Below are 113,662 nucleotides of genomic sequence, written 5' to 3' on the forward strand. Positions count from 1 at the left end.
TCTCCTCGATATCCTGACGGACCGTCGTAAGAGATGGGTCGGTCTGCTCCGCGACCGGCAACATGTCGTCGAACCCGATCAGCGCGACATCCTCGGGCACCCGAAGCCCCCGCTCCCGCAAAACCCGCAGGGCCCCCGAAGCCATCAAGTCATTCGCGGCGAACACGGCGTCCAAGTCCGGGCAGGCATCGAGGAGTTCCCGCATCGCACGCTCGCCGCCCGCCGGGGTGAAGTCGCCCTCCGCGATCAGCCGGGGGTCGGCGTCCACCATGACGTCACGGAACCCGTCGAGCCGGTCGACCGCCGAAGTCTGGTCGAGGGCGCCGGTGATGTGGGCGATGCGCGTACGGCCGAGCGCGACAAGATGGCGTACGGCCTCGCGTGCGCCGCCCCGGTTGTCGCTGTCGACGTAGACCGCGCTGCGCGTCCCGTCGCCCCAGCCGGGCCGCCCGCCGAACACGGTCGGTACCCCGGCGCCGTGGATCAGTTCGGGCAGCGGGTCGTCGAGGTGCAGGGAGAAGACGAGCGCGCCGTCGACATGGCCGCCGGCCAGATAGCGGCCCACCCGCGCATGGTCGTCGCGGCCCTCGGTGAGGAGCAGTACGAGCTGGGAGTCATGAGCGGTCAACTCCTTGCTGATACCCCGGAGTTGGAGCGCGAAGAAGGGGTCGGCGAAGACCCTGGTCTCGGGTTCGGCGATCACCACGGCGACCGCGTCGTGCCGCCGGGTGACGAGGCTGCGCGCGGCCTGGTTCGGGACGTAACCGAGTTCTTCGACGGCTCGCCTGACCCGCTCGACGAGGGGCTCTCGGACCCCGTCACCACCGTTGACGACACGCGACACGGTGGCCCGGGAGACCCCCGCCCGTGCCGCCACCGCCTCCAGCGTGGGGCGCGACACGGTCGACGACTCGGACACCTCGGAACTCCTCAGGGCAGCGGTTCCGAGTCAGGATAACTCCTGGTCGCCGCATCGCTGAGAGCGCTCCCTGATACTTCCGGATCCACATCGAGCGGCCCCGTTGGGGGCAGGGTCCGATCATGACTGATGACTGGCGGAACGACCGGATCGGCAGCGCGCTTCGGGGCGGGAATCCCACGGTGCTCCGGAGGATGGAAGCCGGGTTCGCGGTGATCGGGGACGTTCAGTTCCTCCCGGGATACTCGGTGCTCCTCGCGGAGGATCCTGCGGTGCAGCGGCTGTCGGAGCTGCCCCGGGGCAAACGGCTGGCGTTCCTGGCCGACATGGACAGGCTGGGTGATGCTGTCGAACGCGTCTGCAAGCGGCTGGACCCGGCCTTTCGCCGCGTCAACCTGGAGATTCTGGGGAACACCGACCCGTTCCTGCACGCGCATGTGTGGCCGCGGTTCGACTGGGAGCCGGCCGATCTCGTGCGGAGGCCCGTGTGGCTGTATCCGCGAGAGTGGTGGAGCGACGAGCGGTATGCGCTTGGTCCTCAGCACGACGCCCTGCGCGAGGTGATCGGTGAGGAACTGGACGGACTGGTGTCCTGACGCATCCCGCTCGCCGACCGTCAATCCTCTACGTCGAGCCGTTCGACGAGGAGCATCGCCGCATCGTCCGCCAGGTAGCCCCCGGTGTGGCGGATCAGCCCCTGGTGCAGTTGCTCCAGGAACTCCGGCGTGCTGCACGTATGCGCCGCTTCCATGGCCTCGGGCAGGGCGAAGAAACCGTCGTCGGGGCTGCGCGCTTCGATCACGCCGTCGGTGTGCAGCAGCAGACGGTCACCGGGCGTGAACGGGTAGCTCTCCGCCTTGGCGGGATGAGCGGTGATGAATTCCTCCAGCCCCAGGGGCGGCAGCGGCGAGGCGGGCATCAAGGCCTCGACCTTGCCCCGGCGCAGCAACAGCGGCGGCGGATGGCCGCGGTTGATCACCTGGACCGCGAAGCTGTCGGACACCTCGACCACGACCGCGGTGACGAAATCCTCGGCCTCGTGTTCCGCAGCGGTCGGATCGATCGCACTCGGCACGGCGCACTCCCGTTCCAGTGCGGCCGCGCAGTGGTTCACCACCTCCACCAGTTCGTCCTCGTAGTGCACGGCCTCGCGAAACGCACCCAGTACGACCGCGGCCAGGCGCACGGCAGGCAGACCCTTGCCACGGACGTCACCCACGATCATCCGGACCCCGTACCGGGTCTGCGACACCGCGTACAGATCGCCGCCGATCTGCGCTCCCGCCTCTGCCGCGAGGTACAGGCTGGCCATCCGCACCGGCCCCAGCCGGGCCGGCACCCGTCTCAGCAGGACTCGTTGTGCGGCCTCGGCGATCCGGCGAACCTGGTCCAGTTCGCCCTGCCTGTGCGCGCGTACGGCGCTACTCATCGTGATGCTGGCCACTGACACCACGATGAGGGACAGGAGGTTGCTGTAGACCTGGCCACCCCAGCTCTGGTGGAGGGTGGCCGTGATCACGGTGACGGAGAAAGCTCCCAGCACTGCCGCAAGGGTGCCTTTCGGGCCCATCGTCAGCGCCGCCAGTGCCGGTATCGCGGCGAGGATGGGACCGGTGATCACCTCGTGTGCGGGCGAGAGTTCGATGCCCAGCGCGAACAGTATGATCACGAACGGCAGACACTGCCCGAGTCGGAAGAGGACCCGGCTGTGACCGCCCGCTCCTGATGGGCTGGATGCGCGGAAAAGTGACCGCATGGCCACCAGCCTGACTCACTGGAGTCGAGTGTTCCACTCAACGCCCGGCTGTCCTTGATGCTCATGGTTCCCCGTGGGGCGACACCTTCGCGGCCGCCGCCATGCCGGATGGCGGATCCTGCCGCCGCCTCCCCTTTCGGTGAAGCCCGGAGTCGGTCCGGCGTACCGCCGCGCATGCCGACCGCCGCGGCGGGTACGACGCCTCCCGTACGGGAGGCGTCGCGGAAGCGGCCGAAGAGTGAGAGGTGTCGGAAGTGATTCGAAAGCTGCAGGCGGTCGCGCTGGACTGCGCTGATCCGGTTCGGCTCGCGGAGTTCTACGCGGAGTTGCTCGGCGGGCGGGTGGTCGCGGATCCGGAGGATTCCGACTGGGTCGAGGTGCACGGGTTCGAGGGGACGCCGCTGGCCTGCCAGCGGGTGGACGGCTACCGAGCGCCCGAATGGCCCGGCCAGGAGCGCCCGCAGCAGCTCCATCTGGACTTCGACGTGGACGACCTCGAGGGGGAGGAGAAGCGGGCGCTCGCCCTCGGCGCGACCGTGCTGGAGCGGACGGATCAGCTCCGCCCGGAGGCCAACTGGCGGATTTACGCGGACCCGGCCGGCCATCCGTTCTGTCTCTGCCTCCACTGAGTCCACCGGGCCCATCGCAGTCACTGAGGCGATCTTTTATTGGTTTGCCGCTGTCCGGCCCGGTCGGATAGGAAGCTTGCATGCTAAAGGGCAGCAAGGTCGGGCTCAGGGCCCGGCACGAGGACGACATCCCGATCCTGCAGGCCGAGCTCCACGACGACGTGGTCAACGCCTCGCGGGCCGCAGGCGGGCCATGGCGGCCGATCACATCCGGCTCGAAGGAGTCGTCGTTCATGGTGGACGACGAGGAGCAGGGGCGCGTCCCGTTCTCCGTGGTGGAGTTGGACGGCGGCACGCTGGTCGGCGCCGCGACGCTGTGGGGCATCGACAACCACAACCGGTCCGCGCACATCGGCCTCGGGCTGCTGCCGTCCTCCCGCGGCAAGGGCTACGGCACCGACGTGGTCGCGGTGCTGTGCCACTACGGTTTCGTCGTGCGCGGCCTGCAGCGGCTGCAGATCGAGACACTGTCGGACAACGCCGCGATGCTGCGCTCCGCCGAGCGCAACGGCTTCGTCCGCGAGGGCGTGCTGCGCTCCTCGGCCTGGGTGATGGGTGAGTTCCTGGACGAGGTGCTGCTCGGGCTCCTCGTCCAGGACTGGAAGCCGGACTCGAAGGGCTAGGGCGCCTGACGCTCGTACGACCGCTAGAGCCCTGCCACCCTGCGAAAGGAACCGGCAGGGCTCTCGCGTAGACGTAGACAGGCACCGCCGGCGGCGCGCTCAGTGCTCGTGCGGCTCATGTGGCTCATGCGGCTCGTACCCCGGGATGGTCCCGTCCGCCTTCTTCACCAGGAACAGCCCCACCATCCCCATGTCCGAGTGGCTCTGGACATGGCAGTGGTACATCCACGCCCCCGCCCCGACGCCCTCCCCCGCGATCACCTGGAACCCGAACGAGTCGGCAGGCCCGGTGATCTTGTTGTCCAGCACCTGACTCGGGTCGTCGGGGCCGGTCAGCATCCCCGTGCGGTTGTCGGCCCAGCGGTGACCGTGCATGTGGAAGGTGTGGTAGTACTCGCCGTGCGTGATCACCACGAACTCGACGCGATCGCCCACCGTCGCCTCGAAGTTGGGGCCGCTGTGCGCCGGCTTGTTGTTGATCAGCATGTCGTTGAAGACGATCGTGTGGGTCGCGTCCGGGAGGATGTCGCCCTTGCGACGGACGATCACCGGACCGTACAGCCCTTTGCGAATGCCGCCCGTGCCGTGTTCCGTGCCGACGACATGGTCGTGGTAGTGCCAGTAACCCGCGCTGCCCGCACGCCACGTGCCGTCCTTGCGGCGGCCGGGTGCGTGGGTGCGCCAGGTGTACGTACGCGTCCCGCCCGGCTCGACATCGCTCTTGTTCTGCTTGGTGCCGTCGCTGGTGATCTCGTAGTCGAGGCCGTGGACGTGCAGGCTGACCGGCACGTCCATGGCGTTCTCGAACTCGATGTGGATGGTGTCGCCCTCGTTGAGTTCGATGAGCGGGCCGGGGATCGACGCCTTGCCCTTCTCGTGGCCGTAGCCCATCTGGCCGTCGGCGAGTTTCTCGGCGTACAGCTTGATGCGCTTGACCTCGCCGCCGGCCGGGGCGGTTTTCACCGGCTCCGCGGCATCTGCGGCGCCGAGGGACTCGGGAGCCAGAGACAACGATGTCGCGACGGCCGCACCGCCCAGCAGTACGCGCCTGTTGAAGCCGCGTCTGTCCATGCCGAACTCCCCACCCTGGTACGGAATTTACGGAGATGAACCGCTGAGACGGTAGCGGCACCGCATTCGTTTTTCCACACTCAGGACAAAGTTCGTGCCATTCCGGTCGTACCTATTGGCGGGACGGGCAAAGAGGTCTAGCTTCCTTGGCGCTGTTGCTGTGACCGACGAGGAGTGGATGACCCCATGCGGTTCGTGTCGCATCAAAGATCCCTGTCCTTAGGCGAGTTGACCACGAAGAGACGGGTGAAGAGGCGGGCCTGGGCGGCCGTCCTGACTGCCGGGTTCGTCACCGCGGGGCTGCTCTCGGGCGGTCCTGCGAGTGCGCGCCAGGCCCCCGAACCGCCGCTGACAACGATGTCGATCAAGTCACCGCCAGGCAGTGCGAACGTACGGGTGCTGCTCTTCCACGGCTCCGCGGCGGGCGGGGACGAGTCGCCCGTCGTCAACGCCGGGATCGAGGCGATCGAGGAGATCGGGCTGACCGGCCCGGCGAACCAGCGCTTCAAGGTGACGGCCACGGACGACGCCTCCGTGTTCACCAATGAGACGAAGCTCGGCCGGTTCAACGCGGTCGTCTTCCTGACCGGCGGCGGCGACGTCCTCGACGCGGAGCAGGAGGCGGGCCTGGAGGCGTACATGGAGGCGGGCGGCGGCTTCCTCGGCGTCCATGACGCGGCCCGCGCCGAACCGTACTCGGACTGGTTCACGGGACTCGTCGGTGCTCGCCCGGCCGCGTCGAGCCCAACTGCCGTACAGCGGGCGACCGTTGAGGTGGGCGACCGGCAGCACCCGGCCACCAAGGACCTCCCGCTTCAGTGGAAGCGCCCCGACGCCTGGCTGAACTGGGTCAAGAACCCCTCCGGCGACGTGCACACCGTGGCGCGGGTGCGCGAGTCGACGTACCAGCCGGGCGACAGCAAGAACGGCGCCGACCACCCGGTGTCCTGGTGCCGCGACTACGACGGCGGACGCTCCTTCTACACGGGCATGGGCGGCACGGTCGCCTCGTACGACGAAACGGACTTCCGTGCGCATCTGCGCGGAGCGCTGCTGTGGACGACGCGGCTCGTGCGGGCCGACTGCAAAGCGGCGATCAACGCCAACTACAAGGCGGAGCGGCTGACCCAGCCCAACCAGCCGGGCCAGAACGACCAGATCGGCGAGCCGCACGGCCTGGTCACCGCCCCCGACGGACGCGTGATCTATATCGGGCGCGGTGGTGCGGACGCCTCGGCGCCCGTCGTCACTGACTGGAACAACCCCGACATCGGCAAGGGCAAGGGCGAGATCCATGTCTACGACCCGAAGACCAAGAAGGTCACCCTGGCCGGCGCGCTCACCGTGTTCGGCAACAAGGGCGGCGGCGGTGAGCTGATCAAGGTCGAGGAGGGGCTGCTCGGCATCGAGTTGGACCCGGCGTTCCAGCAGAACGGCTGGGTGTATCTGCACTACACGCCGCACGCGCAGATCAACCGCGACACGCGGATGGCCGAGCGGCGTGTCTCCCGCTTCACGCTCGATCTCGCCACGAACAAGCTGGACCTGAGCAGTGAGAAGGTCCTGCTGAAGTGGCCGGTGCAGATCCACAGCTGCTGCCACGCGGGCGGCGGCATGGCGTGGGACTCCAAGGGCAACCTCTACATCGCCACGGGCGACAACAACTCCAGTGGCTTCAGCGACGGTTACTCAGGCAACAACCCGCAGCCCAACTACAAGGGCGTCTCCTTCGCGGACGCGCGCCGGACGTCGGGCAACACCAACAACCTCAACGGCAAGATCCTGCGCATCCACCCGGAGCCGGACGGCACCTACACCCTGCCCCAGGGCAACCTCTTCACCGGCAAGGAGACCGACGAGGGCGGCGGCAAGACGCGCGGCGAGATCTATGTGATGGGCGTCAGGAACCCCGCGCGCATCTCCGTCGACAAGAAGACGGACACGCTGTACGCGGGCTGGGTCGGCCCGGACGCGTCAAACCCGTCGACGACCTGGGGCCCGGCGAAGTACGACACGTTCGCCGCGATCACCAAGCCGGGCAACCACGGCTGGCCGTACTGCATGGGCAACAAGCAGCCCTACCGCGACCGCAATCTGCCGGACCCGACGAAGCCGCTGGGCTGGTACGACTGCGACGCCCCGAAGAACGAGTCGCCGAACAACGACGGTCTCGTCAACCTGCCGCCGGTCACCGGAAACACCATCTGGTACTCGCCCCAGGGCGGCGGCCCCGACTTCCCGCGCGACGCGAACGGCGTCCCGTCGTACAAGACGGAGGAGCAGACGTTCCTGCTGCCATGGCTGAAGGGCGGCGGTCAGGCGGCGATGAACGGACCCGTCTACCGCTATGACGCGGCATCCGCGGGTGCGGGGGCGTGGCCGTCGTACTGGGACGGCAAGTGGTTCGTCGGTGACTTCTATGACGCCGACCAGCCGCGTCACGCGGTCCTGCTCGACCCCAAGACGGCGGGCCAGGGCGGGATTCCGGTGCATGCCGAGTCGCTGAAGAAGATCATCCCCGTGGGCAATGACGGCATCAAGAACCTCATGGGCTGGAAGTTCGGCCCCGACGGCACGTTGTACGCCCTCGACTACGGCCGCGGCTTCTTCACCTCGGACGCCAAGTCGGCGCTGTGGCAGGTCACTTACCAGGGCGGCGCTCCGACGCCGGCCGCCGATCAACTGGCCAGGGAGGCACAGTGACGGGCGTACGCATACGAAGGCGAAGAACCGCACGCCTGTGGACGGCGCTTCTGGCGTCGCTGCTGATGGTGCTGGGGCTGACGTCCACGTCGGCTTCGGGGCAGACCGATGGAGCCGGCGCCCCGTCGGCAGCCGCCGACGCCGCCGCGCAAACGCTCACGTGGACGGCCGGCAACGACATCGACAAGTACCTGTCGGCGCCCGCCACCGCGGTCGCGGGCCCGACGACGATCGTCTTCGAGAACAGTGTGGCGACCGGCAACACCACAGGTATGCCGCACACGTTGACGTTCGACGTCTCCGACCCGGAGTACAACAACGACGTCCCGCTCAACATCCTGGCCAACCCGAACGACGACCAGGGCGGCAAGTACACGGCCGAGGTGACCCTGACGCCCGGCCGGTACCGCTACTACTGCACCATCCCGGGCCACGGTCAGATGCAGGGCATTCTCGTGGTCACCGAGGGCACCGGCGAGGACACGACCGCGCCCGAGACCTCGGCGGACGTGAGCGGTACGCAGAACGCGGACGGGGCGTACGTGGGTTCGGCGACGGTGACGCTGAGCGCGACCGACGAGGGCTCGGGCGTGGAGCGGATCGAGTACGCGATCGGTGACGCGGGCGCCTGGCAGCCTTACACCACGCCCCTGGTGATCGACCAGGTGGGCGGCCACAAGGTTCGCTACAGAGCGGTCGACAAGGCCGGGAACGTCGCCGCCGAGAAGGCGGAGGAGTTCACGGTGGCGTCGCCGTCGACGGACGACACGACGGCTCCGGAGACGTCGGCTTCGGTGACCGGTGAGCAGAATCCGGAGGGTGCGTACCTCTCCATGGCGACCGTCACCGTGACGGCCTCCGACACGGGTTCCGGCGTCAACACCATCGAGTACGCGCTCGGTGACTCCGGTGCCTGGCAGCCGTACACGGCTCCGGTGATGGTCCACGAGGTGGGCACGCACAAGGTGCGCTACCGGGCCACGGACAAGGCGGGCAACGTCGCCGCGGAGAAGTCCGTCTCGTTCACGGTGGTCGCGCCGCCCGCCGAGGACAAGACTCCGCCGGTGACCGGCGTGAGTGTCGAGGGCACGAAGAACTCCTCCGGGGCCTACATCAACAGCGCCAAGGTGACGGTGACCGCGACGGACGAGCACCATGGTTCCGGGGTCGCCGCCATCGAGTACTCGCTGGACGGTGGGCCGTATCTCGCGTACACCGCACCCGTCGTGGTCGATCGCGCGGGCGCGCACAGGGTCGCGTACCGGGCGAGCGACAAGGCGGGCAACACCTCCGACGCGCGGACCGTGAGCTTCACGATCGCCTCGGGTGGCGGGGTGCCGGCGCCCGCCTGCGCCGAGTACGACGAGCGGCTGACGGTCATCGTCGGCACGGTCGACACGGGTGTGCCGAACCGGGTCACCAACAGCCGGTGTCGCATCAACGAGTTGATCGAGGACGAGAAGGAGTGGACGTCCCACGCGCTGTTCCTGAAGCACGTGAAGACCGTCCTCGACGCGCTCCTCAAGGAAGGGGTCATCGTCCAGCGCGAGTACAAGCTGATCAACAAGGCCGCCAAGGAGTCGGGCATCGGCAAGCCGGGCCAGACCGAGGGCTACCGCACGATCTTCGACGGCTCCGAGGAGTCGTTCGCGCAGTGGCAGCAGGTCGGCGGCGGCCAGTTCGCGGTGAACGCGGACGGTTCGATGACCAGCAGCACCACGGTGGCGGGCATGGGCATGCTGTGGTTCCCGGAGCGCAAGTACGGCGACTTCTCGCTGAAGTTGCAGTGGCGTGATGACGCGCCGGGCACCGGGAACGCCAACGCGGGTGTGTTCGCCCGCTTCCCGTGGGTCCACGACCATCCGGAGGAGTCGCGTCCGGAGTGGGTCGCCATCAAGTACGGGCATGAGCTGCAGATCAACGACCGCCCGGACGGCGACATGTACAAGTCGGGCTCGGTCTACGGCTTCGACCGCGTGGGCCTGGCCGGTGCGGGCGTCACCCAGAAGGGCACCTGGAACGACTACGAGATCCGCGTGGTCGACCAGCACTACTCGGTGTACCGCAACGGCGTGCTGATCAACGAGTTCGACAACATCGGCGGCCAGGACTTCACCCCGCCCCGCTCGGACGACCCGGGCACGGACGGGCGGCGGTTCGCCTCCGGCTACATCGGGCTCCAGGTGCACGGCACGACGGATGTGATCTCGTACCGGGACATCCGGATCAAGGAGTTGTAGGTTCCGCGGGCGGCGCCTCCGGTGGAGGCGCCGCCCTCTTCGCCCGGCTCGGCTGTACCCGCTTCGGCTCGCCCGGCCGCCACCAACTCCACCGCTTCACTCATGCGAGCCGCGGTAGGCGTGCCGGGCTTGCCTCGTATGCGGGCGGGCGATTGTGGGAGCGTTCCGGACGAGGCAGGATGCTGCGGTGGCTCCGATTCCCACTGTGCGCCCGTACCGCCCCGAGGACCGAGAGTCCCTCGACGACATCTGCGTCCGCACCGCGCACAACGGCCAGGACAGCCGGCCCGTCTACGCGAATCCCGCGATCTTTCCGACGATCTTCGCGGCTCCGTACGTCCATCTGGAGCCGGAGCTGGCCTTCGTGCTGGACAACGGGCAGGGACAGGCGGTCGGCTACATCCTCGGCACCGCGGACACTCCCCGGTTCGCCGAAGCCTTCCGCACGAAGTGGCTGCCCCTGGTCGCGGACCGCTTTCCGGAGCCCAGTGGCCCGCCAAGCACCCCGGACGAGGCGATGGTCCGGCTGTTGCACCACCCCGAGCGGATGATCGCCCCGGAACTCGCCGCGTATCCGGCTCACCTGCACATCGACCTGCTCCCCGAATGGCAGGGCCGCGGCCACGGACGTGCACTGATGCGGAGCTTCCTGCGGGCTCTGCGGGACAGTGGCGTGCAGGCCGTCCATCTGACCATGGTGACGGCCAACACTCCGGCCAGGGCCTTCTACGACCGTCTGGGCTTCCACGAGATCGAGGTGCCGGATCCCGGGCCGGTCACCTGTCTGGGGCGCACGACGGACGAGATCGACAGACTTTGACGGTCGGCGACGGCAGCCATCCGGTACTCGGGTACTCGGGCTCCACGACGCGCGGACGGTCCCGCAGGACATGGCTGGAAGCGATCACCTTGGTTGTCACAAGACCTGACAACGATCCGGGATGGATTCACCCAAGGTTGGTTCATGGAGCGTCAAGAACCGGCCACATGAACGATCTTCGGCCAGATGCAGACGTACGTTCCTCCCTGTGAATTCTGACATCCCACCTCACAGAGCTGTCGGCCTCGCGTCGACGGCATCCGCCGGCAGGGTCGCTCCCGCCCGGCGCTCTCTGCTCCGCGCCGCGCTGACCGGCACCGCTGCCCTCGGTGCCGGTCTCGCCGCCGGCGCCCCCTCCGCCGCCGCCACTCCCACCGGCAGCACGCGCCCCCGGCCGACCACCCCGCGGGAAGCCCTGCGGGAACTGGCGGCGGGCAACCTCCGCTGGCGCACGTACCGCGAACGACACCCCGACGAGTCGCCGACCGTCCGGCTGGCGCTGACGTCGGGTCAGCACCCCTTCGCAGTCGTGCTCGGATGCATCGACTCCCGCGTACCGCCGGAGCTGGTTTTCGACCAGGGCCTCGGCGACCTGATGACGGTGCGCACGGCGGGCGAGGTCCTGGACGAGGCCGTGCTCGGCAGCGTCGCGTACGGGGTGCTGGAGCTGGACATACCGCTGGTCATGGTGCTCGGGCACCAGTCGTGCGGCGCTGTGAAGGCGGCGGTTCATGCGGACGAGTCCGGCGAGAAACTGCCCGCCCACATCCAGTACCTGGCCGATCAGATCAGACCGGCCATCGACCACAGCAAGGAGGGCGACGCCCGCATCGACGCGACGATCGATGCCAACGTCGAACTCGTCCGCTCCCGGCTCGCGGCGGAGCCCGATCTCGCCGCCAAGGTGGCCACGGGTGACCTGGTCATAGTCGGCGCGCGATACGAACTGACCAGCCAGCTCGTCCACCGGACCTCCTGAGCACACGGCGGGCCCCGGTACTGCTCGGAACTGAGAGCAGGGCCGGGGCCCGCCGCGCCGGATCAGCCCTCGCTCGCGTCGGGCAAGAAGGACCTGTCCTGGGTGCCGCTCAGGCCGGAGCGGGTGTGAGGTGGCGTACGACCGCTTGGAGAACGGCCGGCGCTTCCGGCACACGGCCCGCTTCCGCCGCTGGCGCCCCGACCGGACGACTGAGAGCGCACATACGTGCAGCTGGAGGAGCCGGTTCGCTACAACCTCGAGGAGATCCTGGGGCCGTAGGACCGGCAGGACCGCCGTCCGTACCTGTTCCCCGTTACCCGCACGACCGATTGAACCGCCTTCGATCTTGGCCGATTGGGTAGGACCTGATTGAATCCCAAATCGAAAAAGCGGCGAAACGGGGCACAGTGGCCAGCGTAGGTGTGAGGCGGACGGGGCTGAAGGGTCGGACGAGGCGTACCACGCTGGTGACGGCCCTACTGGCCGCGCTACTGGCGGGCTCCGCCATGGCGGGCTGTACGCCCGAGGAGACCGACGACGGCCGCGGGCCGGACGACGGCACAGGCGCCGATTCCGTACTCGCCGTGAAGATCGACAACGCGAGCCGGGCCCGGCCGCACACGGGCATCGACGCGGCGGACATCGTGTACGCCGAGCAGGTGGAGGGCGGCCTCAGCCGGCTGATGGCGGTGTACGCGACCAAGTTCCCGAAGGCGATCGGACCGGTGCGCAGCGCGCGCGAGTCCGACCTTGAGCTGCTGCGCCAGTTCGACGAGCCGACGCTCGCCTTCTCGGGAGCGCAGGGCAAGTTGCTGCCGCTGATCGACAAGGCCCCGCTGAAGGCGGCACCGCCGGAGTCGGACTCGACGGCGTACTACCGAGGCACCGACAGATCCGCCCCGCACAACCTGTATCTGCGCCCCGAGCGGCTGATGAAGTCCGCCCCCGGAGCGGACGCGCTGACCACCGGCTTCGAATACGGCGCGCTGCCCGCGGGCGGCAAGGCCGAGACCTCGCACACCGTGCGCTTCCCCTCGGCCCGCTTCACCTTCACCTGGTCCCAGGGCCGGAACCGCTGGCTGGTGTCGATGGACGGCAGGCCGGCCGAGACGACCGACGGACCGCGGATGGCCGCCTCGACGGTGGTCGTGCAGTACGTGAAGATCCGCAAGTCCCGGTTCAAGGACTTCCTGGGCAACAACACCCCGTACACCGAGACCGTGGGCTCGGGCACGGCGACGGTCCTGCGCGACGGCCGTGCCTTCGACGCCGACTGGAGCCGCCCGTCGGCCGAGGACGGAACGCGGTTCACGACCCAGGACGGCGAGCCGATGCCGTTCGCCCGGGGCCAGGTATGGGTGGTGTACGCGAAGGCGTGACCGTGACGCCGGTCAGCGCTGCGTGACCAGCGGTTCTCCCGGATTACGAAGCCCCTCCGCCGCGTCCGACACCCGCTGGAGCAGCTCGAAGAACACCGCCTGCTCCTCCGCCGACAAGGGAGCCAGGAACACCTGGTTCATCCGAGCCGTCCGCACCGTCAGCTTGCGATGCGTACGCGCCCCCTCGTCCGTGAGGCGGAGCAGGAAACGGCGCCCGTCCTGCGGGTCGCGGACCTTGTCGAGGAGACCGCGGCGGCCGAGTCGGCTGATCACCTCGGCGATGGTGGACCGGTCAAGACCCACCCGCTCCCCCACGGTGCGCTGATCAAGGCCCGGCTCGGCGACGAGCGCGTTCAGCACCGCGAACTGCGGCGAGGTGATCTCCTCGGAAACCATCGTGTTCCACAGCAGGTAGTGCGCCTGCTGCAGCCGCCGGGCCAGGTGCCCGGGGTGGGTGGTGAGGTCCACCGCGGCCATGTGCGCTCCTCGGATTCGTCGGTGCACTGAACGATACCGCTCACCCCATACCGCTGTCTGCGCAGAGAGACCCACACCTCACCTGCCAGTACGTATGAAGTCTTGACGACCGAACCGGCGGGTGGCAGCGTGAGGGAAACTCGCAGAAATAGTCAGTGCCCTGAGTAATAGACGCGATAGGGGCGCCGACCGCTCGGAAGAGATGGGGCTTCACGGATGGACAAGGTGGTCGCCACAGCCGCCGATGCGGTGGCCGATGTGCCGGACGGTGCGTCGCTCGCGGTGGGCGGTTTCGGGCTGAGCGGTGTGCCGAACGTTCTGATCCAGGCTCTGTACGAGCGGGAGGTCTCCGGCCTGAGCGTGGTCTCCAACAACTGCGGGGCGATGGAGTCGGGGCTCGCGATACTCCTCGCGGCGGGCCGCATCGCCCGCGTCACCGGGTCGTACATCGGGGGGAACAAGGAGTTCGCCCGGCAGTACCTGGCCGGTGAGATGGAGGTCGAGATGATCCCGCAGGGCACGCTGGCCGAGCGGCTGCGGGCCGGCGGCGCCGGCATCCCCGCCTTCTACACCCCGGCCGGCGTCGGCACGCAGGTCGCGGACGGCGGACTGCCCTGGCGGTACGACGGTGAGGGCGGCGTCGCGCTCGCCTCGCCGCCGAAGGAGGTGCGGGAGTTCGACGGCACGGAGTACGTGCTGGAGCACGGCATCCGCACCGACTTCGCGCTCGTACGGGCCGCGAAGGGCGACCGGCACGGGAACCTGGTCTTCAACAAGTCGTCCCGCAACTTCAACCCGCTCGCCGCGATGGCGGGCCGGGTGACGATCGCCGAGGTCGAGGAACTCGTCGAGCCGGGCGAGATCGACCCCGACGCGGTGCATCTGCCGGGGATCTTCGTACAGCGGATGATCGCCCTGACCCCCGAGCAGGCGAACGCCAAGATGATCGAGCAGCGGACGGTGAGTTCCTGATGGCCTGGACGCGTAACGAGATGGCGGCCCGCGCCGCGCGCGAACTGGAGGACGGCCAGTACGTGAACCTCGGCATCGGACTGCCGACGCTGATCCCCAACTACCTCCCGCCCGGCGTCGAGGTGATCCTGGAGTCCGAGAACGGCATCCTCGGCACCGGCCCGTACCCGACCGAGGACCAGGTCGACCCCGACCTCATCAACGCCGGCAAGGAGACCGTCACGGTCCTGCCCGGCGCCTCGTACTTCGACTCCTCCCTCTCCTTCGGGATGATCCGCGGCGGCCACATCGATGTCGCCGTACTCGGCGCCATGCAGGTGTCCGCCCGCGGCGACCTCGCCAACTGGGCCATCCCCGGCAAGCTGATCACCGGCATCGGCGGCGCCATGGACCTGGTGCACGGCGCCCGCAGGGTGATCGTCGTGATGACGCACACGGCCAAGGACGGCTCGCCGAAGATCCTGGAGGAGTGCGCACTGCCCCTGACCGGCAAGACGTGTGTGAACCGGATCATCACCGACCTCGGTGTCCTCGATGTCACCGACGACGGACTGGTCCTCGTCGAGACCGCGCCGGGTGTCGAGACCGAGGAGATCGTCGCGAAGACCGCCGCGAAAGTTCGCACTCCCGAGGAGCTCGTATGAAGGACGTCTACATCGTCGATGCCGTCCGCACCCCGTTCGGCAGGTACAACGGCTCGCTGGCCGGCGTACGCCCGGACGACCTCGGCGCGCACGCCATCCGTGAACTCCTCGCCCGTACGCCCGACTTGGACCCGTCCCGGATCGAGGACGTGTACTTCGGCAACGCGAACGGCGCGGGCGAGGAGAACCGCAACGTCGGTCGGATGGCCGCACTCCTCGCGGGCCTGCCCACGTCCGTGCCGGGCGTGACCGTCAACCGGCTGTGCGCCTCCGGGCTCGAAGCCGTCATCCAGGCCGCGCGGGCCATCGCGCTCGGCGACGCCTCCATCGCCCTGGCCGGCGGCGTGGAGTCGATGACCCGCGCTCCGTACGTGCTGCCGAAGAGCGACAAGCCCTTCCCGGCCGGGCACACCGAGCTGTACTCGACGACGCTCGGCTGGCGCATGGTCAACCCGAAGATGGACCCGCAGTGGACCGTCCCGCTGGGCGAGAGCGCGGAGTTGATCGCCGAGAAGCACAAGATCGGCCGGGAGCAGCAGGACGAGTTCGCGCTGGCCTCCCATCAGAAGGCGGCCCGTGCCCAGGCGGACGGCTTGTTCGACGCCGAGCTCGCTCCTGTGTCGATCCCGCAGCGCAAGGGCGACCCGGTCGTCTTCGGCGCCGATGAATGCGTACGCGCAGACGCATCCCTCGCCGCGATGGCGAAACTCAAGCCGTCCTTCCGCAAGGAGAACGGGACAGTGACGGCGGGCAACGCCTCTCCGCTCAACGACGGCGCCGCGGCCCTGCTGCTCGTCGACGAGGACGGCCTGCGAGCCACCGGCCGCGAGCCGCTCGCCCGCGTCTCCGCTTCCGGTGTCTCTGCGATCGACCCGCACTACTTCGGGCTCGCCCCTGTCGAGGCCGTCAACCGCGCACTCGCCAAGGCAGGCAAGGGATTTGACGAGTTGTCAACTCTCGAACTCAACGAAGCGTTCGCCGCCCAAGTCCTCGGCTGCGTAGCCGAGTGGCCCGAGTTCGACCCGGCGATCCTCAACCCGCAGGGCGGCGCGACCGCCCTCGGCCACCCGCTGGGCGCCTCCGGTGCCCGGCTCGCCGGGACCGTCGCTCACCAACTCGCCCGCAAGGGCTCGGGGGTCGGCGTCGCCACCCTCTGTATCGGCGTCGGCCAGGGCCTGGCCCTCGTCCTCGAACGCTAAGACCACCCAGGACCCGTAGGAATCGGAATCCTTATGACGCTCACCCAGTCGGACATCGACGTCGAGATCAACGACGCCCAGAACGCTTACGACAAAGCCGTCGCCGGCGGCGCCCCGGTCCAGCACCACCCGCCGCGCGACTACGCCCCGTACCGCAGCTCCGTGCTGCGTCACCCCAAGCAGCCGCTGGTCGCGGTGAACAGCGGCGACCCGGAGACGGTCGAGCTGTCCGGTCCGGTGTTCGGTCCGACCGACATCACCGAGATCGACAACGACCTCACCGTGCAGCACCAGGGCGAGCCGCTCGGCGAGCGCATCACCGTCTCCGGGCGGCTGCTCGACCGCGAAGGGCGCCCGGTGCGCGGCCAGCTCATCGAGCTGTGGCAGGCCAACGCCTCGGGCCGGTACGCGCATCTGCGTGACCAGCACCCGGCGCCGCTCGACCCCAACTTCACCGGTGTGGGACGGACCTTGACGGACGATCAGGGCCGGTACTTCTTCCGGACGATCAAGCCGGGCGCGTACCCGTGGCGCAACCACACCAACGCGTGGCGCCCCGCGCACATCCACTTCTCGATGTTCGGCACGGCGTTCACGCAGCGGCTCGTGACGCAGATGTACTTCCCGAACGACCCGCTCTTCCCGTACGACCCGATCCTGCGCTCGGTGACCGACGAGTCGGCCCGCAACCGCCTGGTCGCGCAGTACAACCACGACCTTTCGCAGCCCGAGTTCTCGCTCGGCTACGAGTGGGACATCGTTCTCGACGGTCCCTCCGCCACCTGGATCGAGGAAGGTCGCTGAGCATGACCGAGAACACCACGGGACAAGTCCTCCCCACCCCCTCCCACACCGTCGGCCCCTTCTACGGATACGCGCTGCCCTTCCCCGAGGGCGAGCAGGTCGCGCCGAAGGGGCACCCCGACCAGATCACGCTGCACGGGTACGTCCTGGACGGCGAGGGCAAGCCGATCCCGGACGCCATCCTGGAGTTCTGGCAGGCGGCTCCGGACGGCTCCCTCAAGGGCGCGCCGGGTTCGTTGCGCCGCAACCCGGTGACCGGCGGCTATCTCGGCCGCAACGGCACCGACTTCACCGGTTTCGGGCGGGTCGCCACGGACGCCGACGGGCACTACGCGCTGTATACGCTGCCGCCGGGCAACGCCGGGCTGCCGTACATCAGCGTGTGCGTGTTCGCGCGCGGTCTGCTGCACCACCTGTACACGCGGGCCTATCTGGCCGACGGCGCCGACCCGTTGCTCGACTCGCTGCCGGACGGGCGCCGGGCCACGCTGGTCGCACAGCCCGGTGAGCGGCGTACGTACCGTTTCGACATCCGCCTCCAGGGCGAAGGCGAAACGGTCTTCCTGGAGTTCCCGTGACCCTCGGCGACACCGACGGCCTGCTCGCCCCCGGGTGGGCAGGCTCCCCGGCCGCGTCCGCGACCGGCGACACCGCCTATCTCCAGGCGCTGCTGGACGCGGAGGCGGCGCTCACGCGTGCGCAGGCCTCGCTCGGCCTCGCGCCTTCGGAGACCGCAGCGGCGGTGGACTCGGCGGCCGATGCGGCGCGCTTCGACGTCCATGACCTCGCGCTGCGCGCGGGGGGCGGCGGCAATCCGGTGATCCCGCTGGTCGCGGATCTGACCGCGGCGGTCGGCGCGGTGGACGAGGAGTACGCCCCGTACGTCCACCGGGGCGCGACCAGCCAGGACATCATGGACACGGCCACGATGCTGGTGGCCGCGCGGACCCTTGACCTCGTCCTGGCGGACCTGGCCCGTACGGAGCGTGCGCTGGCCCGGCACGCTCGGGAGCACCGGGACACGGCCATGCCGGGGCGGACGCTGACGCAGCACGCGGTGCCGACGACCTTCGGTCTCAAGGCGGCGGGGTGGCGGTCCCTGGTGCTGGACGCGCGGGATCGCCTCCAGGTCGTACGTGACCTGCTCCCGGCTCAACTCGGGGGCGCGGCAGGCACGTTGGCGGCCTTCACCGCGTACGGGGCTGCTGACACCGGCGCGCTGGTCGAGGCGTACGCGCGTGAAGTCGGCCTCGCCGCAACGGTGTTGCCCTGGCATACACTGCGCACTCCGGTCGCCGATCTCGCGGGGGCGCTGGCGTTCACGGCGGGCGCCCTCGGCAAGACGGCGGCGGACGTGCTCACGCTCAGCCGTACGGAGATCCGCGAGCTGAGCGAGGGCTCCGGCGGCGGTTCCTCCGCGATGCCGCACAAGGCGAACCCCGTGCGCGCGACGCTGATCGCCGCCGCGGCCCGGCGTGCGCCGCAGCTCGCCGCGACGCTGTACGGCTCGCTGGCCGCCGAGGACGAACGCCCCGCCGGTGCCTGGCATGCCGAGTGGGAGCCCCTGCGCGAGCTGCTCCGCCTGGTTGGCGGCGCGGCGCGGGACGCGGCCGAACTGACCGAAGGCCTCCAGGTGCACGCGGACGTGATGCGCGCCCACCTGGACCTCACGCATGGCCTGATCGTCTCCGAGCGGCTGTCCGCCGAACTCGCGCCGGTGCTCGGGCGCGCCCGAGCGAAGGAGCTGCTCACCCGGGCCGCCGAGCGGGCCACCGCGGAGAACCGTCCGCTCGCCGAACTCCTCGCCGAGGAGCCCGAGTTGAAGAAACTCGACCTGGCAGTCCTCACGGACCCGACCCAGTACACCGGCTCCGCGGGAGCCCTCACCGACCGTGCCCTGGAGCGACGTTGACCACCCAGCCGACCCCGACCGGTAAGCAACTGCACCACCGCGCCGAGGGACCCACCACCGCTCCCCCACTGCTCCTCGGCCCGTCCCTCGGCACGTCGACGGCCCTGTGGGACAAGGTCGCACCCGAACTCTCCATAACCCACCGGGTCATACGCTGGGACCTGCCCGGCCACGGCCGCTCCCCCGCAGACCTGATCGGCCCCGGCGCGACCGTCGCCGACCTGGCCTCACTGGTCCTCTCCCTCGCGGACTCACTCGGCATCGACCGCTTCTCGTACGCGGGGGTCTCGCTCGGCGGCGCCGTGGGGCTGCAGCTCGCGGCGTACCACCCGGAGCGGATCGATCGCCTCGCCGTGATCTGCTCCTCGGCCCACTTCAACGGGTCCAAGCCGTGGGAGGAGCGGGCCGCACTCGTCCGCGCGGAGGGTCTTGGCGAGCTTGCGGCGAACGCCAACTCCCGTTGGTTCACGCCAGGTTTCACCGTTCCGGAGCTCATCGAAGACCACCGTACGGCGGCCCCGGAGGCGTACGCCGCCTGCTGTGACGCACTCGCGGCCTTCGACATCCGTGACCGACTGCCGCGGATCAGTGCGCCGACTCTGCTCGTCGCAGGCCGCGAGGACCCGGCGACTCCGCCCGCGCATCTGCGGGAGATCGCCGACGCCGTGCCCGGTGCCGCGCTCACCGAGCTCCCGGGCGCCTCGCACCTGGCCCCCGCCGAGCGGCCGGAGGCCGTACTCACCGCTCTGCGCGGGCACTTCGACGGTGGCGCGAAGCGGGGCATGGAGGTACGTCGGCAGGTGCTCGGCGACGCGCACGTGGATCGCGCGCAGGCCCGGCAGTCTCCGTTCACGGCCCGCTTCCAGGACTTCATCTCGCGTTACGCGTGGGGGGAGATCTGGACGGACGACACGCTGTCACGCCGCGAGCGCAGCCTGATCACGCTGACCGCGCTGGTCGCCCACGGGCACTATGACGAACTGGCGATGCATGTCCGCGCCGCGCGCCGCAACGGGCTCTCGCCCGAGGAGATCGGCGCGGTGCTCTTGCAGACGGCTGTGTACTGCGGGGTGCCGGCGGCCAACTCGGCGTTCGCGGTGGCGCAGGGGGTGCTGGCGGAGGAGGACGGGGTGGGGTGAGGCGGATGAGTTCCCCCGCCCCGAGCGGACACTGAGAGGCGCACGGGCAGTAACGCTGCCCCCGTACCGGCCTCCCCCGTCCGGTACGAACCCGCGCCCTCAACTACCCGAACAAAAGCGGTAGTTGAGGGCGCTCTATTGCGTCCAGTACACCGCATCCTGCCCTGCCTCAAGGTCACAACTGGATGCGCGAACCGCAGGCAGACCTGTGCACACCGCGGCGCTTCACCCCTGGCGGCCCACCTTCGGCTCGATGCGATAACACTCGTCCTCGTTCAGCTTCTTGGCCGTGACGGTGACTGGCTTGTCGCTTGCGCGGAACTCGTAACAGGACCTGCCCCTGCTGCCGACTTCCCCGTACAACCAGGCCAGAGCGGTGAGTTCCCCGTCCCTGATCTCGGTGGTCTCGATACGGACGCCGTCGGTCCACCAGACGTCGTCTTCCGCGGCAGCCTCCGGCCCGCCCTCGGCCACCGCCGCCCGCAGCTCGGCGGTGACGTCCTCGGCGACGTCCGCCGGCGGGCGACGACGGAGGGGCTCCGTACGGAACCCGCACTCCTCCTCCGGCAGTTCCCTCACAGAGACGGGCGGCAGAGCGGCGGCAGGGACCACTGCGAAGCGGTAACAGCCGGAGTCGTCACCGGAGGGGCCGAGCCAACCGCCCACGAACCCCGTGTAGTACACCGTCACGGTCACTCGCCGGCCGTCCCGCCGGACCTCACTTCGACCCCGGACCGGGCGTTTGTCCTCGACAGCCCGCTGGATCTCCGTACCCAGCAGCGAACCGTCCTCAGCCTCGTGCGAGAGCCGCCGACGCATCTGTTGCACGGCGGCGGTCACCTCGTCCTCGGCCTGTTCCTCGGCCTGACGGTCCTTCAGCCAGATCGACGTCACCACATAGCCGACGAAGAGGAGCAGGAGAACATTCAGAACCAAACAGCCGTCCGCAACACATCCCACAACTCCCCCGCGTCTCCCCATGCCCGTACTCTGCCCGGCCCCGCGCCCGGCACGGGACGCGTGTCCGACGCGTAACAGAACAGGTTCCCCTACGAGACCGGCGACGCCACCGCCCTCAGCGAACGAGGACTTCTTCAGAACCTGAACTCGCCCTCCCACAAGGAACTTTCACCGCTTCACCTCTTGACGGCTCGCGTGACCGGGAGCACATTGACCCCGCACCTCTTGTTGAGAGCGCTCTCAAGAACGGCCTTCCCCAGGGCGCTCTCACCACCACCCGCGCACCTCACTCCGTACACAAAGAGGTATTCATGAGGACAACCCTCAGAGCGACAGCCCCCGGAACCGCGAGACGCGGCCCTCTCCGGCGCACACTTCTCGCCCTCGTCAGCGCGCTGAGCCTGGCCGCGGCCGGAGCCTCGGCCGCGCAGGCGACCGCACCCCCGCCGCCCACCGGCTGGACCCAGGTCTTCGTCGACGACTTCAACGGCGCCGCGGGCACCGGCGTCAACACCTCCAACTGGCAGTACGCGACCGGCACCGGCTACCCGGGCGGCCCCGCCAACTGGGGCACCGGCGAGGTCGAGACGATGACGAACAGCACCAACAACGTCTCACTCGACGGCAACGGCAACCTCCGCATCACGCCCCGCCGCGACGCCTCCGGCAACTGGACCTCGGGCCGCATCGAGACCAACCGCACCGACTTCGAGCCCCCGGCGGGCGGCAAGCTCCGCGTCGAGGCCCGCCTCCAGATGCCGAACGTCACCGGCACCGCCGCCGAGGGCTACTGGCCCGCGTTCTGGATGCTGGGCGCGCCCTACCGCGGCAACTACCAGAACTGGCCGGCCGTCGGCGAGCTGGACATCATGGAGAACGTCCAGGGCCTCAACCGCGTGTGGGCCACGATGCACTGCGGCACCAACCCGGGCGGCCCCTGTAACGAGACCACCGGCCTCGCCGGCAACACGACGTGCCCCAACACCACATGCCAGTCGGGCTTCCACACCTACTCCATGGAGTGGGACCGCTCGGTGAGCCCGGAGGCGATCCGCTTCTACGTCGACGGCACCAACTTCCACACGGTCACGGCGAACCAGGTGGACGCGACGACGTGGGCCAACGCCACCGACCACGGCTTCTTCATCATCCTGAACGTGGCGATGGGCGGCGCCTTCCCGGCCGCGTTCGGCGGCGGCCTGGACAACGACACACAGCCCGGCCACCCCATGGTCGTCGACTACGTCCAGGTGCTGTCGGCCAGTGGGAGCGGTACCACGCCCCCGCCGTCGGGCAACCGTGACGCGTACAGCGCCATCCAGGCCGAGTCGTACGACAGCCAGAGCGGCGTGAGCACCGAGTCCACCTCCGACTCGGGCGGCGGCCAGAACATCGGCGCTCTCGCCAACGGCGACTGGGCGCTCTACCGGGGCGTCACCTTCGGCTCCACGACGGCCACCCAGTTCCAGGCCCGCGTCGCCAGCGGTGCCCCATCGGGCGTCAGCGGCCTGGTCGAGGTCCGCCTCGACAGCCGTACGAGCACTCCCATCGGCAGCTTCGCCGTCGGCAACACGGGCGGCTGGCAGTCCTGGCGCACGATCCCGGCGAACATCAGCGGCGTCACGGGCACCCACGACGTCTACCTCACCTTCACCAGCGGCCAGTCCCAGGAGTTCGTGAACGTCAACTGGTTCAACTTCGGCCGCTGAGTGGCTTGTTGACCGGATGATGCGGGACCGGCCGCACAGAATCCGGCACCGGCCCCACTCGGCCCGGCCGGGCTCCCCCCGGCCGGGCTCCCCCCGGCCGGGCCGACAAAACGGTCAGCGCAGCCTCTCCAGCGCCTCCCGTGCCCTCGTCACCAAGCCGTCCGCGCCGCAGGACCGGGCCAGTGTCAGGCCGCGGTCGAGTTCGGTGACGGAGCGGGACGCGATGCCATAGTCGACGCGGGCCAGGGCGTGTTCGTAGGAGGAGGGGGACGCTTCCAGGTAGGTGGCCGCGCGGGCGTGGAGGGCGACCGCGCGGGGGCCGGTTTCCAGGGCGGCGGCGCAGCGGAGGGCCTCTCCTATGGCTGTGTCGGTGCCGAAGCGCTCGGCCTGGGCGCGGAGGTCGGTGGTAATCTCCGCGGCGCGCCTGGGGTCCGAGGCGGCGAGTGCCCGGGCGAGTTCGCCGGCCCAGGGTGCCATCACGGTGTTGTGACCGCCTCGGGAGGCGGCCATCTTCTCGGCGACCTCCAGCTCGTTCACGCCTTCCTCGAGGCGCCCGGTGGCGATCAGGAGGCGGCCGCGGATGGAGTGGGTGTCGGGAGTGACGTTCGTGGAGGGGTGGGGCGGCTCGAAGGCGTACCGCTCGGCGATCTCCTCGGCCTCGTCGACGTGGCCGCGGGCGAGCAGCGTGTCGATGAGCATGCAGACCACGGACCAGTGCATGGGCAGGCGTCGGCCCACACGGTCGACGAGCCGCAGCGACTCGCGCAGGAAGTCCTCCGCGTCCCTCAGGCGGCCCCGTCTGCGGTGCACATAGCCGCCGTAGGCGTGCGCGAGGGCGAGATGGCCGCCGCTCCAGCCGGCGATCTCGTACGACCGCCGGGCGTCGGTGAAGAGACTCTCTGCGCGGTCGAGGCGATCCGCGAACGTGTACGAGACGCCGAGCATCATCAGGAGTTCGAAGGTCCACTCGGTGTCGGTCCAGCCGAGTCCGGGCGCGAGGCGGCCGTTGACGAGGGCGCGGTCGCACAGTTCGACGACCTCCTCGGCGTTCTCCCCGCGGGTCGTGGCGTCGAAGGCACGCAGGATGAGCAGGGCGCGCTCGGAGTTGTCGCGGCCGGTGAGCGGCTTGACGAGTTCGGCGAGGCGGCGGGAGCGGCCGGGCGCGTCCTGTTCGCCGGCGTGGAGGCCCTCCCACATGTAGTGCACGGCCTGCAGCCGCATCCGGTCGGGGCCCGGCTTCTGCCGGGTGACCTCCTCGCCGATGGTGCGGACGGCCTCTTCCAACTGGTCGTTGTGGACGAGCGCCTGGGCGAGACGGCAGACGGCGTCCACGCGCAGTTCGCGATCGAGGCCGTGCAGGGTGAGCGCTTCGCGCAGGTGCTGGATCGTGGTGGCCGGTGAGGTGAGGAGGGTGGCGCAGCCCAACTCGTAGAGCACGCGCGCGTGGACCTCGGGCAGCGGGGGTTCGAGCAGGGCGCGCTCCAGGCAGCGGCGGGCCGCCTCCGGGGCGCCTACGGCGAGGTGCTCGCGGGCGGCTTCGCGCATCTGCTCGACGAGTTCGGGGTCGTCGTCCGGGTGCACTTCCAGGAGATGGCGGGAGGCCGCCGCGGCACCGAGGCCCGAGGCGGTGACCACCGAGGCGGCCACGCCGTGCATCGCGGTGCGCAGGCCGTCCGGGATCGAACGGTAGACGGCGCCGGCGATCAGCGGATGCACGAACTCCAGTTCGCCGTCGGCCACTTCGCCGGTCGCCCGGTCGGCGCCGGTGAGGATACGGGCCGCGCCCAGCAGCTCCGCGCAGCGCTCCGCGTCCTCCAACGGCATCCCGGCGAGTTCGGCCGCGAGGTCGAGGGAGATCCGGGTGCCGAGGATCGCGGCGGCCCAGGCGAAGCGGGTGGCGTCGACGCCGAGGCCTTCGAGGCGGTCGACCAGGCCTCGGCCGCGCGCCGACTGGTTGAGTCCGCGTAGTTCGGTGGCCGAGCTCTCGACCGGTTGGAGGTCGCTGTCCTGGACTTTGGCGAGGAGTTCCACGGTCTCGTACGGGTTGCCGCCGGTGACCGCCCACACCTCGCGGCAGAACGGGGTGTCGGCGTGCTCGCCGAGCGTGGCGCGGGTCAGTGCGGCCGTGGCGTCCGGTGTCAGCGCGCGCAGGGTGGCGGTCCGGTCGACCTTGGAGCCGATCGCGTCGAGATGGCGGGCGCTCTCGCCGGTGACTCCTGTGGGGCGGCGGGCGACCACGACGAGGACGGGCAGGTCGTCGAGGCGGTCGGTGAACGCGGCCAGCCAGTGCAGGGTCTCCTCGTCGGCCCAGTGCGCGTCGTCCACGAGCAGCACCAGCGGCCACTCACGCCGGGCGAGCCTGCGCACCGCCGCGACCAGTCCGTCGCACACGTACTGCGGATCGGGCCGGCGCTCGCCCGCTTCGGCTATGCCGAGGGCGGGTCCGGCGATGTCGTACCAGTCGCCGAAGTACTCGCGCGCCTCGTCCGGCATGAGCGAGACGAGCGCGGGCTGCAGCAACTGCCGTACGACATTGAAGGGGACGGAGGTGAGGGTCTCGCCGCCGCGCGCCGACCACACCGTGCAGTGGCGGTCCAACGCCATCCGGCGGGCCTCGGCGAGCAGCGCGGTCTTTCCGATGCCGGCCTCGCCGCTGAACACCAGCACGCCGCCCGCGGCCGAACCGGCGCACAGGTCGTCGACGGCCTCCGCGATCGCGGACAGCTCCGCGTCGCGCTCCCGGAGGGGAGACTCCGTCATCCCGCTACCTCCCCAGGTCGCCCAAATGACGTACAGGCCACGAGCCTGGTCCTCCCCGGGCCGTCCTGGCGCCTGGTCGGACCACCTGTTGCCGTCACGGGTGACGGTCGTGGACGAGAGGCGACGGAACGGGCCGCCGACCAGGTCCGGCGAATGTCGTCGAGCGTCAACAGGCGGGCTGCACGCGGGAGTCGGAGGGATGCCCGGGCAGTCGACCCGAATACATTGGACTGTTGGCCGGGTCCTCTCATCCCGCTTTCACACGAGCCGCATACGGTGTCCCCATGACCCACGCGACTCCTCCCGGCTGGTACCCCGACCCCGGGCAGACAAGTGACGGCCCCGCCACACAGCGTTGGTGGGACGGAGAGGCGTGGACGGAACAGACCCGTCCCGCCGACGCGGCGGCCGGATGGGGGCCGCCGGCGTACGCGGCGTACGCCGGGAAGTACCCGGGTGCGCCGTCCGCCGGGGCGTATCCGGGCCCGCCGTCCGGTTCTCCGCGCCGCGGCCTGCGGATGGGCATCGCGATCGCCGCGGCGGTGGTGGTCCTCGCGGGCATAGGCGGCGGGGTGTACGCGCTGACCGCGGGCGACGGTTCGGGCGGCGGCGATCAGAGCAACGCCCGCCCGGCACCCACCTCTCCCGGCCCTCAGGGGCAGGACGGCGGTGGTCAGGGCGGGCCGGACGACGGTGAGAGCGGGGCTCCGGGGCAGCCCGAACGACCGCAGACCGAGGAGGGTTACGCCACCGACGTGCTGAGCGGCATCAGCATTCCCGTGCCCGACGGCTGGACCGGCACGTCGGGGCAGGTCGGTGGCGCCTCGGTGTCGACAGAGCCGTACCCCTGTCCCGGTGACACGTCTCAGCAGTGCGTGCGCGGCGGAGCCAACTCAGCGCCGGCCGCGGCCCTGGAGATCAAGGCGACCACCGCCGAGGCGGCGGCGAAGGAGGACATCTCCAAGAACGCCCAGGAATCGTACGGCGGCGCGACCTACGGCAAGATCACCTCGCATGACGAACTCGCCTCCAAGGCGGTGACCGTGGCGGGCGAGAAGGGCTACGCGGTCCGCTGGAAGGTCGTCACCAGCAAGGGCGACGACGGCTATGTGGAGTCACTCGCCTTCCCCTCCCCCGCCAACCCGAAGATGCTCGTGATCGTCCGCTTCGGCTTCGACGAGAACGAGAAGGCCCCGAAGCTGTCCGTGATCGACGAGATCACCAAGGGCATCAAGGAGGCCGCGGGCGGTGGCGGCAGCGGAGAGCGGGTCTGACATGGATCCGGCCGGGTGGGGTGCCTCTCCGCTCTGGAGACACCCACCCGGCCGGGGGTGCGCGCCGCCCCCGTCCCCACGGTGCGGCGCGATCAGGCCGTCGTCCGGTGTCGTCCCACGGAACCGACGGCCTGAGTCTCAGGTGACCTCCGGCAGTCCGAGGGCGGGGATCAGGGCGGCGTCCACGTAACGGACGAGATAGTCGGCGTCCGCGTACCGCCCCTCCAGGACCGGGCGGACCCGGATCATGCCGAGCAGCTGCGCGGGCACGAACTCCAGGGCCGGATGGTCGGCGGCGATCTCGCCGCGGTCGACCGCGCGTTGGAGCATCTCCTTGAGTGCCGCGCGTTCGGGTTCGATGAGCGCGTCGCGCAGTGCGCACTGCAGTTCCTCGTCCTGCATGACCGCGTGCCCGAGAGCCTGCACCAGCTTGCTGTCCTCGTCGGAACGCTCGCCCGCGGCCCGTGCCGCGGCGCGCAGATCGCCGGCGAGGGAGCCGGTGTCGATGCCCGCGAGCCGCGGACAGTGGTTGGCGCGCAGCGCCGCCGCCACGAACTGGGGCTTCGTCTTCCACTGCCGGTAGAGCGTGGACTTGCTGCACCTGGTGCTGGCGGCGATGCCCTCCATGCTCAGCGCGTCATAGCCGCACTCGCGGATCTGCTCGATCGCGGCATCGAAGAACTCCCGCTCACGCTCGGGCGTGAGCTTGGAGCGGCGCGCTGCGACGACCGTCTCCGGTTCGTGCGCTGCCTGCGGCGTCATGGGCTCGTCTCCTCGCTCGTGGCCGGGGCCCGGTACTTGCTTCCGTGGCCTGCTTCCAGTGTGTCGTACGTCTATCGATACGCCACTGTACCGAAACAAAATCGTTTCGGTACAGTGGCGTATCGATACTAAGTCGTATCGGTACAGTGGCGTATCGATGAGCCATGGGACAGCAAAGGGGCCGGGGATGGCAGCGCGAACCAAGCCTGCAAGAGACGGGGTCACCGCGACACAGCGGCCGCCCCTCTTCCGTGAGCTCCTGCTCGTCGCGGGACTCTTCCTCGTCTACAAGCTCGGCCGGCTGCTGGTGACGGGCCACACCGACGAGGCCTTCCGGAACGCGGACCGCGTCTGGGACCTGGAGCGGGCCCTGCACCTGCCCGGCGAGGGCGCCGTACAGTCCGCACTGCTGCACGGCGACGGCCTCGTACACCTCGCCAACACCTATTACGCGACCGTGCACTTCCCCGCCACCGCGGCCTTCCTGGTCTGGCTGTATCTGCGCCGCCCCAAGCACTACGTCTGGGCCCGCCGCGCCCTCGCCGCGATCACCGCCGCCGCCCTGGTGGTACACCTCACGTTCCCGCTCGCCCCGCCGCGGATGCTCGGCATGGCGGGCCTCGTGGACACCGGGCAGATGTACGGGCCGACGGTGTACGGGGCCTCGCCGGAGGCGGACTCGCTGTCGAACCAGTTCGCGGCGATGCCCTCGCTGCACTTCGGATGGGCGCTGATGGTGGCGATCGGCCTGATCGTCGCCACCAGGTCGCGCTGGCGCTGGCTGTGGCTGCTGCATCCGCTGCTCACCCTGCTGGTGATCGTCGGTACGGCCAACCACTACTGGCTCGACGCGGGCGTGGCGGCGGCGCTGCTGGGCGGCGTACTCGCGGTGGTCCGTCTGCCGCACCGGACGACGACCGCGAACGGACCCTCGAAGCCCGTGACATCGGCGAAGGCACCGGAACTCGTGGGAGCCGTCCGATGAACGCCACCGTCCTCGCCGTGGTCCTGTCCCTCTTCTCGTCCGTCGCTTACGCCGCGGCAGCCGTGGCCCAGGAGCGGCTGGCCTCCCGGACCTCCGACTCCGGTGTGCTGCGCCTTCTCGGCAGCGGCGCCTGGTGGGGGTCGGTCGCGCTCAACGCGTCCGCCGCGCTGCTGCATGTGGCCGCCCTCAAATACGGACCGCTCACCCTGGTCCAGCCGCTCGGCGCGCTCACGCTGGTCGCCGCGGTGCCACTGGGCGCGCGGGTGGCGGGGCGGCGGGTCAGTGCCGTCGAGTGGCGCGGTACGGCGCTCACACTGGCCGGGCTCGCCGCGCTGCTCGTCACGGCGTCCGGGCCTGCGCCCGACGACGTACTGAGCGTGCCGGAGGCCCTCGCCGTCGCGGGCGTGACCGCGGTCGTGATCGGCGCACTGTCCCGGCCGGGCGCCCACCCCGGGCTGCGGCACGCGACCGCGTCCGGCTTCGCCTCGGGTGTCGCCTCCGCGCTCACGCAGACCGTGACGGTGGCCGCGACCGACCGCTCGGGTTCGCTGCTCAGCGCGCAGGTGATCGTGGTGGCCCTGCTGGTCGCGGCCTTCGCGGCGGGCGGGCTCCTGCTGGCGCAGACCGCCTACCGCGGCGGCCTCGGCGCACCCCTCGCGGTGGTGACGCTGGCCAACCCGGTGGCCGCCGCGGTCATCGGGCTCTCACTCCTCGGCGAGGGCCTGCAGGGCGGGGCGGCGGGTCTGCTGCTCGCGCTCGCGGGGGCGGCGGTCGCGGCCCGGGGCGTGGTGACGCTGTCCCGCTCGCCCCGTTCGGTTCCGGAGCCCGAGGAGCAGCACCCGGTCGCCGCGGTGCTGGCGCTGAAACCCGAATCGGCGGCGTACGAACCGGCGTTGGTGCCCCGGCAGACCACGCCGGGACACCTCACGCCGCTCTGACCGACGTACGGCCGGCGTCCTTCCCGATCAGATTCCCGATCAGGTTCCGCTGTCCGCGCCGAGCGCCGGGTCACTCACACCTGGCCGCCCGTTCTCGACATGTCCGGCGAAGCGCCGCAGGAACGAGCTGTCCGTGCCGGACGCGACGACGGTCAGGTCGTACCAGCGCCTGCTCGCCCGCAGATCCACGGTGTGCCGCACGGTCGCGCCCGGCCGCACCCTGAACGTCCTGGGCCGCCCGCCATAGCGGTTGCCGAGCTTGAACGTCACCGTGCCGGAGCCCTCGTTCGTGAAGGTCAGCTCCACGTCGTCCCCGGCATGCCGCGCGGTGACCTCCGATCCGGCCGCCTTGCCGGGGCCCTTGAACGTGCGCAGGAAGCCGTTCGGCCCGTGCACCGTGAGGTCGTACGAGCCGTTCGAGTACGCGGAGTTCCAGGTGTCCGACACGCTCTTGCCCGCCTCGGTGGTGTACGTCCACGGGCCGTCGGTGCGGTTGCCGGAGGTGACGTGGAAGGAGGCGCCCGCCTTCTTGCCGGAGGCGAAGGTCAGCGTGAAGGTCCCGGCCGCCGGGTCAGCGGAACCGTCCACCCTCGGCGCGTACTTCAGGGGGCGGGCCGGGCGCAGACCGCGCTCCTGCTTCGGCATGCTGGGGTCGGCGGGGACCGTCGGCTTGTAGTCGGGGTGGCGCTCGCGGTCGGCCGGTTCGTAGTCGTCGGTGTCCGGCAGGGCGGCCGGCCTGCTGTCCTTGCGGGAGAAGTCGAAGGCGGAGGTGAGGTCGCCGCAGACGGTGCGCCGCCACGGCGAGATGTTCGGCTCGCGCACCCCGAAGCGGCGCTCCATGAACTGGAGGATCGAGGTGTGGTCGAGGGTCTCGGAGCAGACGTAACCGCCCTTGCTCCAGGGCGAGACGACCAGCATCGGCACACGCGGGCCGAGGCCGTACGGGCCGGCGACGCGGTTCGCGGCCCCCGGGTAGAGGTCCAGGGTGACGTCGACCGTGGACTTGCCCTGCGCGGCGGACCGCGGCGGAAGCGGCGGTACAACGTGGTCGAAGAAGCCGTCGTTCTCGTCGTACGTGATGAACAGCGCGGTCTTCGACCAGACCTCGGGGTTGGAGGTGAGCGCGTCCAGGGCCTGCGCGATGTACCAGGCACCGTAGTTCGTGGGCCAGTTGGAGTGCTCGGAGAAGGCCTCGGGGGCGGCGATCCACGAGATCTGCGGCAGCTTGCCCGCCTTGACGTCGGCCTTCAGCACGTCGAAGTAGCCGTCGCCGTTCTTGACGTCGGTGCCGGTGCGGGCCTTGTCGTACCAGGGGTCGCCGGGCTTGGCGTTGCGGTACTTGTTGAAGTACAGCAGCGAGTTGTCACCGTAGTTGCCGCGGTAGGCGTCCTGGATCCAGCCCCAGGAGCCGGCGGCGTCAAGGCCGTCGCCGATGTCCTGGTAGATCTTCCAGGAGATCCCGGCCTTCTCGAGGCGCTCGGGGTAGGTCGTCCAGTCGTAGCCGAGCTCGTCGTTGCCCATGACGGGTCCGCCGCCCTGGCCGTCGTTGCCGGTGTGACCCGTCCACATGTAGTAGCGGTTCGGGTCGGTGGAGCCGATGAACGAGCAGTAGTACGCGTCGCAGACCGTGAAGGTGTCGGCGAGCGCGTAGTGGAAGGGGATGTCCTCACGGGTCAGGTACGCCATGGTCGTGGTGCCCTTCGCGGGAACCCACTTGTCGTACTTGCCCCCGTTGTAGGCGGCCTGCCCGTCGGGCCAGCTGTGTGGCAGGCCTTCCAGGAACTGCATGCCGAGGTCGTCGGCCTCCGGGTGGAAGGGCAGCACCTCCTTCGTGCCGTCCGACTGGTGCCACACCGGCTTACCGTTCTCCAGCGTGACCGGGCGCGGGTCGCCGAAGCCGCGGACGCCTCTGAGGGAGCCGAAGTAATGGTCGAAGGACCGGTTCTCCTGCATGAGGACGACGATGTGCTCGACGTCCTCGATGGTGCCGCGCTGATACCCGGCGGGGATGGCCGCGGCCCTGGCGATGCTGTCCGACAGCGCGGTGAATGCCGCGGTGCCGCCTGCGAGTTGGAGGAAACGACGCCGATTCACTTCAGACATGGGCAGGAGACCTCTTGTCCTGACGATGGTGCGAGACGGTGGGATCTGCGTGGGCTGAGTGTTCCAAGAGCACCGAATGCCAGGGAAGGCCTCATGGCGCCTGTGTGACGGGTGGCAGTACGCGTTACGAACACGCCGGGACCGTGGGCATGGTTTCCGAAGGAAACTCAAGGATCGTTGAAGTAACCAGTATCCATTGGGTACCTTCCTGGCCGACAGAGATTTGACGGCGTCTCAGAGAGGCCATGCCATGCGGATCGCGCTGTTCGGAGCCACCGGGATGATCGGCAGCCGGATCGCCGCCGAGGCACGCAGACGGGCACATGAGATCACCGGCGTCACCCGTAGCGGGAAGAACGGCACCCGGGCGGGGGACGCGAGCGACCCCGACGCCGTCGCCCGCCTGGCGGCCGGCCACGACGCGGCGGTGCTGGCGGTGTCACCGCCACGCGCCGGCACCGAGGCCACCGAGTCGCTCCTGGAGGTGGGCCGGGCCGTGCTGGACGGCGTACGCAAGGCCGAGGTACGCCGCCTGGTCGTGGTCGGCGGCTCGGGCTTCCTGGAGGTAGCGCCGGGTGTACAGGCCGTCGACACCCCCGAGTTCCCCGAGGAGTACCTGCCACGCGCGCTCGCCCAGGTGGCCCTGCTCGACCTCCTCCGGGACGGCGCCGACGACCTGGAGTGGAGCTACGTCTCCCCGCCCATGCTGATCGATCCCGGCATACGCACCGGCGCGTACCGGACAAGCGGTGACCAGCTGCTCATCGACAGCAAGGGCATCAGCCACATCAGTACCAAGGACTACGCCGTCGCTCTCATCGACGAACTGGAGAAGGGTGATCACATCCACCACCCCATCCACGTCGCGTACTGACGGCCACTCATGAACTCAAAAAAGGGGCAGGGTGGATAAGGAAAGCATCTTCGTACGCGTTCGGTTCGAGGTCCGGGAACAACGGCAGGAAGAGTTCAAGAAGCTGGTGTTCGCGCTGCGCCAGCAGGCGAACGACGAGCCCGGCACCAGAAGCTACCGGTGGTTCACGGCCGCGGACGGCAGCTATTTGGTACTCGAGGAGTACGCCGACTCGGCGGCGGCCATGGCGCACATGGAGCGGGGCGGGGAACTGCTGAAGCGTTTGACGGAATGTGCGGTATTGGGATCCGTGGAACTCCATGGGCCGATCGGGCCCGAGCTGCGGGAATGGGTGGGGTCGAATCCGCCGCCGGTCATGTTCGCGGACTTTTTCGGTCAGGGCGAGAGCAATAGTTCCTGACGGATACCAGAGGATCGTTGAAGTAACCAATATCTCGTAGGTATCTTCCTCTCGACACCACATCCGGCAGGCTTCGGATGGGCCAGGCATGCATCAGGAAAAGGGGACAAGCAATGATCAAAATGGTCGACGCCAATGATCAACAAGCCGTTCGCAATCTGGACAACATCGTGCAACTTCACGAAGTGATGATCAACCAAAGGAAGCCCGCCGAAGCCGTGGAGAAGTTCCTTGACCCGGGGTACATCCAGCACGACCCCCTGCTCAGCACTGGTTCGGCAGGCTTGTCGGGTTTCTTCGACAAGCTCCTCAAGGACCGCCCGCATGCCCGTTGGGTGGGTCACCGCGCCATCGCGGTGAACGACTACGTGTGGATTCACTCGAACTTCCTCAACCTCTTCAACGATGACCCGGACGACACGGGTATCGCGGGAGCGGACATTTTCAAAATGGACGCCGAGGGCAGGGCGATCGAGCATTGGGAGGTCCTTCAGGTGGTCGGCACTCCGGAAAATTCGGCGCCCTGGTTCGCGCCGGATCTCCCGGCTGCCAATACCAATGGGCTCTTCTGAGCACAAAGGGCGGCCCGCCATAGGGCGACGGTGAGTTGAGCTCTGCGGACGTGAGCTCGAAAGAGTGCGACGGCAGGGTCTCCTGGTACTGCTCGGATGGTTCGCCACCCCGAGCGGCCAAGAGGCCCTGCCGTTGTGCCGTAGAGCGGGCCACACCGAATGACGTGAAAGAACAAAGCGCGATACACCACAATGGGAGTTTCCGTGTCCAATTCGTCTGCCTCATGGATCGCCGCCCACCGGTCGGCCGTCATCAATCCCCATGACGGCTTCACACTCTTCGAAACCCGTGCCTTCGCCGACCAGACCGTACGTCAGCCGTTGCGGCTCGCCGGCGGAGGCGAGGCCCTGCGGATACGCCTCAGCAACCGCTACGGAAAGAATCCGCTGAAGATGGCCGGCGCACATATCGCCAAGCACACCAAAGCAAGCGCGATCGACCCGGCGAGCGACACCGTGCTGCGCTTCGCGGGCGCCGACACTGTCACCATCGGCGTGGGAGACGAGGTCGTCAGCGACCCCGTCGAACAGAAGGTCAACGCGGGAGATGAACTCACCCTCAGCCTCTATCTGCCCCACGACACCGGCCTGACGACCTACTCGGCCGTCCCCTACGACATCGGATACGCGGTCCCCGGCAACCAGCTCACCGCCGAAACCCTCACCGACGCCGAGGAGCTGGTCACCAGCCACTTCCTTACCGGCGTGGACGTCCTCGCCCCCGAAGGCACCGCCATCGCCGTCGCCTTCGGAGACTCCTGGATCGAAGGCTTCGCCACCACGCCCGGCGCCGACAACAGCTTCCCCGCCCAGCTCAGCCGTCGCCTCACTCACGGCTGGATCGTCAACCAGGGCATCTCCGGCAACCGGCTCCTCACCGACGGCAACGGCGAACACCTCCTGGCCCGCCTCGAACGCGACGTACTCGACGCGCCCGGCGTCAGCCACGTCCTGATCCACATCGGCCTCAACGACCTCGGCGTGCCAGGCACCCAGTCCTTCCCCGAGCCCCCGGTCCTGCCGACCGTCGACGACCTCATCGCCGGCTACACAACCCTCGCCGACCGCATCCACACCGCCGGACTCGTCGCCGTCGCAGGCACGCTCGGCCCCTACGAGGGAACGGTGTACGACGGCGTCGACAACCCGGCCGGTCAGGCCCTACGCCACCAGATCAACGACTGGCTGCTCGGCCCCGACCACCCCTTCGACACCGTCATCGACATCGCCGCCGCCGTCGCGGACCCGGACCGGCCCGACCAGATCCGCGCGGAGTACAACAGCGGCGACGGCCTCCACGTCAACGACGCCGGCGCGAAAGCCATCGCCGACGCCGTCGACCTGTCCTTGCTTCGGTTCTAGGCCGGCCCGCTCCGCCTTCGGCGACTCAATGGGCCGCGGGCTCGTCGGCGAGCTGCGCGTCGTGGGCCTTGCGCAAGGACAGAACCTCGTCCACGTGTTCCGCGGCCCAGGCGTTGATCGGCTCCATGACGGGCCGCAGAGAGTGTCCCAGCTGAGTCAGTTCGTACTCCACACGGGGCGGGACCTCGGCGAAGACCGTCCGGGTGAGCAGGCCGTCGCGTTCCATTCCACGCAGCGTGTGGGTGAGGACCTTGGGCGTCACGTGGTGGAGCGTCTCGCGCAGTTCACTGAACCGCTTGGGCCCGTCGCTCAGGTTCAGCACGATCAGCACCGACCACTTGTCGCCGATGCGGTCGAGCACCAGCCGGGGCGGGCAGCAGATATCCAAGTTATTGGTGTGCTTCATGGTTTCTGGAGGGTACTCAAGGATCGTTGATGTAACCAGTATCCAGTAGGTACCTCCCTGATCGACGGGGCTTCTGTAATAGCTGATGCATCAATTAACCTGACATGTGCGACACCTCAGGTTCACGGCCTCGGGACGTTGCGCAGATTGGCCCTTGCCAGGTCGAGCATCTTCCCCACACCCCCGTTGAGCACCGTCCGCCCTGCCGAGAAGGCGAATCCCTTCACCTGGCCGCCGGAGATGTGCGGCGGGATCGACAGCGCGTTGGGGTCGGTGACCAGGTCCACCAGGCAGGGGCCGTCGTACGACAGCGCCTCCCGCAGGCCTTCGCGGATCTGGCCCGGCTTCTCGATGCGGATCGAGTGGATTCCGGCCCCGGCGGCGATGGCGGCGTAGTCCACCGGCTCGTGGTCGGTCTGGTAGTCGGGCAGGCCGTCGACCATCATCTCCAGCTTGACCATGCCGAGCGAGGCGTTGTTGAAGACGATCGTCTTCACCGGCAGGTTGTGCAGTTTGACGGTGAGCAACTCGCCCATGAGCATGCCGAGTCCACCATCGCCCGACATCGAGATCACCTGACGGTCGGGGTAGGCGAACTGGGCGCCGATGGCGTGCGGGAGGGCGTTGGCCATGGTGCCGTGCAGGAAGGAACCGATCACACGGCGGCGGCCGTTGGGGGTGATGTAGCGGGCCGCCCACACGTTGCACATGCCGGTGTCGACGGTGAACACCGCGTCGTCGTCGGCGAGTTCGTCGAGGATCGACGCCGGGTATTCGGGGTGGATCGGCATGCGGTGCTCGACGTTGCGGGTGTAGGCGGAGACCACGTTCTCCAGGGACCTGGCGTGGTGGCGCAGTGTCCGGTCCAGGTACGAGCGGTCGCGCTTGGCCTCGACCAGCGGCAGCACCGCGCGCAGCGTCTCGCCCACGTCACCGTGCACGCCCAGCTCCAGCGCGGTCCGCCGCCCGATCCGCCCCGCGTCATGGTCGATCTGTACAGTGCGGGCCTGCGGCAGGAAGTCGTCGTACGGGAAATCGGTGCCGAGCAGGACCACGAGGTCGGCCTCGTGCATCGCGTCGTAGCAGGCGCCGTAGCCGAGCAGCCCGCTCATGCCGACGTCGTACGGGTTGTCGTGCTGGATCCACTCCTTGCCGCGCAGCGTGTGCCCGACCGGCGCGTGCACCCGGCCCGCGAGTTCCATCACTTCGGCGTGCGCATCCCGTACGCCGGCACCGCAGAAGACCATCACCTTCTCGGCCGCGTTGAGCTTCGCCGCGAGGTCCCGCACCTGCTCGGCCGGGGGTACGACGCGGCCGCGAGCGGTGACGAAGTTGCTCGATCCGGTGGGGTGGGTGGCGGGTGCGTGGGACAGGTCGCCGGGCACGACGAGCACCGACACCCCGTTGTCGGACAGCGCGCGCTGTACGGCGATTCGCGCCATGCGGGGCATCTGCGACGGCTGGCTCACCATTTCGCAGTACTGGCTGCACTCGGTGAACAGCCGCTCCGGATGCGTCTCCTGGAAGAACCCGGTGCCGATCTGCTTCGACGGAATGTGGGAGGCGATCGCGAGCACCGGGGCTCCGGTGCGGTTCGCGTCGTACAGCCCCTGGATCAGGTGGGTGTTGCCCGGGCCGCAACTGCCCGCGCACACCGCGAGCCGCCCGGTCAGCTGCGCCTCGGCCGCGGCAGCCAGCGCCGCCGCCTCCTCGTTGCGTACGTGGATCCACTCGATGCCGTCGGTACGGCGGATCGCGTCCACGACGGGATTGAGGCTGTCGCCGACGACGCCGTAGATCCGCTCCACCCCTGCTTGTCGCAGAACATCGATCAACTGCTGTGCCACGGTCGGATTACGCACCAGGGATCTCCTTGAACGGGTTTCTCGACAGCGCCGGACGGCGGGCGAAGGTCCGCCCGCCGTCTCCTTCAACTCCTCGGCGCCCGCGGCGCCTGCGAGAGCGGGACTCGCTCAGCCCGCCTTGATCTTCGAGGTGTTCTCGGCCAGCCAGGCGTCGAAGCTCCTGAGCGCCGGGTTGATCTCCCGCACCTTGTTCAGATCGCGGGAGCCGGTGAACTCCTGATCGAAGTCGCCGTAGTACTGGAACATGTTGCCGAGCTCCTCGGCCAGCGGGATGTCGAGGGAGCGGAAGACGTCGTAGGGCACGGACTGGAAGCGCACCGGCTCGCCGAGCACGGCCGCCAGCTTCTCCGCGTACTGCGCACCAGTCAGATGGTCGCCGGCCAGGCTCACGGTCTGGCCGATGAACGGCGCGCCGCCCTTGAGGACGGCGAAGGCCGTCCGGCCGATGTCCGCCACGTCCACCCCGGCGAGGAGCTTGCCGTCCTCCATCGGCAGGGTCACCGTCAGCACGCCGTCCTCGCCGCGCTGAGGGAGGAAGGCGCTGAGGAAGCCCTGGAAGTAGAAGGTGGTGTTGAGGAAGGTGGTCGGCACGCCGGCCTGCCTGAACAGCTCGTTGGCCTCACCCTTGACGTCGAAGTGCGGCACGTTGTACCTCTCCTGCAGGACTGGCATACGGCCGTCCTCCAGCGGCAGCAGCTCGCGGGTGTCCTCCAGCGTCGACCACACCACGTGCTTCAGCCCTGCGGCCTTGGCGGCCCGCACCAGGACGTTGATCTCCTCGATTTCCTTCTCCGCCGAGCCGTGCGCCCAGAAGTTGGTGACCAGGAAGGCGCCGTAGGCACCCTCGAATGCCTTGTGCACGCTCGGTTCGTCGTAGAAGTCCGCCTGGACGACCTCGGCCCCGAGCGCGGCGAGTTCCCTGGCGGCGGGCGAGTCGGGGTTCCTGGTGAGCGCGCGCACCGCGAAACCCGAGTCCGGGTCGGCGAGGATCGCCCTCGCGGCACCGCCGCCCTGGGCGCCCGTCGCTCCGGCGACCGCGATGATCTTCTGCTCACCCATAGCTACTGCTCCTGTCCGAAGACTTGAGGTTGATGCGTCAACCAGAACCTAACGCCGAACACGATGACGCGTCAACCTTCTCGAGACCTTTCCATGCCTGGACCTGGAACTCCCAGCCACCACCGAAGCGCCGCCTCGACGCCCCATTGATGATGCATCAACAATCTGTTTACACTGACACGCATGACCGAGACAACGCACTGGCTCTCCGAGCCCGAGCAACACGCTTGGCGCAGCTTCGTGCGGATGCAGGAAAGGCTCGCCGGCCGGCTGGGCCGCCGGGTGCAGGCCGAGTCCGGCCTGTCCGTCGCCGACTACGGAGTACTTGTCCACCTCACCGAAGCCCCCGAGGGCCGGCTGCGCGTCCTGGAGCTGGCCAGGGTTGTGGAGTGGGAGAAGAGCCGGATGTCCCACCACGTCAACCGGATGGCCAAGCGCGGTCTGGTCGTCCGGGAGGACTGCCCCGCCGACGCACGCGTGGCATTGGTCTGCGTCACCGCCGCTGGCCGCGAGGCCCTCGCGACGGCGGCCCCTTGCCATGTCGAAGCAGTGCGCCATCTGCTCATCGACCCGCTCAGCCCGGCAGAGCTCGCCATGCTCGCCCAGGTCTCCAACCGCATCCTCGAAGAGCTGGACAAGGGCTGCGACTGAGCAGACGGCGGCGCAGTAAGCCGCAGGCCACACCCTGCCCCCAGAGCCACTCCGAGCGAGCCCTCCGCCACCGTCGTCACTCATTAAAGGTTGACACATCAACCTTTTTAGGCTTACTCTGTGGATGCATCAACGAGGTCCCCGAGGAGGACAAGTGACCGTCAAGGTGATCGACGTACCGGAAGCAGGCCGCTACGAGGCACGCGTGGACGGGGAACCCGCGCTCGCGGGCTACGCGCAGTACATCCGCACACCAGAACTCATCGCGTTCGTCCACACCGAGGTGGCACCGGGGCACGAGGGCCAGGGGATCGGTTCCGCGCTCGTTCGCACCTCCCTCGACGAGGCCCGCGCCGCGCGGCTGAGAGTGCTGGCCACCTGCCCCTTCTACGCAGGCTGGATCGGCCGCCACCCCGAGTACGCCGACCTGCTGTACCAGGCCCGGAGCAAGGTCAGCGACTGACGCGGCCGGCCGGGCGAAGACACCAGTGAGGGAGACCCGTATGAGCGGCAAACCCCAGAAGAAGGCCTACGAGGCGCCGGAGATCACCGTCACCTTCGAGGCGAGGCGCTGTCTGCACGCCACCGAGTGCATCAGGGGCCTGCCCGAGGTCTTCGACCCGAGCAGGCGTCCGTGGATTCAGCCCGATGCCGCCCCGGCCGACCGGCTGGCCGAAGTGGTACGCCGCTGCCCCTCGGGTGCGCTGCGGTACGAACTGGCAGCAGGCGGCGGAGAGACTCCCGACCGGCCCACCCACATCACCCGGACCCCTGCCGGACAGCTGATCGTGCGCGGTGAACTGTCGCTGGACACGCAGGAAGGTACGCACGCCGAGACCAGGGCGGTGCTGTGCGGCTGCGGGGCCAGTCAACTGCAGCCGCACTGCGACCACTCCGGCTCCTGCGGCCAGTGACACTGCGGCGACCGCCGCCCTCGCGGAGGCGGCCGCCGCGCTCGACCTGAGCCGCACTGGACACGTCGGCGGCAAGATCGTACTGCGGCCGTAGCCCGCCCGGCCCCGTGAACCCGCTCTGAACAGCGGGTTCACGGGACTTCTTCCGCGAGGCGGAAGTGGCGTTGCGGTCCCCTGGCGTCCTCCCGGACGATGCCACCACTACCAGAGACGGGAGCCGCAAAGATGCCGCACATGACCGCCTTCGCCAGGAACCAGTGGTACGTCGCCGCCTACTCGCACGAGGTCGGGCGGGATCTGCTCGGCCGTACGATCCTCGGTGAGCCGCTCGTCTTCTACCGCACCGAGGAGGACGGGACGCCCGTCGTCCTCCACGACCGTTGTGTGCACCGTCGCTACCCGCTGTCCGAGGCCCCGACCCGCCTCGACGGCGACAAGATCGTGTGCGGCTACCACGGCTTCACGTACGACACCACCGGCACCTGTGTGTACGTGCCCGGTCAGAAACGCGTGCCGCGCACCGCGCGCGTCGCCTCGTACCCCGTCGTCGAGCAGGACTCCCTGATCTGGGTGTGGATCGGTGACCCCGACCTCGCCGACGCGCAGACCATCCCGCGGGCCAAGCACCTCGACTCCCCCGGCTGGACCACCGTCCGCGGCATGGAGCCCATCGACGCCGACTACGGCCTCCTCGTCGACAACCTCCTCGACCTCTCGCACGAGACGTATCTGCACGGCGGGTACATCGGCACCCCGGAGGTCGCCGAGACGCCGATCACCACCGAGGTCGACGAGGGTGCGGGCATCGTGCGCGTGAGCCGGCACATGGACGACGCCGAATGTCCGCCGTTCTACGCCAAGTCGACCGGCATCGAGGGCCGGATCATGCGCTGGCAGGACATCGAGTACCACGCGCCGTGCCTCTATCTGCTGCACAGCCGGGTCGCCCCGGTCGGTGTGCTGCCGGAGGCGGACGGCAGCGACCCGGGCGGCTTCCACACCGAGATCACGTACTGCATCACGCCGTCCGGCGACGGCAAGGTGTACGACTTCTGGGCGGTCTCGCGCGACTGGGCGATCGACGACGAGGAGGTCACTGAGTTCCTGGCGGGCAACAACCGTACGGTCGTCATGCAGGACGTGACCGCGCTCAACCTGCTGCAGAAGACGTTGGGCACGGAGCGGCACGGGTACCAGGAACTGAGCATCAACATCGACACCGGCGGCCTGGCCGCCCGCCGTATCCTCGCCCGTCTGGTCGAGGAGGGCGCCAAGCCCATGGAGAAGGTCCAGTGAGCAGTCCCACCGGCGAGATCTACCGCATCGACTGGCTGCCGGGCACCGACATCCTGCACGGCACCTGTCACTGCGGCCGCGAGCACACCGCCCAGGACCCCATCGAGATGTGGGAGTGGATGCTCGCCCACCCGCAAGGCCACGAGCCGCAAGGAAACAGCTCATGACCGTGTACGAAGCCGAACTCGTCGTCGACCGTCGGGACGTGGCGGCCGACGGCGTACTCGCCCTGACCCTGCGCCATCCGCTGGGCGAGGAACTCCCCGCCTGGGAGCCGGGCGCGCACATCGACGTACTGCTCGGCCCGGACCTGGAGCGGCAGTACTCGCTGTGCGGCGACCCGGCCGACCGGCACGTATGGCGCATCGCGGTGCTCCGGGAGCCCGACGGGCGCGGCGGATCCGCTTATGTGCACGGGCAGTTGGCGGCGGGCGACAAGGTCCGCGTCCGCGGCCCGCGCAACCACTTCGCCCTCGCTGCCGCCCCCCGATACCGCTTCGTCGCGGGCGGCATCGGCATCACCCCGATCCTGCCGATGCTGGCCGCGGCCGAGGCGGCGGGCGCGCAGTGGACACTGCTGTACGGCGGGCGCACCCGTAACTCCATGGCGTTCACCGAGGAGTTGGCGCGGTACGGGGACAGGGTACGGATCGCTCCGCAGGACGAGACGGGACTGCTGGACCTCGACATGGCTCTCGCCGACCCGGCCCCGGACACGCTCGTCTACTGCTGTGGACCCGGCCCGCTCCTTGACGCGGTCGAGGAGCGGTGCGCGGTGTGGCCGAAGGGGGCGCTGCACGTCGAGCGCTTCGAGCCGAAGGCCCAAGAGGCAGGCGAGAACACCGAGTTCGAGGTGGTGCTCGAGCGGTCGGGCCACACCCTGACCGTCCCCGCGGACGTCTCCGTGCTCGACACCGTACGAGCCGCCGGCGTCGAGGTGCTCTACTCCTGCACCGAGGGCACCTGCGGAACGTGCGAGACCGATGTCATCGAGGGCACCCCCGACCACCGTGACTCCGTCCTCACCGACGAGGAGCGGGAGGCCGGGGAGACCATGCTCATCTGTGTGTCCCGGTGTGCCGGGAAGCGTCTCGTGCTGGACCTGTGAGACCGGTGACCCGCAGGTCGGCCTCGATCCGGGCGACCGTGGCCAGCAGATGGGGCAGCAGGTCACGGCGTACGGACTCGACCGAGTTGCGGGCGGCGTGCACGGGAACGTTGACCGCCGCCACGACCTCGCCGTCCCGGTCACGCACCGGGACGGCGACCGAGCGCAGCCCCTCCTCCAGTTCCTGGTCGACGATCGCGTATCCCTGACGGCGTATGCGGCCCAGTTCGGCGCGCAGCGGCCCGGCCGAGACGATCGTGCGGGCGGTGAAGGGCCGCAGGTCGGCGCGAGCGAGCCGGGCGTCGATCTCCTCGTCCGGCAGGTGCGCGAGGATCACCCGGCCCACCGACGTGACATACGCCGGGAAGCGGGTGCCGACGGTGATGGTCGCGGTCATGATGCGGCGCGTGGGTACGCGCGCCACGTAGACGATGTCGTCGTCGTCGAGGACGCACAGGGACGACGACTCCCGTATCTGCGCGACGAGTTGTTCCAGATGGGGCTCGGCGATCTCCGGGAGGGTGAAACTGGACAGGTACGAGTAGCCGAGTTCCAGGACGCGCGGGGTGAGCCGGAACATCCGCCCGTCCGTGTGGACGTATCCCAGGTCGACGAGGGTGAGCAGGAAGCGGCGGGCGGCGGCGCGGGTCAGTTCGCAGGAGCGTGCCACGTCGCTCAGTGTCAGTTCCGGGTGGTCGGCGTCGAAGGCGCGGATGACCGCGAGGCCACGCTCGAAGGACTGCACGAAGTGCGGCTCGCGGGCTGCAGCAGGCATTACCGCCTCCATAGGACGCACTGCGGTGCGTTCTGTGCGCACGAGAGTGCGCTGTGCGCACGCTAAGAGCACGCTTCGGCAACTGTCAACGACGTGCGCGTCATGGGCATTGACCATTCTTGTGGCGGCGCTCTACGTTCCCGATGAGCACTACTGTGCGGTCTGCGCACAGCCCTTCTTCCAAGCACTGTCCCATTAGGGGGAGTCATGCGTCGCCTGCTCATCGGCCTGACGGTCTCAGCGGTGTTCGTCACCGCGTCGGCCTGTGGCTCGTCCGGTTCCACCGAGTCGGCCGGGGAAACCGCGTCCGACGGCACCACCACCGTCAAGGTCGGGATCATTCCCATCCTGGACGTCGCCCCCGTCTATCTGGGCCAGAAGAAGGGCTTCTACTCCGAGCGCGGTCTCAAGCTGGAGCTGACGCCCGCCCAGGGCGGGGCCGCGATCGTGCCCGGTGTCGTCTCCGGCCAGTTCCAGTTCGGCTTCAGCAACACGACGTCCCTGCTGGTCGCCCAGTCCAAGAAGGTGCCCGTCAAGGTCGTGGCGAACGGTGTCGCCTCCACCGCCGAGGAAGGTGCCGACTTCATGGGCACCACGGTGAAGAAGGGCAGCCCGATCAAGTCCGCCAAGCAGTTGGAGGGCAAGAAGGTCGCGGTCAACGCGCTCAACAACATCTGCGACACCTCGATCAAGGAGTCGGTCCGCAAGGACGGCGGTGACCCCTCCAAGCTCCAGTTCGTCGAGATGCCCTTCGACCAGATGGCCGCCGCACTCGAGAACGACCAGGTTGCCGCCGCCTGCACACCGGAACCCGCACTCTCCACCGTCAAGGCGGCCGGCGGCACGGCCATCGCGGCGAGCTTCTACGACGTGGATCCGAACCTCACCGTGGCCATGTACTTCACCTCCCAGCAGTACGCCCAGAAGAACCCGGAGCTGGTGAAGAAGTTCCAGGAGGCGACGGCCGAGTCGCTCGAGTACGCCAACAGCCACCCGGAGGAGGTCCGCGAGATCGTCGCCACGTACACGAAGATCCCCGCCACCCTGCTGGAGAAGCTGACCCTGCCGAACTGGCCGGCCGAGCCGAACCGCGCCTCCATCGAGCGGCTGGCCGAACTGGCCAAGGAGGACGGTCAGTTGAAGGAGACCCCGGACCTGGACGCGCTGCTGCCGTGAAAGCCGAGAACGCCCTGCTGGGCACAGCCGGGCTCGCGGGCTTCCTCGTACTGTGCGAGGCGGTCCCGCGGCTCGGCATCGTCTCCGAGGACTACTTCCCCCCGGTCACCCGCATCGCCGACGCGCTGGTCACCGAGTTCGGCGACCAGGCCTTCTGGACCGCGCTCGGGGACACGCTCACCGGCTGGGGGCTGGGGCTCGTGATCGCGGTGACGGCCGGGATCCTCGCCGGAGTCGTGATCTCGGTCGTGCCGTTCCTGCGCGAGACGACCGCGTCCACGATCGAGTTCCTGCGCCCGATCCCGTCGGTCGCGCTGATCCCGCTCGCGGTCCTGCTCTACGGCACGGAACTGCAGTCGGTGCTCCTGCTGGTGGTCTACGCGTCGTTCTGGCAGGTGCTGATCCAGACGATGTACGGCGTCCAGGACGTCGACCCGGTCGCCATGGAGACGGCCCGCTCCTACGGCCTCGGCACCTGGGCCCGGGTCCGCCACGTCCTGTGGCCGACGGCCCTGCCGTACGTCATGACGGGCGTCCGGCTGGCCGCGGCGGTCGCCCTGATCCTGGCGGTGACCGCCGAACTCGTTATCGGCGCCCCGGGGTTGGGCCGGCGCATCGCGGTCGCCCAGAGTTCGCAGGCGGTGCCGGAGATGTACGCGCTGGTGGTGGTCACCGGGGTGCTCGGGCTGCTGATCAACGTGGGCGCGCGCACGGTGGAGCGCCGGGCGCTGGCCTGGCACCAGTCGGTGCGCGGGGAGGTGGCGGTGTGAAGCGCCTGGCCCTGCAACTGTTCTTCGTCCTCGCGCTGCCCCTGCTGCTGGTGACCGCCTGGTGGTTCGCCTCCGACGGCAGCACCGACGTGTACTGGCCGCCGCTGCGCACGATCCTCACCACGTTCCCGGACGTGTGGACGGGTGAGCAACTGCGCGCCGACGTCCTGCCCAGTCTGCTGCGCCTGCTGGCCGGTTACGCGGCGGCGGCCGTCGTGGGTGTCGCGCTGGGCACGGTCATCGGCTCGTACCGCCGCGTACGGGCCGTGTGCGAACCGGTCCTGGAGTTCCTGCGGGCGGTGCCGCCGCCCGTGCTCGTGCCGGTCATCATTCTGTTCGCGGGCATCGGCGACACGATGAAGATCGCGGTGATCGCGAGCGGCTGCGTGTGGCCGATCCTGCTCAACACGGTCGAGGGCGTACGGGCGGTCGACTCGGTGATGACGGAGACGGCCCGCTCGTACGGCATCACGGGCGCCGCACGCCTGCGTCACGTGGTCCTGCGCTCCGCGAGCCCGCAGATCTTCGCGGGCCTGCGGCAGGCGCTGTCCATCGGCATCATCCTGATGGTCATCAGCGAGATGTTCGCCGCCAGCAACGGGCTCGGCTTCACCATCGTCCAGTTCCAACGCAACTTCGCCATCCCCGACATGTGGACCGGCATCCTGCTGCTCGGCCTCCTAGGCTTCGTTCTCTCCGTACTCTTCCGACTGGCCGAGCGACGGGCGCTCGGCTGGTACCACGGTCTGCGCGACACCTCCCGGCGGTCGTCGTGACGCTTGCGAAAGGGCAGTCCATGCTGGACGTACGAGGCCTGAAGAAGGTCTACGAGGGTTCTGGGCGCCGTGTGGAAGCGGTGCGCGACCTCACGTTCACCGTCGACGCGGGCGAACTCGTCTGTCTCGTCGGGCCGTCGGGCTGCGGCAAGACGACGCTGCTGAAGTGCATGAGCGGACTGCTGACGCCCACGTCGGGTGAAGTCCTGCTGGGCGGGCGCCCGGTGACCGGGCCGCCGCCCGGGATGGCGTTCGTCTTCCAGGAGTACGGGCGCAGCCTCTTCCCCTGGATGCGAGTCCGGGACAACGTCGAACTCCCGCTGAAGCAGAAGAAGTTGACCACTTCCAGGCGGCGTGAGCTGGTCGCCGACGCCTTGGAGTCGGTCGGCCTCTCCGACGCCGCGGGCGCCTACCCGTGGCAGCTGTCGGGCGGTATGCAGCAACGGGTGGCGATCGCCCGCGCGCTGGCGTACGAGCCGGATGTACTGCTCATGGACGAGCCGTTCGCGGCGGTGGACGCCCAGACGCGCGCCGATCTGGAGGATCTGGTGCGCGGGCTCTGGCAGCAGCGGGGCATCACGATCCTCTTCGTGACGCACGACATCGACGAGGCGGTGTACCTCGGCGAGCGGGTGCTGATCCTCTCCGCCTCTCCGACCGTCGTCCAGGAGCAGCTGAAGGTCGATCTGCCCACCGAGCGCGACCAGTTGCACACCCGGGTGGCCCCACGCTTCGCCGAACTGCGGACGCATGTGTACGAGCAGATCCAGGCGGCGAAGCGCGGCAGGCCGGCGGACCTGGAGGACGCGAAGGACATGAAGGCGGACGCGCCACCCGGCGCCCCGTAAGGGGCGCGGGGAACTGCGCGACCAGCCACAACGGACCCGCAGTCGAAAACCGCGCCCTCAGCGGAGCGCTCACGCCTCGGCGGCAGGCACCACGCTGAGGTGACTCGCCGCCCGCCGCACGCGCACAGCAGTCCGTACCGGCCCCGCCGAGCGGCGAGCGTCCCGCAGGACCAGGGTCATGCGCGTATAGCCCATGTCCGTGAGGGTCTTGGGGGTCTCGCCGACGATCCGGCAGTCGGTACGGCCCCAGCGGGGGTCCGGGTGCCACAACGGCCGTACCGCGCCGTCGTGTTCGAGGACGTCGGGGCCGACCGAGCGGATCCAGTGCGGCAGTCCGTGCCGGTACGCGGCGTCCATGATCGGGTCCTGCGCGATGTCCCGGAGGATGGACCGCAGCACCGGGTCCTGGTCGTGCCGCTCCATCGCCGCGGCGAAGTGGGCCAGCATCGGCAGGCACCAGCTCGACTCGTGCTCGGCGAGGACCGCGCCCGCATCCGGATGGAACAGGACGAACCGGAGGAAGTTGTCCCCCGGCATGGCCGTGGGATGCGGGCCGACACCGCGGAAAAGTGTCTCGAACGCGTCGTTGGTGAGGACGACGTCCCAGCGGTGGTCGAAGACGACGGAGGGGAAGGGGACGGCCTCCAGCAATGCGGCGTAATCCTGCAAATAGGCCTGGGCCCTCAGACTCTCGGGGGCGGGTCGCGGCTGCGGCCACTGCCCTCCTGCCTGGTACTCCATCGGGAGGTCACCCCTCTTGCCTCTGCGGCCTTACACGCGGCGTCGCGATCCTGCTATCCCCGGCTCCGTGGCGTCAACTATCGTGGCATTTGCCGCCCGTGGACGAACGAATCGCGCCACAGTTGTGGCGAGAGCTGGATGCGAGTTCGAACCAGGGGCTAACCTCCGGGCAGTTCACCGTGTACCGCGCGGTACACGGCCGGTCGAGAAACGCGGGAGATCTGTCGGTGACGGATGGCTTCGAGGTTCCGGGCGCCACGGCGACGGGTCTGCTGCCGACCGTCGTGGGGCGGGTCGCCGCCCTCGCCGACCGGCTCGGTGTGCCGCACCGCCAGGTGTTCGACGTCCGGCGGCTGTCCGTCGCGTCCGGTGTGCCGGAGGTCGTGGTCCAGGCGCTGCTGAGCGGCAGGCCCGCCGGTGAGCCGGATCTGCAGACCCGCTTCCTGCAACGCCTCGACCTGCTGCGCCGTACGCGTCTGAAGCCGAACGGCCGCCGGTACACCCAGCAGGAGATCGCCGACGGCGCGGGTATGTCGCGTCAGCAGGCGGGCGCCCTGATCAACGGGGACCGGCGCCCCACCATGGAGCACTGCGACGCCATTCAGCGCTTCTTCAGAGTGCACGCCGGGTTCCTGACGGCCGAGGACCCCGAGGCGCTGGCCGGCGCCCTCCAGCGCTCCGAGCAGGAACTGCTCCAGCAGCTCGCCGACCGGGAGAGAGCCGCGGCGGCCGCGAGTGCGGACGACCCCTTCGAGCAGCTGCTCCAGGACCACGGAGTGCGGGGCATCGCCTGGCGCGCCGCGCAGCTGCCGACGGACCAGCACCGGGACAAGGTCGCGGAATGGCTGGACATGCTTCTGGAGAGCGTCAAACGGCCCGAGTCGTGAGCCGGGGGAGAACAGTGGGCATCGGAAGGGACATGCGCCGCCTGTGCGGCGAGTTGATCGGCGAGCTCTCGCTCCCGGCACCGGCGGAGCCCGCCGACCTGTACGCCGCGCTGTGCGAAGCCATGAGCAGACGCCGCGGCCGTCCGGTGCAGTTCCGTATGGCCCCCTTCCCGCCCGGCACCGCCAGTGGGCTCTGGCTCGACATGGCGGACCAGGACCTCGTGGTCATCGAGGAACGCACCGCGCCCGACCACCAGTTGGTCATCCTCGGCCATGAGCTGTGGCACATGAAGGCCGGGCACTGCGCCCACCACGTGGAGGGCGCGGCCGTCGCCGCCCGTCTGCTGTCCGACGACGCCGATCTGCAGGCGACCGTCCTGAAGGTGGCCGCCAGGACCCGGTTCGACCTCGCGGACGAGCGGGACGCGGAGGGCTTCGGGCTGCTGCTGGCCAGCAAGTGCCGTGCGTGGCTTGCCGGTTCGCCACAGCGCGGGCCCGTGTCACGGGACGGGGTCGCGGGCCGGATCGGGGCGTCCCTCGGCTACCGCGGGCCGCGGGGCTGAGCCGCCGCGCCATGGGTGACTCCGGCTACTACATACCGGCTCTCGCGATGGCGGTCGCGCTCGCCGTCAAGACGCCCGCGTTGCTGCGCTCCTGGCACGATCCGCTGCAGCGTTCCGTGTGTACGCTGATCGCCCTGTCAGGCCTGGTGTTCTTCTTCGCCGCCCCGCCGACGATCGCCGATGTCAACCGCCTCACCGGCATCGCGAACGTCTCGGCGCCGCTCGTCTACGGCCTGCTGGGTGCCCTCAGCGCCGCCTGTCTGGTGGTGATCATCCACTGGCGCGGCGGTCCGCCGGGGCGCCTCCGGCGGACCGCCCGCCGCTGGATCACCGGGTACGGCGTGGTGATCGTGGCGCTGGTCGTGCTCTTCGTCCTCGGGGACGCTCCGGAGGAACGGCTGCGGGACCTCGACACGTACTACGCCAACACGCCGTTCCTCCGCGAGATGATCGTGCTCTACCTCGTGTCGCTCACCGTCGGGGGCGTCGCGATGGACGTCATGTGCTGGCGCTGGGCGCTTCAGGTACACGGCTGGCTGCGGGCCGGGCTGCTGATCATCGCGCTCGGCTTTCTGTGCAACATCCTTTACTCCGTCACCAAGTTCACTGCCATTGTCGCCCGGTGGAGCGGCGGGAACCTGGACGACCTGAGCACCTACGTGGCACCCGCGATGGCTTCCGCCGGGATGCAGCTCAGCGCGCTCGGCTTCTGTCTTCCGCCGGTCTGCCAGCGCGTCGGGGACATCTGGAGCACCTGGTCCACCTATCGCCGACTCGGGCCATTGTGGCACGAGTTGAGGCCCCTCGCGCCGCCCAAGGACCGTGCCGTACGTATCTCGTGGTGGTCGCCCGCCGAACTCCAGGTGACCCAGCGGGAGTCCGACATCCACGACGGCATGCTCGCGCTGTATCCGTACTTCGACACCGAGATCCGTGCGGGCGCCTACGAAGCCGCCGTGGCCGCGGGCTCCGATCCCGTCCAGGCGCAGGCGGAGGCCGACGCGGCGATGGTGACGGCGGCGGTGCGGGCCAGGGCCGCCGACCCGGAGGGCAGGGTCATCAGCTCGGCGTCGGTGGACGCGGCACCGCCTGCGTCCACCGAAGGGCCGCGCGACCTGGTGCGGATGTCCCTCGCCCTGCGTCAGTCCCCCGTCGTCACGGCGGCCTCCCTCTCGGTCAGCGGAGGTCCGCTCAACCGGGGCTTCTTCCGGCCGAGATAGACCAGGGCGAGCATGTCGGGCATGAGCAGCCGCGACGGGTCTCTCTCCATGCTCATCACGTCCAGCAGGATCCGCATGGCGTGCGGATTGCGGGAACCGGCGTCGGCGGCCCTGTCGACGAACGCGGCAAGCGTCTTCTCCAGGCGGGTGGGCGGCTGCTCGCTGGCGCCCGGCCGGAACACGTCCTGGCCCACGGCCAGGCTCCAGGCGTTGTCGACGGGCCGGGCCGCGGCCTTCTGGATGTGCCGTGCCGTGCCGGGGGCGGTGAGTTCCTGCTCGCGCAGCACACCGCGCAGAGCGAGGACGCTCTGGGCCGACGCGCTCATTCCGTGCCCGTAGATGGGGTTGTAGCCGGCGATGGCGTCACCGAGGACGGCGAAGCCCTCGGGCCAGCGGGCGGCCTTCTCGTAGTAGCGGCGCTTGTTGGCGGTGCTGCGGGTGGTGACGACGTCGGTCTCGGGTTCGGCTCTGGTGAGGAGTTCGCCGATGATGGGGTGGGCCAGCGTCAGGGCGAAGGGCACGAACTCGTCGTTGTTGCTGGTGGGTTGCCCGCCGCGGCTGCCGGACAGGGTCACCAGCCACCGGCCGCCTTCGATCGGGAGGATGATGCCGCTCCGCGCCGGATCGGCCTGGGGCTCGGGCTGGATGTTGACGATCGGGAAGTCGACGGCGTCGGCCGGTGGGCGGTAGATCCGGCTGGCGTAGCCGAGTCCGGCGTCGACGGTGCGTTCGTGGACGGGCGGCAGCCCCAGGTCCCCCAGCCAGTGGCCGGCGCGGCTGGCGCGCCCGCTGGCGTCGATGACCAGGTCGGCGGGGAGGGTGCGCTCCGAGTCCTCCTCACGTATGCGCACTCCTGTCACGCGGTCCGCGCTGCCTTCCAGGCCCAGCAGTTCGGTCTGTCGCAGCAGGGTGATCCGCCGGTCCGGCAGCACGTCGGCGCGGATCACGGCGTCGAGCAGATCACGGCTGCCCACGAGGAAGCTGTGCCGGGCGTGGGTGAACCGCCGGAACCACTGGCCGGACGGAGCCCGGGACACCAGGTCGGTCATGACGCGGGTTCTCCGGACGCCGCGGTCGACGAGCCGACCGGTGATGCCCGGCAGGATCTCCTCGAGGGCCTTGACGCCGCCGGACCAGAACAGGTGGGCGTGACGGGCCTGCGGCAGTCCCTTGCGTGGCCGGGGTTCGTCCGGCAGCAGGTCGCGTTCGACGATGGTGACGTCGGCGTGGTCGGCGAGTACGGCGGCGGCGAGCATGCCCGTCATCCCCCCTCCGACCACCACCGCGGTGCGACGAGGGGCAGTTCTGTCAGACAAGTCGGACACTCCTTCTGTTGCTCCCGATAACTGTTGCTCCCGTGCTCCCGATACGAGGCGCTGCGCCGCCGTATCAGTCATGGCTGGCGATCGCTTGCCGGGCGGACTGCCGACGGGCTTCCGCCACTATGGGGGACGTACGCAAGGCGTGTGCGATACCGGTCAAGGACGGGCGCGTGGCGGGGAGTTCGGTGGTCTCGGCGTACTCGGTGTGCGCGGCGTATTCGGTGTTCCCACCGTTCTCGCCGTTCTTGCCGTTCTCCAAGAGGGCCGCCGGTGTGACCGCTCCGGCACTCCGGCAGGTGCGTACAGCCGCGGCGACCATCGCCGCGTGGCCGATGAGGGCGGCGCTGTCGGCACTGTGGCCCGCGGCACGGGCCGCTGTCCGGGCGTGTGAGCGGACCTGGTCGTCGAGGTAGGGACGGATCAGTCGCAGCCCGTCCTCGATTCCGGCCTCGCGTCGGGTGAGGCGGATGAACGGCGAGGAGTACCAGGGAATCGGGGCGGAGAGCGGACTGCCGGGGTGGGCGCCACCGAGTTCCCGCCACAGCGGGCCGAGCCGCCGCCATGTCGTCACGGTGCGCCAGACGGCGCTCCCCCACGGACCGAGGAGCGGCACGATGAAGCCGGCGGTGGTGACGGCCGCCGCCAGGCCCACGAGGCGGGGCGCCAGAAGCGTGCTCAGCACGTCCCAGTCCCGGCCCGTCCACCGCGCGATCACCGCGGTGAGCTTGAGACCGCTGAAGGACAGGTTGAGCAGCCAGCCGAGGACCAGCAGCCGCAGTCCGGCCCGCAGCCATCCCCGCACCTCCCGCGCCCAGCGCCCGCACAGAACGGTGGTGGCGACGGCCGCCGTCATATGGCCGAGCAGGTACAGCACGATCATCGGCCCGATCCACGGGGTCGTGGCGTAGTAGGTGTCGAAGTCGGTGAGCCGCTCGCTGGGTGCCTCCCCCAGCACGAACAGGGTGATCAGTACGGCGACCAGGACGGCATAGCCGGCCTTCCAGCGCCGGGTGAGGCGGCGCACGTACACCTCGGGCCCGCCACGCCAGTGGATGATCAGCAGCAGGCAGCTGGCGCTGTAGGCGCTCACCATCGCGTACACCAGCGCGGCGGAGAAGTTCGCGATGCCGGTCGCTTCGTTGATCCCGGCGACGGTGCGGGGAGCGGCGAGGAAGAAGCCGGCGCCGCCCAGGAAGATCACCCAACAGACGGCCCGGACCAAGGGATCGCGCCACGCGTTCAGCAGGCCGGGCAGCTTCAGTCCCAGTCCGGCCCAGCAGACGAACGCGGGTATGTAGTAGTAGGCGGAGGCGTCCATGCTCAGCCCTGCGGCCGACGGCTGCCCAGTGACGCGTCGATACGTCCCGTCTCCTTCTCGGCCTGGAACTCTCCGACCAGCCGCAAGACAAGGCGACGCATCTGCTGACTACTCCTCACATGCCGGACCCTGCCCGGCAAATATTCCAGACGTACGAGCCCACTGCCAGGCCTGGACCTCTCCGGCTTCCGGTCCCACCGGTACTCCTGTCGCGGTCCCGCTCCATCCTCCACGTGCCGGTCTGCCGGGGTTCACGCCGTGGTCTGCGGCCGCGCACCGTTCAGGTGTACGCGGCCGCAGACCTGATTGTCAGTGGTGGACGGCAAGCTGGACCCAGCGCCACCGCTGTGCGACGGCGCGTGAACGCAGGAGCCGAGCCGAACCGGGAGAGTCGTCCGATGCCGACCGCCGTACTGACCGATCACGAACGCACCGCCGTACAGGCCTATCTGCGCCTGTTGCACACGGTACGAGCCGCGCTGGACGACCCGCCCGGCACGGCACCCCGGCCCGTCGTCGTACCGCCCGCTGCCCTCGCGGAGGCCGAGCGCGCGCTGGAGGCGGCGGGCCTCGCGGGCAACGAGGAGGCGTTCTTCCGCCTGCTGCACGCCTGGTGCCCTCAGCCGTGACGGTAGCGTCGGATATTGAGCGGCAGCCTCAACAACCCGCCGTACACCACGTCCGTGGACGTGACCGCCTACGGCTTGGGCGCGGGTTGCTCCCCCGAGCCTCGGACGATCAGCCGGGTGGGAACGGTGATGGTGCGAGCGCGGGAGCGGTCGCCGTCGAGGCGGGCCAGGGCGGTGGCCGCGGCGCTGCGGCCGATTTCTTCGGGGTCCTGGGCGACGACGGTCAGGGCCGGTTCCAGTGCCTCGGCGAGTGATACGTCGTCGAAGGCGACGACGGCTACGTCCTTGCGCTTGCTACGGGCGAGTTCGGCGACGGTTCCGAGGCCCATGATGTTGTTTCCGGCGAACAGGGCCGTGGGGGGATCGGCCAGTTCGAGGAGTTGGGAGGTCGCGGCCTCAGCCCCTTGCTGGTCGTGCGCGCTGGCGACCAGCGAGCGGTCGTAGGGGATGTCGGCCTCTTGCAGGGCCGCGCGATATCCGGCGAGGCGTTCGCGGCGGGTGTACAGCTTGACGGGCAGGTCGCCGACGAATCCGATGCGGCGGTGCCCGTGGGCGATCAGGTGGGCGACGCCGTCCTGGGCCCCCGCACGGTTGGAGCTGACGATGCTGTCCGTGGACAGGCCGACTCCCGGTCGGTCGAGGAAGACGACGGGCAGCCCCGCCGTACGGTGCGACTTGAGGTGGGAGTGGTCGGCGCCGACCGACGGCACGACGATCAGGATGCTGACGCGCCGGGCGAGGAACTTGGCCGTCAGGGCGCGTTCGCGGTCGGGGTCGTCCGCGGAGGAACCCATGAGCAGCGTCAGTCCACGTTCGCGGACCGTGTCCTCGATGCCGCGGGCCACGGCTCCGAAGAAGGGGTTGCCGAGGTCGGGGATGACCAGTCCGATGGTGGTGTCCGGACCGCCGACGCGGATGTTGCGTGCCATGAGGTTCGGCTGGAAGCCCAACCTGGCCATCGCGGCGAGTACCTGTTCCCGCGTCTGCTCCGAGACGGGTCCGTCCTCGTTGACGACGCGGGAGACCGTTTTGGCGCTGACACCTACTTCTCGTGCGACATCGGCCAAGGTGGGGCGGCGGTTCGCGGCCATCGAGGAAACGGTCTCCTGTTGCTCGTCAGTTCCGGCCGCGGGCCGCGGCCGGAACCTGTAAGTACTTCAGTCGTACGTCAGTTGGCCTGGACGCCTGCGGCCTTCGCCGCCTCGGAATCCGCTACGACCGTACCTCCGGCCTCATCGACGGTGAGCGCGCCGGTCATGATGGCGACGACCTCCGCCATGGAGTAGTCGGAGGGCTTGATCACGGCAGCGCGCCGGCCCAGTCGGTGGACGTGGATCCGGTCGGCGATCTCGAAGACGTGCGGCATGTTGTGGCTGATCAGGACGACCGGCATGCCCTTGTCGCGGACGCGGCGGATGAGGTCGAGGACCTGTCCGGACTCCTTGACGCCGAGGGCGGCGGTGGGTTCGTCCATGACGACGACGCTGCGGGCCCAAGCGACGGCGCGGGCGACCGCGACGGCCTGCCGCTGTCCGCCCGAGAGGGTCTCGACCGACTGTGTCAGCGAGCGCAGGCCGATCTTCAGGTCGGCCATGTGCTCGGCGGCCTCCTGGCGCATGCGCTTCTTGTCGAGCATGCGGAAGGCGCTGCCGAGGACGCCGGGGCGGCGGAGCTCGCGCCCGAGGAACATGTTGGAGGCGATGTCCATGGAGGCGGCCACGGCGAGGTCCTGATAGACCGTCTCGATGCCGTGGGCACGAGCACTTTGCGGCCCGGAGAACTGGATCGGTTTGCCGCCCAGCCGTATCTCGCCCGCGTCGGGGATCACCGCACCGGTGAGGGCCTTGATCAGGCTGGTCTTGCCGGCTCCGTTGTCGCCGATGACGGCGAGCACCTCGCCGGGCAGCAGATCGAAGTCGGCGCCGTCGATGGCGGTGACATGGCCGTAACGCTTGACCAGACCGCGGGCCTGCAGAACAGGGGTCGGGGAGGAGGTGGCAGTCATCGGGCCTTCTTCCGGGAGAGCTGGTCGACGGTCACCGCGAGGATCACCAGGACACCGGTGATCAGGGTCTGGTAGATGGAGGCGACGCCCATCAGCTGCAGGCCGTTGCGGAAGACGCCGACGATGAGGACGCCGATGAACGTGCCCAGGACCGATCCGCGTCCGCCGAAGAGGCTGGTGCCGCCGAGGACCACGGCGGTGATGCTGTCGAGGTTGTCGGTCTGCCCGGCTTGGGGGTCGCCGACTCCGGTGCGGGAGATGAGCAGCAGGGCGGCGATGCCGTAGAGGACGCCGGCCGCGGTGTAGACGCCGATGGTCAGCCGGGAGGTGCGGATGCCGTTCAGCCGCGCCGCTTCAGGGCTGTTGCCCAGGGCGTAGACGTGCCGGCCCCAACCTGTGCTGCTCAGCGCGTAGGCGAGGAGGAGGAACAGGGCGATGGTGACCAGCGAGCCGTAGGTGATGTCGGTCTTGCCGAGCGGGAAGGTCTGCCCGAGGGCCGTCAGTGAGCCGGGCAGGTTGGTGACGGTCTGCTCTTCGGAGTAGATGTGGGTCAGCGCGAAGGCCACGTTGAGCATGCCGAGGGTGACGATGAACGGCGGCAGCGGGATCTTCTGCACCAGTGCCCCGTTGAGCAGGCCGAAGCCACCGCAGACGACCAGGCCCAGCGCGATCGCGGCGAGCGGAGGCAGGGAGCCCTCGGCCGCCATCTTGGCGATCACGATGCTGCCGAACGCCATCACGGCACCGCACGACAGGTCGATGCCCGCGGTGAGGATGATCAGAGTCTGGCCGATGGCGAGGGTGCCGACGACCATGACCTGCTGCACGATCAGCGAGAAGTTCCCGCCGGTGAGGAACTGGTCGGTCGAGAAGGAGAAGAAGACACAGGCCAGGAGGAGAGCGACCAGCGGGCCGGTGGTCGGTGCCGTGAGCAGCTGGCGGGCCGTCGTCGGTGCTTTGAGCTCCGCGTACGGCGAGGTTTTGCTCGGGGGCGTGGACGTGGCAGTCATGCGAGGTCCTTGTCGGAAGACAGAAGTCTTTGTCGGTCCGTGTCGGACGGGAGGCTCAGTCCTTGTCGGACGGCAAGAGGACGAGGGGGCGGCCGTCCCCGGGTCGGGGAGGAGGGGACGGCCGCCCCGCTGAGGGATTTCGAACGGCGGCAGCTACGACGGCAGTTGGGGGTGGCGGCTCAGCCCCAGCAGTTCTCCAGGCCGTAAGCGGTGTCCTTGGACGTGACCCCGTCCTGCGCCTTGTCGGTGATGAGAGTGACGCCGGTGTCGGTGTAACCGGATGCCTTCTTGCCGTCCTTGGCGAACGTCACGACGGCCTTGACGCCCTCGGCGGCCATCTTCAGCGGGTACTGCTGCGAGGTCGCGGCGATCGTGCCGTCCTTGACGGCCTCGGTCCCGGTGCAGCCGCCGTCGACGGAGACGATCAGGACGTCCTTCTCCCGGCCCTTGGCCTTCAGCGCGGTGTACGCACCCAGCGCGGCGGGCTCGTTGATGGTGTAGACGACGTTGATGCCGGGCTCCTTCTGGAGGCAGTTCTCCATCGCGGTCTGGCCCTTGGCCTGGTCGCCTCCGGTGTCCTGGGAGCAGACGACGGAGGGGTCGCCCTCCTTGATGCCGAAGCCCTTCAGGAAGCCGTTGTGCCGCTGGACGCCGACGGAGACGCCCGGCGCCAGGTCGAGGGTGGCTATCTTCGCGTCTTTGCCCTTCATGGCCGCCTTGGCGTACTCGCCGATCAGCTCGCCGGCCTTGACGTTGTCGGTGGCGAACAGGGCGTCGACCGCGCTCTCCGGCTCGGTCGGGGTGTCCAGGGCGATGACCAGGACGCCCTTGGCCCGGGCCTTCTCGATCGCGGGCGTGATGGCCTTGGAGTCGCTCGGGGTGATCAGGATGCCCTTCACGCCGGCGGCGACCATGTTCTCGATGGCCGTGACCTGACCGGCGTTGTCTCCGTCGAACTTGCCTGCGGCGGTGGACAGTTCGGCGCCGTTGTCCTTGGCGGCCTTCTCCGCGCCCTCCTTCATCTTCACAAAGAACGGGTTGGTGTCGGTCTTGGTGATCAGACCGACCTTGACGCTGCCCGATCCGGCGCTCGCGGTGCCCGATTCCGATCCGGATCCACAGGCGGTCAGGGCGAGGGCTGCGACACCCGTGCAGGCAGCGGCTCTGAGCAAGGAGGAGGGCTGACGAGAGGTGCGTGACATGGACTACTCCTGCGGGATTGCGGGCGAGCGGCCGGCATCGGGGCATGCCGTCCCGAGGTGTCATCGTTGACTTATGTCATCGTTGACACTGCTTGGCCAGGATGATGGACTCCGTCTCCAGGCAACGTCAATGCCTTGTACCCGTCACAAATCGGCAACGCCCGTGACCGCCGCCCGCCCGAAAGCCGTTCAGCGACTGCCCGCAACGTGCCCGCTTTGCCGCCGCGTTCCAAGGGAAGAGCAGCGACCCCACCCACTGACAAGGACACGAAGCCATGACGAAAACCCTGCTCGCCGAGTTCACCGCCCGAGAGGGAGCTCAGGACGAGGTCGCCCGCCTGATCCGGGACTACGCCCTGAAGGTGCGCGAAGAGGAAGGCAACCTGGCCTTCGACGTCTACACCAAGGCGGCCAACCCGCGCGCCTACTGGATATTCGAGGTCTACCGGGACGAGGACGCCTTCAAGACACACCTGGACGCCCCGTACGGCGCCCCGTTCAACGCCACCCTCACCCCTCTGATCGAGGAGGACGCCTCCGTACTGACGTTCCTCGATCCGCTGGCCACGCGTCCGTAGTCAGGACCCGGCGGTACGTGTGGTGAGGTCCTCGTCCGTGATGGGGCGGACCACCCGGCAAGGGGTTCCGAGCGCGACGGTCATCGGGGGAATGCTGCGGCTGACAACGCTGCCGGCGCCGATGACCGACCCGTATCCGATGCGAACGCCGGGCAGGACCACCGTGTTGCTGCCGATCCACACCTTGTCCTCGATCACGATCGGTTCCGAGAACCGTCCGAAATCAGCGCGTCGCGAGGGATGCACCGGGTGTCCCGTCGTGGTCAGTGTCACGCTGGGCGCGATCATGACACCGTCGCCTATGCGGATGTCCACGTCGTCGACGAATGTGAGGTTCACGTTCCCGAAGAAGTCGTCGCCGATGTGGACGTTGCTGCCGAACCCGGCGTGGAACGGCGGCAGCAGCACCGTGCGTTCACCGACCGAGCCGAAGATCGCGACGAGCAGCGATCGACGCTTTTCCGTTTCGCTCGGTGGTGTGTGGTTGTACTCGAAGATCTGCTCGGTGCGGCGCCGAGGGGCCTGGAAGGCCGCTTCCGACTCGGTGTAGATCAGCCCCTTGGCTATCCGAGCCAGGACTTCTTCCTCGTGAGCGTGCGTCACAGCGGAACGTTCCCTTCGTCCAATCCCTCGGGCACAGGCCCGGCGTGTCCCCGGTCGACCGCTCGCCTCCAGAGGGTACGTGCACCGCGAAGGGACAGGGGGGCGCCGGCCCCGCGGAGATCGCTTTCACGCCGCTTCCTCGGCGCCTGCGGCGCACCGGACCGCCCTGGGCGGCAGCCTGGTGGGCCCGGCGCTGTTCGCGCTCCGGGCCGCCGTCGGGCATCAGCGGCGCGGGAGTTGCGGGTTCGTCGGAGAGCAGGGATGTCAGGTAGGCCAAATGGATACCCAGCATGCGGGCCTAGGCGGCGCGGGCAGCACGATCGAGCGGTCCCCGAGCCGGCGTCAGCCACCGTCGTACGCCACGCTCACCGCGGTCGCCACAAGCCCCCGGCCCACCGTCCAGCGCCCCTCGAAGTGGCCGACGCGACGGCCGTCCACCACCGGGCCGGGGACGAGGAGTCCGGCACGGAAGCCGCCGGACGTGGTGTGTCCGGGGTCCATGAAGACGTCGATGTCCGCCTCGGTGAAGTCGAGCCACTTCCCGGTGAGGGGGAACCAGGCCTTGTAGACCGACTCCTTGGCGCTGAAGAGGAGTCGGTCCCAGTGGACGGCGGGGTGCTCGGCACGGAGCGCGCGCAGTCGGCCGTCCTCGGCGGGCAGGGACACGGAGGGCAACACGCCGTCCGGAAGCGGCAGATGGGGCTCCGCGTCGATGCCGAGGGAGGCCAGGTCGGTGGCGCGGGCCAGCGCCGCGGCGGCGTAGCCCTCGCAGTGCGTCATGCTGCCGATCAGTCCGGCGGGCCACTGCGGGGCCCCGCGCTCACCGGTCAGAACGGCCTGCGGGGGAACCCCGAGCTTGTCCATCGCACGCCGGGCACAGGTGCGGACGACGGTGAACTCGCGGCGTCGCTTCTCCACGGCCCTCGCGATGAGCGCCTGTTCCCCGGGATACAGCGTCGCGCCCTCGGCCGGCTCGTCACCGTGTGCTTCCACAGTCACGACCGGGTCCGGGAGCAACTCCTCGATCACTGGATCCGACCTCCATCGGCAGAATGCGGCGCAGCGTACCCGGCGGGGCCTAATCCGTAACATGGACGTAGCAGCGATCATGCGCCGGAACCCCTATGATCGGCCCTACACAACCGCGCGCTCACCGTTTTCGAACGGCGGTTTTGTGTACCTCCAAACTCCTTGGCCGGGCACGGCCTGCTTCGCCGTGCCCGCGAACCCTGAAAGGTGGCCTGCATGGTCTCTCGCGTACGCGTCTGGCTCAACCGCACGTACGCGGAGAACGTGTTCTTCATGGATCAGCTGCGGGAGAATCCCAGCGGCCGTCCGGTCGAGATCCATGCGACGCACGGTGACCCCGACTCTCCCATCCTGGCCGCCGCCGACACCGCGGAGCTGGAACCGAAGGGGTTGTCTCCGGCCGCGTACGTCGAGTACGCCCTCGATCAGTGCGCCCGGCACTCGATCGACGTGTTCGTACCGGTGCTGCACCAGGCGGCGGTCGCCGCGCACCGCGAGGACTTCGCCGCGGCCGGTACGGCCCTGCTGGCGCCGCCCGCCGAGGCCGTGGCGACCTTTCACGACAAGGTGACGGCGTACGAAGCGGTGCAGGCGCTCGGGGTGCCGGTGCCGCCGTGGTGGCGGGTGCGTACCGAGGACGAACTCGTCGCGGCGGTCGACGCCTTGGAGGCGGACGGCCACAAGGCCTGCTTCAAGCCGGCCGCGGGAGCGGGCGGAGTCGGCTTCCGCATCATCACGCGCACCCCCTTCTCACTCATGCACCTGAGCGGTTTCCCCAGCCCGTACGTGCCGCTGAACCTCGTCGTCGACGCGTTGCGGCAGGCCGACGGTCCCGTCGACTGGCTGGTGATGCCGCGCCTGGAGGAGCCGGAGGTGTCCGTCGACTGTCTGACGGGGCCGGACGGGCGGGTGCGGATGGCGGTGGGCCGGACCAAGAACGGCCGTCGGCGCGGCTTCACGCTGCAGCCGTCCTTCATCGAGCCGGCGCGGCACATCGCCCGGGCCTTCGATCTGCACTACCTGACCAACATCCAGTTCCGTATGTACGAGGACGAGCCGGTGCTCATGGACGTCAACACGCGCCCGGCCGGCGGTCTGCACCAGCTCTCCCAGTGCGGCCTCAACGCCCCTTGGGCGGCCGTGCGGTTGGCGCTCGGCGAGGACCCGGGCGAGCTGGTACCGCCGTTCCTCGGCCGGGACTACGCGGTGGTCGCGGGTCCCCGCCCGGTGGGTGTGGTGTCGTTGCCGCAGCCGCGCCTGGAGGACGTCCAGCCCACCCTGCCGGCCGTTCCCGTCCCCTCCTCCTCGCCCTCCCCCGCGACGGAGTCGGCCGCCACTCCGACCCCTGCCTGAGCCCTCTCGCCCGGAGCGCCTGGGTACCCGGTCAGTCGACCGGGTACCCCCATTCACGCGCCAACTCGACCAGCCGGGGCGGCAGTTCGGCCCCCGGGTCGGCCGGTCGGGCCGACTGAATGCGGCCCGACTTGATGGTCTCGCTCCAGTCGCCGAGCTGGGGGCGGAAGGTGCCGTGGTCCTTCTTGCCGTACTCGAGCATCCCCGGCTCCCAGGGGACCTCGAGGTAGTCGCACAGGCCCCGGGTGACCGTCTCGGGGTCCGCGGTGAGCTCCTCGTACGTGATCACATGGGCGCCGGTGAGCTGCTGGCGGGCCTCGTCCAGCTTCTCGCTGTAGTCGAGGACCTCGCGGCGGATCTGTTCATGGTCCGGGTCGGCGCGACGGTTGGTGAGGGAGGTGACGACCGCGCCCGGGTGGCGGAGCAGGACGATGTAGCGGGCGTCGGGCCAACATCGTTGCAGCCGGGGCCAGATGAGGGTGTTCGGCGGCGTCTTGTCGACGATGATCTCCTTGCCGCTGCGGATGAGCTCCAGATGGAGCACGCGGTCCCACAGGACGTGCTCCAGCTCGTCCTTGTCCAGCTCCAGCGCCTTCATGGCGTCGGCCGTGAAGTCACGGGCCAGGTGGACGTGGAGGGTGCGCAGATGCATCTCGTGCGGGGCGCGGATCCGGGAGTGGCTGTTCAGCAGGACGCGCAGCAGGGTTGAGCCGGAGCGCACCGAGGACAGGACGAAGACCGGGGAGTCGACCAGGCGCGGGGCGGGCGGGGCGGCGTACGCACCCTTCGGGGCCCGCTGCGCGGGCATGGCGTCGAGGCTCCGGCGGGGCGGGCTCACCGCCTGGGCCATCAGTCTGCCGCGGCGCTTCAGGCCCTTGCGGATCGCCGAGATACGTGGGTCCCGCACGGTGACACCCCTCTTTTTGCTCCTGCTTCGCTTTGCCGCGCCATCCCAGGGGTACCGGGCGAACTCCAGGTGTCGTACAGGCAACAGACCGTGGTCACGGTGGGCCGAAAACCCGCCGTGACCAGGCCTCTTACCTCTTTCTTAATTCTTCGTGGGAAACGGGGTCAGTCACTCCGCCGTGACAGCCGCAGGGTCTGCACCTCGAAGGGGCGCAGCGACACCGCGACTCCGCCGCCCTCCACGTCCGCCTCGGCGAGGGGCCGCTCCAGGAGGTCGGTGACCTGGGCTCCGGCCAGGGGGAAGCCGGTGCGCAGGGTGCCCTGGGCGCGTCCGCCACGGGACTCGTAGAGGCGTACGACGACGTCGCCCGACTCGTCGTCGGCGAGCTTGACCGCCTCGACGGTCACGCCCGCACCCTCGACGCTCACCACCGGCTCGGCCGCACCGGCCGAATCGGCCACCCGCAGCGGCAGGTTGAGCGCGTAGCCCTCCGCGACCGTGTCCTCGATCGTCGCGCCGGGCAGCAGCGCGTAGGTGAAGTGGTGCTTGCCCTGGTCGGCCTCCGGGTCGGGGATGCGCGGGGCGCGGACCAGGCTGAGGCGGACCGTGGTGGTGGTACCACCGTCTTCGCGGACCGTGCGGGAGACGTCGTGGCCGTAGGTGGAGTCGTTGATGACCGCGACGCCGTAGCCGGGTTCGCCGATGTGCACCCAGCGGTGGTTGCAGACCTCGAAGCGGGCCGACTCCCAGCTGGTGTTGGTGTGCGTGGGGCGCTGGATGTGGCCGAACTGGATCTCGGCGGAGGAGTGCGCGGCCCTGATGTCCACCGGGAAGGCCGCCTTGAGGATCTTCTCCGTCTCGTGCCAGTCGATCTCCGTCTCGAAGTCGATACGGGGGCTGCCCGCGCGGACGGTGATGGTCTGCGTGATGCGCGAGCCCTTGCCGAAGGCGCGCTCGACGCGCAGGGCGCCGAGGAGCGGGTCCGCCTCGATCACGGTGACGGACTCGGCGTCCAGCAGGTCCGTGTAGCGGTTCTTGTAGTGCTTGTCGATGTCCCAGGCGTCCCAGTAGTTCGGGAGGTCGGTGTGCAGCCGGAGCAGATTGCCCTGGTCGGCGAGGACTTCGCGGTCGGCCCGTAGGTCCCGTACGGAGGACAGGGTGCCGTCCTCGGCGACCTCGACGCGTACGAGGCCGTTGTCCAGGACGCGGCCTCCGGTGACCGTCACCGGGTGCAGGGGTTCGCCGACGCCGAGGGGTGCGCTGCCGTTGGCGGGGACCTCGGTGTACATCGGGACGCCGACCGAGGTGCGTACGACCTCGGCGCGGTCGTAGGGGCTGGCGTTGAAAACGAAGGCGCCCTCCGCTGTCGGCTGTGCCCACCCTCCCCCACTCTCGGCTTCGCTCGAGCGGGGGGACCCCCATCGCCCTGCGGAACGATTGCCCACAGCGGTAGCGGAACGACTGCCCGCAGCAGTAGCGATCGCCTCTCGTGTGATCGCCTGGACCTCTTCTGCCACCCTCGCGTACTCCGCCTCCGCCTCCCGGTGCACCCAGGCGATCGAGGAGCCCGGCAGGATGTCGTGGAACTGGTGGAGCAGGACCGTCTTCCAGAGGCGGTCGAGCTTCTCGTACGGGTAGGAGTAGCCCGGCGCGTTCAGGGCGGCGGTGGTCGCCCACAACTCGGCTTCGCGCAGGAGGTGTTCGCTGCGCCGGTTGCCCTGCTTGGTGCGGGCCTGGGAGGTGTAGGTGGCGCGGTGCAGTTCCAGGTAGAGCTCGCCGACCCAGACGGGGGCGTCGGGGTACTCCTCGCGGGCGTCCGCGAAGAACTTGTCGGGGTGCTCCACGACGACTTTCGCGGAGCCCTCCAGGTCCGCGAGGCGCCGGGCGCGTTCCATGATCTCGCGGGTGGGGCCGCCGCCGCCGTCGCCCCAGCCGAAGGGCGCGAGGGAGCGCGTACCGCCGCCCTTCTCCTGGTAGTTGCGTACGGCGCGGGCCATCTCGTCGCCGCTGAACCGGGCGTTGTAGGTGTCGACCGGCGGGAAGTGGGTGAAGATGCGGGTGCCGTCGATGCCCTCCCACCAGAAGGTGTGGTGGGGGAACTTGTTCGTCTGGTTCCAGGAGATCTTCTGGGTCAGGAACCAGTCGTTGCCCGCGAGCTTGGCGAGCTGCGGATAGGCGGCGGTGTAGCCGAAGGAGTCCGGCAGCCATACGCCCTTGGTCTCGACGCCGAAGTGCTCCATGAAGAACTTCTTGCCGTGCACGAGCTGGCGGGCGATGGCCTCGCCGCCGGGCAGGTTGCCGTCGGCCTCGACCCACATGCCGCCGACCGGCGCCCACTGGCCCTTCTCGACGGACTTCTTGATCCGCTCCCACACCTGCGGGTAGTTGTCGCGCACCCACTCGTACTGCTGGGCCTGCGAACAGGCGAAGATGAAGTCCTCGTACTCGTCGGCCAGGGCCGTGACGTTCGAGAAGGTGCGGGACGTCTTGCGCTTGGTCTCGCGGATGGGCCACAGCCAGGCCGAGTCGATGTGCGCGTGGCCGACGCCGGAGACGGTGTGGGCGCTGGCGTGCGCGGGCTTGGCCAGGGCGGGGGCGAGCACCTCGCGGACGGCGGCGGCGCTGCCGGAGACGTCGTCCAGGTCCACGGTGTCCATGGCCCGGTCCAGGGTGTGCAGGATCTCGTGGCGGCGCGGGTCGTGCTCTTCGAGGTGGACCATCAGTTCGCGCAGCACCTGGAGGTCCAGGTCGAGGTGGAACACGTCCTCGTCGAGGACGGCGAGGTCGGCGCGCTGGAAGGTGTAGATCGGCTTGTCGCCTGCGGTCAGCACATCGCCCATGACGGTCGGGCGCGAGAAGTTCTCGGCGAGGATGTCCGGGTTGGAGGCGGCCTCGACGAGGTAGTGGATCTCCTCGCCGCCCGTTGCCGGGTTGCCAAGGGGGACGTACTGGTTGAGCGGGTTGACGGCCTTGAGCGGGGTGCCGTCGGCGAGGTGGACGAGCGCCTCGGCCTGGTTGCCGGGCCAGTCGCCGATGAACCCGAGGTCGATGACGGCCTCGACGCGCCGCCCTGCCCACTCGGCGGGCACCTGCCCGCGCATCCGGAACCAGGTCGTCCCCCAGGGCGGACCCCACGGGGTGTCCATCGCGAAGGGCGCGTACGAGGCCGACGCGGCCTCCTCGAAGGGGACGGGCTCCCCCGGCGCCTGCCAGGCCTCGACCTCGAAGGGTACGGAGGCGGCGTAGATCGCGGTCTTGATGCGCTGGTCGTGGACGCGCTGGACGCGCTCCTCGATCCGGCGGCGTTCGTCATGCATGTGCGGGTCTCCTCGGAGGGCTCTGCTTCAGGCGCTGCTTCAGAGGGTCTACTACTTCAGGTACGCCAGGCCAGGGTGCTCGGCGGTGTAGCCCTCGACGAGGCGACGGGCGACGTTCACGGAGTCGACCAGCGGGTGCAGCGCGAAGGCCTTCACGGCGGTCGTACGGGAGCCCGACTCGGCGGCGGCGAGCACCTCGCGCTCGACCGCCTTCACCGCGCACACCAGGCCGGTCGCGTGGTCCGGGAGCGGGTCGACGGCGACGGGGTGTGCGCCGTTGGCGTCGACGAGGCAGGGCACCTCGATGACGGCGTCCGTGTCGAGGACGGACAGGGTGCCCTGGTTGCGGACGTTGAGGATCAGCGTGGTGCGCTCGTCGCGGGCGATGGCCCGCATCAGGGCGAGGGCCACCTTCTCGTAGCCGCCGGAGAGGTCGTCGGCGTCACGCTCGCCGGCGCCCGCCGCGGCCCGGGACTCGGACATGTACGTGGCTTCGCGCTCGGCCCGGGTGCTCTCCCAGGTCTTGAGGGCCTCGGCGTCGGGGCGCTGCATCGCCTCGTAGAAACCGGCCTGCTGGTCGCGCAAGAAGGCGCCGCGGGTCTTTTCGGCGTCCTGGTAGGCGCGTACGGCTTCCCGGTTGAAGTAGTAGTAGTGCAGGTACTCGTTCGGGATCGCGCCCAGGGACTGGAGCCACTCGGTGCCGAAGAGTTTGCCCTCCTCGAAGGAGCCGAGCAGGTCCTGGTCGGCGAACAGGCGCGGCAGTTCGTCGCGTCCGGCGACGCGCAGGCCGCGGACCCAGCCGAGGTGGTTGAGGCCGACGTAGTCGATCCAGGCCTCGCGCGGGTTCGCGACGCCGAGGACGCGGGCGATACGGCGGCCGAGGCCGACCGGTGAGTCGCAGATGCCGATCACGCGGTTGCCGAGGTGCCGGGACATGGCCTCGGTGACGAGGCCTGCCGGGTTGGTGAAGTTGATCACCCAGGCGTCGGGGGCGAGCCGGGCCACGCGCCGGGCGACGTCGACGGCGACGGGCACCGTGCGCAGTCCGTACGCGATGCCGCCCGCGCCGACGGTCTCCTGGCCGAGGACGCCCTGGTCGAGGGCGACCCGCTCGTCGGCCGCGCGTCCTTCGAGTCCGCCGACGCGGATCGCGGAGAAGACGAAGTCGGCGCCGCGCAGCGCTTCGTCGAGGTCGGTGGTGGCGGTCACGGCGGGTGCGCCGGGGACACCGGCCGCCTGCTCGGCGAGCACGCGGGCGACGGCCGAGAGCCGGCCCGCGTCCAGGTCGTGCAGCACGACGTCGGTGACGCGGCCCTCGGCGCGGTCCCCGAGGAGCGCCCCGTACACGAGTGGCACGCGGAATCCGCCGCCACCCAGAATCGTCAGCTTCACGCAACAACCCTTTCCACGTTCATGTCCGCAGCACACGGTTCATGTCTGCACCACGCGTACGCCCGCCTCCTCCAGCGCGGACCTGGTTCCGGCGTCCGTCGGCCCGTTGGTCACCACCACGTCCAGGTCCTCGGGTCCGCAGACCTTCGCCATCCCCGTACCCGGGAACTTGGCCCGGTCCGCGAGCAGCACGACCTTGTCGGCCGCCGCGATCATGGCGCGCTTCACGGGGACCTCGACGACCGTCGTGTCCATCACCTGCCCACCGGGGCGCACTCCACTGGTGCCGAGGAAGAGCCAGTCCGCGTGGAGCTGGCGCAGGTTGTCCTCGGTGAGGAAGCCGACCAGGGAGCGGTACTCGCGGCGGACCATGCCGCCGAGGAGCACCAGCTCGATGTCCTCGTCGTCCACGAGTTCCTCGTAGACGACCAGATTGCTGGTGATCACGGTGATCCGTCGGCCGTGCAGCTGTCTGGCCAGGCGGTATGCGGTGGTGCCGATGTCGAGCAGCACGGACTGGCCGTCCTCGATCATCGCCGCGGCCCGTTCGGCGATGGCGTCCTTCTCGGCTACGCGCACCTCCGCGACCTCGGCGAAGGGCTGGTCCCCCTCCTCGGCGACGGCTCCGCCGTGCACCCGTGTGAGCAGGCCGTCCTCCTCGAGTTTCACCAGGTCACGGCGGATTGTGGCCGGGCTCACGCCCAGCTGTTCGGAGAGATCGGTCACGGCCGCGGGCCCGCCCGAACGCAGGGACCGCAGGATGAGTTGGTGTCGTCGTTCTGCCAGCACGTCGTGAACAGTACTCGTCATTCGCAATCAATTCCATGCTCGATTCTGCTCGACTCTTGCCAAAGTGGCTGGATGCGCGCACGATCCTGTGCACGGAAATGGAAGGCTTTTGACGAGAGGAAGCGTGCGTGGGTGACGAACGGCCCGATGTCCTGCTGACCGGGCTGCTCTTCTACGACCTCGTCCTGACCGGTCTGGGCAAGCAGCCGACCCCCGGCGAGGAGATCTGGACCGAGGGGATGGGAGCAGGCCCGGGCGGGATCGCGAACCTGGCCGTGGCGGCGGCCCGGTTTGGCCTGAACACCTCCCTGGCCACGGTCTTCGGGGACGACTACTACGGCGCGTACTGCCGTGACGTCCTCGCCGACCAGGAGCACATCGACCTCTCGCTCTCCCGTACGGCGGCCGGCTGGCACACCCCGGTCACCGTCGCGCTCGCCTACGACCACGACCGGGCCCTGGTCACCCACGGCCAGGAACCCCCGTACTCGCAGGACACGCTGATGGGCGACCCGCCCGAGGCGCGCACCGCCCTCGTACACATCGAGGCCGAGCCCCGCGCCTGGCTCGCCAAGGCCGCGGCGAACGGCACACAGATCTACGCGGACGTCGGCTGGGACCCCACCCAGCAGTGGTCCTCCGACCTCCTGGACCAGCTCTCCCTGTGCCACGCGTTCCTGCCCAACGACGCCGAGGCGATGGCCTACACCCGCACCGGCACCGCTGCCGCCGCGCTCGGCAAGCTCTCCGAGCTGGTGCCGGTGGCCGTGGTCACGCGGGGCCGCGACGGTGCGGTCGCCGTCGACCAGACCACGGGCGAGTACGCCGACGTGTCCGCCCTCGACGTCGACGTCCTGGACTCGACGGGCGCAGGAGACGTCTTCGGCGCGAGTTTCGTCGCGGCCTCGCTCGGCGGCTGGCCTCTCGAAGAGCGGCTGCGCTTCGCGGTGCTGGCCGCCGGACTCTCCGTACGCCATCACGGCGGGGCCCTGGCCGCGCCCGGCTGGTACGGCGTCCACCAGTGGTGGCAGTCCGTCCGTGATCCCGGACTGCGGCGGGCGTACGGCTTCCTGACCGACCGCATGCCGGCGGACCCGGGACCGCCGACCCGGCACGCCCCCGTGACCCCGCCGGCGCCCGACCGGCAGCACTGAACTCCCGTATGCGAAGACACGAACAAAGAAGACGTGAACAGATCCGAAAGGCGGTGGGAGCTGTGCGGCTCTCACGAAGGGGCCTCCTGCGCGCCGGCCTGGCCGGTACGGCCGCCACGGCGCTCGGCGGCCTGGCATCCGGCTGCGCCGTTCCGACCGGTTCGACCGGCCGGAACATGGTCCTGTGGTACTGGAGCGGCGGCCTGAGCGACACGGTCGTCAAGCAGGCCAAGGCCCGCTTCGACGGCGCCGTCGACCTGGACGCGATCCAGATCGGCGGCTACTACCGCTCCAAGCTGATCACCACGATGACCGGCCAGGCCCATGTCCCCGACATCGCGGGGCTCAAGGGCGAGGACATGGCGTCGTATCTGCCGAACGCGGACCAGTTCGTGGACTTGCGGACGCTGGGCGCGGAGAAGTACGAGCCGCAGTACCTGGAGTGGAAGTGGCAGCAGGCGGTGGCCGACGACGGCAGTCTGATCGGCTTCCCCATCGATGTCGGCCCGATCGTGCACTACTACCAGCCGGCCGTCTTCGAGAAGGCCGGTCTCGCGTCCGAACCCGAGGACGTCTCACGGGAGATGGACACCTGGGAGAAGTTCTTCTCGGCCGGTGAACAGCTCAAGAAGCGGATCAAGGGCGCGTATCTGCTGATCGACATCCTCAGCGTCTACGAGAACTCGGTCAACCAGGGCACCAAGCGGTACGTCGACAAGGACAAGCATTTCATCGGCGACCAGGAGCACGTCCGCGTCGCCTGGGACCGGGCCGTCGAGGCCAAGCGGCGCGGGCTGCTGTCCAGCATCGTCAACGGCACCCCTGACGCCAACTCGGCCACTGAGAACGGTCGGCTGCCCAGCCAGTTGGGCGCGTCCTGGGCGGCGGGCGACCTCAAGCTCAACCTGCCCAAGACCAAGGGCAAGTGGCGGGTCGCGAACTGTCCGGGCGGTCCCGCCAACAACGGCGGCTCGTTCCTGGCGATCACCAAGGCCTGCCGGGAGCCCGAGCGGGCCTTCGAGATCATCACGTGGATGCTCAACGCCGACAACCAGGCGCAGGGCTTCATCGACGCGGGGCTCTTTCCGTCCACGCCGGCCTCGTACGAGATGAAGAAGCTGCGGGAGCCCGACCCCTTCTTCGGCGACCAGATCGTGATGGACGTCTTCGGGCCCGCGGCCGAGAAGATCCCGGTCGCCTACAACAGCCCGTACGACGTGGCGCTGGGGCAGCCCATCAAGGACGAGATCAAGAACGTCGGCGCCCTCGGGAAGAACCCCGAGAAGGCCTGGAAGGACGCCATGAGCAAGTGCCGCCGCATCGCGGACCACCTGGGGGTGAGCGTCTGATGGCGACCGCACCCGTGGTCGAAAGGCCCCCCGCGGCCGTGGTGGAGACCCCGCCCGAGCAACCGAAGAAGAGCATCCTCAGCTACTGGCGGCTGTACCTCGCACTCTCCCCCTTCTATCTGCTCTTCCTGGCTTTCGGCCTGATCCCGGTCGGCTTCTCGCTCTACCTCTCCTTCCACCGCTGGGACGGCCTCGGCTCGATGGAGTGGGCGGGACTCGACCAGTACAAGTACCTGCTGAGCGACACCGACTTCTGGAGCTCGATCGGCAACACCATCGTCATCTGGGCGCTGGCCACCTTCCCCATGATCTTCCTGGCGATGATCACGGCCGTGATGCTCAACTCGGCGGTCCGCTTCAGGAACCTCTACCGCTTCGCGTACTTCCTGCCGAACGTCACCTCGGTCGTCGCCGTCGCGATCATCTTCGGCTCGGTCTTCTCCACCAACTTCGGCCTCATCAACGCCCTGTTGCAGGCGGTCGGTCTCGACCAGGTGGCCTGGCTGAACACTCCGTGGGGCATCAAGGTCGCCATCGCCACCCTGATGACCTGGCAGTGGACCGGCTACAACGCGATCATCTTCCTCGCCGGGCTCCAGACGATTCCGGGCGAGCTGTACGAGGCCGCCCGCGTCGACGGGGCCGGACCCGTGCAGACCTTCTTCCGGATCACTCTTCCGCTGATGCGGCCCGTGCTGCTGTTCGTGCTCGTCATCTCGACGGTCACCGGACTGCAGAGCTTCTCCGAGCCGCAGGTGCTGCTGCAGACCACGGCCAACGAGTCGACGTTCTCGGGCGGTCCCGACCACGCCGGCCGGACGATGGTCCTCTACTTCTTCCAGCAGACCTTCGACAACAACGACTTCGGCTACGGCGCCGCCGTGGCGTGGGGCATCTTCCTCGTCGTCGTCCTCTTCTCGATCATCAACTGGCGCCTGGTGCAGCGCCGGGACGAAGAATAGGCAGGCCGGTCACCATGGCAACCACCGAAGCCAGGCCCGCCGAGGCCGAACCCGTCAAGCCCACGAAGCCCAAGCTCATCGAGGGCACCCGGCGCAGGGGCATCGCGCTCCACGCGTCCCTGATCGCAGGTGTACTGCTCTCGGCCTTCCCGTTCTACTGGGCCGTGATCATGTCGACCCACACGTCGACCGAGATCTTCTCGTACCCGCCGAAGCTGCTGCCCGGCTCGCACTTCGACGACAACGTCAGCAAGCTCTTCGAGAGCATCGATTTCTTCGGGTCGATGTTCAACTCGCTGCTCGTCGCGACCACGGTGACGTTCCTCGTCCTGTTCTTCGACTCGCTGGCCGCGTTCGTCTTCGCGAAGTTCCAGTTCCCGGGCCGCCGGTGGCTGTTCGCGCTGATGATGGCGATCTTCATGGTCCCGGCGCAGCTCCAGGCCATCCCGCAGTTCGTGATCATGGCGAACCTCGGCTGGATCGGCTCCATGACCTCACTGATCGTCCCGGCGGCGGCCAACGCGTTCGGCATCTTCTGGATGCGCCAGTACATGAAGAGCGCGATCCACGACGAACTGCTCGACGCCTCGAAGCTCGACGGTGCCGGTTTCATGCGCCAGTACTGGCATGTGGCGCTGCCGGTCGTCCGGCCGGGCCTCGCCTTCCTCGGCATCTTCACCTTCATGAGCCAGTGGAACGACTACGCCTGGCCGTTGATCGCCCTCACCAACCCGGACAACGTGACGCTCCAGGTGGCCCTCTCCCAGCTCAACGGCGTCCACGGCACCACGGACTACGGGATGGTCATGACCGGTGCCGTACTGGCCCTCGTCCCGCTCCTGATCGTCTTCGCCATCGGCGCCAAGCAGATCATCGCGGACCTCGGCAAGGGAGCCATCCGCTGATGAGACGCGATCCGCTGATCGCGCTGCGCCCCTGGGAGACACCCGAGGTGACCTCCTGGGGGCGGCTGCCGATGAACGCCGTGGACCGCCGCGGCGACGCGCTGTCCCTGGACGGCTCCTGGCACTTCCAGCTGCTGCCCACTCCCCACGGGTGCTCGGGCGAGTGGACGCGGATCGAGGTCCCCGGCGCCTGGACCATGCAGGACCTGGGCGATCTGCCGCAGTACACCAACTTCCGTATGCCGTGGGGCGAGTTCCCGCCCGCCTCGCCCGCCGCCAATCCGACGGGCGTGTACGAGCGTTCCGTGGACATCCCCGCCGAGTGGGCGGGCCGGCGGATCGTGCTCCAGGTGGGCGCGGCCGAGAGCGTGCTCCTCGTCCATGTGAACGGCCGTCCGGTCGGCATCTCCAAGGACTCCCGTCTCGCCGCCGAGTTCGACCTCTCCGACGTCGTACGCCCCGGGGATCCCGCCACGCTGCGGCTGACCGTCATCAAGTGGTCGGACGCCTCGCACATCGAGGACCAGGACCAGTGGTGGCACGCCGGGATCACCCGCTCGGTGCTGCTGTACGCGACGGATCCGCTGCATCTCGCGGATGTGACCGTACGGGCGCGCCAGGACGGGGAGCTGCGGGTCGACTGTCAGGTGCGGGACGCGGCGGGCGCGCTGCCGGAGGGCTGGTACGTCACCGGGGCGCTGGGTGGCCAACTGCTCGTCCAGGACGCGGAGTTCGACCGGGTCAACGCCGAAGACATGCGGGTGTCCGACTTCCTCGGTGAGGTCCGGCTGTCGGCGACCGTACGCGCGGTTCGCCCCTGGACCGCCGAGACGCCCGAGCTGTACGAGCTGACCGTGCGGCTGCACCGCGCCGACGGTTCGGTCGCCGACACCTCTCACCACCGGGTCGGCTTCCGGAACGTAGAGGTCTGCGGCCCGAACCTGCTCGTCAACGGTGAGCGAATCTTCATTCGCGGAATCAACCGCCACGACTTCCACCCCCTCACCGGACGCACCGTCTCCGCCGCCGACATGCGCGCGGACCTGGTCCTGCTGAAACGCTTCGGCTTCAACGCGATCCGTACCGCGCACTACCCCAACGACCCGACCCTCCTCGACCTCGCCGACGAACTCGGCTTCTACGTCGTCGACGAGGCCAACATCGAATCGCACGACCATGCCCACGAGATAGCCGACGACCCCCGCTACCTCGGGGCCTTCGTCGACCGCGTCTCACGCATGGTGCTGCGCGACAAGAACCACCCCTCCGTCATCATCTGGTCGCTGGGCAACGAGTCGGACTACGGCGCGAACCACGACGCGGCGGCGGGCTGGATACGCCGGCACGACCCCACCCGCCCCCTTCAGTACGAGGGCGCGGCCAAGCTCGACTGGGCCGGTCCGTCGGTCGCCTCCGACATCGCCTGCCCGATGTACGCGCCGATCGAGGACTGTGTCGCGCACGCACTGTCCGGTGAGCAGACCAAGCCGCTCATCCAGTGCGAGTACTCGCACGCCATGGGCAACAGCAACGGCACACTCGCCGACCACTGGGCGGCCATCGAGTCCATCCCAGGACTTCAGGGCGGTTTCATCTGGGAGTTCTGGGACCACGGCATTCTCCAGCGGGTGAACGACGGAAGACCGGCCGGGCGCGCGGGCGCCGGGCTGTACGGCAAGGGTGTCGCCGCGCCCGGCCATCGCTGGGCGTACGGCGGCGACTTCGGGGACAGCCCGAACGACGGAGGATTCTGCGCGGACGGCCTTGTGTTCCCGGACCGCACGCCGAAACCGGCGATGTACGAGCACCGGGAGATCGCGGCGCCGGTGCGGCTGAGGTACTGCCGGGGGGTGTTCCTGGTCCAGAACCGGCAGCATTTCCGGAGTCTGGAGTGGCTGAACGCCGAGTGGTGTCTCGTGCACGAGGACGGCCGTACGCAAACCGCGCCCTCCGTGCTGCCCGGCGTACTGCCGGGCAGCACGGAGGCGATCGCGATGCCGTTCCCGCTCCCTGAGGGCGAGGCCTGGCTGACCCTGCGGGTCACGACGGCGCGCGACGAGGCCTGGGCGCCGCGCGGCACGGAGGTGTGTCTGCCACAGGTCCGGCTGAGTACGGGGGTCGCTGCGGCGCCCTCGCACGAGTCGGTGCCCGGTGCGTCCGTGGAGGTGGACGGGGAGGGGCGGCTGGTCCACCCGTTGCTTGCCTCGCCGCCTGTCCTGAGCCTGTGGCGTGCCCCCACGGACAACGACGAGATCGGCGGCATGGCGGCCCGCTGGCGCGACTGGGGCCTGGACGCGCTCGTACGCAAGGTCGTGGGCGTGGACCGCGAGGGCGCACACGTGACGGTGCGGGCCGAGTACGCGACCGGCGCCGGGATCGTCCGCCACGAGCAGGTGATCACCCCGGTCGCCGGCGGTCTCCGTATCGAGGAGTCGGCCGAACTGCCGGAAGCGCTGGACGATGTGGCGCGGGTCGGCACGGTCTTCGAGACGGTCGGCGGGCTCGATGTCCTGGACTGGTACGGGCAGGGCCCCTGGGAGTCCTATCCGGACCGGAGCGCGGGCGCGCCCGTCGGCCACCACTCGCTCCCGGTGGACGAGTTGTTCACCCCTTATCTACGTCCCCAGGAAAGTGGGGGACGGCACGGCGTACGCCGGTTCACGCTGTCGGCGCCGGACGCCACAGGACTGGCCGTGGGCCTGGGAGCACCGAGCCAGGTCTCGGTCTCCCGCTACCGCGCCGAGGACCTGGCCGCCGCCACGCACCACGACGAGCTGGTGCCGCGGCCCGGCTGCGTCGTGCACCTCGACGCCGCGCACCGGGGTCTGGGCACGGCGTCGTGCGGGCCCGACACCTCGGCGCAGTACCTCATCGCGCCGGGCATCCACCGCTGGGCCTGGACCCTGCGCGTGCTCTGAACTCGCCACCCCCCTCCCCTCTCCCGGAGCAGTCCCCCTTCTCACGGAGCAGACGTGTGTACTTGTACTTCGCATGAGCACGACCAGGCCGAGGCCGAACAGGCTGGCGCCGGCAGACGGAACTTCCTGCGCGCGACCGCGCTGATCGGCGCGGCCACGGCGGCGGTCGCGATACCGACGGCCACCGCGCAGGCGGCGCCCGTGCCTGCGGTGTCCGCCTCGAAGACCCGCTGGAGACCCGACCCCGACAGCAGCCGCTTCACGCTCGTCGTGATGCCCGACACGCAGTACCTCTTCGATGGAGCGAGCATCAACCCCGCCCCGATCGAGGCATCACTGCGCTACATCCTGGAGCAGGGCGAGGACGACAACATCGTCTTCCTCTCGCACCTGGGCGACCTCACCGAGAACGGCGCGCAGGCCGAAGTCACCGCCGCGAGCAAGGCGTTCGGGCTGCTCGACCGGCGAGGCGTGGGCTACAGCGTGCTCGCGGGCAACCACGACGTGAAGTCCTCCACCGACGACCAGCGGGGCCCGACCCCGTATCTGGACGCCTTCGGCCCGCAGCGGTTCAAGGACAAGCCGACCTTCGGCGGCGCCTCGCCCGACGGCTACAACACCTTCCACCTCTTCAAGGCGGCCGGCCGGCAGTGGCTCGTACTCGCCCTGGACTGGCGGCTGTCGGCGCAGGGGTACGCATGGGCCAAGGACGTCATCGCGCGGCACCCGAAGATGCCGGTCATCCTCACCACGCATGAACTGGTCTACGAGGCCGACACCCTGTCCCCGTACGGGCAGCAGCTCTGGGACCGGCTGGTCAAGGAGCACGACCAGATCTTCCTCACGCTCAACGGGCACAACTGGCCGGCGGGCCGCGCCGTCCGCAGGAACGCCGCCGGGAACGACGTACATCTGCACCTGACGAACTACCAGAACCGTTACTACGGCGGCGCGGCGATGATCCGCCTCTACCGCTTCGACCTCGACCGGGACACCATCGACGTCGAGACGATCTCCCCGTGGATCCTGGGCCGGGCGGGCGACGGGCTCAACGAGTTGGAGCGGCAGGAGATCGAACTGACCGGTCCCCAGGACCGGTTCTCGGTGGCGATCGACTTCGAGAAGCGCTTCTCCGGCTTCGCCCCGGTGTCTCCGCGGGGGCCCCGGTCCGCTTCCGAGATGCTGGTGCGGGGGACAGTGGCGTACTGGCGGTTCGACGGGCATGCGGAAGGCGCGGCCATGGACGGCACCGTCCGCGACCTGTCGGGGCGCGGCAACGACCTCACCGTGGTCAAGGTCGCCGACGGCTCCCTCACCTGGTCCTCGGAGCACCACCCCGACCAGCCGGGTCACGGCAGCCTCTACTTCCACGGCGACAAGTCACCTCTGCGGGGCGCCTATCTGCGGACGGCCGAGAACGCACCGCTCAACTCGGCGACGTTCAGGGGTGGTTACACCTTCGAGGCCTTCTACCAGCTGCCCGGCGACTGGGACCCGTCGCGCAACGCCTGGGGCGGGCTGATCAGCCGCACCGGTACGGGCGGGGCCGCGGGCAAGACCGAGGGCGACCCGGACGAGCCGCTCGCCACGCTGTCGCTGTCCGACGGGCCCGGCCCGCAGTGGGCGGTACGACCGCTCAACCAGCAGGGCATCGCCACCAACTGGGGCGATGAGACGGCCCGCGAGGTGTGGTGGCACGTCGCCGTCGTCAACGACGGCTCGCACACCACGCTGTACGTCCAGGGCTGTCCCGTCGCGCGCAATCCCACCGCGCGCTCCGTCGGGCTCACCTCGCTCGGCCTGCCGTGGCTGCTCGGCGGCTACGAGTACGCCGGAAAGATCGACCAGATCCTGCACGGCAGGCTCGGTGACGTACGGATCGTCGAACGCGCCCTGCCCGTCACGTCGTTCATGAACCACTGATCCGAAGGGCGTTCACCGATCATGTCCGAGCAGCAACTGCCCGACTGGGCCGACCCGTCCGTCTCCCCCGCCACCCTGGACCCCCAGGGCGCCTCCAGACGTCAACTCCTGCGCCGCGCGGGCCTGTTCGGCGCCGCCTTCGCCGCAGGCTCCCTCGCCACCCCCGCGGTCGCCGACAGCCGACGGCTCGGCGGCAACGACCCCCGCCTCGCCTATCTCGTCGGCGACCACCACGTCCACTCCGTCTACAGCCACGACGCGAAGTACACCTTCGACCAGCTCGTTCAGGCGGGCGCCAAGTACGGCCTCGACTGGCTGGTCTTCAACGAGCACTCCAACTTCGGGCACGCCGAGTTCGGGGCGAAGCTGGAGCACCAGGAGATCCTGAAGGCGCGGGCCGCGAACCCGCGTCAGCTGATCTTCCAGGGCCTGGAGTGGTACATCCCCGGCGCCGAGCACTGCACGGTCTTCGCGGCGCCGGGCCCGCATGAGGTCGACATCCTCACGAAGTTCGAGCTCGCCTACGACGGCAAGCTGCTCGGTTACGCGGCGGGCGGCCCCACCCACCCCGACACTCCCCGCAACGAGGCGCACGCCGTCAAGGCCATCAAGTGGCTGGCCGAGCAGCGCCGCAGCGGCTACGTCGACGATGTGCTCGTCCTCGCCAACCACCCCCTGCGGCTCGGCATCGACTCCCCGCACGAGATGCGCAACTGGCGGGACGCGGCCCCCGAGATCATGATCGGCGTGGAGGGCGCGCCCGGCGCCCAGGGCGGCGCCATCCCCGGCTGGCGCGGTCCGACCTCGATCCGTGGCGAGTACGAGAACAAGCCCTCGGAGAACTCCTGGCCCGGCTATCCGGCCGACGCGTACGTCACGTACGGCGGCTTCGACTGGATGACGGCCACCGTCGGAGGCCTGTGGGACGCCATGCTCGCCGAGGGCAGGCTGTTCACCATCACCACCAACTCCGATGTGCACCGGGTGGTGTTCGACACCTGGAAGAACGGCGACTGGCTCCCCGGCCAGAACTTCGACAACACCGGCCGTCTGCCCGACCCGGTGAACACCACCGAGCCCCAGCCCGGCGGCGACTTCTGGCCCGGCCAGTTCAGCCGCACCCACGTGGGAGTGACCCGCTACGGCTACCGCTCGGTGATGGCGGGCCTGCGCGCGGGCCGCGTCTGGCTCGACCACGGGCACCTGCTGGACGGCCTCGACGTCCGCGTGAAGCGGGACCGCGACTTCGGCCGCGGCGTGACGCTCGGCGGCCGTCTGCGTGCACGCAAGGGCGAGAAGCTCACCCTGTACGTCACGGTGACGACCGCCTCCCGTCCCAATCCCCAGGGAATCCTCCCGGAGTTGGCCCACATCGACGTGATCCGCGGCGCGGTACACGGCCCGGTGACGGACCGAGACGAGTGGCGGGCTCCCGACACCAAGGTCGTGCACACGAAGGACGTGTCCGGCCGCAAGGGCACGTACACCTTGCGCATCCCGCTCACAGCGGGCGACGAGTCCTTCTACGTACGACTGCGGGGCAGCGACGGCAACCGCAACGGAACGGGCTATCTGGGGGCGGCAGTTGACCCCCACGGCCCGATCCCGCACGAGCCGGGCGAGGGCGACCCGTGGGCGGACACGTGGTTCTACTCGAACCCGGTGTTCGTGGACGTGGTGGGCGCCCGTTAAAGTCGGCGCCCCGTCAACGAGCCCCGATAGGAGCGCGGGGAACTGCGCGACCAGCCACAACGGACCCGCAGCTTCAGAACCGCGCCCCAAGCGGAGCGCTTACGCGTAAAAACGCGACAAGCTCTGCAGCACCGCCGCAGGCTTGGCGCCGCCCTCGATCTCGATCGTGCCGTCGACGGTGATCTGTACCCCGCCCGGAACGTCCTCGACCGACGCCAGCTTCCCGACCAGCCGGATCTTCGAGCCCACCTTCACCGGCGACGGGAAACGTACCTTGTTCAGCCCGTAGTTGACCTTCGTCGAGACGCCCTCGACGTCCAGCAACTCGGTGAACAGCGGGATGAAGAGGGAGAGCGTGAGGTAGCCGTGGGCGATGGGGGCGCCGAACGGGCCCTCCTTGGCGCGCTCGGGGTCCACGTGGATCCACTGGTGATCCCCGGTGGCGTCGGCGAACGTGTTGATGCGCTCCTGGGTGACCTCGATCCACTCACTGGTACCGAGGTCGTTCCCCGCAAGCTTCTTGAGCTCGTCGATGCCGTTCACGGTGATGCTCATATGCCGTTCCTTAGCTAAGAGTTGGAAGAGTCGGTCCCGTACCGCTTACGGACCCGGGACTTCAGCAGCTTGCCGGAGGCGGTGCGCGGGAGTTCCTCCGCGAGTACGACCGACTTGGGGATCTTGTACTTGGCCAGGCGCCCGGCCAGGGAGGCGAGGACTTGGTCCGGGTCGAGCTCCACGTCCTCCCGTGGCACGACGACCGCCCGCGGCACCTCGCCCCACTTGTCGTCGGGCACGCCGATGACCGCGCACTCGACGATGTCCGGATGAGCGAGGAGCAGGTCCTCGATCTCGGCGGGATAGACGTTCTCGCCACCGGAGATGATCATGTCCTTGATGCGGTCGACGATATGGACGTAGCCGTCCTCGTCGACCCGCGCGGCGTCCCCGCTGCGGAACCACCCGTCGTTGAAGGTGGCCGCGGTCTCGTCCGGCAGCCCCCAGTAGCCGGGCATGACATTCGGCCCGCGGACGACGACTTCACCGGTCTCGCCGACTTCGACCGGCGCCATGTCGGGCCGTACGACACGAACGTCGGTGAAGAAGTGCGGCACGCCCGCCGAACCCGCCTTGCTGACCGCGTGCTCGGCGTCCAGGAAGAGCGTGCCGGGCGATGCCTCGGTCATGCCGTAGCCCTGGAGGAAGGTGAGCCCGCGCTCCTGGTACTTGGCGATCAGTGGGGTCGGGACGGGAGAGCCACCACACGTCAGGATCCGCAGTGACGACAGGTCCGCGTCGGCCCAGCGCTTGTGCCGGGCCACCTGCTCGAACATCGTCGGGACGCCGAACATGAAGGTGATCCGGTGCCGTTCGATCAGGTCGAAGGTGGCGGACGGGTCGAAGGCCTCGACCAGGACGCAGGTGCCGCCCTTGAGGAGGACCGGCAGGGTGAGCATGTTGAGGCCGGCCGTGTGGAACAACGGGGCGGAGACCAGGGCGCGTTCTTCGGCGATCAGGTCGTGGTCGATGAGGACGTTGACCGCGTTCCAGGTCAGGTTGCCGTGCGTGAGCATCGCGCCCTTGGGGCGGCCCGTCGTCCCCGAGGTGTACATGATGATGCAGGTGTCGTCGGCGCCGACGGGTTGGTCGATCGGCTCGGCGGACGCCTCGGTGATCAACCCCTCGTAGTCGGCGCCGACTTCGACGTACGACCGCACATCGGTACTGCCCGGCAGTCCGGCCACGAGCCCGGCGTGGGAGGGCCCGTAGACGAGCGCCTTGGCGCCCGAGTCCGCGAGTTGGTAGGCGATCTCGGGTCCCGCGAGACGGGTGTTGAGCGGCACGAAGACCGCGCCGAGTGTGCCCGCCGCGAACAGCGTCTCCAGGTACGAGGGGTGGTTGGGGCCGAGGTAGGCGACCCGGTCGCCGCGGCGGATGCCGGCCGTGCGCAGGGCGTGTGCGAGGCGGGTGGTGCGCTCGTACAGCTCGGCGTACGTCACCTCGGTGTCGTGGTGGATCAGGGCGGTGCGTCGGGGAGTCTTGCGAGCCCGGCGTGCGGGCCACGACCCCAGTCCCTCATTGCGCATCGGTAGCCCCTTACGGCTTCGTCAGTCCGAGCAGCCTGGCCGCGTTCTCCTTGAGGATCTTCGGCTTGACCTCGTCCTTGATGGGCAGCTTCTCGAAGTCGGCGAGCCAGCGGTCCGGGGTGAGGACCGGGTAGTCGGAGCCGAACAGCACCTTGTCCTTGAGCAGCGTGTTCGCGTACTGCACGAGCTGCGGCGGGAAGTACTTCGGCGACCAGCCGGACAGATCGATGTGCACGCCCGGCTTGTGGGTGGCCACGGCAAGGGCCTCGTCCTGCCAGGGGAAGGACGGGTGCGCCAGGATGATCTTCAGATGCGGGAAGTCGGCTGCGACATCGTCCACGAGCATGGGGTTCGAGTACTTGAGCCTGATGCCGCCCCCGCCGGGCACTCCGGCGCCGATCCCGGTCTGCCCCGTGTGGAACAGCGCGATCGTGCCGGTCTCCTCGATCACCTCGTACAGCTCGTACGCCACGGACCGGTCGTTGGGGAAGAAGCCCTGGATGCTGGGGTGGAACTTGAACCCCTTCACCCCGTACTCCTCGACCAGGCGGCGGGCCTGCTTCACGCCCGCCTTGCCGCGGAAGGGGTCGATGGAGGCGAAGGGGATCAGCACGTCCGGGTTGGCTGCCGCCGCCTCGGCGACCTCCTCGTTCGCGATGGGCTCGGTGCCGGTCGCGGACTCGGCGTCGACCGTGAAGATCACGGCGGCCATCTTCCGCTCGCGGTAGTACGCGGCCGTCTCCTCGATGGTGGGCTTTCGCTTGCCCTCGACCTTGAAGTAGGCGGAGGACGCGTCGTGCAGATCGTCATCCAGCGAGGACTTGCCCTTGGAGGAGACCTCGGCGTGCGTGTGGACGTCGATCGCGACGAGTTCCTCGACGTTGAGGTTCGTCATGGTTCACGCCTCCGGGAACTTCGGCGCGGGGACGCCCACGGTCTCGGGCTCGGCGCCCAGCGAGGTGGACCAGGTCTCGGCGAGGGTGTCGGGGGCCCAGCCACCGTCAGCGTACGACGCCTTGATCTCCTGCGGATGCGACCAGAGTGACACCTTGTCGCCGCCGATGCCGATGGCCTGGCCGGTCACCTCGCGGGCGGCCTCGGAGGCGAGGAACGGGATCAGCGCGGCGCAGTCCTCGGGGGTGCCGAAGCCCTCGCCCTTGCGCAGGAAGTCCGGCAGCGGCTCGCCGCGCTTCATGGCCTCGACGTAGGGAGCGAAGGCCGGGATGGTCTCGGTCATCGCGGTGGCGGCGATCGGCACGATCGCGTTGACGGTGATTTCCGAGCGGGCCAGCTCCATGGACCACGTACGGGCCATGGCGGCGATGCCGGCCTTGGCAGCGGAGTAGTTGGTCTGCCCGAAGTTGCCGCGCTGTCCGGCCGGGGAGCCGACCAGGATCAGGGTGCCGCCCTCGCCCTGCTCGCGCATGCGGATGGCGGCGGCGCGGGCACAGGTGAAGGTGCCCTTGAGGTGGGTGGTGATCACCGCGTCGAAGTCTTCGTCGGTCATCTTCCACAGGACCCGGTCCCGGAGGATGCCCGCGTTCGTGACCAGGATGTCGAGGCGCCCGAACTCCTCCACGGCGCGGGCGACAAGCCGGTCCGCGGCCTCGGACGTACCGACCGGGACCACCTCGGCGACCGCGCTGCCACCGGCCGCGGTGATCGCCTTGACGGCCTGCTCGGCGACGGCCTCGTCCACGTCGTTGACGACCACGGAGGCGCCTGCGGCGGCGAGAGCGTGCGCGTAGGCGAGGCCGAGGCCACGGCCGGAGCCGGTGACGACGGCCACCTTGCCGGTGAGATCGATGCTGGGCACGACGGGGTCCCTTCGAGAAGCGGATGCGGCTGCGAGTCGAGTCAGAGCTGCGGCTACGAGATCGAAGCTAAGGACAATAATTGTCGACGTCAATAGTTGTTGCGAGCCGAGTCGTGCGCCATGCTGTGAGCACCACGCACACCCCGCCCCCGTCCGGGGCCTCGACCAGGGAGCCCGCCATCGCCGGCCAGCAGCACGCGACCAACCCCGACGCCATCGACGCTCAGGAGCCATGGATGCGCGGGCTGCACTCGGACACCGGCTATCTGCTGTACCGGATCGGTCTGCGCTCGGGGCAGCTGTTCAACGCGTTCCTCCAGGAGTCGGGGCTACGGCTGCGCCACTACGCGCTGCTGCGCTACCTGACCACGACCGAGGGCGCGCTCCAGCGGGAGCTGAGCGCACGCCTCGGGTACGACCCGAGCGCGATCGTCGGCCTGGTCGACGACCTGGAGAAGCTCGGTTTCGCCGAGCGCCGCCCCTCGCCGGACGACCGTCGAAGCCGGATCATCGTCCTGACCGAGGACGGCAGGGCATTCCTGCGCGACTCCCACGAAGCGGGGCGGCGCGCGACGAACGCCCTGCTCCACCCCCTCGACGCCACCGACCGGGACACGCTGCACACGCTTCTGCAACGGATAGCAGAGTCCGAACTCGGCTGAGCCTTGGACGAGTTGAGATGAGCCGGGAGAATCCGATGACCGTACGCTCGGCGCCCGACCGCCTCCTCTCCGTACTCTCCGCCTTCGACCACGACCACCCGGCGCTCTCCCTCACCGACATCAGCCGCCGGGCCGGCCTCTCCCTCACCACCGCCCACCGGCTGGTAGGCGCACTCAGCGAGTGGGGCGCTCTGGAGCGCGACGCGGCCGGGACGTACCACGTGGGCCTGCGCCTGTGGGAGGTCGCGGCACTGGCACCCCGCGGCCTGGCCCTGCGACAGATCGCGCTCCCGTATCTCGAGGACCTGTACGAGGCCACACACGAAAACGTGCAGATGGCGGTACGGGACGGCGACGAGGTCGTCTACATCGAGTGGATCTCCGGGCGCTCGGCGGTCGGCGTACACATCCGGGTGGGCGCCCGCTGGCCACTGCACGCCACCGGGGTCGGGCTCGCGCTCCTCGCCTACAGCGACGCGGCGTCCCAGGAGGCGTACTGCGCACAGCCACTGGCCGTCTTCACCCCGCACACCATCACGGACCCGGCCACCCTGCGCCGCGTACTGGCCGAAGTACGCCGCTCCGGCGTGGCGGTGAGCAGCCGCCAAGTCACCGAGGACGCCCTGTCGGTGGCCGCCCCGGTCCGAAACGCGGACGGCTCCGTCATCGCGGCCGTCTCCGTCGTGGTCCCCGAACGCGACGCCCAGGTACCGGCGTTGATCCCAGCGGTACGACTCGCGGCCCGCGGGATCTCACGGGCACTGGGCTGGCAGCCGGAGCCGGACAAACAGCCGACCCGGGCCACCAGGTGACCAAGCCCGCGGGGTGCCTCCGGCGGTTGGGCGGTTTTTGGGTGCGGGTTGGTGGGTGGCTGGTCGCGCAGTTCCCCGCGCCCCTTGGGTGGGTGGTGGGTGCGGGGTCGTGGGCCGGTGCGTCAGCCCGTCGCAGGGCGGGCATACGACCCTGGCCTGGTACAAGGTCCTGGTTCTCCGAGACCGAAGCTAAGCGACGGGCATACGACGCACCGGCCCACGCCCCCTCCCGCCGGAGGGCAAGTGCAGGTGGTTGGGGGTGCGGGCTTCCCCGGGGCGCCCGGGTAGGCGCAGGCTTTTGCTTTTCAGGGGCGCGGGGAACTGCGCGACAAGCCACGACGCACCCGCAGCCGCGACACGACTGTCACCCACCACCCCCTGGCGGGGGGGGGCCTGGGGCGCAGCCCCAGTTTCGGGAAGGGGCGGGGCTGGGGAAAGAAAACCCTCCACCCATGGACCCGCACCCGAAAACGCACCCAGCGGAGCGCTTACGTGTGGGCGCTCGCGGCATATCTCACCGGCGCCCCCGCGTGCCGCGCCGTACCCACGCAGCTCAGCCACCCACCCTCGGACGTGGGCGTCACCGTCCACCGCGCGGTGAGCCGCCCGCCCGCGGCAACGAAGTCCGCGTTCACCGGGCCGAGCGCCTGCACGCTCCAGTCCCCCGGGGCCCGGAGTTCGAGCCCGGCAGCCGTCCACGGCTTGGCGGAGCCGTTCGCAAGCGTGGCCGTCACGGTGAACGCCTCGCCGCGCGCAGCGACATCGAGCGAAACCCCGAACGGCTTGCGCTCGTACCGGTCCACCCATGACGACCGCATCAGCCGCACCAGCGCGTCGGCCTCGGCGGGCCGCTTGCCTGCGATGTCGTCCCGCTCGCCGGGGTCCCTGGCCAGGTCGTACAGCTCGACGTCCCACTGGTCGTCGGGCGCGCGACGGTCCTGGCCCGGCGCGAACCGCACCGCCTTCACATCGCCGCGCCGCAGCGCCTCGGCGAGCTGCCGGCCCCGGCCCCGGTCGATGGCGTTGGCGCCCGGGGACTGGCCGTTGTGGTTGCGGTAGAAGTACAGGTGGTCGTGGCGGGCGGTGTCCGTGCCGCCGCGCAGCAGCGGGGCGATGGACAGTCCGTCGATGTCCGCAGGGGCGGGCGCGCCCGCGAGTTCGGCGAGGGTCGGCAGCAGGTCGGTGAGCGGGGTCGGCCGGTCCGTGGTGCCGGACGGGACGCGCTTCGGGGACCAGGCGATGAGCGGGACGCGGATGCCGCCCTCGTACAGATTGCGTTTGATGCCGCGCAGTCCGCCGCTCGCGCCGAAGAGTTCGGGGTCGGTACGGCCCTCCTCGTGCGGGCCGTTGTCGCTCGTGACGATCACGACGGTGCGCTGCGCTACGCCGAGGGACTCCAGCCGGTCGGTGACCTTGCCGACGAGGGCGTCGAAGTTGCTGACCTGGGCGGCGTGCAGCTTGTTGGGCCGCGACCAGGGGCTGGCGCCGTACGCCCCCATCTCCGGTGCGCGGCTCGGCGCGTGCGGCAGGGTGGGCGTGAGGCAGAGGAGGAAGGCCTCGTCCTTGTGCGCGTCCATGAAGTCGAGGGCGCGAGCCTCGAGGAGGTCGGGGGCGTAGGCCCGTCTCGCCCCGTCCTCGTTCCCCGGGATCTGCTCCCGCTCGCCGTTCCGCCACAGGTACGTCGGGTAGTAGTCGTGCGCGTGCCGGTGCGCGATGTAGCCGTAGAACTCGTCGAAACCACGGGCGTTGGGGTGGCTCGGCTGGTTCGGCTCCTCGGGGCCGAAGCCCCACTTGCCGATCAGCGCGGTGCGGTAGCCGCGGGCGTGCAGGGCCTCGGCGAAGGTGAAGTCGCGGTCGGTGAGAGGGGCCTGGCCACCGGGCCCCCACGGGTTCTCGCGCACGGTCGCATGGCCGCTGTGCAGTCCGGTGAGCAGGGAGCAGCGTGAGGGAGCGCAGACCGGGGCCGCCGAGTAGGCGTCCGTGAAGCGCAGGCCCTCGGCGGCGAGGGCGTCCAGGCGCGGGGTGCGGATCAGCTTCTGTCCGTACGCTCCGAGCTCGCCGTATCCGAGGTCGTCCGCGAGGATCACCACGAAGTTGAGCCCGTTCGCCGGGGGTTGGGCGGCGGGCACGACGGGGGCCTGCGGAAGTGCGTCGGTGGCCGGGGTCGTGGCCGACTCGCAGGCCGTGGCCGCCCCTGTGACGCCGAGCGCGACTGCGGTCCCGGCGAGGAAGCGACGGCGGCTGGGCATACGTGTTCTCCTGTGCGTGGTCAGTGAGCGTGGTGTGCGGCGTCCATGGCCCATGAGGAAAGGGACACTCGGGCCACAACGCGGCACACGGTAGGAAGTCAGAAACGGCCTGAAGGTTCCCACCATGTGCGGCTCGGCTTGATTTTTTTGATGCACGGCTCGATCACGCCGTCTGATTCGCGTCTCGTGGCTCGTTCCTTCTGCCCCACGCCCCCCGGCGCGCTCACTGATCCACGCGGACGATATCCCTCTCACCGGTGAGGACGTGCACCGGGGCCCGGTCTCTGCGACCGGGGCCTTCACCGTCCGGGCGCCCGCTCTTCCCCATCGTTCAGGGCGTGAACTCCACTCCCCCGCAAGCACTTTCTCTGCTTTATCTCTTGACGACTGGAGTGACAGGGAGCACATTGTCCGGCGCGGCTTCATTGAGAGCGCTCTCAATGAAGGATCCCCACCCGCTTCTCCACCCGCACCCGCACCCCCCACTGTGAACGAGGCACCCATGAGTGGATCTCACAGCAAGCGCAAAACTCGCAGGCAATGGCTCATCGCCCTGCTGAGCACGCTGGGCCTGGCCGCCGGCGCCGCGGCGATCACCCTGCCCGCGAACGCGTCGCCGCCCCCGCCCCCGTCGGGCTGGACGGAAGTGTTCACCGACGACTTCAACGGCGCCGCGGGCACCGGCGTCAACCGCGACAACTGGCAGTACGCCACGGGCACCGGCTACCCCGGCGGCCCCGCCAACTGGGGCACCGGCGAGATCGAGACGATGACCGACAGCACGGACAACGTCGCCCTCGACGGCAACGGCAACCTCCGCATCACGCCCCGCCGCGACGCCTCCGGCAGCTGGACCTCCGGCCGCATCGAGACCAACCGCACCGACTTCGAGCCGCCCGCCGGAGGCAAGCTGCGCGTCGAGAGCCGGCTCCAGACGCCGAACGTCACCGGTGCCGCGGCCAGGGGTTACTGGCCCGCGTTCTGGATGCTGGGCGAGCCCTACCGCGGCAACTACCAGAACTGGCCTGCCGTCGGCGAGCTGGACATCATGGAGAACACCCAGGGCCAGAACACGGTGTTCGCCACTATGCACTGCGGCACCGCCCCGGGCGGCCCCTGCAACGAGAACACCGGCATCGGCAGCTCCACCGCGTGTCCCGGCGAGGCATGCACGGCCGGCTTCCACACGTTCGCCATGGAGTGGGACAGGTCGAGCGACATAGAGGAGATCCGCTTCTACGTCGACGGCGACAACTACCACACGGTGCGCGAGAACCAGCTCGACGCGGCGACCTGGACCAACGCCACGGACCACGGCTTCTTCATCATCCTGAACGTCGCGATGGGCGGCGCCTTCCCGGACGCGCACGGCGGCGGCCCGGACGCCGCCACCGAGCCCGGCCACCCGATGGTGGTCGACTACGTGCAGGTACTCCAGTCAGCCGGCTGACACCAACGCCACTCCCGGAAACCCCCCACAAGGGGCGGGCCGAACGGCCCGCCCCTTCTCCGTGTCCGCGCACGGTCTCCGGCCGGGAATCCCCGGGCGCCGCGCGTGGTTGATCCCACGCGGTCGCCATGTCGCTGAACGACAATGGAGATCCAGGACGCGAAACGGACGGAGCTGGCGCAGGCCATGAAGATCGACCTGACCGACACCACGGCAAGCAAGATCAACAAGGCTCTCGTGCAGGGCCGCCGCGCCATCGGCACCCCAGCCGTGGGCATGGTCCTGACGATGATCATCGTGACGGACGAGGAGAACGCGTACGACTCGATCAAGGCGGCCGAGGAGGCCTCGCACGAGCACCCCTCGCGCACCCTGGTCGTCATCAGGCGCGTCTCCCGCACGCCCCGCGACCGCACAAAGTCCCGCCTCGACGCCGAGGTACGGGTCGGCGCGGACGCGGGCACCGGCGAGACGGTCGTGCTCCGGCTGTACGGGGAGGCCGGCGACCACGCCGACTCGGTGGCCCTCCCGCTGCTGCTGCCGGACGCACCCGTCGTCGTGTGGTGGCCGGTGGACGCCCCCGAGGTGCCCGCGAAGGACCCGCTGGGGGCGCTGGCCCAGCGCCGGATCACGGACATGTACGCCGTCGAGGCCCCGCTCGTAGCCCTGGAGCAGCGTGTGGCCTCGTACGCGCCCGGCGACACCGACCTCGCCTGGACCCGGCTGACACCGTGGCGCTCGATGCTGGCCGCGGCTCTCGACCAGGCCCGTACGGAGGTGATCTCGGGGGCCGTCGAGAGCGAGGCCGACAACCCGAGCGCCGAGCTGCTGGCCCGCTGGCTGGAGGCCCGGCTGCGGGTGCCGGTCGAGCGCGTGGTCACGCCCGGCCCTGTCGTCACGGGTGTGCAGCTCGGCACCATGAACGGCGAGATCCGTATCGACCGCCCCACGGACCCGCTGGCCACCCTCTCCCTGCCCGGCCAGCCCGCACGCACCCTCGCCCTGAAGGTCCGCCCCACCTCCGAGCTGATCGCCGAGGAACTGCGCCGCCTGAACGCGGACGAGATGTACGCGATCGCCCTGCGCGGTGGCGACAAGGCGGGAAGCGCCCGTGTCTGACAGACCGCCCGCGATCAGCAGCCACCGCAGCCAAGGAAGAAGTGGAAGGGCATGACAGCGATGAAACTGGGCCTCATCGGTCTCGGCAAGATGGGCGGGAACATGCGCGAGCGCATCCGCCAGGCCGGGCACACCGTCATCGGCTACGACCGTGATCCCGAACTCTCCGACGTCGGCAGCCTGACCGAACTGGTCGCCGGGCTCGAGGGCCCGCGCGTGGTCTGGGTGATGGTCCCGGCCGGCGGCCCGACCCAGTCGGTCGTCGACGAACTCGGTGATCTGCTGGAAGCCGGCGACACGGTCGTCGACGGCGGCAACTCCCGCTGGACGGACGACGAGAAGCACGCCGAGGAGCTGGCGGCCAAGGGCATCGGCTTCGTCGACGCGGGCGTCTCCGGCGGTGTGTGGGGCCTGGAGAACGGTTACGCCCTCATGGTCGGCGGCGACAAGGAGCACGTGGACCGGCTCCAGCCGATCTTCGAGGCGCTCAAGCCGGAAGGCCCGTACGGCTATGTCCACGCGGGCAAGGTGGGCGCCGGGCACTTCTCGAAGATGGTCCACAACGGCATCGAGTACGCCATGATGCAGGCCTACGCCGAGGGCTGGGAGCTGCTGCAGGCCGCCGACTCCGTCACGGACGTACGCGAGATCTTCCGCTCCTGGGAGCAGGGCACCGTCATCCGCTCCTGGCTGCTCGACCTGGCGGTCAACGCCCTCGACAAGGACGAGCACCTGGAGCAGCTGCGCGGCTATGCGGAGGACTCCGGCGAGGGCCGCTGGACCGTCGAGGCGGCCATCGACAACGCGGTGCCGCTGCCGGCGATAACGGCCTCCCTCTTCGCCCGCTTCGCGTCCCGGCAGGACGACTCGCCGCAGATGAAGATGATCGCGGCACTGCGCAACCAGTTCGGCGGTCACTCCGTCGAGTCGGCGAAGTAGCGGTCATGGGCGACCTTCTGCTGGTCCGCCACGGCGAGACCGAGTGGAGCCGGAGCGGGCAGCACACCAGCTGGACGGACCTGCCCCTCACCCAGCGCGGCGAGGAACAGGCCAAGTCCCTCACTCCGCTCCTGGCGGCCCGGACCTTCGCGCTCGTCCTCACCAGTCCGCTCGGCCGCGCGGTGCGCACCGCCGAACTCGCGGGCCTGTCCGGGGCCGCAACGGACCCGGACCTGCACGAGTGGTACTACGGCGCCTACGAGGGCGTCACCACCGCCGAGACCCACCGCACCCGCCCCGACTGGGACCTGTGGACCGACGGAGCGCCGCCCGGCCCGGACGGGCAGCCGGGCGAATCGCCCGAGCAGGTGGGCGAGCGTGCCGACCGGGTGCTGTCGCGGGTCGCCCCGGTGCTACCCGAAGGTGATGTGCTCCTTGTGGCCCACGGCCATTTCCTGCGTGTGCTGACGGCTCGCAGGCTGGGGTTGCCGCCGTCCGGCGGGCGGCTGTTCCGGCTGGAGACGGGGACGCTGAGCCGGCTGTCGACGGAGCACGGGTGGCCGGTTGTCGCGGAGTGGAACGCCAGGGCGTAACCGGCGAGTTGACACCTGCCTCGGCCCGCGTCAGAGTCCCCGCTGATGGAGATCAACGATCTGACGCGGGCCGAGGAGCGGGTGTGGCGGGCCTTCCCGCGCGGGGAGGCCGTGGACTTCCGCACCGACGGGGACGAGGACGCCGCAGCGGGAGGCGACTGGGGACCGGAACGGACCCTGCGGGCCTCGGTGTTGAGGGCACTGCTGGCCAGCGCGCCCCAGGAGGACGGCGAGATCGCTACCCTGAGGGTCAACGGCGCCCGGATCACAGGCGTGCTCGACCTCACGTACGCCGTCGTCGACCATCCGATCAGCCTGAGGAGCTGTTACTTCACCGACCCGCCATATATGTACGGCGCCCAGTTGCGCAGGCTCAGCTTGCGCGGCTCCGTGCTGCCTGCACTGGACCTCGGCGGCGCCCGGGTCGAGGGCGTGGTGCAACTGTCGGACTCCCGGGTGCGCGGGCGGGTGCAGCTGATGGCGTCCCAGATATCCGGTGCCCTGATACTGGAGCGCGCCGAACTCACCGCACCTGACGCCCGGGAGCCCGTGCTCAACCTCCAGCGGACGGTGCTGGAGGACGACTTGTGGGCGCCGGGGCTGCGTGCACACGGCGAGGTACGGCTCAACGGCTCAACGGTCAACGGGTCGGTCAATCTCACCGACGCCCGCCTCAGGCGTCCCGGCCAGGTGGCCCTAGACGCGGTGACGCTGGGCGTGGAGGGCGACCTCCTGCTGCGCCAGGCGGACGTCGAGGGGTGGATCGGGCTGCGGGGCGCCCGTGTCGCCGGCCGCCTCGACCTGTCGTACGCGCGTGTGTCGAACCCCGGCGACATGGCGCTGCGGGCCTCCAGTTGCACCGTCGGGGAACTGTGGCTGCGCAGGGGCGAGCCTCTGGACGGCGGCCTCAACCTGCGCCGGGCCCAGGTTGAGGTCCTGTTCGTGGAGCCGGAGAAGCTGCCGGACACGGTCCGTCTCGACGGTCTCGTCTATACGACCCTCACGCCCCACGAGCCCGCCGAGCGCCGTCTGCCCATGCTGGAATGCGACGACGACGCCTATGTCCCGCACGCCTACGAGCAGTTGACCGCCGCCTACCGCCGTATCGGCGACGAGGACGCGGCCCGTCTCGTCCAGCTGGCCAAGCAGCGCCGCCACCGGCGCACGCTTCCCTGGTACGGCCGCCTCTGGGGTCAGGTCCAGGACGCGACCGTCGGCTACGGCTTCCGCCCGCTGCGCGCCGCCATCTGGCTGCTGTCGCTGCTGGCGGTCGGCTCGGTCTCGTACGCCCTGCACCATCCGCCGGCGCTGAAGCCGGACGAGGCTCCGCCCTTCAACCCGGTCTTCTACACCCTCGACCTGCTGCTCCCGGTGATCTCCTTCGGCCAGGAGGGCGCGTTCGCCCCGAAGGGCGCGTACCAGTACCTGTCGTACGTCCTCGTCCTCACCGGCTGGATCCTGGCCACGTCAGTCGTCGCGGGCGTGACCCGGACGGTCAGCCGCCAGTGACCGCCTTCGCGGCGTGCTGCGCCGCCAGACGTACGGGCGCGTTGTGGGCGCCGTACCCCCGATAGCCGGCGTCGCGCTGGACCAGCTCGAAGAAGACGCGGCCGACGGTGTGGGTGTAGCAGTGCCGGAAGACGCCGTGCGCGTCCTGGTCGTAGAGGATGCCGAGTTCGCGGTACGTCGCCAACTCGGCCTCGCTGAGGTCGAATCGGGCCACGAGATCGTCGTAGTAGTTCCCGGGGATCGGCAGCAGGTGGCCGCCGGCCTCTCGGAAGCGGCGGGCCGCGGCGACCACGTCGTCCGTGGCCAGCGCGATGTGCTGGGCGTGGACCGTGTCGTCCGTCGGGGCCGCGCCGACGGTGAGGGCGATACGGACGCTGCCGTCGGCGTTGGTGACGGCGCGGCTGCGCAGCAGGCCGTACGGGTCGGCGACGTCCACGCTCTGCTGCGCCTCCAGGCCGAGGACGCTGCGGTGGAAGAGGGCCGCCTCGTCGAAGTGGTGCCAGGGCTGGGTCAGGGCGAGGTGGTCGATGCGGTGCACGTTCGGGGCTTCCGCGGGGTGCTCGAGGTCCTCGAAGTCGGTTAGCCAGTTGGGGAGTTCGGGCCGGTTCGTGGCGCAGAAGAACAGCTCCGTGCCGTCGGGGGCGGCGACCGCGTCGAGGGGGACGTCCTGCGGTGCGCGGCGGCGCGGCAGCACCGGTGCCAGCAGGGCCTCGGTGCGCCGGGCCGCGCCCGCCGGGTCGGGTGACTCCAGGCCGAGCGCGGCGAGTCCGGTGCGATCGCGGCGTCCGGCCGGTCCGGTGTTGACCAGGATGCGGGCCTCGCCCTGCTGCCACAGGTCGACGGGTTTGCCGCGGTGCCGTGCGGTGCGGGCGAAACCGAGCGCGCCGAGCAGCGCCGCGAGGGGTTCCGCGTCGGGCGTGACCAGTTCGGCGAAGGCGACGCCGGTGGGGACGACGGGCGCGGGCAGCGACGCCACTCCGACGCTCTCCTGCAGGACAAGGAGGGAGCGGCGGGCGTCCACCGCGGTCGGACCGGCCTCGGCCTGCCGGAACACGTCGTTGAAGACCTCCAGCGAGAGCGGACCGTCGTAACCGGTACGCAGCACATGCCGCAGCAGCCCGGCGACATCGAAGCCGCCCTGACCGGGAAAGCAACGGTGGTGGCGGCTCCACTGCAGGACGTCCATCGCGAGCAACGGAGCGTCGGCGAGCTGGAGGAAGAAGATCTTCTCGCCGGGAAGGTCCTCGATGCCCTTGGGATCAGAGCCGCGGGCGAGGATGTGAAAGCTGTCGAGGCAGGTACCGAGCGCCGGATGATCGGCCCGCTCAACGATGCGCCAGGCATGGTCGTACGTACTGACATGGCGGCCCCACGCCAGCGCCTCGTACGCCACCCGCATGCCGAACTCCTGCGCCAGTTCGGCAAGTTGGCGCAGCTGCCGGGCGGCGAGCACGTCGTCGTCCACGGCAAGCGGCGACACACTGGAACACACCAGCACGGTGTCGGCCCCGAGCCGCCGCATCAGCTGGAACTTACGCTCGGCCCGCCGCAGGTTGCGCGCGAACTCGTCCTCCGGCACGGCCTCGATATCGCGCATCGGCTGATAGAGGTCGATGCTCAGACCCAGGTCGGCGCAACGGTCGCGGATCTCCTCGGGCGTGAGGGGACTGGCGAGGAGGTCGTTCTCAAAGATCTCGACACCGTCGAACCCTGCCCGAGCGGCGGCAGTGAGCTTCTCGGTGAGGGAGCCGCTGAGGGAGACGGTGGCGATGGATGTACGCATGGTGGTGCTCCTTCAAGACGACGGTTCCGGCAGCGCCCCTTTTAGGGGCGCGGGGAACTGCGCGACCAGCCACAACGGACCCGCAGCCGACGCACCGCACAACCCCCACGGCGCTTAGTCACGAACACTCACGGCCCCGGCCAACTCGGCAATATCCGCCAGCATCCGCGCAGCGTCCGGCTCCCGCCCGGTGATGAGCCGAAACGCATCGGCAGCCTGAAAGACAGCCATCCCACCCCCGTCCAGCGCGGCGCAACCAACCGCGCGAGCGGTGCGCAACAGCTCCGTCTCCAGCGGCCGGTACACAACCTCGGCCACCCACAGCTCTGGATGCAGCAACCGAGCCGGAAGCGGCAGCCCGGGATGAGCTGCCGTACCGGTGGGCGTGGCATGCACGATCCCATCGGCGTCGGCGAGCAGCGCGGCCAGCCGGTCCGGTGTCGCAACGGCGGCGCGACCGTCACCGAAGCGCCGGTTCAGCCCAGCGGCCAGCGCGACCGCACGTTCCGGCAGCGCGTCCGTCACGGTGACGTGCCCCGCGCCGAGCGTGAGCATGGCGTGCGCGACGGCGGCGCCCGCGCCGCCCGCGCCCAGCTGGACGACCCGCTCCAGCCGCGCGTCGGGCAGGCCGCGGGCGAAGGAGGCGGCGAAGCCGGTGACGTCCGTGTTGTGGCCGATCGCGCGGCCGTCCTCGAAAACGACGGTGTTGACCGCCCCGAGTGCCTCGGCCTGCGGGTCCAGCGCGTCCAGATGCTCGATGACGAGCCGCTTGCAGGGATGCGTGATGTTCAGCCCGTCGAAGCCCAGGTCGCGGGCGGCCCGTACCAGGTCCCCCACCGCCTCGGGCGGGACACCGAGGGCGTCGATGTCGATGATCCGGTAGAGATAACGCAGGCCCTGACGGTCGGCCTCCCGCTCGTGCAGCGCCGGGCTGAGCGAGGGGCCGATGCCGGAACCGATCAGTCCGACGAGATACGAGTCCTTGGACAGCACCGGGACCTCCTGAGCATGAGCGGGCAGCTCACTAATGTACGAACTAGTACGTTAGCTATACCAGCATCGCGGACTCCCGGAAAGCCCCCGGCCCACGATCCGCCCACCCCCGCACGAAGGCCTGGTTCTACAATCTCCGGCACGGCACCTCGCCGGAAGGAACCCGAAGGAACCCGATGACCAGCGTCAAAGAACCGGCACGACCGAACGGCCGCATCCGCGACGCCGCTCGCACCAGGGCCGAAATCCTCGACGTGGCGACTCACGAGTTCGCCCGGGCCGGGTTCACCGGGGCCAGGGTGGATGAGATCGCCGCCCGGACCCGCACCACGAAGCGAATGATCTACTACTACTTCGGCGGCAAGGAGCAGCTGTTCACGGCCGTGCTGGAGCGGGCGTACAGCGTGATCCGGCAGGCCGAGCAGCAGTTGGACGTCGAGCACCTGGACCCGGTCGCGGCCATCCGCCGGCTCGCCGAGCTCACCTTCGACCACCACGAGGCGCACCCCGACTTCATCCGCCTGGTCAGCATCGAGAACATCCACGAGGCGGAGCACATCGCCGCCTCCGCCGAACTGGGCGAAATCGGCTCGCCCGCGCTCGACGTGATCGGCCGCATCCTGGCAGCGGGGCGTGAGTCGGGCCTGTTCACGGCCGATGTCGACGCGGTGGACCTGCACGCGATGATCAGCTCGTTCTGCTTCTTCCGGGTCGCCAACCGGCACACCTTCGGCGCACTCTTCGGCCGCGACCTGGTCGCCGCCGACCAGCGGGAGCACTACCGGAAGATGCTCGGCGACATGGTCATCGCGTATCTGACCGCCGACCGCGCGACGGACTGAGGACACAGAGCCAAGCGGGAAAGATCCTCCGGCGCGACCCCTTGACACCCGGGAAACGTGAGCGCAACATCCGTAGCCAACCGCTACTAACTATCCAGTGGGTTAATTAGCCGGGCCAGCACCAGCCCCCACACCCGGCGCAGCCGACCCGTCACCCCAGGGTCCGGCATCTCTCCCCTCGCCGCTTCCCCGCTCACTCCGCTCACGTTGGAGTTCCCTCGAAGGAGCACGCCGTGTCCGTCCCCGCCGCACCGCTCGACGCACCACCGGGCCAGCCGAAGAAAGCCGCCACGGCCGCCTGGATCGGCAGTGCCCTGGAGTACTACGACTTCTTCATCTACGGCAGTGCCGCCGCGCTGATCTTCCCGGACGTCTTCTTCGACGAGTCGGACCCGGCCACCGGAACCCTGCTGTCGCTGGCCACCTTCGGTGTCGCGTACGCGGCCCGCCCGGTCGGCGCGCTGTTCCTCGGTCACTTCGGCGACAAGCTGGGCCGTAAGAAGATCATGGTCTTCACGCTGATGCTGATGGGCCTGTCCACGTTCCTCATCGGCTGCCTGCCCACGCGTGAGCAGGTCGGCACGCTGGCCCCCGTCCTGCTCGTCCTGTGCCGCATCCTGCAGGGCATCTCGGCCGCGGGCGAGCAGGCCAGCGCCAACTCCATGTCACTGGAACACGCGCCGCCGAACCGCCGCGGCTTCTTCACCAGCTTCACGCTCAGCGGCACCCAGGGCGGCCAGCTCCTCGCCACCCTGGTGTTCATCCCGGTCGCCGCGCTCCCCGAGGACCAGTTGCTGGCCTGGGGCTGGCGCATCCCGTTCTGGATGAGCTTCGTGGTCGCCGTCGTCGGCTACGTCATCCGCCGTACGCTCGACGAGACCCCGACCTTCACCCAGCAGGCCGCCACCGAGGGCGTCCCGAAGATGCCCCTTGCCGTGCTGCTGCGCGAGCACTGGGCGGATGTGCTGCGGGTGGTCGCGGCCGCGCTCGTCGCCTCGGTCAGCACGATCTTCACCGTGTGGGCGCTGTCGTACGCGACGAGCGACGCGGTCGGCATGGACCGCACTTCCATGCTGTGGGTGGGCGCCCTCGCCAACCTCGTCGCCCTTGCCGCGATCCCGCTGTGGGCCACCCTCTCCGACCGCATCGGCCGCCGTCCGGTCTTCCTGCTCGGCGCCGCGGGCAGCGCCGTGACGATGTTCGCCTACCTGTGGGCCATCTCCACGGGCTCGTACCCGCTGGTCCTGGTCCTCGGCATCGTCGCCTTCGGTGTCGTCTACAGCGCCGCGAACGGCGTCTGGCCCGCCTTCTACGGTGAGATGTTCTCGACCCGGGTCCGCCTGTCCGGCATGGCGATCGGCACCCAGATCGGCTTCGCGATCGCCGGGTTCGCCGTGACCTTCGCCGCGCAGATCGCGGGCCCGGACGGCGACAACTGGTCGGCCGTGGCCCTGTTCACCGCCGCGCTGTGCGTCCCGCCGGTGATCGCCGCACTCACCGCGCGCGAGACGCACAAGGTCCCGACGGAGTCGCTCGGCGAGCGGCCCCGGGATGACGCGCCCGACCGCGACAAAGTGACCGCCTGAGTCCTCGCTCCAAGTCAGGGACAGCGGTCAGCGACGCGCACCGCGAACCAGCGTCAGTTCTGGTTCGCGGTGCGCGTCGGGCTCGCCGAGCACCGCCGTGAAGGCCTTCATGCCTGGGGTGGCCATGGTGTGGTTCGTCAGGGTCACACCACAGATGCGGGTCGGCGGGCACGCAGTGCGACGGTCAGTGTGTGCGGGCCATGGCCACCGATGTAGACGCGGTTCCCGGTCGTCGCGTCGGTGCCGCCCGCCACGGTGTAGTCCTGACCCGGGTCGTACCGCAGTACGTCGCTCCGGTCCGGCCCGGCGAGCGGTTCGCCTGCCTCGACATCGGCCTCGACCCGGATCTCGTCGTCACCGACCCGGTAGGTCATCGGCCCGGTCGTCAGGCACCAGCGCCCGTCGCCGATCGGTACGGCGCCCTCTGGCACGCCGCCCGGCCGGAAGGTCAGTTCGAGGGCCCAGGGCACCCGTGGTCCGCTGATGTCGATCCGCAGGTCGGCACCGTCTTCCCTCAGGTCCGCCTCGACGCGGGTCGTGTGTGAGACCTCGTCACGAGGCCGGTCCGGGAAGGCCATCGCGGCCGAGAAGCGTCCCTCGTCCGCCATCTGGTAGCCGCCGTCGTCCCGCCTCTGGTTCGTCGGGAGCGGTTGGTAGTAGGCGGCCGTGAGGGTCTCGGTGAGCCGGTACCGGTTGTCGGCGAGCTGTTGCATGCCGGCAGCGCGGAACGGGCCCAGGTCGAAGAACCCCCGGGTCAGACGGACCGCGTCGAGGACGGCGTCGCCTGCGAACAGGCGCAGGAAGGTGGGGTTGCAGGCGAGACCCGAGCGGATGCGCCGGTGCTCGGGCACGTCGGAGCCGCCGTACACCACCGTGTGCACGTCGGCCGAGGCGTGTGCGGCGAGGCGTGCGGTGGTGATGTACCGGTCGCGCGGAAGTGTCTGTGCGGCCGGGGCAGGCAGGGCGCGGCACAGGTCCGGGGTGAGGAGGGTCTGGGCGAGCAGGTCGGGGTCGTCGATGCCGCCGGCGGCCGCCAGCCGCGCCGCCCGGCCGAAGTCGCCCCGACCGGTGCGGACAGCGAGCAGCCGGTAGTGCGGCAGGTAGGGCGCCAGCGGGAACGGGTGGTTCTGGTCCTGCCGTCGCGAGTGGACGGTCTCCACCGTGCCGTCCGGCCTGATGAGGTCCAGGGTCGTGGCGAGATTGCGTTCGACGGCGTCCAGCAGGTCGGCACGGCCGAGCACGTCGGCCAGCAGCAGCAGCGACGGGTTGGACACATGGGCCGCGTAGTTGGCGCTCCGTTCCGAGTACAGGCCCTCCGCGTCGATGTCGACGCCCTCGGCGAGCCACTCCTCGACGCGGTCGAGCAGCCGGTCGTCCGGGAACGACCGGTGCAGCCGGGCGAGCGCCGCGCACAGCTCCCAGCGGTGGTTCGGGGTGTGCACCCCACCGGTCAGGAGACTGCCGGTGGCGGCGCCGGCGATCTCGGCGAGCGCGGCCGTGACGTCGCGCAGTTCCGGCCCCGCGTCGGCGGCGAGGACGTGCGCGTCGCACACGTCGTTGACGGTGAAGGCGGAGTCGGGCGGTGACTGCACGTTGTCGCCGCCGGCGAAGAGGCCGGTGGTGGTCTGCGCGGCCCGCAGGGCGCGGAGGTGGGTCATCGCGGCGGCGACGGCCTGCCTGCTGCCGTGCAGTGCCGAGTCCGGGGAACGGTATGTCGCGACCAGGGTCTTCACCCGGCGCGCCAGACCACGGTGCGGCACACCCGCGGGTTCCTCGTCGGGGTCGGCCGCCAGCGGAGCGGCCGGCCGGTCGGCGGCGCGGGCCGCCGCGCGGACGAACTCGTGGTCGAGCGGGGTGGGCACGGTCAGTCCTTCAGTCCGGCGTTGATGTCGGCGTTCATGACGTAACGCTGGAACACCAGGAAGACGACGATCAGCGGAACCATGGTGATGACCGAGCCGCCGAGCACCACCGACCAGTTGATGTTCTGCGCGCCGACGAGGCTCTGGATGCCGATCTGCACGGTGAACTTGTCGGGGTCGTTGAGCATCAGCAGCGGAAAGATGTAGTCGTTCCATCGCCACTGGAACGACAGGATGGCGAGGGTCAGCATGATGGGCCGGGAGATCGGCACCATGATCCGCAGGAAGATCGACAGTTCACGCGCCCCGTCGATGCGGGCGGCCTCGATGAGCTCGTCGGGGACCGTCAGGAAGAACTGGCGGAACATGAAGCATCCGGTCGCGGTGAGCAAGGCCGGGACGATGATGCCGGCGAGCGAGTTGTACAGGCCCAGGTCGCGGACCACCAGGAACTGCGGGGCGAGCATGACCTCGCCCGGCAGCATCGTCGTGGCGAGGATGCAGAGGAAGAACGCCTTGAGCCATTTGTTGTCGTACTTGGCCAGCGCGTACCCCGTGCAGCAGCTGACTCCCACCGTGAGGATCGTCGCGATCACACACACGATGGTCGTGTTGATGAAGTACTGGGAGAAGTTGGCGCTGCCCCATGCTGCCTTGTAGCCCGACAGGGTGGGGTCGTCCGGAAACAGCGACAGCGAGGAGAACAGGTCTCCCGCCGGTTTGAAGGAGCTGAGGACGAACCACAGCACGGGGAATCCGTAGACGGCCGCCAGGACCCACAGCAGTGTCGTCGCGGGCACCGCGCGCCGAAGCCCACCGCTACGCCCGCTGGGGTACCGCCTCTTGGAAGGGGCCGGGACGGAATCGGCGTCGACCTTACGCGGCGTGTCTGTGGTTGTCATCGGTTCTCCACCCGCCGGTTGACCATCATCTGGATGATCGCCACGACCATCAGGATGAGCATGAGCACGAACGACGCGGCGCTCGCGTAGCCGATCTGGCCCGACTTGAAGCCGGTCTGGTAGATGTACTGGACAAGCAGGTTGTTCGACGTTCCGGGTCCGCCGTTGTTGAGGGAGGCAAACAGCGGATACTCCTTCATCCCGTGGATCGTGTTGAGCAGGATGACGATGAAGGAAGTGGGCGCGATGCTCGGCAGGGTGATGCTGACGAACTGGCGCCACGGACCGGCGCCGTCGAGCGCGGCCGCCTCGTAGTACGACGTCGGTACGTTCTTGATCGCCGCGATGAACAGCAGCATGGAGAAGCCCGTCCAGGCCCAGGACGCCGCCACCACGACCACGATCAGCGACAGGTCCGCGTTCGACTGCCACGGAACGGCACTTCCGCCGAGCTTCTCGATGACGTGGTTGACCAGTCCGAAGTTCTCACCGAACAGCCACCGCCACAGGACACCCACGACGATGGGCGACAGAAGCCACGGGATGAAGAAGAAGACGCGGGCGACCGACACGCCCTTGGCGTGCTTGCTCACCAGCACGTTGGCGATCAGCAGCGAGAGCGCGAAGTTCAGCGGAACGAAGAGCACGGTGTACAACAGCGTCCGGGTCAGCGCGTCGAAGAAGATGGAGTCCCCGAACAGGTTGCTGTAGTTGTCCAGTCCGACGAACTGGAACGCCCCTATGCCCGTGTAGTTCGTGAAGGAGTAGACGAGCCCGATCACCGCCGGCCAGACGAAGAACAGCGCGAAGAGCACGACATTGCCCGCGATGAGGACGAGCGGCGCGACGGTGTACTTGCTGCGTCTCCTGGGCGGGCTCACGGACACGTCCGAGGCGCTTTTGGTCATCTTCCTGACTCCGTGCTGGTGGAATGGGTTCCTGTGCGCTCAGGCCATGAGCCTGGCATGCACGTGGGGTCCAGAGGCCCGGGCGGCGGGGTCGGGACTCCGCCGCCCGGGCCTTTCGGCCTACGCTCAGCCGCCGACCTGCTGGTTGTAGCCGGCCACGATGTTCTCCAGGGCCTTGTCGGCCGACTGCTGGCCGTTGATCGCCTTGCCGAGCTCCGTCTTGGTCGGGTCCTCGGTGAGGGTCTTGCCCTTCAGCGCCCAGCCCGTCTGCGCGGTGTTGAAGTAGCCGGAGACCGGGTCGTAGAGCGGGATCGACTCGTTGTAGAGCTTGAACGCCGCCTGCGCCGCCTCGGACTTGAAGGGGTACTTCGGGTTCAGACCGGTCTCGACGGGCAGGAACCCGGACGCCTCGCACAGCGCCTGGTAGTTGGCCGGCTCGTACAGCCAGGACAGGAACTTCTCCGCGGCGGCGGCCGCGTCGCCGTTGTTGTTGAAGCCCACCGTCATGCCGCCGCTGTTGACGTCGCTGGCCTGCACCGGCTCGGCGGGAGTCGGGACGCTCGCCCACTCGAACTTCGTGATGCTCTCCGCGTAGGCGGCGACCTGCCACACGCCGGACCAGTAGGCGACGACGTCACCGCTCTGGAACATGGCCGACGGGTCGGCGCCGCTGGTCCACACCGACTTCGGCATGGTCTTGTCGTCGTTCCACCCGACGAAGGTGTTCACGGCCTTCTTGGTCGCCGCGTCCACCGAGAACTTGCCGGAGTCGTCGGCCTGGACGTACTTCCCGCCCATCTCGTACACCATGGCGCGGAGCCGGGACGGCGACTGGTCGAACGTCAGGGAGTACTTGGCGTTGGTCTTCTCCCGGACCTCGTCCGCCGCCTTGATGAACTCGGTCCAGGTCCAGGTCTTGTCGGGCGAGGTCGGGTAGTCGACGCCGGCCTTCTCGAAGAGCGACTTGTTGATGAACATGCCGGACGCGGTGATGTCCGAAGGGATGGACAGCACCTTCCCGGACGAGTCCTTGGCGACGAAGTTGCCGTTGATCTTGTTGCTCTTCTTGTTGGCGATGGAGCCGAGGTCGATCAGCTTGTTCGCCCAGATCGGGTCCAGCTTCGGCACTGACGCCACGTCGGGCAGGGAGTTCGCCTGTGCGGCACTGCGCAGCTTCGCGTCGTAGCCGTCGTAGGGAACGTTGACGAGCTTGACCTTGACGCCGGTCTCCTTCTCGTACTGCGCCACCATCTTCTTCCAGCCCGCGTCCTGCCCCGGAACCGTGGAGATCCAGAACGTCAGCGACTTGGAGGTCCCGCCCGAGCCGGAGTCCGACCCGCCGCAGGCGGAGAGCAGCAGGGCACCTGCCGTGGCCACGGCAGCGAGGGGGACCAGGCGGCGTATGCCGCCGCGGCCGAGTCGGCGGGAACGCCGCACACCCACAGTGGTCATCTTCGATCCCTTTTCGTGGTTGGGGACGGAGCACGGCGCCGACGGAGGCGGCACGGGTGCATTGTGCAAGAAAGTTCGCTTTCCGAGGGCGCGGCCTCGCCCGGCCGCGTCATCCTGACAGGCGAGGGTCCCCGGCCACTGTGGCCGTCGCCGCACAAGCACGCCCTGGTGCGGTTGCCGTACGTCGAGTACGGGCGGGACGCTCGCCCCAAGCCGGCGTCCCGACCGACTTAGAAAGCGCTTGTCCGGACATTGGCAGAAGCCGGTGGAGTCCGTCAATGCTTCACCCGCACCCCTCCGGTCACGGTTTGGAATCCACTCTCCGGTCGCGGTTTGGCTTCCACTCCGCCGGTCACTGTCTCGATGCCCCGGGCCACGGCCAGCCGGGCCGCCCCCACCACGGTGCCGCTCTCGCCGAGCGCGCTGTTCACGACCTCGGTGGGCCAGCTCAGCCGGGCGAGTTCCGCCCGTACGCCGGGCAGGAGCTGGGGGTCCGCGCCGATGGCGCCACCCAGCACGATCAGGCCGGGGTCCAGGACGGCCGCCGCCGCCGCGGCGAGCCGGCCGATCTCGGCGGCATGGCGGCCGACGGCGGTGCGTGCCGTGGCGTGCCCCTCGCCGGCGAGGGCGAAGAGCCGCTCGGCGGTGCGGGGGCACGGGCCGTCGGCGTCCTGCCAGGCGTCCGCCGCCCGGCGCAGCAGGGAGCGGGCACCGATGTGCTCCTCCAGGCCCTCGCGGCGGGGTTCGCGGTCCCCGTCCCACGGGTAGGGCAGCCGGGCCACCTCTCCGGCGGCGCCGTTCGCTCCGCGCAGCACCTGGCCGCCGATGACGACCCCGAGGCCGATGCCCACACCGATCCGCAGATAGCCGAAGGTGTCCCGGCCGCGGGCGGCGCCCTCGTGCAGCTCGGCGAGCGCGGCGCAGTTGACGTTGTTCTCGACGTGTACGGGAACGCCCGGCGGCAGTGCGACGGCCATGGCGTCGAAGAGCGGGCCGGCCTTGGCGGTCGCCGGACGCGCGCCCGCGCCTTCCGCGTCCTGCGTGATGACATCGCCGACGGCCACGACGATCGCGCGCAGCGGGGCGCCGGTGGGCAGCTCCTTGAGGACGTGGCGTACGACGTCGGCGGCGTCCGGCCGGGTCCCCGTCCCCTCGGCGAGCAGGGTGCCGTCCAGGGCGCAGCCGCGCACCCGGGTCACGGCGGGGCCGAGGTCGACGGCGAGTACGGCTCCGGCGGCCGGCCCGAGTCCGTAGACGGCGGCGGACCGGCCGGTGGCGCCGGACACCGTGCCAGAGCATGCGGCCAGCTCGGCGGCCTCGAGTTCGGCCACGGCGGAGGAGACGGTCGGCTTGGAAAGGCGCGCGACGGCTGCCAGTTGGGGGCGGGTGGCGGTACCGGCCGCTGCGAGTACGGCGAACACCGCGCGGGCGCTCTCGCTCAGATGCATGCTCTCCCCAGGTCTGCTGCGGTGGTCTCCGCGGGGGCGCGGCGGTCTGTCCGCAAGGGTTGTACGGCAATGGGATTCCCTGCCTCTTGACGCACCATACTTCGTTAGTTAACTTCCTAACGAACTCAATGCGGTACTCGTCTGCCGCGCCGATTTGAAGCCCGTCCCGGGGCTTCCTGAACGCTTCGAGGTATCAACTTCCGTCTGTGTAGCCGCTTATTGCCTCTGGCGGTTGGGCGCTGTTGTGCCACGGGGGCTGCGCCCCCGGGCCCCCAGGTTGCGTCTCGGCCGCGGGTTGTGTGCGGCTGGTCGCGCAGTTCCCCGCGCCCCTGGTGGGTGGGGGTGCGGGGTCGTGGGCCGGTGCGTCAGCCCGTCGCAGGCCGGGCATACGACCCTGGCCTGGTACACAGTGCGGGTTCTCCGAGACAGAACCTAAGCGACGGGCATACGACGCACCGGCCCACGACCCCTCCCGCCGGAGGGCAAGCGCGGGTGCGTCGTGGCTGGTCGCTCACCCGCTCTCGGCTTCGCTCGAGCGGGGGAATCCCCATCGCGGCGGAGCCGCACATTGACACAGCCCCGCCCTCCTAGGGCGAACCGCCACACAGAGAGGCCCTCCATGCCCGGGCAGCACACCCGTACCTCGCACTTCCAGCACGGCATCGACCGGCGCGTGTTCTTGCGTAACTCCGTGGGCGTCTCGGCCGGGCTGGTTGCTGCTCCCGTGGTCGCCGCGTGGCCGGCCGCGGCGGCAGGCTCCCCTGCCAACTCCCCCGCCGCCTTTGTCGATTCGTACACCACCAACGTTGTCGCGAATCAGACCGCTGAGACCAACGCGGCGGTTCGCATCCTCGATGGTTTCGCCAAGGTCTGGAAGACGGGGGCCGCCTGGGACAGCGGCATGCCGCTCATGGCCGACGTCCTGCGCGCCAACATCCGCTACAGCGTGCGCGTCACCACCCACCGCACCGACGCCGAGGCGAAGCTGGCCTTCATCCACGACCGCCAGCACCAGAGTTACGCGGTGATCGCCGGTCTTGGCCCCCTCGCCGACCTCTACAAGGCGGGCGCGAAGGCGGTCACCGGCATCACGTCCGCGCCGGACGGCGTCCCCGCGGGCAAGATCAACGACACGATCCCGGCCGACGCTCCCGCGGGTTCCGCGCTCGGCGCGGGCTCCCACGACTCGGAGCTGGGCAAGGTGGCGGAGCTGGTCGACACCGTGCGCGGCCCGTTCGCCTCGGGCAACCCCAGCAAGTTCGCGTACCAGTACCCGCGTCCCTGGCGGATGAACAAGGACAGCGAGGTCGTCGACACCGGCGAGAAGGACGCGCTGGGCTACCCGGTCTACGAGTCCGACGTGGTGGTCGTCCCGCAGTTGCTGAGGCAGCGGGCCGAGGTCCCGGCCGAGGACGGCGGCTTCCCCAGCGGACACACCAACGCGCTCCACCTGGCGGCGCTGGCGATGGCGTACGCGGTTCCCGAACGGTTCCAGGAGTTGGTGACCCGCGCCTTCGACGTCTCCCACACGCGCATCGTGTCGGGCATGCACTCCACCGTCGACGTGATCGGCGGCCGGATCCTCGCCACGGCGCTCGCTGCCGCCGCGCTCGCCGACCCGAAGAACGCCGACCTCAAGGCGGCGGCCCGCGCCCAGGCCCTGGCCTACTTCCAGAAGGAGACCGGCACGAGTGCCGACACGCTGTACGAGTTCGCGCACTCGGCGGGCCTGGACGAGGACCCGTACGCGAGCCCCGCGCTCAACTCGGCAGATGTCACCCCCAAGTTGACGTACGTCCTGCCCAAGCGGCCCTCGCACGACCGCATGACCGTCCCGAAGGGCGCCGAGGTCCTCCTCGAGACACGGCTGCCGTACCTCTCCGCCGCCCAGCGGCGCGAGGTTCTGCGGACGACGGCGCTGCCCGCCGGATACGTCCTGCTGGACGGCTTCGAGCGGTGGGGCCGGCTGAACCTCTTCGCCGCCGCCGACGGATACGGGACGTTCGACTCGGACGTGCGCGTCACGATGAACGCCGGCGACGGCGGCTTCTCCGCTGCCGACACCTGGCGCAACGACATCGACGGTCGGGGCGCGCTGGTCAAGCGGGGCACCGGCACGCTGACCCTCACGGGAGCCAACGGCTACACCGGCGGCACCACGCTGGAGGAGGGCATCCTCGCGACCGGTTCACGGGACGCGCTCGGGTGCGGCGACGTACAGGTGCGGGGCGGCACGCTGCGTACGGCCTCGGCGCTCCGGGTGCGCGGCGCGTACACCCAGGCGTCCGGTACGACCCTCGACGTGACGCTCACCGACGACGGCGTACCGGCCCTGGCGGTGACGCGGCGCGTGCTCCTCGGCCGGGGCAGCACGCTCGTCATCCGGCTCGACAAGCAGCGGCCACCGAAGCCGGGCACCACGATCCCGGTCATCGACGCCCGTGTCCTGCAAGGCCGGTTCGGCCGCATCACGGTCGACGGCCACGACGCCGAGCCGGTGTTCACCGCCCGCGGTCTGTCCGTACGGCTCACTCGCACGTGACCGATTCGACGAAGACCTGGTCGTCGGGTGACGCCGGGTCTGGTGCGGGGGCGGCGAGCCAGTCGGCGACGGCGCGTGCGATCGGCTGCTCCGTCTCTATCTCCACAAAGCCGAACTGGCCCGCCTGGTTGCACTCGAGAAACCACCAGATGCCGTCGGCATCCTCGGCGAAGTCGAATGCGCCGTACGCGAGTTGGGCCTCCCGAAGATAGTCGTGCACGCTCGCGGCGACCCGCGGCGGCGTCTCGACCGGCTGCCAGGGTTCGGTGGAGGTGGCGAACCGGACGTCCACCTCCTCCGGATCGGCGCCTTGGCCGACCGCCTTGCGGGCGGCGAAGAACCGGTCGCCGACGCAGGTCAGCCGGATGTCGGCACGCTTGGCCACGCGCCGTTGGAGCAGTGTGGGGCCGAAGGCGACGGCCGAGAAGTCCGTCTCGGGTGCGACCCTGCTGGTCGGAACCGCCCTCGGCGGCTCCTGCGGGTGTGCGCCCGAGACGGGTTTGACCACCAGATCCGGGAAGCGTTCCGCGAAGTCGCGGGCGGCCTGCGGGAACGTGGTGATCAGCGTGGCGGGCACGGGAAGCCCGCAGCGCTGGGCGAGATGAAGCTGCCAGGGCTTGTGGCGGGCCTGGCGGGCCGCGTCGGGGTGGTTCATCCAGCGCGCGCCGGTGGAACGCAGCATGCCGTAGAGCGCCTGCGCGGACTCCTCGGTGAGCCAGGCGGACGGCTCGGCGACCCGCGTCGCGGGCACACCGGGCCTGCGGACCCAGACGGACCGCAGACCGCTCATGGTCACCAGCCGGCCACCGGCGGACAGATGGCCGCGGAAGGAGCCGTGCACGAACTCTCCCGACAGGGCCACGCCTCCGGGCAGGTCCGCGGGGTCGAGGCGGACGACCGGGACACCCGTCCCGTCCAGTCGCGCCACCACCATGTCCGCGGTTACATCCTGTTCGCACGTCAGGATCAGAACCGTCATCGTCGCGGGTCCGTCTTCAGTCGTCGAAGTGGGTCTTCGAGCCCGCTGTGGACGTCGTGGCCCCCAGTTCCCGCAACACGGCGTAGTCATGAGCGGCGAGCCGCCCGTCGGGCAGGACGTTCAACTGCAGTCTGGAGTCATAGGCGTACGGAACGCTGACCTCCAACTGCTGGGCCGGACGTGCATAGTTGAGCGCGAACGGTCGCATTGGTTCTCCTTGCTCGGTGCTTTCCGGTCAAGCGGATCGTGACGCTCCGGCGTCATGATGCCCGACGGGTCTGCTGGGCTTCCACGGAGATATACGAATCGAACTGTCGAATGGTTGCTTCACGCTGTGTAATCAATCGCGCCGTTCGGCTTCAAGCCCCCGTCCGGCTCGGCCGCTCACTTCATGCATGGGGCATCCATCCGCCTTCTATGACGTATACCCGGGCCTCGCGGATCCGGTCTTCGGGCGCACTTCAGCGCTCCGGCGCACACCGCGACGCCTCACGCGTCACACGCGTCCCTGCAGCACCTCCGGTATGCGGGCAGTCGTCGTCGACCTCGCGAATCCGCAGGTCGGCGATAGGTTTCACTGGAACAGCACAGGAACCACATCTCCTTCCTCGAACGGGAGCGGACGATGAGCGAGTTGCGACAAGAGGTGGAACCGGCCGAGGTCGGCCTTGATCCGGCGGCCCTGCGACGGCTGGACGAACACTTCGCCCGCCTCGTCGACGACGGCCGTTTGCCCGGGTACCTCATCTCGGTTGCCCGTCACGGCTGTGTCGCACATCTCACTTCGTACGGCCTCCGAGACCGGGAGGCCGGGCTGCCGGTCGGGACGGACACGATCTGGCGGATCTACTCGATGACCAAGCCGATCGCCTCCGTCGCGGCCCTGATGCTCCAGGAGGAGGGCCTGCTCGACCTCGACGACCCGGTGGCCCGCCATCTGCCGGCCTTCGCCGAGCCCCGGGTGTACGTCGACGGCAGCGGCCCGGACCTCAGAACCCGCCCCGCCGATGGGCCCATCCGGATCCGGCATCTGCTGACCCACACCGCGGGGCTGACGTTCGGCTTCTACCACGCACATCCCGTGGACGCCGCGTACCGGGCCGCCGGGGTGGAACGGGCGGAGCCACCGGACGCGGACCTGGCCGAGGCCTGCGAGCTGTTCGCGAGCCTGCCGCTCCAGTTCGAGCCGGGGACACAGTGGAACTACTCGGTCGCGACCACGGTGCTCGGGCGCGTGATGGAGGTGGTGTCCGGGATGTCACTGGACGCGTTCCTCGCCGAGCGGGTCTTTCGGCCGTTGGGGATGACGGACGCGGGGTTCTGGGTTCCCGAGGACCGGGCCGACCGGCTGGCCGTTCTGTACGCCGAGAGCGACGGGGGCGACGAGGACGGTGGCGGCAAGGGCGGCATCGTACGGAGCCCTGAGCAGCCGGGACGCAGCCGTCCGCGGCTGCTGTCCGGCAACGGCGGCCTGGTGGCGAGCGCGCACGACTACCACCGCTTCATCGAATTCCTCCACCACGGCGGCGAGTTGGACGGCACCCGGCTCCTGTCCCCCCAGACCGTGGCCACGATGCTCTCCAACCACCTCCCCGCCGACCTCCGCACCTTCGGCAGCCCCGTCCACGACTTCCCCGGCAACGCGGGCGTCGGCTTCGGCTTCGGCGTCTCGGTCGTGATCGACCCGGCTCGTACGGAGTCACCGGCCGGCCCCGGCCTGTACGGCTGGTCCGGCGCGGCCGGCACGACCTTCTGGGTCGACCCGCAGCACGACCTGACCGTGCAGTTCCTGACCCAGGTACGACCGACGGCGGGGCCGACGTGGTTCGCGGATCTGAGGCGGCTGGTGCACGAAGTGGTCGTCGGCTGAGGTGAGTTGAACAGGCCGAGCACTTCCGAGGTCCGCTGACGGGGCGGATCGTGGCAGGGCTACGAGTCACGGGCCGTCAGTTCTTGGCGCGCATGCTGTCCAGAGTGAAGTCGATCCCGTCCTGGCTCAGTCTCGCCAGCCATTCCTCGGACCGCTCCGGTGTCTCGGCCGCACGGCTCAGCCCGGGCGGCAGGGTTCCGGCAAGGACCTTGCGGACGCCCAGCGCCAGCGTGCGTGACACGCACCGGGCCATCGCGCTTTCCTGCGCGTTCCCCTCCATGTCCAGCAGGTAGCGCCCCGACCAGCTCCGGCCCGAGTCCGCGCGTACGTCGAGGGAGACGGCCAGGACGACGCGGTCGCGGTCGGCGTCCGTGGTCGGGTAGCGGGCCGCCAGCTCCTGGGCGAGCGCGGCGATGCGCTCGTCGTCGCCGTGCTTCAGTTCCTCGAAGACGGGTTGCCAGGCTTCGAGCCAGCCGGACAGACGGAGGGTGCCGCGGACGAAGGTCCGGGGTTTCCATGCCTGAGGCAGGTCGTACTGGTCGACGAACGGGATGCTGTCGCGGTTCGGGTAGACCTCGAAGGGTTCGGCGTCCACCAGGTGGGTGCGGGTGGCTTCCCAGGGGCGGACGGCTGTCGTCTCCTCGCCGTACTCGATGTAGCGGGCGGGTGAGCGCAGGGCGTTCAGGACGCCTGCGGGGGCCCAACTGAAGCGGTACTTGAAGTCGTTGGGGACGGCGGGGATGCCGCCGCAGTACGAGGTGAGGCTGACCTCGGCGGTCGTGTCGGCGCCGATCTCCGTCCGTGCGCGGGCGATGAGGCCCTGGGCGAAGAGGTGGTCGATGCCCGGGTCGAGGCCCGACTCGGTGAGGACGACGATGCCCGCGGCGACCGCGGCAGGGACCTGGTCCAGGACCGCCTCGGACACGTAACTCGAGCAGGCGAAGTGGGCCTGGTGCGCCACGCAGGCGGCCAGCAGCGGGCCGTGTTCCGGGGCCGGGAGCATGGAGACCACGATGTCGCCGGGTGCCAGTTCGGCGGCGAGTGCGGGGAGCGTGTACGCGCGGGGCTCGGCGCGGCCGGTGAGGCCGAGCGCCGAGAGGCTCTGGGCCGCCCGCTCCTCGGTGCGGTGCCACAGGCGTACGCGGTCGGCGGTGTCGCACAAGGTGGCAAGGCCGCTGCCCGTGGACAGGCCCGCGCCGATCCAGTGCACGGTGCCGGATGCGGGCACGACGGCTGCCTCAGGCATGGTCGGACTCCCCGTTCTCCAGGCCGAGTTCACGGCAGGTCTCGTGGAACCGGTCCAGACAGCGCCCCCATGCCCCGGCAACCCCGAACTCCATCAGCTGCGGCGCCAGCAGCGCCGAGAAGTCCGTGCTCGCCTCCTCGGGCAGCAGGGACGGCAGGTTGTCAATGGCGATGAGGTCGAGGGCGGGCCGTTCGTGGAGGCGGCGTACGGGATCCGTCCAGTCCGTGACCGTGTCGTAGACCGGGAGGACGTTGTAGGGGGAGCCGACGTCGCAGGTCACGTCGCACACCGTGCGCAGGCCCCGGCGTGGTTCGGCCAGGTCCTTGTCGGTGAGGAAGGGGGTGACGGGGCCGGTGCTGAGCACGCAGTTGACCATCAACTCATGGTCCAGCAGGGCCTGTCGGTCCAGGTCACGGGTCTCGGCGAGATCCCAGCAGGTGGGGTCGAGCCCGGCCTCCATGAGCGCGGCCCGCGCGCCCCGCCCGGAGCGGCCCAGTGCGCCGATCACGAGCGAGCTGAACTGCGCGTCGTCCGGGCGGGGTTGGAGTTCGGCGTCCAGTTCGTCCTTCGACGTCGGCCGCAGCGGGGCCGTCAGCCTGCCCCGGTGGTGGAGTACGGCGAGGGCGGCGCCCACATATCCGGCCCAGTAGCCGAAGGCGGCGAGCCTGCGGCCGTTGTCGTCCACCAGGTACTCGAGGTCGAACAGCGCCCCGCCCCCGGCGACGAACCGGCGCAGCAGCGCCTCGGCCCCGGGCTGCCCTTTGTACGCGTGCCCGAAGAAGACGTGCCGGTGCCGCAACTCGCCTGGTTCCTCGGGGAGTTCCTTGAGGCCGACGACGACCGCGTCGAGGGGTGCGACGGTCCAGGAGTACGGCTCGACGACACGGCACCCGGCCGCCTCGTACGCCTCGACGGGGAAGATCCGCTGCGGGGACCTCTCGACGGTCACCGTCACGCCGTTCTCGACGAGCCGCCGCGCGTCGGACGGCACGACGGGGGTGCGCCGCTCGGTCGTGCGGGTCTCGTGGCGCAGCCACAGGTGGAGCTCGGTCATACGCGGTTGACCTCCGGTCGCGGGGCGTCGGCGGCGAACCCTTCGGCACGCAGCGGGGTGATGTCCACGAAGGGATCATGCCTCATCAGAAGCCCCCTACCCCAGGCCGGCCTTCCTGGCTGCGTCGATCACCGCCCAGGCCGCGGCGGCGTCCTGGATGCCGAGGCCGACGCTGTTGTAGTAGACGATGTCGTCGGGGCTCGTACGTCCCTCGCGTCGGCCCGTGAGGACACCGCCGAGCGGAATCAGGTCCTCGGCCGCGAGCAGGCCGGAACGCAGCGCGTCCACCACGGGCCCGGCGTGGCTCGCCGCGGTGTCCGGGTCGTCGACGACCACCGCCGCGGCCCGCCGTACGACCTCGGCGTCGACCTCGCTGCGGGTCCGCTCGAAGGACCCCACGCTCACCACCGTGCAGCCGGGCGCCAGCCACTCGCCCCGCACCACGGGCGTGCTGCTGAGCGTGCAGGCGGCGACCATGGGCAGCCCGGACACGGCCTCCTCGGCCGAGGCGACGGCCTTGGCGGCGATACCGAGTTCGGCCGCCAGCAGCCCGGCCGCCCGCTCGCGGCGCGCCGGGGTCGGACTCCACACGCGTACGGCCCGCAGGTCCCGCACCCGGGCCACCGCCCGCGCATGGGCCAGCGCCTGGGTGCCCGAGCCGATCAGACCCAGCTCCGCGCTGTCGGCGGTGGCCAGCGCGTCGAAGGCCACCGCGCTACCCGCGGCCGTACGCAGCGTCGTCACCGCCGTGCCGTCCATGACGGCGACCAGGCGGCCGGTCACCGGGTCGAGCGCGTTGATCACCGCGTGCACGGTCGGCAGCCCGGCCGCCGCGTTGCCCGGATTGACGCTGCCGAACTTGGCGACGGCCCCGGTGTCCGCGGACAGCCGCGCCACGTACGCCAGCACGACACTGTCGTCGAACCCGCTCGGCTCCATGATCTTTCCGGGCACGTCGGCGGTGCCGTCGCCGAGCGCCGTGAAGGCCACGCGCTGGGACGCGATGGCCGCGTCGATGCTCAGCAGCTGCGTGACCTGGTGTCCGGAGAGGTAAAGGACGACGTCATCTGTGTCTGTCATCCCTTGTTCCTATCCGGGATCCGGGCCGCCGCGCCATTCAGGAGCAGTTCAGGATCAGTTCAGGACCAGTGGATCACCGCGTCCAGATGCGGCAGGTGGTGGTCCATACGCTCCCGCTTCGTGCGCAGGTAGCTGATGTTGTGCTCGCGCGGCGGTATCAACAGGGGGACGTGCTCGGCGACTTCGATGCCGTGGTGCCGCAGGGCCTCGCTCTTGGCCGGGTTGTTGGAGAGCAGCCGTACGGAGGGCACGCCGAGGTCGTGCAGCATGTCCGCGGCGACGCCGTAGTCGCGGGCGTCCACCGGGAGACCGAGGGCGAGGTTCGCCTCGACCGTGTCCAGACCCTCCGACTGGAGCTTCATGGCCTGGAGTTTGGCGAGGAGCCCGATTCCTCTGCCCTCGTGGCCGCGGAGGTAGAGGAGGATGCCGCGGCCCTCCGCCACGATGGTGCGCAGGGCGGTCGACAACTGGTCGCCGCACTCGCAGTGCGTGGACCCGAAGGCGTCTCCGGTGAGGCACTCCGAATGCAGTCGGGTGAGCGTGTCCTCCGTTCCGTCGATATCGCCGTATATGAGGGCCACTTGTTCATCCCCGCGTTCGAGATCCAAATAGCCGACGGCGTAGAAATCTCCGTACACGGTGTGCAGTTGGAGATCCACCACACGCTGGACACCCGACTGGACATCTGCCTTGGGGCCGGCACTCCGACCGAGCACGCCTTTGCTTTCCTTCATTTTCTCCTGCATCCAATCTGCCGTTGCCGCGTTAGCCTGCTCTCGTCGGTGTCTACGGAACGAAAGGCCTTACCACCATGACCGGTTCGGGAACACAGCTGACCACCCCCGGCTTGTTGCCGCTGGACACCACGGAGGACGTGAGGGCGCGTCGGCCCGGCGTCGCCGTCCTTCCCATCGGCAGCTTCGAACAGCACGGGCCCTTTCTACCCCTGACCACTGACACCGTCATCGCCTGCACCATCGCTCGTGAGGTCGCCGCCGCGTATCCGGTGCATCTTCTCCCTCCGCTGACCATCGCCTGCTCGCACGAACATGCCGCCTGGCCGGGGACGGTCAGTATTTCCGCGGTGACACTCCACGCGGTGGTACGGGACATAGCCGACTCGCTTCGTCGCTCGGGCATCGACGCCCTGGTACTGGTCAACGGACATGGCGGGAACTACGTGCTGGGCAATGTGGTGCAGGAATCCGCGGGCAGCGGCACGCGCATGGCGCTGTTCCCGGCACCGGAGGACTGGGAAGAGGCGCGGGTCCGGGCCGATGTGCGGACCTCGCTGCTCAGCGATATGCACGCAGGCGAATTGGAGACGTCCATCCTGCTGCACGCTCATCCGGAAATGGTGCGTCCCGGATATGAGTCCTCCGACTTCCTCGCCGACGACCGACGGCATCTTCTCACCCTCGATATGTCCGCTTACACGGAGTCCGGTGTCATCGGCCGTCCTTCGCTGGCTACCGCCGAAAAAGGCAAGGAGCTGCTGGCGGGCC

General features: G+C 69.6%; 100 protein-coding genes and 3 pseudogenes (2 of these 103 cut by a window edge). 59 read left to right on the plus strand and 44 right to left on the minus strand.

Going from position 1 to position 113,662, the window contains the following annotated elements; all coding sequences use genetic code 11:
- Window positions 1–919: the 5' portion of a LacI family DNA-binding transcriptional regulator gene (locus IEZ21_RS27660; RefSeq protein WP_246568192.1), read on the minus strand. 125 nt of this gene lie to the left of the window's left edge; the window shows 919 of its 1,044 coding nt (coding positions 1–919); the start codon lies at window positions 917–919; its stop codon lies beyond the left edge, outside the window.
- A 122-nt stretch (window positions 920–1,041) separates the two neighbouring features.
- Here IEZ21_RS27660 and IEZ21_RS27665 point away from each other — a divergent pair, with 122 nt between their 5' ends.
- Window positions 1,042–1,515, plus strand: coding sequence for an HIT family protein (locus IEZ21_RS27665; RefSeq protein ID WP_189324602.1), 474 nt, complete (start codon window positions 1,042–1,044; stop codon window positions 1,513–1,515).
- Window positions 1,516–1,535: 20 nt separating this feature from the next.
- On the opposite strand, the gene IEZ21_RS27670 is transcribed toward IEZ21_RS27665, so the two are convergent.
- Window positions 1,536–2,588, minus strand: a complete 1,053-nt coding sequence (locus IEZ21_RS27670) for a PP2C family protein-serine/threonine phosphatase (RefSeq protein ID WP_308429651.1) — start codon at window positions 2,586–2,588, stop codon at window positions 1,536–1,538.
- A gap of 341 nt (window positions 2,589–2,929) precedes the next feature.
- Between IEZ21_RS27670 and IEZ21_RS27675 the strand changes: the two genes are divergently transcribed.
- Window positions 2,930–3,304, plus strand: a complete 375-nt coding sequence (locus IEZ21_RS27675) for a VOC family protein (protein WP_189324604.1) — start codon at window positions 2,930–2,932, stop codon at window positions 3,302–3,304.
- Between the two features lie 80 nt (window positions 3,305–3,384).
- On the plus strand, window positions 3,385–3,927 hold the full coding sequence (locus IEZ21_RS27680) for a GNAT family N-acetyltransferase (RefSeq protein WP_189324605.1): 543 nt from the start codon (window positions 3,385–3,387) through the stop codon (window positions 3,925–3,927).
- 99 nt (window positions 3,928–4,026) lie between these two features.
- Here the strand turns inward: IEZ21_RS27680 and IEZ21_RS27685 are convergent, their stop codons facing one another.
- Entirely contained in the window at window positions 4,027–4,998 is a 972-nt protein-coding gene (locus IEZ21_RS27685) for a multicopper oxidase domain-containing protein (protein ID WP_189324606.1), read from the minus strand.
- A 186-nt stretch (window positions 4,999–5,184) separates the two neighbouring features.
- Here IEZ21_RS27685 and IEZ21_RS27690 point away from each other — a divergent pair, with 186 nt between their 5' ends.
- The 6 genes and pseudogenes from IEZ21_RS27690 (at window position 5,185) to IEZ21_RS27715 (ending at window position 13,119) form a co-directional block, all read left to right on the plus strand.
- Window positions 5,185–7,701 carry a ThuA domain-containing protein gene (locus tag IEZ21_RS27690; RefSeq protein WP_189324607.1) on the plus strand — a complete coding sequence of 839 codons (2,517 nt, stop codon included), beginning with the start codon at window positions 5,185–5,187 and terminating at the stop codon, window positions 7,699–7,701.
- A 35-nt stretch (window positions 7,702–7,736) separates the two neighbouring features.
- Complete coding sequence (locus IEZ21_RS27695; protein ID WP_189324719.1) at window positions 7,737–9,941, plus strand: OmpL47-type beta-barrel domain-containing protein; 2,205 nt, start codon at window positions 7,737–7,739, stop codon at window positions 9,939–9,941.
- 187 nt (window positions 9,942–10,128) lie between these two features.
- Window positions 10,129–10,761, plus strand: a complete 633-nt coding sequence (locus tag IEZ21_RS27700) for a GNAT family N-acetyltransferase (RefSeq protein ID WP_189324608.1) — start codon at window positions 10,129–10,131, stop codon at window positions 10,759–10,761.
- A gap of 208 nt (window positions 10,762–10,969) precedes the next feature.
- Window positions 10,970–11,740 carry a carbonic anhydrase gene (locus tag IEZ21_RS27705; protein WP_373302310.1) on the plus strand — a complete coding sequence of 257 codons (771 nt, stop codon included), beginning with the start codon at window positions 10,970–10,972 and terminating at the stop codon, window positions 11,738–11,740.
- Between the two features lie 57 nt (window positions 11,741–11,797).
- A pseudogene (locus tag IEZ21_RS27710) lies at window positions 11,798–12,019 on the plus strand (ATP-dependent DNA ligase); the annotation flags it as partial.
- A gap of 188 nt (window positions 12,020–12,207) precedes the next feature.
- On the plus strand, window positions 12,208–13,119 hold the full coding sequence (locus IEZ21_RS27715; RefSeq protein WP_373302311.1) for a DUF3048 domain-containing protein: 912 nt from the start codon (window positions 12,208–12,210) through the stop codon (window positions 13,117–13,119).
- A gap of 12 nt (window positions 13,120–13,131) precedes the next feature.
- Here IEZ21_RS27715 and IEZ21_RS27720 read toward each other — a convergent pair whose 3' ends face one another.
- Window positions 13,132–13,596, minus strand: a complete 465-nt coding sequence (locus tag IEZ21_RS27720) for a MarR family winged helix-turn-helix transcriptional regulator (RefSeq protein ID WP_033326114.1) — start codon at window positions 13,594–13,596, stop codon at window positions 13,132–13,134.
- Between the two features lie 216 nt (window positions 13,597–13,812).
- Between IEZ21_RS27720 and IEZ21_RS27725 the strand changes: the two genes are divergently transcribed.
- Genes IEZ21_RS27725 through pcaDC form a run of 7 tightly spaced genes read left to right on the plus strand, consistent with a single transcriptional unit; the run spans window position 13,813 to window position 20,266 of the window.
- Entirely contained in the window at window positions 13,813–14,568 is a 756-nt protein-coding gene (locus IEZ21_RS27725) for a CoA transferase subunit A (RefSeq protein WP_189324610.1), read from the plus strand.
- The gene (locus IEZ21_RS27730) at window positions 14,568–15,212 is read left to right on the plus strand and encodes a CoA transferase subunit B (protein WP_189324611.1); all 645 of its coding nucleotides are present in this window, start codon (window positions 14,568–14,570) and stop codon (window positions 15,210–15,212) included. The genes IEZ21_RS27725 and IEZ21_RS27730 overlap by 1 nt, the downstream gene beginning before the upstream one ends.
- Window positions 15,209–16,411 carry a thiolase family protein gene (locus IEZ21_RS27735; RefSeq protein ID WP_189324612.1) on the plus strand — a complete coding sequence of 401 codons (1,203 nt, stop codon included), beginning with the start codon at window positions 15,209–15,211 and terminating at the stop codon, window positions 16,409–16,411. The genes IEZ21_RS27730 and IEZ21_RS27735 overlap by 4 nt, the downstream gene beginning before the upstream one ends.
- A 33-nt stretch (window positions 16,412–16,444) precedes the next feature.
- Window positions 16,445–17,215 carry a protocatechuate 3,4-dioxygenase subunit beta gene (gene pcaH, locus IEZ21_RS27740; RefSeq protein ID WP_189324613.1) on the plus strand — a complete coding sequence of 257 codons (771 nt, stop codon included), beginning with the start codon at window positions 16,445–16,447 and terminating at the stop codon, window positions 17,213–17,215.
- Between the two features lie 2 nt (window positions 17,216–17,217).
- Window positions 17,218–17,793 (plus strand): protocatechuate 3,4-dioxygenase subunit alpha, encoded by a 576-nt coding sequence (pcaG, locus tag IEZ21_RS27745; protein ID WP_189324614.1) that lies wholly within the window; start codon window positions 17,218–17,220, stop codon window positions 17,791–17,793.
- Window positions 17,790–19,127, plus strand: coding sequence for a 3-carboxy-cis,cis-muconate cycloisomerase (gene pcaB / locus IEZ21_RS27750; RefSeq protein ID WP_189324615.1), 1,338 nt, complete (start codon window positions 17,790–17,792; stop codon window positions 19,125–19,127). Before pcaG ends, pcaB begins: the two co-directional genes overlap by 4 nt.
- Window positions 19,124–20,266 (plus strand): bifunctional 3-oxoadipate enol-lactonase/4-carboxymuconolactone decarboxylase PcaDC, encoded by a 1,143-nt coding sequence (pcaDC, locus tag IEZ21_RS27755; RefSeq protein ID WP_189324616.1) that lies wholly within the window; start codon window positions 19,124–19,126, stop codon window positions 20,264–20,266. The genes pcaB and pcaDC overlap by 4 nt, the downstream gene beginning before the upstream one ends.
- 225 nt (window positions 20,267–20,491) lie before the next feature.
- On the opposite strand, the gene IEZ21_RS27760 is transcribed toward pcaDC, so the two are convergent.
- Entirely contained in the window at window positions 20,492–21,202 is a 711-nt protein-coding gene (locus IEZ21_RS27760) for a hypothetical protein (RefSeq protein WP_189324617.1), read from the minus strand.
- A gap of 335 nt (window positions 21,203–21,537) precedes the next feature.
- Here IEZ21_RS27760 and IEZ21_RS27765 point away from each other — a divergent pair, with 335 nt between their 5' ends.
- Complete coding sequence (locus IEZ21_RS27765) at window positions 21,538–22,935, plus strand: glycoside hydrolase family 16 protein (RefSeq protein ID WP_189324618.1); 1,398 nt, start codon at window positions 21,538–21,540, stop codon at window positions 22,933–22,935.
- A 114-nt stretch (window positions 22,936–23,049) separates the two neighbouring features.
- Here the strand turns inward: IEZ21_RS27765 and IEZ21_RS27770 are convergent, their stop codons facing one another.
- Window positions 23,050–25,695: an ATP-binding protein gene (locus IEZ21_RS27770; RefSeq protein WP_189324619.1), complete on the minus strand. Its 2,646-nt coding sequence runs from the start codon at window positions 25,693–25,695 to the stop codon at window positions 23,050–23,052.
- A 284-nt stretch (window positions 25,696–25,979) separates the two neighbouring features.
- Here IEZ21_RS27770 and IEZ21_RS27775 point away from each other — a divergent pair, with 284 nt between their 5' ends.
- On the plus strand, window positions 25,980–26,969 hold the full coding sequence (locus IEZ21_RS27775) for a DUF2510 domain-containing protein (RefSeq protein WP_189324620.1): 990 nt from the start codon (window positions 25,980–25,982) through the stop codon (window positions 26,967–26,969).
- 138 nt (window positions 26,970–27,107) lie between these two features.
- Here IEZ21_RS27775 and IEZ21_RS27780 read toward each other — a convergent pair whose 3' ends face one another.
- Window positions 27,108–27,731 carry a TetR/AcrR family transcriptional regulator gene (locus IEZ21_RS27780; RefSeq protein WP_189324621.1) on the minus strand — a complete coding sequence of 208 codons (624 nt, stop codon included), beginning with the start codon at window positions 27,729–27,731 and terminating at the stop codon, window positions 27,108–27,110.
- Between the two features lie 187 nt (window positions 27,732–27,918).
- Between IEZ21_RS27780 and IEZ21_RS27785 the strand changes: the two genes are divergently transcribed.
- Window positions 27,919–28,716, plus strand: coding sequence for a phosphatase PAP2 family protein (locus tag IEZ21_RS27785; protein ID WP_189324622.1), 798 nt, complete (start codon window positions 27,919–27,921; stop codon window positions 28,714–28,716).
- On the plus strand, window positions 28,713–29,654 hold the full coding sequence (locus IEZ21_RS27790) for a DMT family transporter (protein WP_189324623.1): 942 nt from the start codon (window positions 28,713–28,715) through the stop codon (window positions 29,652–29,654). Before IEZ21_RS27785 ends, IEZ21_RS27790 begins: the two co-directional genes overlap by 4 nt.
- A gap of 39 nt (window positions 29,655–29,693) precedes the next feature.
- On the opposite strand, the gene IEZ21_RS27795 is transcribed toward IEZ21_RS27790, so the two are convergent.
- Window positions 29,694–31,757, minus strand: a complete 2,064-nt coding sequence (locus IEZ21_RS27795) for a phosphocholine-specific phospholipase C (RefSeq protein WP_189324624.1) — start codon at window positions 31,755–31,757, stop codon at window positions 29,694–29,696.
- A 250-nt stretch (window positions 31,758–32,007) separates the two neighbouring features.
- Between IEZ21_RS27795 and IEZ21_RS27800 the strand changes: the two genes are divergently transcribed.
- The 4 genes from IEZ21_RS27800 (at window position 32,008) to IEZ21_RS27815 (ending at window position 34,965) form a co-directional block, all read left to right on the plus strand.
- Window positions 32,008–32,631 (plus strand): NAD(P)-dependent oxidoreductase, encoded by a 624-nt coding sequence (locus IEZ21_RS27800; protein WP_189324625.1) that lies wholly within the window; start codon window positions 32,008–32,010, stop codon window positions 32,629–32,631.
- Window positions 32,632–32,662: 31 nt separating this feature from the next.
- The gene (locus tag IEZ21_RS27805) at window positions 32,663–33,031 is read left to right on the plus strand and encodes a putative quinol monooxygenase (RefSeq protein ID WP_189324626.1); all 369 of its coding nucleotides are present in this window, start codon (window positions 32,663–32,665) and stop codon (window positions 33,029–33,031) included.
- 113 nt (window positions 33,032–33,144) lie between these two features.
- Window positions 33,145–33,603 carry a nuclear transport factor 2 family protein gene (locus IEZ21_RS27810; RefSeq protein WP_189324627.1) on the plus strand — a complete coding sequence of 153 codons (459 nt, stop codon included), beginning with the start codon at window positions 33,145–33,147 and terminating at the stop codon, window positions 33,601–33,603.
- A gap of 204 nt (window positions 33,604–33,807) precedes the next feature.
- A complete protein-coding gene (locus tag IEZ21_RS27815) occupies window positions 33,808–34,965 on the plus strand; it encodes a GDSL-type esterase/lipase family protein (protein ID WP_246568194.1) in 1,158 nt (385 codons plus the stop codon).
- Between the two features lie 25 nt (window positions 34,966–34,990).
- Here IEZ21_RS27815 and IEZ21_RS27820 read toward each other — a convergent pair whose 3' ends face one another.
- The 3 genes from IEZ21_RS27820 to IEZ21_RS27830 form a co-directional block, all read right to left on the minus strand.
- The gene (locus tag IEZ21_RS27820) at window positions 34,991–35,371 is read right to left on the minus strand and encodes a winged helix-turn-helix transcriptional regulator (RefSeq protein WP_189324629.1); all 381 of its coding nucleotides are present in this window, start codon (window positions 35,369–35,371) and stop codon (window positions 34,991–34,993) included.
- A 122-nt stretch (window positions 35,372–35,493) separates the two neighbouring features.
- The gene (locus IEZ21_RS27825; protein WP_189324630.1) at window positions 35,494–37,233 is read right to left on the minus strand and encodes a pyruvate dehydrogenase; all 1,740 of its coding nucleotides are present in this window, start codon (window positions 37,231–37,233) and stop codon (window positions 35,494–35,496) included.
- Between the two features lie 111 nt (window positions 37,234–37,344).
- Window positions 37,345–38,295, minus strand: coding sequence for an NmrA/HSCARG family protein (locus IEZ21_RS27830; protein ID WP_189324631.1), 951 nt, complete (start codon window positions 38,293–38,295; stop codon window positions 37,345–37,347).
- 183 nt (window positions 38,296–38,478) lie between these two features.
- On the opposite strand from IEZ21_RS27830, the gene IEZ21_RS27835 reads away from it, so the two are divergent.
- The 6 genes from IEZ21_RS27835 (at window position 38,479) to IEZ21_RS27860 (ending at window position 42,264) form a co-directional block, all read left to right on the plus strand.
- The gene (locus IEZ21_RS27835; protein ID WP_189324632.1) at window positions 38,479–38,946 is read left to right on the plus strand and encodes a MarR family winged helix-turn-helix transcriptional regulator; all 468 of its coding nucleotides are present in this window, start codon (window positions 38,479–38,481) and stop codon (window positions 38,944–38,946) included.
- A 154-nt stretch (window positions 38,947–39,100) separates the two neighbouring features.
- The gene (locus IEZ21_RS27840) at window positions 39,101–39,409 is read left to right on the plus strand and encodes a GNAT family N-acetyltransferase (protein ID WP_189324633.1); all 309 of its coding nucleotides are present in this window, start codon (window positions 39,101–39,103) and stop codon (window positions 39,407–39,409) included.
- Window positions 39,410–39,449: 40 nt separating this feature from the next.
- Complete coding sequence (locus IEZ21_RS27845; protein ID WP_189324634.1) at window positions 39,450–39,860, plus strand: (4Fe-4S)-binding protein; 411 nt, start codon at window positions 39,450–39,452, stop codon at window positions 39,858–39,860.
- Between the two features lie 225 nt (window positions 39,861–40,085).
- A complete protein-coding gene (locus IEZ21_RS27850) occupies window positions 40,086–41,156 on the plus strand; it encodes a Rieske 2Fe-2S domain-containing protein (protein ID WP_189324635.1) in 1,071 nt (356 codons plus the stop codon).
- Entirely contained in the window at window positions 41,153–41,323 is a 171-nt protein-coding gene (locus IEZ21_RS27855) for a hypothetical protein (protein WP_169786235.1), read from the plus strand. The genes IEZ21_RS27850 and IEZ21_RS27855 overlap by 4 nt, the downstream gene beginning before the upstream one ends.
- Window positions 41,320–42,264: a PDR/VanB family oxidoreductase gene (locus tag IEZ21_RS27860; RefSeq protein WP_189324636.1), complete on the plus strand. Its 945-nt coding sequence runs from the start codon at window positions 41,320–41,322 to the stop codon at window positions 42,262–42,264. Before IEZ21_RS27855 ends, IEZ21_RS27860 begins: the two co-directional genes overlap by 4 nt.
- Here the strand turns inward: IEZ21_RS27860 and IEZ21_RS27865 are convergent.
- Entirely contained in the window at window positions 42,215–43,039 is an 825-nt protein-coding gene (locus IEZ21_RS27865; RefSeq protein ID WP_189324637.1) for an IclR family transcriptional regulator domain-containing protein, read from the minus strand. The two genes, IEZ21_RS27860 and IEZ21_RS27865, sit on opposite strands and share 50 nt — an antisense overlap.
- Before the next feature lie 207 nt (window positions 43,040–43,246).
- Between IEZ21_RS27865 and IEZ21_RS27870 the strand changes: the two genes are divergently transcribed.
- The 4 genes from IEZ21_RS27870 to IEZ21_RS27885 are packed head-to-tail and all read left to right on the plus strand — an operon-like array spanning window position 43,247 to window position 46,609.
- Complete coding sequence (locus IEZ21_RS27870; protein ID WP_189324638.1) at window positions 43,247–44,215, plus strand: ABC transporter substrate-binding protein; 969 nt, start codon at window positions 43,247–43,249, stop codon at window positions 44,213–44,215.
- Window positions 44,212–44,985 (plus strand): ABC transporter permease, encoded by a 774-nt coding sequence (locus IEZ21_RS27875; RefSeq protein ID WP_033326072.1) that lies wholly within the window; start codon window positions 44,212–44,214, stop codon window positions 44,983–44,985. The genes IEZ21_RS27870 and IEZ21_RS27875 overlap by 4 nt, the downstream gene beginning before the upstream one ends.
- A complete protein-coding gene (locus IEZ21_RS27880) occupies window positions 44,982–45,761 on the plus strand; it encodes an ABC transporter permease (protein WP_189324639.1) in 780 nt (259 codons plus the stop codon). Before IEZ21_RS27875 ends, IEZ21_RS27880 begins: the two co-directional genes overlap by 4 nt.
- 20 nt (window positions 45,762–45,781) lie before the next feature.
- Window positions 45,782–46,609 (plus strand): ABC transporter ATP-binding protein, encoded by an 828-nt coding sequence (locus IEZ21_RS27885; protein WP_189324640.1) that lies wholly within the window; start codon window positions 45,782–45,784, stop codon window positions 46,607–46,609.
- A gap of 69 nt (window positions 46,610–46,678) precedes the next feature.
- Here IEZ21_RS27885 and IEZ21_RS27890 read toward each other — a convergent pair whose 3' ends face one another.
- Window positions 46,679–47,350, minus strand: a complete 672-nt coding sequence (locus tag IEZ21_RS27890; protein WP_189324641.1) for an MmyB family transcriptional regulator — start codon at window positions 47,348–47,350, stop codon at window positions 46,679–46,681.
- A gap of 227 nt (window positions 47,351–47,577) precedes the next feature.
- Between IEZ21_RS27890 and IEZ21_RS27895 the strand changes: the two genes are divergently transcribed.
- Genes IEZ21_RS27895 through IEZ21_RS27905 form a run of 3 tightly spaced genes read left to right on the plus strand, consistent with a single transcriptional unit; the run spans window position 47,578 to window position 50,020 of the window.
- The gene (locus tag IEZ21_RS27895; protein WP_189324642.1) at window positions 47,578–48,237 is read left to right on the plus strand and encodes a helix-turn-helix domain-containing protein; all 660 of its coding nucleotides are present in this window, start codon (window positions 47,578–47,580) and stop codon (window positions 48,235–48,237) included.
- A gap of 32 nt (window positions 48,238–48,269) precedes the next feature.
- The gene (locus tag IEZ21_RS27900) at window positions 48,270–48,800 is read left to right on the plus strand and encodes a toxin-antitoxin system, toxin component (protein WP_189324721.1); all 531 of its coding nucleotides are present in this window, start codon (window positions 48,270–48,272) and stop codon (window positions 48,798–48,800) included.
- An 11-nt stretch (window positions 48,801–48,811) separates the two neighbouring features.
- On the plus strand, window positions 48,812–50,020 hold the full coding sequence (locus tag IEZ21_RS27905; RefSeq protein WP_189324643.1) for an MAB_1171c family putative transporter: 1,209 nt from the start codon (window positions 48,812–48,814) through the stop codon (window positions 50,018–50,020).
- On the opposite strand, the gene IEZ21_RS27910 is transcribed toward IEZ21_RS27905, so the two are convergent.
- Window positions 49,942–51,336 carry an FAD-dependent oxidoreductase gene (locus tag IEZ21_RS27910; RefSeq protein ID WP_189324644.1) on the minus strand — a complete coding sequence of 465 codons (1,395 nt, stop codon included), beginning with the start codon at window positions 51,334–51,336 and terminating at the stop codon, window positions 49,942–49,944. The genes IEZ21_RS27905 and IEZ21_RS27910 overlap by 79 nt on opposite strands.
- A gap of 73 nt (window positions 51,337–51,409) precedes the next feature.
- On the minus strand, window positions 51,410–52,660 hold the full coding sequence (locus tag IEZ21_RS27915; RefSeq protein WP_189324645.1) for an MAB_1171c family putative transporter: 1,251 nt from the start codon (window positions 52,658–52,660) through the stop codon (window positions 51,410–51,412).
- 398 nt (window positions 52,661–53,058) lie between these two features.
- Between IEZ21_RS27915 and IEZ21_RS27920 the strand changes: the two genes are divergently transcribed.
- Window positions 53,059–53,289, plus strand: coding sequence for a hypothetical protein (locus tag IEZ21_RS27920; RefSeq protein ID WP_189324646.1), 231 nt, complete (start codon window positions 53,059–53,061; stop codon window positions 53,287–53,289).
- A 68-nt stretch (window positions 53,290–53,357) separates the two neighbouring features.
- Here the strand turns inward: IEZ21_RS27920 and IEZ21_RS27925 are convergent, their stop codons facing one another.
- The 4 genes from IEZ21_RS27925 to IEZ21_RS27940 form a co-directional block, all read right to left on the minus strand.
- Entirely contained in the window at window positions 53,358–54,380 is a 1,023-nt protein-coding gene (locus IEZ21_RS27925; RefSeq protein ID WP_189324647.1) for a LacI family DNA-binding transcriptional regulator, read from the minus strand.
- A 77-nt stretch (window positions 54,381–54,457) separates the two neighbouring features.
- Window positions 54,458–55,294: an ATP-binding cassette domain-containing protein gene (locus tag IEZ21_RS27930; protein ID WP_189324648.1), complete on the minus strand. Its 837-nt coding sequence runs from the start codon at window positions 55,292–55,294 to the stop codon at window positions 54,458–54,460.
- Entirely contained in the window at window positions 55,291–56,304 is a 1,014-nt protein-coding gene (locus IEZ21_RS27935; RefSeq protein ID WP_189324649.1) for an ABC transporter permease, read from the minus strand. Before IEZ21_RS27935 ends, IEZ21_RS27930 begins: the two co-directional genes overlap by 4 nt.
- Before the next feature lie 179 nt (window positions 56,305–56,483).
- A complete protein-coding gene (locus IEZ21_RS27940) occupies window positions 56,484–57,506 on the minus strand; it encodes a sugar ABC transporter substrate-binding protein (protein ID WP_189324650.1) in 1,023 nt (340 codons plus the stop codon).
- Window positions 57,507–57,781: 275 nt separating this feature from the next.
- Here IEZ21_RS27940 and IEZ21_RS27945 point away from each other — a divergent pair, with 275 nt between their 5' ends.
- Window positions 57,782–58,084 (plus strand): putative quinol monooxygenase, encoded by a 303-nt coding sequence (locus IEZ21_RS27945; protein ID WP_189324651.1) that lies wholly within the window; start codon window positions 57,782–57,784, stop codon window positions 58,082–58,084.
- On the opposite strand, the gene IEZ21_RS27950 is transcribed toward IEZ21_RS27945, so the two are convergent.
- The 3 genes and pseudogenes from IEZ21_RS27950 to IEZ21_RS27955 all read right to left on the minus strand — a co-directional run bounded on the left by IEZ21_RS27950 (window position 58,085) and on the right by IEZ21_RS27955 (window position 59,716).
- Window positions 58,085–58,687, minus strand: coding sequence for a sugar O-acetyltransferase (locus IEZ21_RS27950; RefSeq protein WP_189324652.1), 603 nt, complete (start codon window positions 58,685–58,687; stop codon window positions 58,085–58,087).
- 127 nt (window positions 58,688–58,814) lie between these two features.
- Window positions 58,815–58,958 (minus strand): annotated as a pseudogene (locus tag IEZ21_RS48900) (ISAs1 family transposase); the annotation flags it as partial.
- 71 nt (window positions 58,959–59,029) lie between these two features.
- Window positions 59,030–59,716, minus strand: coding sequence for a 4'-phosphopantetheinyl transferase family protein (locus tag IEZ21_RS27955; protein WP_189324653.1), 687 nt, complete (start codon window positions 59,714–59,716; stop codon window positions 59,030–59,032).
- A 216-nt stretch (window positions 59,717–59,932) separates the two neighbouring features.
- Between IEZ21_RS27955 and IEZ21_RS27960 the strand changes: the two genes are divergently transcribed.
- Window positions 59,933–61,069 carry an ATP-grasp domain-containing protein gene (locus tag IEZ21_RS27960; protein ID WP_189324654.1) on the plus strand — a complete coding sequence of 379 codons (1,137 nt, stop codon included), beginning with the start codon at window positions 59,933–59,935 and terminating at the stop codon, window positions 61,067–61,069.
- 31 nt (window positions 61,070–61,100) lie between these two features.
- On the opposite strand, the gene IEZ21_RS27965 is transcribed toward IEZ21_RS27960, so the two are convergent.
- The 4 genes from IEZ21_RS27965 to IEZ21_RS27980 all read right to left on the minus strand — a co-directional run bounded on the left by IEZ21_RS27965 (window position 61,101) and on the right by IEZ21_RS27980 (window position 67,474).
- The gene (locus IEZ21_RS27965) at window positions 61,101–61,976 is read right to left on the minus strand and encodes a sulfotransferase family protein (protein ID WP_246568196.1); all 876 of its coding nucleotides are present in this window, start codon (window positions 61,974–61,976) and stop codon (window positions 61,101–61,103) included.
- Between the two features lie 164 nt (window positions 61,977–62,140).
- Window positions 62,141–65,293: an alpha-mannosidase gene (locus tag IEZ21_RS27970; RefSeq protein WP_189324655.1), complete on the minus strand. Its 3,153-nt coding sequence runs from the start codon at window positions 65,291–65,293 to the stop codon at window positions 62,141–62,143.
- Between the two features lie 51 nt (window positions 65,294–65,344).
- Complete coding sequence (locus IEZ21_RS27975) at window positions 65,345–66,685, minus strand: 6-phospho-beta-glucosidase (RefSeq protein ID WP_189324656.1); 1,341 nt, start codon at window positions 66,683–66,685, stop codon at window positions 65,345–65,347.
- Between the two features lie 39 nt (window positions 66,686–66,724).
- Complete coding sequence (locus IEZ21_RS27980) at window positions 66,725–67,474, minus strand: DeoR/GlpR family DNA-binding transcription regulator (protein WP_189324657.1); 750 nt, start codon at window positions 67,472–67,474, stop codon at window positions 66,725–66,727.
- A 128-nt stretch (window positions 67,475–67,602) separates the two neighbouring features.
- Between IEZ21_RS27980 and IEZ21_RS27985 the strand changes: the two genes are divergently transcribed.
- From IEZ21_RS27985 to IEZ21_RS28015, 7 genes are all read left to right on the plus strand, one after another.
- On the plus strand, window positions 67,603–68,628 hold the full coding sequence (locus IEZ21_RS27985; protein ID WP_189324658.1) for a carbohydrate kinase family protein: 1,026 nt from the start codon (window positions 67,603–67,605) through the stop codon (window positions 68,626–68,628).
- Between the two features lie 62 nt (window positions 68,629–68,690).
- On the plus strand, window positions 68,691–69,977 hold the full coding sequence (locus tag IEZ21_RS27990; RefSeq protein WP_189324659.1) for an extracellular solute-binding protein: 1,287 nt from the start codon (window positions 68,691–68,693) through the stop codon (window positions 69,975–69,977).
- Complete coding sequence (locus tag IEZ21_RS27995) at window positions 69,977–70,939, plus strand: carbohydrate ABC transporter permease (protein WP_033326032.1); 963 nt, start codon at window positions 69,977–69,979, stop codon at window positions 70,937–70,939. The genes IEZ21_RS27990 and IEZ21_RS27995 overlap by 1 nt, the downstream gene beginning before the upstream one ends.
- A gap of 14 nt (window positions 70,940–70,953) precedes the next feature.
- Window positions 70,954–71,844, plus strand: coding sequence for a carbohydrate ABC transporter permease (locus IEZ21_RS28000; protein WP_189324660.1), 891 nt, complete (start codon window positions 70,954–70,956; stop codon window positions 71,842–71,844).
- A complete protein-coding gene (locus IEZ21_RS28005; RefSeq protein WP_189324661.1) occupies window positions 71,844–74,762 on the plus strand; it encodes a glycoside hydrolase family 2 TIM barrel-domain containing protein in 2,919 nt (972 codons plus the stop codon). Before IEZ21_RS28000 ends, IEZ21_RS28005 begins: the two co-directional genes overlap by 1 nt.
- Window positions 74,763–74,816: 54 nt before the next feature.
- Entirely contained in the window at window positions 74,817–76,685 is a 1,869-nt protein-coding gene (locus IEZ21_RS28010; protein ID WP_189324662.1) for a LamG-like jellyroll fold domain-containing protein, read from the plus strand.
- A 21-nt stretch (window positions 76,686–76,706) separates the two neighbouring features.
- Window positions 76,707–78,377, plus strand: a complete 1,671-nt coding sequence (locus IEZ21_RS28015) for a PHP domain-containing protein (RefSeq protein WP_189324663.1) — start codon at window positions 76,707–76,709, stop codon at window positions 78,375–78,377.
- A gap of 99 nt (window positions 78,378–78,476) precedes the next feature.
- On the opposite strand, the gene IEZ21_RS28020 is transcribed toward IEZ21_RS28015, so the two are convergent.
- The 4 genes from IEZ21_RS28020 to IEZ21_RS28035 are packed head-to-tail and all read right to left on the minus strand — an operon-like array spanning window position 78,477 to window position 82,277.
- Window positions 78,477–78,932 carry a MaoC family dehydratase gene (locus tag IEZ21_RS28020; protein WP_189324664.1) on the minus strand — a complete coding sequence of 152 codons (456 nt, stop codon included), beginning with the start codon at window positions 78,930–78,932 and terminating at the stop codon, window positions 78,477–78,479.
- A 14-nt stretch (window positions 78,933–78,946) separates the two neighbouring features.
- Window positions 78,947–80,461 (minus strand): o-succinylbenzoate--CoA ligase, encoded by a 1,515-nt coding sequence (gene menE, locus IEZ21_RS28025; RefSeq protein WP_189324665.1) that lies wholly within the window; start codon window positions 80,459–80,461, stop codon window positions 78,947–78,949.
- Between the two features lie 10 nt (window positions 80,462–80,471).
- The gene (locus IEZ21_RS28030; protein WP_189324666.1) at window positions 80,472–81,356 is read right to left on the minus strand and encodes an amidohydrolase family protein; all 885 of its coding nucleotides are present in this window, start codon (window positions 81,354–81,356) and stop codon (window positions 80,472–80,474) included.
- Between the two features lie 3 nt (window positions 81,357–81,359).
- Window positions 81,360–82,277: an SDR family NAD(P)-dependent oxidoreductase gene (locus IEZ21_RS28035; RefSeq protein WP_281399539.1), complete on the minus strand. Its 918-nt coding sequence runs from the start codon at window positions 82,275–82,277 to the stop codon at window positions 81,360–81,362.
- A 236-nt stretch (window positions 82,278–82,513) separates the two neighbouring features.
- On the opposite strand from IEZ21_RS28035, the gene IEZ21_RS28040 reads away from it, so the two are divergent.
- Both IEZ21_RS28040 and IEZ21_RS28045 read left to right on the plus strand, forming a co-directional pair.
- The gene (locus IEZ21_RS28040) at window positions 82,514–82,939 is read left to right on the plus strand and encodes a MarR family winged helix-turn-helix transcriptional regulator (RefSeq protein WP_033326166.1); all 426 of its coding nucleotides are present in this window, start codon (window positions 82,514–82,516) and stop codon (window positions 82,937–82,939) included.
- Between the two features lie 35 nt (window positions 82,940–82,974).
- Window positions 82,975–83,751, plus strand: coding sequence for an IclR family transcriptional regulator (locus IEZ21_RS28045; protein ID WP_189324667.1), 777 nt, complete (start codon window positions 82,975–82,977; stop codon window positions 83,749–83,751).
- A gap of 488 nt (window positions 83,752–84,239) precedes the next feature.
- Here IEZ21_RS28045 and IEZ21_RS28050 read toward each other — a convergent pair whose 3' ends face one another.
- Window positions 84,240–86,000, minus strand: coding sequence for a sulfatase-like hydrolase/transferase (locus IEZ21_RS28050; RefSeq protein ID WP_189324668.1), 1,761 nt, complete (start codon window positions 85,998–86,000; stop codon window positions 84,240–84,242).
- A 502-nt stretch (window positions 86,001–86,502) separates the two neighbouring features.
- Here IEZ21_RS28050 and IEZ21_RS28055 point away from each other — a divergent pair.
- The 5 genes and pseudogenes from IEZ21_RS28055 to IEZ21_RS28075 form a co-directional block, all read left to right on the plus strand.
- A pseudogene (locus tag IEZ21_RS28055) lies at window positions 86,503–87,447 on the plus strand (glycoside hydrolase family 16 protein); the annotation flags it as partial.
- Window positions 87,448–87,636: 189 nt separating this feature from the next.
- The gene (gene opcA, locus IEZ21_RS28060) at window positions 87,637–88,569 is read left to right on the plus strand and encodes a glucose-6-phosphate dehydrogenase assembly protein OpcA (RefSeq protein ID WP_189324724.1); all 933 of its coding nucleotides are present in this window, start codon (window positions 87,637–87,639) and stop codon (window positions 88,567–88,569) included.
- Between the two features lie 60 nt (window positions 88,570–88,629).
- Window positions 88,630–89,508 carry a phosphogluconate dehydrogenase (NAD(+)-dependent, decarboxylating) gene (gnd, locus tag IEZ21_RS28065; RefSeq protein WP_033326156.1) on the plus strand — a complete coding sequence of 293 codons (879 nt, stop codon included), beginning with the start codon at window positions 88,630–88,632 and terminating at the stop codon, window positions 89,506–89,508.
- A gap of 5 nt (window positions 89,509–89,513) precedes the next feature.
- A complete protein-coding gene (locus IEZ21_RS28070) occupies window positions 89,514–90,101 on the plus strand; it encodes a histidine phosphatase family protein (RefSeq protein WP_189324670.1) in 588 nt (195 codons plus the stop codon).
- A gap of 45 nt (window positions 90,102–90,146) precedes the next feature.
- The gene (locus IEZ21_RS28075; protein WP_189324671.1) at window positions 90,147–91,610 is read left to right on the plus strand and encodes a translocation/assembly module TamB domain-containing protein; all 1,464 of its coding nucleotides are present in this window, start codon (window positions 90,147–90,149) and stop codon (window positions 91,608–91,610) included.
- Here IEZ21_RS28075 and IEZ21_RS28080 read toward each other — a convergent pair.
- Window positions 91,597–93,393, minus strand: coding sequence for a bifunctional sugar phosphate isomerase/epimerase/4-hydroxyphenylpyruvate dioxygenase family protein (locus IEZ21_RS28080; RefSeq protein ID WP_189324672.1), 1,797 nt, complete (start codon window positions 93,391–93,393; stop codon window positions 91,597–91,599). The genes IEZ21_RS28075 and IEZ21_RS28080 overlap by 14 nt on opposite strands.
- A 114-nt stretch (window positions 93,394–93,507) precedes the next feature.
- Complete coding sequence (locus IEZ21_RS28085; RefSeq protein WP_189324725.1) at window positions 93,508–94,383, minus strand: shikimate dehydrogenase; 876 nt, start codon at window positions 94,381–94,383, stop codon at window positions 93,508–93,510.
- A 179-nt stretch (window positions 94,384–94,562) separates the two neighbouring features.
- Here IEZ21_RS28085 and IEZ21_RS28090 point away from each other — a divergent pair, with 179 nt between their 5' ends.
- Complete coding sequence (locus tag IEZ21_RS28090; protein ID WP_033326002.1) at window positions 94,563–95,228, plus strand: TetR/AcrR family transcriptional regulator; 666 nt, start codon at window positions 94,563–94,565, stop codon at window positions 95,226–95,228.
- Between the two features lie 233 nt (window positions 95,229–95,461).
- On the plus strand, window positions 95,462–96,814 hold the full coding sequence (locus tag IEZ21_RS28095) for an MFS transporter (RefSeq protein WP_189324673.1): 1,353 nt from the start codon (window positions 95,462–95,464) through the stop codon (window positions 96,812–96,814).
- Window positions 96,815–96,957: 143 nt separating this feature from the next.
- Here IEZ21_RS28095 and IEZ21_RS28100 read toward each other — a convergent pair whose 3' ends face one another.
- The 5 genes from IEZ21_RS28100 to IEZ21_RS28120 all read right to left on the minus strand — a co-directional run bounded on the left by IEZ21_RS28100 (window position 96,958) and on the right by IEZ21_RS28120 (window position 103,386).
- Window positions 96,958–98,676, minus strand: coding sequence for a hypothetical protein (locus IEZ21_RS28100; protein ID WP_189324674.1), 1,719 nt, complete (start codon window positions 98,674–98,676; stop codon window positions 96,958–96,960).
- Between the two features lie 2 nt (window positions 98,677–98,678).
- Entirely contained in the window at window positions 98,679–99,578 is a 900-nt protein-coding gene (locus tag IEZ21_RS28105; protein ID WP_189324675.1) for a carbohydrate ABC transporter permease, read from the minus strand.
- The gene (locus IEZ21_RS28110; protein ID WP_189324676.1) at window positions 99,575–100,486 is read right to left on the minus strand and encodes a carbohydrate ABC transporter permease; all 912 of its coding nucleotides are present in this window, start codon (window positions 100,484–100,486) and stop codon (window positions 99,575–99,577) included. Before IEZ21_RS28110 ends, IEZ21_RS28105 begins: the two co-directional genes overlap by 4 nt.
- Before the next feature lie 126 nt (window positions 100,487–100,612).
- Window positions 100,613–101,938 (minus strand): extracellular solute-binding protein, encoded by a 1,326-nt coding sequence (locus IEZ21_RS28115; protein ID WP_189324677.1) that lies wholly within the window; start codon window positions 101,936–101,938, stop codon window positions 100,613–100,615.
- Between the two features lie 275 nt (window positions 101,939–102,213).
- Window positions 102,214–103,386 carry an ROK family protein gene (locus IEZ21_RS28120; protein WP_189324678.1) on the minus strand — a complete coding sequence of 391 codons (1,173 nt, stop codon included), beginning with the start codon at window positions 103,384–103,386 and terminating at the stop codon, window positions 102,214–102,216.
- Between the two features lie 619 nt (window positions 103,387–104,005).
- Here IEZ21_RS28120 and IEZ21_RS28125 point away from each other — a divergent pair.
- Window positions 104,006–105,928 (plus strand): phosphatase PAP2 family protein, encoded by a 1,923-nt coding sequence (locus IEZ21_RS28125; protein ID WP_189324679.1) that lies wholly within the window; start codon window positions 104,006–104,008, stop codon window positions 105,926–105,928.
- Here IEZ21_RS28125 and tgmB read toward each other — a convergent pair.
- Window positions 105,915–106,907 (minus strand): ATP-grasp ribosomal peptide maturase, encoded by a 993-nt coding sequence (gene tgmB, locus IEZ21_RS28130; protein WP_189324680.1) that lies wholly within the window; start codon window positions 106,905–106,907, stop codon window positions 105,915–105,917. The genes IEZ21_RS28125 and tgmB overlap by 14 nt on opposite strands.
- A 16-nt stretch (window positions 106,908–106,923) precedes the next feature.
- Window positions 106,924–107,115 (minus strand): putative ATP-grasp-modified RiPP, encoded by a 192-nt coding sequence (tgmA, locus tag IEZ21_RS28135; protein ID WP_033325990.1) that lies wholly within the window; start codon window positions 107,113–107,115, stop codon window positions 106,924–106,926.
- Between the two features lie 417 nt (window positions 107,116–107,532).
- On the opposite strand from tgmA, the gene IEZ21_RS28140 reads away from it, so the two are divergent.
- On the plus strand, window positions 107,533–108,777 hold the full coding sequence (locus IEZ21_RS28140; protein WP_189324681.1) for a serine hydrolase domain-containing protein: 1,245 nt from the start codon (window positions 107,533–107,535) through the stop codon (window positions 108,775–108,777).
- Window positions 108,778–108,853: 76 nt separating this feature from the next.
- Here the strand turns inward: IEZ21_RS28140 and IEZ21_RS28145 are convergent, their stop codons facing one another.
- The 4 genes from IEZ21_RS28145 to ribA all read right to left on the minus strand — a co-directional run bounded on the left by IEZ21_RS28145 (window position 108,854) and on the right by ribA (window position 112,891).
- Entirely contained in the window at window positions 108,854–110,023 is a 1,170-nt protein-coding gene (locus IEZ21_RS28145) for a saccharopine dehydrogenase family protein (RefSeq protein ID WP_189324682.1), read from the minus strand.
- A complete protein-coding gene (locus tag IEZ21_RS28150) occupies window positions 110,016–111,077 on the minus strand; it encodes a saccharopine dehydrogenase (RefSeq protein WP_189324683.1) in 1,062 nt (353 codons plus the stop codon). Before IEZ21_RS28150 ends, IEZ21_RS28145 begins: the two co-directional genes overlap by 8 nt.
- A gap of 96 nt (window positions 111,078–111,173) precedes the next feature.
- Entirely contained in the window at window positions 111,174–112,157 is a 984-nt protein-coding gene (locus IEZ21_RS28155) for an ornithine cyclodeaminase family protein (protein ID WP_189324684.1), read from the minus strand.
- Window positions 112,158–112,216: 59 nt separating this feature from the next.
- Window positions 112,217–112,891, minus strand: coding sequence for a GTP cyclohydrolase II (gene ribA / locus IEZ21_RS28160; RefSeq protein WP_033325981.1), 675 nt, complete (start codon window positions 112,889–112,891; stop codon window positions 112,217–112,219).
- 77 nt (window positions 112,892–112,968) lie between these two features.
- On the opposite strand from ribA, the gene IEZ21_RS28165 reads away from it, so the two are divergent.
- Window positions 112,969–113,662: the 5' portion of a creatininase family protein gene (locus IEZ21_RS28165; RefSeq protein WP_189324685.1), read on the plus strand. It continues 122 nt past the right edge of the window; the window shows 694 of its 816 coding nt (coding positions 1–694); its start codon is at window positions 112,969–112,971; the stop codon falls past the right edge of the window.

It is taken from the genome of Streptomyces flaveus, from assembly GCF_014647675.1.
GTDB classification, from domain to species: Bacteria; Actinomycetota; Actinomycetes; order Streptomycetales; family Streptomycetaceae; genus Streptomyces; species Streptomyces flaveus.

Excerpts from the sequence above, each read along its gene's own strand:
- tgmB (WP_189324680.1), bottom strand. The coding sequence starts at position 106,907 with ATGACGGTTCTGATCCTGACGTGCGAACAGGATGTAACCGCGGACATG.
- IEZ21_RS27960 (WP_189324654.1), top strand. The coding sequence starts at position 59,933 with ATGGTCTCTCGCGTACGCGTCTGGCTCAACCGCACGTACGCGGAGAAC.
- IEZ21_RS27785 (WP_189324622.1), top strand. The coding sequence starts at position 27,919 with ATGGCAGCGCGAACCAAGCCTGCAAGAGACGGGGTCACCGCGACACAG.
- IEZ21_RS27780 (WP_189324621.1), bottom strand. The coding sequence starts at position 27,731 with ATGACGCCGCAGGCAGCGCACGAACCGGAGACGGTCGTCGCAGCGCGC.
- IEZ21_RS27720 (WP_033326114.1), bottom strand. The coding sequence starts at position 13,596 with ATGGCCGCGGTGGACCTCACCACCCACCCCGGGCACCTGGCCCGGCGG.
- IEZ21_RS28150 (WP_189324683.1), bottom strand. The coding sequence starts at position 111,077 with ATGACCGAGCTCCACCTGTGGCTGCGCCACGAGACCCGCACGACCGAG.
- IEZ21_RS27870 (WP_189324638.1), top strand. The coding sequence starts at position 43,247 with ATGCGTCGCCTGCTCATCGGCCTGACGGTCTCAGCGGTGTTCGTCACC.
- IEZ21_RS27885 (WP_189324640.1), top strand. The coding sequence starts at position 45,782 with ATGCTGGACGTACGAGGCCTGAAGAAGGTCTACGAGGGTTCTGGGCGC.
- IEZ21_RS27915 (WP_189324645.1), bottom strand. The coding sequence starts at position 52,660 with ATGGACGCCTCCGCCTACTACTACATACCCGCGTTCGTCTGCTGGGCC.
- ribA (WP_033325981.1), bottom strand. The coding sequence starts at position 112,891 with ATGAAGGAAAGCAAAGGCGTGCTCGGTCGGAGTGCCGGCCCCAAGGCA.
- pcaG (WP_189324614.1), top strand. The coding sequence starts at position 17,218 with ATGACCGAGAACACCACGGGACAAGTCCTCCCCACCCCCTCCCACACC.
- IEZ21_RS27920 (WP_189324646.1), top strand. The coding sequence starts at position 53,059 with ATGCCGACCGCCGTACTGACCGATCACGAACGCACCGCCGTACAGGCC.
- IEZ21_RS27890 (WP_189324641.1), bottom strand. The coding sequence starts at position 47,350 with ATGGAGTACCAGGCAGGAGGGCAGTGGCCGCAGCCGCGACCCGCCCCC.
- IEZ21_RS27835 (WP_189324632.1), top strand. The coding sequence starts at position 38,479 with ATGACCGAGACAACGCACTGGCTCTCCGAGCCCGAGCAACACGCTTGG.
- IEZ21_RS27935 (WP_189324649.1), bottom strand. The coding sequence starts at position 56,304 with ATGACTGCCACGTCCACGCCCCCGAGCAAAACCTCGCCGTACGCGGAG.
- IEZ21_RS28040 (WP_033326166.1), top strand. The coding sequence starts at position 82,514 with ATGCGCGGGCTGCACTCGGACACCGGCTATCTGCTGTACCGGATCGGT.
- IEZ21_RS27790 (WP_189324623.1), top strand. The coding sequence starts at position 28,713 with ATGAACGCCACCGTCCTCGCCGTGGTCCTGTCCCTCTTCTCGTCCGTC.
- IEZ21_RS28015 (WP_189324663.1), top strand. The coding sequence starts at position 76,707 with ATGTCCGAGCAGCAACTGCCCGACTGGGCCGACCCGTCCGTCTCCCCC.
- IEZ21_RS28110 (WP_189324676.1), bottom strand. The coding sequence starts at position 100,486 with ATGACCAAAAGCGCCTCGGACGTGTCCGTGAGCCCGCCCAGGAGACGC.
- IEZ21_RS28155 (WP_189324684.1), bottom strand. The coding sequence starts at position 112,157 with ATGACAGACACAGATGACGTCGTCCTTTACCTCTCCGGACACCAGGTC.
- IEZ21_RS28145 (WP_189324682.1), bottom strand. The coding sequence starts at position 110,023 with ATGCCTGAGGCAGCCGTCGTGCCCGCATCCGGCACCGTGCACTGGATC.
- IEZ21_RS27905 (WP_189324643.1), top strand. The coding sequence starts at position 48,812 with ATGGGTGACTCCGGCTACTACATACCGGCTCTCGCGATGGCGGTCGCG.
- IEZ21_RS27860 (WP_189324636.1), top strand. The coding sequence starts at position 41,320 with ATGACCGTGTACGAAGCCGAACTCGTCGTCGACCGTCGGGACGTGGCG.
- IEZ21_RS28000 (WP_189324660.1), top strand. The coding sequence starts at position 70,954 with ATGGCAACCACCGAAGCCAGGCCCGCCGAGGCCGAACCCGTCAAGCCC.
- IEZ21_RS27820 (WP_189324629.1), bottom strand. The coding sequence starts at position 35,371 with ATGAAGCACACCAATAACTTGGATATCTGCTGCCCGCCCCGGCTGGTG.
- IEZ21_RS28050 (WP_189324668.1), bottom strand. The coding sequence starts at position 86,000 with ATGCCCAGCCGCCGTCGCTTCCTCGCCGGGACCGCAGTCGCGCTCGGC.
- opcA (WP_189324724.1), top strand. The coding sequence starts at position 87,637 with ATGAAGATCGACCTGACCGACACCACGGCAAGCAAGATCAACAAGGCT.
- IEZ21_RS27970 (WP_189324655.1), bottom strand. The coding sequence starts at position 65,293 with ATGCATGACGAACGCCGCCGGATCGAGGAGCGCGTCCAGCGCGTCCAC.
- IEZ21_RS28005 (WP_189324661.1), top strand. The coding sequence starts at position 71,844 with ATGAGACGCGATCCGCTGATCGCGCTGCGCCCCTGGGAGACACCCGAG.
- IEZ21_RS27845 (WP_189324634.1), top strand. The coding sequence starts at position 39,450 with ATGAGCGGCAAACCCCAGAAGAAGGCCTACGAGGCGCCGGAGATCACC.
- IEZ21_RS28075 (WP_189324671.1), top strand. The coding sequence starts at position 90,147 with ATGGAGATCAACGATCTGACGCGGGCCGAGGAGCGGGTGTGGCGGGCC.
- IEZ21_RS28120 (WP_189324678.1), bottom strand. The coding sequence starts at position 103,386 with ATGCATCTGAGCGAGAGCGCCCGCGCGGTGTTCGCCGTACTCGCAGCG.
- IEZ21_RS27800 (WP_189324625.1), top strand. The coding sequence starts at position 32,008 with ATGCGGATCGCGCTGTTCGGAGCCACCGGGATGATCGGCAGCCGGATC.
- IEZ21_RS27850 (WP_189324635.1), top strand. The coding sequence starts at position 40,086 with ATGCCGCACATGACCGCCTTCGCCAGGAACCAGTGGTACGTCGCCGCC.
- IEZ21_RS27830 (WP_189324631.1), bottom strand. The coding sequence starts at position 38,295 with ATGGGTGAGCAGAAGATCATCGCGGTCGCCGGAGCGACGGGCGCCCAG.
- IEZ21_RS27765 (WP_189324618.1), top strand. The coding sequence starts at position 21,538 with ATGAGGACAACCCTCAGAGCGACAGCCCCCGGAACCGCGAGACGCGGC.
- IEZ21_RS27770 (WP_189324619.1), bottom strand. The coding sequence starts at position 25,695 with ATGACGGAGTCTCCCCTCCGGGAGCGCGACGCGGAGCTGTCCGCGATC.
- IEZ21_RS28105 (WP_189324675.1), bottom strand. The coding sequence starts at position 99,578 with ATGACAACCACAGACACGCCGCGTAAGGTCGACGCCGATTCCGTCCCG.
- IEZ21_RS27775 (WP_189324620.1), top strand. The coding sequence starts at position 25,980 with ATGACCCACGCGACTCCTCCCGGCTGGTACCCCGACCCCGGGCAGACA.
- IEZ21_RS27945 (WP_189324651.1), top strand. The coding sequence starts at position 57,782 with ATGACGAAAACCCTGCTCGCCGAGTTCACCGCCCGAGAGGGAGCTCAG.
- IEZ21_RS28125 (WP_189324679.1), top strand. The coding sequence starts at position 104,006 with ATGCCCGGGCAGCACACCCGTACCTCGCACTTCCAGCACGGCATCGAC.
- IEZ21_RS28045 (WP_189324667.1), top strand. The coding sequence starts at position 82,975 with ATGACCGTACGCTCGGCGCCCGACCGCCTCCTCTCCGTACTCTCCGCC.
- IEZ21_RS27900 (WP_189324721.1), top strand. The coding sequence starts at position 48,270 with ATGCGCCGCCTGTGCGGCGAGTTGATCGGCGAGCTCTCGCTCCCGGCA.
- IEZ21_RS28090 (WP_033326002.1), top strand. The coding sequence starts at position 94,563 with ATGACCAGCGTCAAAGAACCGGCACGACCGAACGGCCGCATCCGCGAC.
- tgmA (WP_033325990.1), bottom strand. The coding sequence starts at position 107,115 with ATGCGACCGTTCGCGCTCAACTATGCACGTCCGGCCCAGCAGTTGGAG.
- IEZ21_RS27995 (WP_033326032.1), top strand. The coding sequence starts at position 69,977 with ATGGCGACCGCACCCGTGGTCGAAAGGCCCCCCGCGGCCGTGGTGGAG.
- IEZ21_RS28080 (WP_189324672.1), bottom strand. The coding sequence starts at position 93,393 with ATGCGTACATCCATCGCCACCGTCTCCCTCAGCGGCTCCCTCACCGAG.
- IEZ21_RS27930 (WP_189324648.1), bottom strand. The coding sequence starts at position 55,294 with ATGACTGCCACCTCCTCCCCGACCCCTGTTCTGCAGGCCCGCGGTCTG.
- pcaH (WP_189324613.1), top strand. The coding sequence starts at position 16,445 with ATGACGCTCACCCAGTCGGACATCGACGTCGAGATCAACGACGCCCAG.
- menE (WP_189324665.1), bottom strand. The coding sequence starts at position 80,461 with ATGCGCAATGAGGGACTGGGGTCGTGGCCCGCACGCCGGGCTCGCAAG.
- IEZ21_RS28070 (WP_189324670.1), top strand. The coding sequence starts at position 89,514 with ATGGGCGACCTTCTGCTGGTCCGCCACGGCGAGACCGAGTGGAGCCGG.
- IEZ21_RS27725 (WP_189324610.1), top strand. The coding sequence starts at position 13,813 with ATGGACAAGGTGGTCGCCACAGCCGCCGATGCGGTGGCCGATGTGCCG.
- IEZ21_RS27735 (WP_189324612.1), top strand. The coding sequence starts at position 15,209 with ATGAAGGACGTCTACATCGTCGATGCCGTCCGCACCCCGTTCGGCAGG.
- IEZ21_RS28020 (WP_189324664.1), bottom strand. The coding sequence starts at position 78,932 with ATGAGCATCACCGTGAACGGCATCGACGAGCTCAAGAAGCTTGCGGGG.
- IEZ21_RS27730 (WP_189324611.1), top strand. The coding sequence starts at position 14,568 with ATGGCCTGGACGCGTAACGAGATGGCGGCCCGCGCCGCGCGCGAACTG.
- IEZ21_RS27795 (WP_189324624.1), bottom strand. The coding sequence starts at position 31,757 with ATGTCTGAAGTGAATCGGCGTCGTTTCCTCCAACTCGCAGGCGGCACC.
- IEZ21_RS28115 (WP_189324677.1), bottom strand. The coding sequence starts at position 101,938 with ATGACCACTGTGGGTGTGCGGCGTTCCCGCCGACTCGGCCGCGGCGGC.
- IEZ21_RS27690 (WP_189324607.1), top strand. The coding sequence starts at position 5,185 with ATGCGGTTCGTGTCGCATCAAAGATCCCTGTCCTTAGGCGAGTTGACC.
- IEZ21_RS28140 (WP_189324681.1), top strand. The coding sequence starts at position 107,533 with ATGAGCGAGTTGCGACAAGAGGTGGAACCGGCCGAGGTCGGCCTTGAT.
- IEZ21_RS27865 (WP_189324637.1), bottom strand. The coding sequence starts at position 43,039 with ATGCCTGCTGCAGCCCGCGAGCCGCACTTCGTGCAGTCCTTCGAGCGT.
- IEZ21_RS27810 (WP_189324627.1), top strand. The coding sequence starts at position 33,145 with ATGATCAAAATGGTCGACGCCAATGATCAACAAGCCGTTCGCAATCTG.
- IEZ21_RS27940 (WP_189324650.1), bottom strand. The coding sequence starts at position 57,506 with ATGTCACGCACCTCTCGTCAGCCCTCCTCCTTGCTCAGAGCCGCTGCC.
- IEZ21_RS27665 (WP_189324602.1), top strand. The coding sequence starts at position 1,042 with ATGACTGATGACTGGCGGAACGACCGGATCGGCAGCGCGCTTCGGGGC.
- IEZ21_RS28030 (WP_189324666.1), bottom strand. The coding sequence starts at position 81,356 with ATGACGAACCTCAACGTCGAGGAACTCGTCGCGATCGACGTCCACACG.
- IEZ21_RS27680 (WP_189324605.1), top strand. The coding sequence starts at position 3,385 with ATGCTAAAGGGCAGCAAGGTCGGGCTCAGGGCCCGGCACGAGGACGAC.
- IEZ21_RS27685 (WP_189324606.1), bottom strand. The coding sequence starts at position 4,998 with ATGGACAGACGCGGCTTCAACAGGCGCGTACTGCTGGGCGGTGCGGCC.
- gnd (WP_033326156.1), top strand. The coding sequence starts at position 88,630 with ATGAAACTGGGCCTCATCGGTCTCGGCAAGATGGGCGGGAACATGCGC.
- IEZ21_RS27925 (WP_189324647.1), bottom strand. The coding sequence starts at position 54,380 with ATGGCCGCGAACCGCCGCCCCACCTTGGCCGATGTCGCACGAGAAGTA.